Annotated in this window: 107 protein-coding genes, 3 tRNA genes and 1 pseudogene (1 of these 111 running past the window's edge); 42 read left to right on the forward strand and 69 right to left on the reverse strand. The window is 58.1% G+C overall.

All coding sequences use genetic code 11. The features are described from left to right. Positions 1–186 precede the first annotated feature (186 nt). Positions 187–636 carry a methyltransferase family protein gene (locus GOW48_RS08720; RefSeq protein ID WP_234899413.1) on the reverse strand — a complete coding sequence of 150 codons (450 nt, stop codon included), beginning with the start codon at positions 634–636 and terminating at the stop codon, positions 187–189. A gap of 171 nt (positions 637–807) precedes the next feature. Here GOW48_RS08720 and kynU point away from each other — a divergent pair, with 171 nt between their 5' ends. After that, positions 808–2,001, forward strand: a complete 1,194-nt coding sequence (gene kynU / locus GOW48_RS08725; protein WP_170753018.1) for a kynureninase — start codon at positions 808–810, stop codon at positions 1,999–2,001. Here the strand turns inward: kynU and GOW48_RS08730 are convergent. Then, positions 1,994–2,587, reverse strand: coding sequence for a TetR/AcrR family transcriptional regulator (locus GOW48_RS08730; protein WP_170527522.1), 594 nt, complete (start codon positions 2,585–2,587; stop codon positions 1,994–1,996). The genes kynU and GOW48_RS08730 overlap by 8 nt on opposite strands. 88 nt (positions 2,588–2,675) lie before the next feature. Here GOW48_RS08730 and GOW48_RS08735 point away from each other — a divergent pair, with 88 nt between their 5' ends. Together GOW48_RS08735 and GOW48_RS08740 are read left to right on the forward strand one after the other, a co-directional pair. Then, complete coding sequence (locus GOW48_RS08735; protein ID WP_170352587.1) at positions 2,676–3,140, forward strand: (2Fe-2S)-binding protein; 465 nt, start codon at positions 2,676–2,678, stop codon at positions 3,138–3,140. A 3-nt stretch (positions 3,141–3,143) separates the two neighbouring features. Continuing rightward, positions 3,144–5,384 carry a xanthine dehydrogenase family protein molybdopterin-binding subunit gene (locus GOW48_RS08740; RefSeq protein ID WP_170753020.1) on the forward strand — a complete coding sequence of 747 codons (2,241 nt, stop codon included), beginning with the start codon at positions 3,144–3,146 and terminating at the stop codon, positions 5,382–5,384. Between the two features lie 48 nt (positions 5,385–5,432). Here GOW48_RS08740 and GOW48_RS08745 read toward each other — a convergent pair whose 3' ends face one another. The 3 genes from GOW48_RS08745 to GOW48_RS08755 all read right to left on the reverse strand — a co-directional run bounded on the left by GOW48_RS08745 (position 5,433) and on the right by GOW48_RS08755 (position 9,053). Then, positions 5,433–6,212, reverse strand: coding sequence for a gamma-glutamyl-gamma-aminobutyrate hydrolase family protein (locus tag GOW48_RS08745; protein ID WP_170753022.1), 780 nt, complete (start codon positions 6,210–6,212; stop codon positions 5,433–5,435). Positions 6,213–6,410: 198 nt separating this feature from the next. Beyond that, complete coding sequence (locus GOW48_RS08750; protein ID WP_170352584.1) at positions 6,411–6,836, reverse strand: GlcG/HbpS family heme-binding protein; 426 nt, start codon at positions 6,834–6,836, stop codon at positions 6,411–6,413. Between the two features lie 81 nt (positions 6,837–6,917). Next, the gene (locus GOW48_RS08755) at positions 6,918–9,053 is read right to left on the reverse strand and encodes a malate synthase G (RefSeq protein WP_170753024.1); all 2,136 of its coding nucleotides are present in this window, start codon (positions 9,051–9,053) and stop codon (positions 6,918–6,920) included. Positions 9,054–9,258: 205 nt separating this feature from the next. On the opposite strand from GOW48_RS08755, the gene pepN reads away from it, so the two are divergent. The 6 genes from pepN to GOW48_RS08785 all read left to right on the forward strand — a co-directional run bounded on the left by pepN (position 9,259) and on the right by GOW48_RS08785 (position 16,808). Next, a complete protein-coding gene (pepN, locus tag GOW48_RS08760; RefSeq protein WP_170753026.1) occupies positions 9,259–11,811 on the forward strand; it encodes an aminopeptidase N in 2,553 nt (850 codons plus the stop codon). Beyond that, positions 11,808–12,236, forward strand: a complete 429-nt coding sequence (locus GOW48_RS08765) for a hypothetical protein (RefSeq protein WP_170352581.1) — start codon at positions 11,808–11,810, stop codon at positions 12,234–12,236. The genes pepN and GOW48_RS08765 overlap by 4 nt, the downstream gene beginning before the upstream one ends. A 132-nt stretch (positions 12,237–12,368) precedes the next feature. Further along, positions 12,369–13,619, forward strand: coding sequence for a hypothetical protein (locus GOW48_RS08770; RefSeq protein WP_234899414.1), 1,251 nt, complete (start codon positions 12,369–12,371; stop codon positions 13,617–13,619). A gap of 73 nt (positions 13,620–13,692) precedes the next feature. After that, positions 13,693–15,204, forward strand: a complete 1,512-nt coding sequence (gatB, locus tag GOW48_RS08775) for an Asp-tRNA(Asn)/Glu-tRNA(Gln) amidotransferase subunit GatB (protein WP_170352580.1) — start codon at positions 13,693–13,695, stop codon at positions 15,202–15,204. Positions 15,205–15,363: 159 nt separating this feature from the next. Beyond that, on the forward strand, positions 15,364–15,783 hold the full coding sequence (locus GOW48_RS08780; protein WP_170753027.1) for a DUF4177 domain-containing protein: 420 nt from the start codon (positions 15,364–15,366) through the stop codon (positions 15,781–15,783). Beyond that, a complete protein-coding gene (locus tag GOW48_RS08785) occupies positions 15,783–16,808 on the forward strand; it encodes a hypothetical protein (RefSeq protein ID WP_170753029.1) in 1,026 nt (341 codons plus the stop codon). Before GOW48_RS08780 ends, GOW48_RS08785 begins: the two co-directional genes overlap by 1 nt. A 67-nt stretch (positions 16,809–16,875) precedes the next feature. On the opposite strand, the gene GOW48_RS08790 is transcribed toward GOW48_RS08785, so the two are convergent. Further along, on the reverse strand, positions 16,876–17,130 hold the full coding sequence (locus tag GOW48_RS08790; protein WP_170753030.1) for a BolA family protein: 255 nt from the start codon (positions 17,128–17,130) through the stop codon (positions 16,876–16,878). A 108-nt stretch (positions 17,131–17,238) separates the two neighbouring features. Here GOW48_RS08790 and GOW48_RS08795 point away from each other — a divergent pair, with 108 nt between their 5' ends. Continuing rightward, positions 17,239–17,865: a J domain-containing protein gene (locus GOW48_RS08795; protein ID WP_170352576.1), complete on the forward strand. Its 627-nt coding sequence runs from the start codon at positions 17,239–17,241 to the stop codon at positions 17,863–17,865. A gap of 5 nt (positions 17,866–17,870) precedes the next feature. Here GOW48_RS08795 and GOW48_RS08800 read toward each other — a convergent pair whose 3' ends face one another. Next, entirely contained in the window at positions 17,871–18,776 is a 906-nt protein-coding gene (locus GOW48_RS08800; RefSeq protein ID WP_170753032.1) for a Hint domain-containing protein, read from the reverse strand. Positions 18,777–19,111: 335 nt separating this feature from the next. Between GOW48_RS08800 and cobS the strand changes: the two genes are divergently transcribed. The 5 genes from cobS (at position 19,112) to GOW48_RS08825 (ending at position 25,105) form a co-directional block, all read left to right on the forward strand. Beyond that, positions 19,112–20,095: a cobaltochelatase subunit CobS gene (cobS, locus tag GOW48_RS08805; protein ID WP_170352574.1), complete on the forward strand. Its 984-nt coding sequence runs from the start codon at positions 19,112–19,114 to the stop codon at positions 20,093–20,095. A 382-nt stretch (positions 20,096–20,477) separates the two neighbouring features. Next, positions 20,478–20,882 (forward strand): hypothetical protein, encoded by a 405-nt coding sequence (locus GOW48_RS08810; protein ID WP_170753034.1) that lies wholly within the window; start codon positions 20,478–20,480, stop codon positions 20,880–20,882. Between the two features lie 92 nt (positions 20,883–20,974). Further along, complete coding sequence (cobT, locus tag GOW48_RS08815) at positions 20,975–22,852, forward strand: cobaltochelatase subunit CobT (RefSeq protein WP_170753037.1); 1,878 nt, start codon at positions 20,975–20,977, stop codon at positions 22,850–22,852. A gap of 64 nt (positions 22,853–22,916) precedes the next feature. Continuing rightward, on the forward strand, positions 22,917–24,698 hold the full coding sequence (locus GOW48_RS08820) for an aminopeptidase P family protein (protein ID WP_170753039.1): 1,782 nt from the start codon (positions 22,917–22,919) through the stop codon (positions 24,696–24,698). 65 nt (positions 24,699–24,763) lie between these two features. After that, a complete protein-coding gene (locus GOW48_RS08825; protein WP_170753041.1) occupies positions 24,764–25,105 on the forward strand; it encodes a DUF427 domain-containing protein in 342 nt (113 codons plus the stop codon). A gap of 7 nt (positions 25,106–25,112) precedes the next feature. On the opposite strand, the gene GOW48_RS08830 is transcribed toward GOW48_RS08825, so the two are convergent. Beyond that, positions 25,113–26,438: a hypothetical protein gene (locus GOW48_RS08830; RefSeq protein WP_170352569.1), complete on the reverse strand. Its 1,326-nt coding sequence runs from the start codon at positions 26,436–26,438 to the stop codon at positions 25,113–25,115. Positions 26,439–27,053: 615 nt separating this feature from the next. Continuing rightward, positions 27,054–28,691 (reverse strand): PQQ-dependent sugar dehydrogenase, encoded by a 1,638-nt coding sequence (locus GOW48_RS08835; RefSeq protein WP_170753043.1) that lies wholly within the window; start codon positions 28,689–28,691, stop codon positions 27,054–27,056. A 222-nt stretch (positions 28,692–28,913) separates the two neighbouring features. Here GOW48_RS08835 and GOW48_RS08840 point away from each other — a divergent pair, with 222 nt between their 5' ends. Further along, entirely contained in the window at positions 28,914–30,281 is a 1,368-nt protein-coding gene (locus tag GOW48_RS08840) for a DUF3179 domain-containing protein (RefSeq protein WP_170753045.1), read from the forward strand. Here GOW48_RS08840 and GOW48_RS08845 read toward each other — a convergent pair. The 16 genes from GOW48_RS08845 to GOW48_RS08920 form a co-directional block, all read right to left on the reverse strand. Beyond that, positions 30,278–31,963: a chloride channel protein gene (locus GOW48_RS08845; protein WP_170753047.1), complete on the reverse strand. Its 1,686-nt coding sequence runs from the start codon at positions 31,961–31,963 to the stop codon at positions 30,278–30,280. The genes GOW48_RS08840 and GOW48_RS08845 overlap by 4 nt on opposite strands. An 81-nt stretch (positions 31,964–32,044) precedes the next feature. Further along, on the reverse strand, positions 32,045–33,694 hold the full coding sequence (gene recN, locus GOW48_RS08850) for a DNA repair protein RecN (protein WP_170753049.1): 1,650 nt from the start codon (positions 33,692–33,694) through the stop codon (positions 32,045–32,047). A 35-nt stretch (positions 33,695–33,729) separates the two neighbouring features. After that, entirely contained in the window at positions 33,730–34,572 is an 843-nt protein-coding gene (locus GOW48_RS08855; protein WP_170352564.1) for an outer membrane protein assembly factor BamD, read from the reverse strand. A gap of 127 nt (positions 34,573–34,699) precedes the next feature. Beyond that, on the reverse strand, positions 34,700–35,620 hold the full coding sequence (gene lpxC, locus GOW48_RS08860) for a UDP-3-O-acyl-N-acetylglucosamine deacetylase (protein ID WP_170753051.1): 921 nt from the start codon (positions 35,618–35,620) through the stop codon (positions 34,700–34,702). 213 nt (positions 35,621–35,833) lie between these two features. After that, the gene (gene ftsZ / locus GOW48_RS08865; protein WP_170753053.1) at positions 35,834–37,435 is read right to left on the reverse strand and encodes a cell division protein FtsZ; all 1,602 of its coding nucleotides are present in this window, start codon (positions 37,433–37,435) and stop codon (positions 35,834–35,836) included. 350 nt (positions 37,436–37,785) lie between these two features. Beyond that, a complete protein-coding gene (locus GOW48_RS08870) occupies positions 37,786–38,199 on the reverse strand; it encodes a hypothetical protein (RefSeq protein ID WP_331251781.1) in 414 nt (137 codons plus the stop codon). Beyond that, positions 38,186–39,520: a cell division protein FtsA gene (gene ftsA, locus GOW48_RS08875; protein WP_170353121.1), complete on the reverse strand. Its 1,335-nt coding sequence runs from the start codon at positions 39,518–39,520 to the stop codon at positions 38,186–38,188. Before ftsA ends, GOW48_RS08870 begins: the two co-directional genes overlap by 14 nt. An 8-nt stretch (positions 39,521–39,528) precedes the next feature. After that, positions 39,529–40,530, reverse strand: coding sequence for a cell division protein FtsQ/DivIB (locus GOW48_RS08880; protein ID WP_170753055.1), 1,002 nt, complete (start codon positions 40,528–40,530; stop codon positions 39,529–39,531). Beyond that, complete coding sequence (locus GOW48_RS08885; RefSeq protein WP_170753057.1) at positions 40,518–41,441, reverse strand: D-alanine--D-alanine ligase; 924 nt, start codon at positions 41,439–41,441, stop codon at positions 40,518–40,520. The genes GOW48_RS08880 and GOW48_RS08885 overlap by 13 nt, the downstream gene beginning before the upstream one ends. Before the next feature lie 102 nt (positions 41,442–41,543). Further along, positions 41,544–42,470, reverse strand: coding sequence for a UDP-N-acetylmuramate dehydrogenase (gene murB, locus GOW48_RS08890; RefSeq protein ID WP_170753059.1), 927 nt, complete (start codon positions 42,468–42,470; stop codon positions 41,544–41,546). Positions 42,471–42,515: 45 nt separating this feature from the next. Further along, positions 42,516–42,770 carry a DUF2484 family protein gene (locus tag GOW48_RS08895; RefSeq protein ID WP_170753060.1) on the reverse strand — a complete coding sequence of 85 codons (255 nt, stop codon included), beginning with the start codon at positions 42,768–42,770 and terminating at the stop codon, positions 42,516–42,518. Continuing rightward, positions 42,767–43,015: a DUF2484 family protein gene (locus GOW48_RS08900; protein WP_170753062.1), complete on the reverse strand. Its 249-nt coding sequence runs from the start codon at positions 43,013–43,015 to the stop codon at positions 42,767–42,769. Before GOW48_RS08900 ends, GOW48_RS08895 begins: the two co-directional genes overlap by 4 nt. A 72-nt stretch (positions 43,016–43,087) precedes the next feature. Further along, on the reverse strand, positions 43,088–44,497 hold the full coding sequence (murC, locus tag GOW48_RS08905) for a UDP-N-acetylmuramate--L-alanine ligase (protein WP_170753064.1): 1,410 nt from the start codon (positions 44,495–44,497) through the stop codon (positions 43,088–43,090). Further along, positions 44,494–45,591, reverse strand: coding sequence for a UDP-N-acetylglucosamine--N-acetylmuramyl-(pentapeptide) pyrophosphoryl-undecaprenol N-acetylglucosamine transferase (locus GOW48_RS08910; RefSeq protein ID WP_170753066.1), 1,098 nt, complete (start codon positions 45,589–45,591; stop codon positions 44,494–44,496). The genes murC and GOW48_RS08910 overlap by 4 nt, the downstream gene beginning before the upstream one ends. Next, entirely contained in the window at positions 45,591–46,754 is a 1,164-nt protein-coding gene (gene ftsW / locus GOW48_RS08915; RefSeq protein ID WP_170753068.1) for a putative lipid II flippase FtsW, read from the reverse strand. The genes GOW48_RS08910 and ftsW overlap by 1 nt, the downstream gene beginning before the upstream one ends. Positions 46,755–46,891: 137 nt before the next feature. Further along, positions 46,892–47,305, reverse strand: coding sequence for a cupin domain-containing protein (locus tag GOW48_RS08920; RefSeq protein ID WP_331251782.1), 414 nt, complete (start codon positions 47,303–47,305; stop codon positions 46,892–46,894). Positions 47,306–47,377: 72 nt separating this feature from the next. Between GOW48_RS08920 and GOW48_RS08925 the strand changes: the two genes are divergently transcribed. After that, positions 47,378–48,556, forward strand: a complete 1,179-nt coding sequence (locus tag GOW48_RS08925) for a BaiN/RdsA family NAD(P)/FAD-dependent oxidoreductase (RefSeq protein ID WP_170753522.1) — start codon at positions 47,378–47,380, stop codon at positions 48,554–48,556. Here GOW48_RS08925 and GOW48_RS08930 read toward each other — a convergent pair. From GOW48_RS08930 to mraZ, 9 genes are all read right to left on the reverse strand, one after another. Next, the gene (locus GOW48_RS08930) at positions 48,553–48,927 is read right to left on the reverse strand and encodes a glycine zipper family protein (RefSeq protein ID WP_170753070.1); all 375 of its coding nucleotides are present in this window, start codon (positions 48,925–48,927) and stop codon (positions 48,553–48,555) included. The genes GOW48_RS08925 and GOW48_RS08930 overlap by 4 nt on opposite strands. 105 nt (positions 48,928–49,032) lie before the next feature. Further along, positions 49,033–50,433, reverse strand: coding sequence for a UDP-N-acetylmuramoyl-L-alanine--D-glutamate ligase (gene murD, locus GOW48_RS08935; protein ID WP_170753072.1), 1,401 nt, complete (start codon positions 50,431–50,433; stop codon positions 49,033–49,035). A 150-nt stretch (positions 50,434–50,583) separates the two neighbouring features. Next, the gene (gene mraY / locus GOW48_RS08940; protein ID WP_170753074.1) at positions 50,584–51,666 is read right to left on the reverse strand and encodes a phospho-N-acetylmuramoyl-pentapeptide-transferase; all 1,083 of its coding nucleotides are present in this window, start codon (positions 51,664–51,666) and stop codon (positions 50,584–50,586) included. A gap of 24 nt (positions 51,667–51,690) precedes the next feature. Continuing rightward, entirely contained in the window at positions 51,691–53,085 is a 1,395-nt protein-coding gene (locus GOW48_RS08945) for a UDP-N-acetylmuramoyl-tripeptide--D-alanyl-D-alanine ligase (protein ID WP_170753076.1), read from the reverse strand. Further along, on the reverse strand, positions 53,082–54,563 hold the full coding sequence (locus GOW48_RS08950; RefSeq protein ID WP_170753078.1) for a UDP-N-acetylmuramoyl-L-alanyl-D-glutamate--2,6-diaminopimelate ligase: 1,482 nt from the start codon (positions 54,561–54,563) through the stop codon (positions 53,082–53,084). Before GOW48_RS08950 ends, GOW48_RS08945 begins: the two co-directional genes overlap by 4 nt. A gap of 22 nt (positions 54,564–54,585) precedes the next feature. After that, positions 54,586–56,373 (reverse strand): peptidoglycan D,D-transpeptidase FtsI family protein, encoded by a 1,788-nt coding sequence (locus tag GOW48_RS08955; protein WP_170753080.1) that lies wholly within the window; start codon positions 56,371–56,373, stop codon positions 54,586–54,588. Continuing rightward, entirely contained in the window at positions 56,370–56,738 is a 369-nt protein-coding gene (gene ftsL / locus GOW48_RS08960) for a cell division protein FtsL (RefSeq protein ID WP_170753082.1), read from the reverse strand. The genes GOW48_RS08955 and ftsL overlap by 4 nt, the downstream gene beginning before the upstream one ends. After that, the gene (gene rsmH / locus GOW48_RS08965) at positions 56,735–57,727 is read right to left on the reverse strand and encodes a 16S rRNA (cytosine(1402)-N(4))-methyltransferase RsmH (protein WP_170753084.1); all 993 of its coding nucleotides are present in this window, start codon (positions 57,725–57,727) and stop codon (positions 56,735–56,737) included. The genes ftsL and rsmH overlap by 4 nt, the downstream gene beginning before the upstream one ends. Positions 57,728–57,731: 4 nt before the next feature. After that, on the reverse strand, positions 57,732–58,235 hold the full coding sequence (gene mraZ, locus GOW48_RS08970) for a division/cell wall cluster transcriptional repressor MraZ (RefSeq protein WP_170352544.1): 504 nt from the start codon (positions 58,233–58,235) through the stop codon (positions 57,732–57,734). A gap of 903 nt (positions 58,236–59,138) precedes the next feature. On the opposite strand from mraZ, the gene GOW48_RS08975 reads away from it, so the two are divergent. Continuing rightward, positions 59,139–59,363: a DUF1127 domain-containing protein gene (locus GOW48_RS08975; protein WP_170753086.1), complete on the forward strand. Its 225-nt coding sequence runs from the start codon at positions 59,139–59,141 to the stop codon at positions 59,361–59,363. A gap of 519 nt (positions 59,364–59,882) precedes the next feature. Here GOW48_RS08975 and GOW48_RS08980 read toward each other — a convergent pair. After that, a complete protein-coding gene (locus GOW48_RS08980; protein ID WP_170753088.1) occupies positions 59,883–62,276 on the reverse strand; it encodes an ATP-dependent helicase in 2,394 nt (797 codons plus the stop codon). Between the two features lie 180 nt (positions 62,277–62,456). On the opposite strand from GOW48_RS08980, the gene GOW48_RS08985 reads away from it, so the two are divergent. The 7 genes from GOW48_RS08985 to GOW48_RS09015 all read left to right on the forward strand — a co-directional run bounded on the left by GOW48_RS08985 (position 62,457) and on the right by GOW48_RS09015 (position 70,931). Continuing rightward, entirely contained in the window at positions 62,457–64,247 is a 1,791-nt protein-coding gene (locus GOW48_RS08985; protein WP_170753089.1) for a sensor domain-containing diguanylate cyclase, read from the forward strand. A 39-nt stretch (positions 64,248–64,286) separates the two neighbouring features. Next, complete coding sequence (locus GOW48_RS08990; RefSeq protein WP_170753091.1) at positions 64,287–65,444, forward strand: alpha-hydroxy acid oxidase; 1,158 nt, start codon at positions 64,287–64,289, stop codon at positions 65,442–65,444. A 124-nt stretch (positions 65,445–65,568) separates the two neighbouring features. Next, positions 65,569–69,006: a pyruvate carboxylase gene (locus GOW48_RS08995; protein ID WP_170753093.1), complete on the forward strand. Its 3,438-nt coding sequence runs from the start codon at positions 65,569–65,571 to the stop codon at positions 69,004–69,006. A gap of 78 nt (positions 69,007–69,084) precedes the next feature. Next, positions 69,085–69,468 carry an MAPEG family protein gene (locus tag GOW48_RS09000; protein ID WP_170753095.1) on the forward strand — a complete coding sequence of 128 codons (384 nt, stop codon included), beginning with the start codon at positions 69,085–69,087 and terminating at the stop codon, positions 69,466–69,468. 316 nt (positions 69,469–69,784) lie between these two features. After that, a tRNA-Gly gene (locus GOW48_RS09005) sits at positions 69,785–69,859 on the forward strand. A 33-nt stretch (positions 69,860–69,892) separates the two neighbouring features. Next, a tRNA-Gly gene (locus GOW48_RS09010) sits at positions 69,893–69,967 on the forward strand. 97 nt (positions 69,968–70,064) lie between these two features. Continuing rightward, positions 70,065–70,931 carry a GNAT family N-acetyltransferase gene (locus GOW48_RS09015; protein ID WP_170753097.1) on the forward strand — a complete coding sequence of 289 codons (867 nt, stop codon included), beginning with the start codon at positions 70,065–70,067 and terminating at the stop codon, positions 70,929–70,931. Here GOW48_RS09015 and GOW48_RS09020 read toward each other — a convergent pair. After that, positions 70,928–71,167, reverse strand: coding sequence for an Lrp/AsnC family transcriptional regulator (locus GOW48_RS09020; protein ID WP_170753098.1), 240 nt, complete (start codon positions 71,165–71,167; stop codon positions 70,928–70,930). The genes GOW48_RS09015 and GOW48_RS09020 overlap by 4 nt on opposite strands. A gap of 156 nt (positions 71,168–71,323) precedes the next feature. Between GOW48_RS09020 and hisB the strand changes: the two genes are divergently transcribed. Next, positions 71,324–71,911 (forward strand): imidazoleglycerol-phosphate dehydratase HisB, encoded by a 588-nt coding sequence (gene hisB, locus GOW48_RS09025; RefSeq protein WP_170352535.1) that lies wholly within the window; start codon positions 71,324–71,326, stop codon positions 71,909–71,911. Continuing rightward, a complete protein-coding gene (gene hisH / locus GOW48_RS09030) occupies positions 71,912–72,550 on the forward strand; it encodes an imidazole glycerol phosphate synthase subunit HisH (protein ID WP_170753100.1) in 639 nt (212 codons plus the stop codon). 4 nt (positions 72,551–72,554) lie between these two features. On the opposite strand, the gene GOW48_RS09035 is transcribed toward hisH, so the two are convergent. Continuing rightward, complete coding sequence (locus GOW48_RS09035) at positions 72,555–72,956, reverse strand: DUF2147 domain-containing protein (RefSeq protein ID WP_170352533.1); 402 nt, start codon at positions 72,954–72,956, stop codon at positions 72,555–72,557. 134 nt (positions 72,957–73,090) lie between these two features. On the opposite strand from GOW48_RS09035, the gene hisA reads away from it, so the two are divergent. Next, a complete protein-coding gene (gene hisA, locus GOW48_RS09040) occupies positions 73,091–73,813 on the forward strand; it encodes a 1-(5-phosphoribosyl)-5-[(5-phosphoribosylamino)methylideneamino]imidazole-4-carboxamide isomerase (RefSeq protein WP_170753102.1) in 723 nt (240 codons plus the stop codon). 16 nt (positions 73,814–73,829) lie between these two features. On the opposite strand, the gene GOW48_RS09045 is transcribed toward hisA, so the two are convergent. After that, positions 73,830–74,204 carry a hypothetical protein gene (locus GOW48_RS09045; RefSeq protein WP_170756400.1) on the reverse strand — a complete coding sequence of 125 codons (375 nt, stop codon included), beginning with the start codon at positions 74,202–74,204 and terminating at the stop codon, positions 73,830–73,832. A gap of 106 nt (positions 74,205–74,310) precedes the next feature. Then, the gene (locus GOW48_RS09050; protein WP_170753524.1) at positions 74,311–74,703 is read right to left on the reverse strand and encodes a DUF302 domain-containing protein; all 393 of its coding nucleotides are present in this window, start codon (positions 74,701–74,703) and stop codon (positions 74,311–74,313) included. Positions 74,704–74,877: 174 nt separating this feature from the next. On the opposite strand from GOW48_RS09050, the gene hisF reads away from it, so the two are divergent. From hisF to GOW48_RS09065, 3 genes are all read left to right on the forward strand, one after another. After that, positions 74,878–75,639: an imidazole glycerol phosphate synthase subunit HisF gene (gene hisF, locus GOW48_RS09055; protein WP_170753105.1), complete on the forward strand. Its 762-nt coding sequence runs from the start codon at positions 74,878–74,880 to the stop codon at positions 75,637–75,639. Further along, entirely contained in the window at positions 75,636–75,953 is a 318-nt protein-coding gene (locus GOW48_RS09060) for a phosphoribosyl-ATP diphosphatase (protein WP_170753107.1), read from the forward strand. Before hisF ends, GOW48_RS09060 begins: the two co-directional genes overlap by 4 nt. A gap of 61 nt (positions 75,954–76,014) precedes the next feature. Then, on the forward strand, positions 76,015–76,581 hold the full coding sequence (locus GOW48_RS09065; RefSeq protein WP_170753109.1) for a hypothetical protein: 567 nt from the start codon (positions 76,015–76,017) through the stop codon (positions 76,579–76,581). 1 nt (position 76,582) lies between these two features. On the opposite strand, the gene GOW48_RS09070 is transcribed toward GOW48_RS09065, so the two are convergent. The 4 genes from GOW48_RS09070 to rlmB form a co-directional block, all read right to left on the reverse strand. After that, complete coding sequence (locus GOW48_RS09070; RefSeq protein ID WP_170753111.1) at positions 76,583–77,053, reverse strand: CoA-binding protein; 471 nt, start codon at positions 77,051–77,053, stop codon at positions 76,583–76,585. A gap of 199 nt (positions 77,054–77,252) precedes the next feature. Continuing rightward, on the reverse strand, positions 77,253–77,708 hold the full coding sequence (locus tag GOW48_RS09075) for a YHS domain-containing (seleno)protein (protein ID WP_234899415.1): 456 nt from the start codon (positions 77,706–77,708) through the stop codon (positions 77,253–77,255). A gap of 100 nt (positions 77,709–77,808) precedes the next feature. Continuing rightward, positions 77,809–78,111 carry a hypothetical protein gene (locus GOW48_RS09080; protein ID WP_170753526.1) on the reverse strand — a complete coding sequence of 101 codons (303 nt, stop codon included), beginning with the start codon at positions 78,109–78,111 and terminating at the stop codon, positions 77,809–77,811. Next, a complete protein-coding gene (rlmB, locus tag GOW48_RS09085; RefSeq protein ID WP_170753113.1) occupies positions 78,092–78,865 on the reverse strand; it encodes a 23S rRNA (guanosine(2251)-2'-O)-methyltransferase RlmB in 774 nt (257 codons plus the stop codon). The genes GOW48_RS09080 and rlmB overlap by 20 nt, the downstream gene beginning before the upstream one ends. Before the next feature lie 116 nt (positions 78,866–78,981). Here rlmB and GOW48_RS09090 point away from each other — a divergent pair. Next, a tRNA-Tyr gene (locus GOW48_RS09090) sits at positions 78,982–79,065 on the forward strand. Positions 79,066–79,138: 73 nt separating this feature from the next. Here GOW48_RS09090 and GOW48_RS09095 read toward each other — a convergent pair. The 8 genes from GOW48_RS09095 to GOW48_RS09130 all read right to left on the reverse strand — a co-directional run bounded on the left by GOW48_RS09095 (position 79,139) and on the right by GOW48_RS09130 (position 87,020). Beyond that, positions 79,139–80,044, reverse strand: a complete 906-nt coding sequence (locus tag GOW48_RS09095; RefSeq protein ID WP_170352525.1) for a tyrosine-type recombinase/integrase — start codon at positions 80,042–80,044, stop codon at positions 79,139–79,141. Positions 80,045–80,179: 135 nt separating this feature from the next. Next, the gene (locus GOW48_RS09100; RefSeq protein ID WP_170352524.1) at positions 80,180–80,443 is read right to left on the reverse strand and encodes a helix-turn-helix transcriptional regulator; all 264 of its coding nucleotides are present in this window, start codon (positions 80,441–80,443) and stop codon (positions 80,180–80,182) included. Between the two features lie 4 nt (positions 80,444–80,447). Further along, entirely contained in the window at positions 80,448–80,750 is a 303-nt protein-coding gene (locus tag GOW48_RS22775) for a helix-turn-helix transcriptional regulator (protein WP_414478913.1), read from the reverse strand. 2 nt (positions 80,751–80,752) lie between these two features. Next, complete coding sequence (locus GOW48_RS09110; RefSeq protein WP_170352522.1) at positions 80,753–81,292, reverse strand: helix-turn-helix transcriptional regulator; 540 nt, start codon at positions 81,290–81,292, stop codon at positions 80,753–80,755. Positions 81,293–81,347: 55 nt separating this feature from the next. Beyond that, positions 81,348–82,055, reverse strand: a complete 708-nt coding sequence (locus GOW48_RS09115; RefSeq protein WP_170352521.1) for a hypothetical protein — start codon at positions 82,053–82,055, stop codon at positions 81,348–81,350. 196 nt (positions 82,056–82,251) lie between these two features. Further along, a complete protein-coding gene (locus GOW48_RS09120; RefSeq protein ID WP_170352520.1) occupies positions 82,252–83,760 on the reverse strand; it encodes a DUF1254 domain-containing protein in 1,509 nt (502 codons plus the stop codon). A 169-nt stretch (positions 83,761–83,929) separates the two neighbouring features. Then, positions 83,930–84,886, reverse strand: coding sequence for a helix-turn-helix domain-containing protein (locus GOW48_RS09125; protein WP_170352519.1), 957 nt, complete (start codon positions 84,884–84,886; stop codon positions 83,930–83,932). Positions 84,887–85,001: 115 nt separating this feature from the next. Beyond that, positions 85,002–87,020, reverse strand: a complete 2,019-nt coding sequence (locus GOW48_RS09130) for a type I restriction-modification system subunit M (protein ID WP_170352518.1) — start codon at positions 87,018–87,020, stop codon at positions 85,002–85,004. Between the two features lie 456 nt (positions 87,021–87,476). Between GOW48_RS09130 and GOW48_RS09135 the strand changes: the two genes are divergently transcribed. Next, positions 87,477–88,442 (forward strand): GIY-YIG nuclease family protein, encoded by a 966-nt coding sequence (locus GOW48_RS09135; protein WP_170746529.1) that lies wholly within the window; start codon positions 87,477–87,479, stop codon positions 88,440–88,442. A gap of 402 nt (positions 88,443–88,844) precedes the next feature. Here GOW48_RS09135 and GOW48_RS09140 read toward each other — a convergent pair whose 3' ends face one another. From GOW48_RS09140 to GOW48_RS09165, 6 genes are all read right to left on the reverse strand, one after another. Beyond that, complete coding sequence (locus tag GOW48_RS09140) at positions 88,845–90,884, reverse strand: AAA family ATPase (RefSeq protein ID WP_170352516.1); 2,040 nt, start codon at positions 90,882–90,884, stop codon at positions 88,845–88,847. Between the two features lie 398 nt (positions 90,885–91,282). Next, on the reverse strand, positions 91,283–91,804 hold the full coding sequence (locus GOW48_RS09145; protein ID WP_170753115.1) for a DUF2478 domain-containing protein: 522 nt from the start codon (positions 91,802–91,804) through the stop codon (positions 91,283–91,285). A 71-nt stretch (positions 91,805–91,875) separates the two neighbouring features. Then, the gene (locus GOW48_RS09150) at positions 91,876–92,541 is read right to left on the reverse strand and encodes an NnrU family protein (protein ID WP_170753117.1); all 666 of its coding nucleotides are present in this window, start codon (positions 92,539–92,541) and stop codon (positions 91,876–91,878) included. A 102-nt stretch (positions 92,542–92,643) separates the two neighbouring features. Continuing rightward, positions 92,644–94,704, reverse strand: a complete 2,061-nt coding sequence (locus GOW48_RS09155; RefSeq protein WP_170753119.1) for an ABC transporter permease — start codon at positions 94,702–94,704, stop codon at positions 92,644–92,646. Next, positions 94,701–95,750 carry a quaternary amine ABC transporter ATP-binding protein gene (locus tag GOW48_RS09160; protein WP_170753121.1) on the reverse strand — a complete coding sequence of 350 codons (1,050 nt, stop codon included), beginning with the start codon at positions 95,748–95,750 and terminating at the stop codon, positions 94,701–94,703. Before GOW48_RS09160 ends, GOW48_RS09155 begins: the two co-directional genes overlap by 4 nt. 10 nt (positions 95,751–95,760) lie before the next feature. Then, complete coding sequence (locus tag GOW48_RS09165) at positions 95,761–96,711, reverse strand: ABC transporter substrate-binding protein (protein ID WP_170753123.1); 951 nt, start codon at positions 96,709–96,711, stop codon at positions 95,761–95,763. Between the two features lie 390 nt (positions 96,712–97,101). On the opposite strand from GOW48_RS09165, the gene GOW48_RS09170 reads away from it, so the two are divergent. After that, complete coding sequence (locus GOW48_RS09170) at positions 97,102–97,764, forward strand: DNA-3-methyladenine glycosylase I (RefSeq protein ID WP_170753125.1); 663 nt, start codon at positions 97,102–97,104, stop codon at positions 97,762–97,764. Positions 97,765–97,805: 41 nt separating this feature from the next. Then, positions 97,806–98,492, forward strand: a complete 687-nt coding sequence (locus GOW48_RS09175) for a hypothetical protein (protein ID WP_170352509.1) — start codon at positions 97,806–97,808, stop codon at positions 98,490–98,492. A 2-nt stretch (positions 98,493–98,494) separates the two neighbouring features. On the opposite strand, the gene GOW48_RS09180 is transcribed toward GOW48_RS09175, so the two are convergent. After that, positions 98,495–98,896 carry a c-type cytochrome gene (locus GOW48_RS09180; RefSeq protein WP_170753127.1) on the reverse strand — a complete coding sequence of 134 codons (402 nt, stop codon included), beginning with the start codon at positions 98,894–98,896 and terminating at the stop codon, positions 98,495–98,497. 92 nt (positions 98,897–98,988) lie between these two features. Here GOW48_RS09180 and GOW48_RS09185 point away from each other — a divergent pair, with 92 nt between their 5' ends. Beyond that, complete coding sequence (locus tag GOW48_RS09185) at positions 98,989–99,426, forward strand: DMT family transporter (protein ID WP_170352507.1); 438 nt, start codon at positions 98,989–98,991, stop codon at positions 99,424–99,426. On the opposite strand, the gene GOW48_RS09190 is transcribed toward GOW48_RS09185, so the two are convergent. The 3 genes and pseudogenes from GOW48_RS09190 to GOW48_RS09200 all read right to left on the reverse strand — a co-directional run. Continuing rightward, positions 99,410–100,096 (reverse strand): ABC transporter ATP-binding protein, encoded by a 687-nt coding sequence (locus GOW48_RS09190; RefSeq protein WP_170753129.1) that lies wholly within the window; start codon positions 100,094–100,096, stop codon positions 99,410–99,412. The genes GOW48_RS09185 and GOW48_RS09190 overlap by 17 nt on opposite strands. Then, positions 100,089–101,384, reverse strand: a complete 1,296-nt coding sequence (locus GOW48_RS09195) for a lipoprotein-releasing ABC transporter permease subunit (RefSeq protein ID WP_170753131.1) — start codon at positions 101,382–101,384, stop codon at positions 100,089–100,091. The genes GOW48_RS09190 and GOW48_RS09195 overlap by 8 nt, the downstream gene beginning before the upstream one ends. 65 nt (positions 101,385–101,449) lie before the next feature. After that, positions 101,450–102,439: pseudogene (locus GOW48_RS09200) on the reverse strand (DUF6492 family protein); the annotation flags it as partial. A gap of 324 nt (positions 102,440–102,763) precedes the next feature. On the opposite strand from GOW48_RS09200, the gene GOW48_RS09205 reads away from it, so the two are divergent. Then, positions 102,764–103,120 (forward strand): hypothetical protein, encoded by a 357-nt coding sequence (locus GOW48_RS09205; RefSeq protein ID WP_170753135.1) that lies wholly within the window; start codon positions 102,764–102,766, stop codon positions 103,118–103,120. Here the strand turns inward: GOW48_RS09205 and GOW48_RS09210 are convergent. Together GOW48_RS09210 and proS are read right to left on the reverse strand one after the other, a co-directional pair. Next, positions 103,117–104,007: a glycosyltransferase family 2 protein gene (locus tag GOW48_RS09210; protein WP_170753137.1), complete on the reverse strand. Its 891-nt coding sequence runs from the start codon at positions 104,005–104,007 to the stop codon at positions 103,117–103,119. The genes GOW48_RS09205 and GOW48_RS09210 overlap by 4 nt on opposite strands. Next, positions 103,991–105,331, reverse strand: a complete 1,341-nt coding sequence (gene proS, locus GOW48_RS09215; protein WP_170753139.1) for a proline--tRNA ligase — start codon at positions 105,329–105,331, stop codon at positions 103,991–103,993. The genes GOW48_RS09210 and proS overlap by 17 nt, the downstream gene beginning before the upstream one ends. 167 nt (positions 105,332–105,498) lie before the next feature. Between proS and GOW48_RS09220 the strand changes: the two genes are divergently transcribed. From GOW48_RS09220 to GOW48_RS09240, 5 genes are all read left to right on the forward strand, one after another. Next, the gene (locus GOW48_RS09220) at positions 105,499–106,863 is read left to right on the forward strand and encodes an FAD-dependent oxidoreductase (RefSeq protein ID WP_170753141.1); all 1,365 of its coding nucleotides are present in this window, start codon (positions 105,499–105,501) and stop codon (positions 106,861–106,863) included. After that, positions 106,863–107,837, forward strand: a complete 975-nt coding sequence (locus GOW48_RS09225; protein ID WP_170753142.1) for an isopenicillin N synthase family dioxygenase — start codon at positions 106,863–106,865, stop codon at positions 107,835–107,837. The genes GOW48_RS09220 and GOW48_RS09225 overlap by 1 nt, the downstream gene beginning before the upstream one ends. Before the next feature lie 91 nt (positions 107,838–107,928). Beyond that, a complete protein-coding gene (locus GOW48_RS09230; RefSeq protein ID WP_170352498.1) occupies positions 107,929–109,002 on the forward strand; it encodes an AI-2E family transporter in 1,074 nt (357 codons plus the stop codon). Beyond that, the gene (locus GOW48_RS09235; RefSeq protein ID WP_170753144.1) at positions 109,003–109,692 is read left to right on the forward strand and encodes a P-loop NTPase family protein; all 690 of its coding nucleotides are present in this window, start codon (positions 109,003–109,005) and stop codon (positions 109,690–109,692) included. A gap of 49 nt (positions 109,693–109,741) precedes the next feature. Further along, complete coding sequence (locus GOW48_RS09240; RefSeq protein ID WP_170753146.1) at positions 109,742–111,286, forward strand: Ppx/GppA family phosphatase; 1,545 nt, start codon at positions 109,742–109,744, stop codon at positions 111,284–111,286. 3 nt (positions 111,287–111,289) lie between these two features. On the opposite strand, the gene GOW48_RS09245 is transcribed toward GOW48_RS09240, so the two are convergent. The 6 genes from GOW48_RS09245 to scpA form a co-directional block, all read right to left on the reverse strand. Then, entirely contained in the window at positions 111,290–111,661 is a 372-nt protein-coding gene (locus GOW48_RS09245) for a hypothetical protein (RefSeq protein ID WP_170753148.1), read from the reverse strand. Between the two features lie 37 nt (positions 111,662–111,698). Next, the gene (locus GOW48_RS09250; RefSeq protein WP_170753150.1) at positions 111,699–112,697 is read right to left on the reverse strand and encodes an endonuclease/exonuclease/phosphatase family protein; all 999 of its coding nucleotides are present in this window, start codon (positions 112,695–112,697) and stop codon (positions 111,699–111,701) included. Between the two features lie 5 nt (positions 112,698–112,702). Further along, entirely contained in the window at positions 112,703–113,383 is a 681-nt protein-coding gene (locus GOW48_RS09255) for a molecular chaperone DjiA (RefSeq protein ID WP_170352493.1), read from the reverse strand. A gap of 9 nt (positions 113,384–113,392) precedes the next feature. Further along, entirely contained in the window at positions 113,393–113,917 is a 525-nt protein-coding gene (locus GOW48_RS09260) for a GNAT family N-acetyltransferase (protein ID WP_170753152.1), read from the reverse strand. After that, the gene (locus GOW48_RS09265; protein WP_170753154.1) at positions 113,914–114,516 is read right to left on the reverse strand and encodes a VOC family protein; all 603 of its coding nucleotides are present in this window, start codon (positions 114,514–114,516) and stop codon (positions 113,914–113,916) included. Before GOW48_RS09265 ends, GOW48_RS09260 begins: the two co-directional genes overlap by 4 nt. A 100-nt stretch (positions 114,517–114,616) precedes the next feature. After that, positions 114,617–115,013, reverse strand: the 3' end of a protein-coding gene (scpA, locus tag GOW48_RS09270; protein ID WP_170753156.1) for a methylmalonyl-CoA mutase. It continues 1,730 nt past the right edge of the window; the window shows 397 of its 2,127 coding nt (coding positions 1,731–2,127); its start codon lies beyond the right edge, outside the window; its stop codon occupies positions 114,617–114,619.

Here is a 115,013-nt window from a genome sequence, read left to right on the forward strand (position 1 = left end):
GTCATCGCGACCCGGTTCTCACCGTCCAGTATTTCCTTTGGTGTGCCTAGCTTCACTGGCAGTCCCCCTAAGTTTCACTCGGTCCGAGCGGTTCATCGGATATGTTTGATAAGCACGCTGTGTAGCTGACGCAACATTATTTCGCAAGCGCAGCATCCGTGACGCTGTGTCATTGCCTTGGCCACTCTAAATCCACCTGCGGGTTTTGCGTTCGTAACGGGCGAAATCAGTGCGGAAACTCCGCCGCATTCGATCTTCTTCAGGCAGGATAAAGCGCTGCTCCAGCAACCAGACGAAGATCGGAATCAGGGCCAGCGACAGCACTGCATCGAAGCGCAGAACCAGACCGGCCAGAATCAACACGTCGCCCAGATAGATCGGATTTCGGCTGCGTGAATAGATGCCCGACTGCACCAAAGACGAGGGCGTTTCGTGCGGAATGACTGTTGTCTTGAAACGACGAAACTCGGCCACAGCCAGAACCGCCAGCAAGATGCCGCCGCCGATCAAAATGCCGCTCAGCAAATCGGTCAGGCCGCTGTCCAGGGACAACCCCATCGGGAAATGGCGCGCCTGGAGCCAGGCAACACATGCAAACCCGACAAGCCAGACAGGTGGTATATCGACCCAGCGCATTGGCAGCCTCCGCAGCGGACGACATGCAACGGCACGTCGCTTCTGCGTGTCCTCGTACCGTTTTAAGGCCGGATTCGCAAAAGCGCGGGATGTCGCATCAATGGACAGAGAATTCAGGATCGGTTACGCCATTGAAAAAGACGCATTCTTAACACAAGGCCACTCCCTGCGATGACCGATTTTGCCGCGACCAAAGCCCTTTTTGAGCTACCCGACGGAGTGATCTATCTGGACGGAAATTCTCTGGGCCCCCTGCCCCAAGCCGCCGGGAAAACCGTGGCCCGCATGATAGAGGATGAGTGGGGTCAGATGCTGATCACTGGCTGGAACAAGGCCGGCTGGATGGGGTTGCCCACAGGTCTGGGCGATCGCATCGGGCGGCTGATCGGAGCGGAACCGGGCAGTGTCGTGACTGGCGACACGCTGTCGATCAAGGTGTATCAGGCCGTCGCCTCGGCGCTGGAGCTGTGCCCGGATCGCAGGGTAGTGTTGTCAGACAGCGGCAACTTTCCCTCGGATCTGTACATGGTTGACGGCCTTTTGCGCTCGCTTGGGTCGGATTATGAGTTGCGCGTTGTCGCCCCCGAAGATGTCGCCGCACACATCACCGAGGACGTAGCGGTTTTGATGCTGACCGAGGTCGATTACCGCACCGGCCGGATGCACGACATGAAGTCACTGACCGAACTGGCCCATGCAAAGGGTACCGTGACGGTCTGGGATCTGGCCCATTCCGCCGGCGCAATTCCGGTGAACCTGTCCGGTTGCAACGCCGATTTCGCGGTGGGCTGCACTTATAAATATCTCAATGGCGGCCCCGGTGCGCCCGCATTCATTTATGTCGCGCCCCGTTTGACGGATCGCGTACGCCCGGCCCTGTCGGGCTGGCTGGGGCACGAAGCCCCGTTCGCATTCGATCTGGACTACCGCCCCGGTAACGGGATCGAACGGATGCGCGTCGGCACTCCTCCGATCATCCAAATGACGGCGCTGTCAGCGGCGATGGAAATCTGGGACATGGTCGATATGGCGGATGTGCGCGCGAAATCTATCGAATTGACCGAGCTGTTCATCACTCGGGTCGAGGCCACATGCCCCGACCTGACCTTGGCAAGCCCGCGTGATCCGGCCCAACGTGGCAGTCAGGTTTCCTTCCGGTTTGCCGAAGGCTATGCCGCCATGCAGGCCTTGATCGCACGCGGTGTGATCGGAGACTTCCGGGCCCCTGACATCATGAGGTTCGGGTTCACCCCGCTCTATATAGACGCGCAGGACGTTGAGAACGCTGTCAAAATTCTTACCGACATAATGACGAACCGACTATGGGATACGCCAGAGTACAAAACGCGCCAGCGGGTTACGTAACCTCGATTCCCGCTCCAATAACCGTGGCAAGATTAGAGTTTGAGCGGATAAATTCCTGATAATCGCTGGCCGAGGTTTTTATCCCGCGCAGCGCTGAGGCAATCATCTTGGCTGTTTCCCTTGGCCCATCGAACAAACGCACCCGCCCCTTTTCTGCCTCGCGCCGCAGCCAGTCAGCATAAAGCGCCATCAACTGCGCCTCACCCTGTGTCACGATATCGGCGGCAGTGGACACGCTGGCATCCAGCAGCTCTAGCCCGTGGGGCGAGGACATGATCTCGGCCATGCCATCCGTTTGCACATGGATCGCATTTCCGATGATTTGTGAAACTGATCCCTCCATATTCAGCGCTTCGGCAACGGCGGCCGTTTTACGCTCGTAGTGCAAATGTGTCAGTTGGCGCAGGATGGCCTCTTTGTTTTGAAAATGCAGGTACAGGGCAGGTCGGGACATACCCGCGCCTTTGGCGATGTCATCCATTGACGTTTTTTTGAACCCATAAGCCGAGAAGGCTTGAAGCGCCGAATCCAATATAGTCAGGCACTTATCATCCAAAACATAATTTTCCAGTGTAGCTTTTGACATTTTTTACCCATTTTGTCAGTTGACCATCTGACATATTCAGCTAACCATGTCAGAAAGTAACGACAGCTACAAGGCAAGAGGAAGCGCAATGGCGACCAATCTGAAGATCAACGGAACGTCACATCAGGTCGACCTGCCTGAAGACGTCCCTCTTTTGTGGGTCCTGCGAGATGAGCTTGGACTGACCGGCACAAAGTTCGGATGCGGCGTTGCAGCGTGCGGCGCGTGTACCGTTCACATTGACGGCGAGGCCGTTCGGTCCTGCCAAGTTGCGTTGTCAGATGTGTGGGGCGACATCACCACGATCGAAGGGCTTGGCACGCCAACTGCTATGGCCAAGATCCAGCAGGCATGGGTCGATCATCAGGTTGCGCAATGCGGCTATTGTCAGTCAGGTCAAATCATGCAGGCCGCGGCGCTGCTGGCCGAAAATCCAACGCCGACGGACGCCGATATTGATGACGCAATGCAAGGAAACCTTTGCCGTTGCGGCACTTACCCGCGCATCCGGGCTGCGATCCATGACGCGGCCTCCAAACTGAAGGAGGCATAAACCATGGCGTCTGTTGGAAAAATCCTCCGTCGTACGTTCCTTATCGGCTCGGCCGCCGTTGTCGGCGGTGTCGCCTTTGGCGCTTATTACGTCACGCGTCCGGCCGCGAACCCGCTGCGACCCGGCAAAGGAGAGACCGCCCTTAGCCCCTTTGTCCTGATAGACCAGCAGGGAGTAACCCTGTTTGCTCCGCGTGCCGAGATGGGACAGGGCGTTATGACCACGTGGGCCGCACTCATTGCCGAAGAGCTTGATGTTGAGATCGACGACATCCGCGTGTTGCACGGCCCCGCGGCTGCTGCCTATTACAACTCGGCACTCATGGCCGAGGGGCTGCCAAATAAGGGCTATGACGCCAGCGAGTTCCAGCACAACCTGGGCGAGGCCCTTGGCGTGCTTGGCAAACCGCTGAGCCTTCAAGTCACAGGTGGCTCGACCTCTATGAAAGACGGGTTCGAGCGGATGCGTGAAGCCGGTGCCACCGCGCGTGAGACGCTTAAGCAGGTCGCCGCTGATCGGCTGGGCGTGGATCGGGCACAATTGAAAACCGAACGCGGCGCAGTGATCGCGCCGGATGGCACGCGCATTTCTTATCACGAGCTCGCCGAAGCCGCTGGTCAAATCGAACCGCCCAACGTTGCATTGCGCGACCCATCGACCTGGCGCCTATTGGGTCAGAACCTTCCCCGCGTCGACGTGGTAGGGAAATCCACCGGTACAGCTGAGTTCGGCATCGACGTGCGACCCGAGGGTTTGAAATTCGCTTCCGTTCGAATGAACCCGAGGCTGGGCGGCACAATGAAGGGATATGACTCCAGTTCAGCCGAATCCATGCCCGGCGTCGAAAAGATCGTCAATCTGGGCAACGGTGTCGCGGTGGTCGCAAGCAACACCTGGCTTGCCATACAGGCGGTCGAAGCCATCGACATCGACTGGGGTGACGCCCACTACCCCCCCGAAACCGACAGCCTGTTTGCCAAGATTGCCGAAGCGTTTGACGACGCGCCAAACTCGACCATGCGCGATGATGGCGATGTGGACGTTATGCCCGACGGCGCGACAGAAATCTCGGCGGAATACAAAGTGCCGTATCTGGCCCACGCCACAATGGAGCCGATGAACGCCACGGCCCTGTTCACTGGCACCAAGCTAGACCTGTGGTGTGGCAACCAGGCACCGACATTAATCCAGATCCGCGCCGCGAATACGGCCAATCTGGATACCGAGGCGGTCGATATTCATACCACCTATCTAGGGGGCGGTTTCGGTCGCCGTGGTGAACTGGACTTTGCAGAAATCGCCACCAAAGTTGCGATGGCGGTACCCAATGTTCCGGTTCAGACGACCTGGAGCCGGGAAGAGGATATGCGTCACGACTACTACCGCCCCGGTGCAATCGCCCGGATGCGCGGAGCGGTCAAGGATGGCACTGCCGTTCTGATCGACGGTAAGGTGGCGTCGCAATCCAGCACGCAGCAAGCAGTTGAACGCTATACTGGCCTGCCGGGCGGCGGCCCCGACAAGGTTCTTGTCGAGGGGTTGTTCAACCAGCCCTACGCAGTACCGAACTACCGCATCAGCGGCCACATCGCCGATCTGGCCGTGCCAGTAGGCTTCTGGCGCTCGGTCGGCAACAGCCATAACGGGTTCTTCCACGAAACTTTCATGGACGAAATGGCCCATGCCGCAGGTCGTGACCCGCTGGAGTTCCGGCTGGAGCTGGCCAAGGCCGAATTCGCCCCAGCTGCAGGTGTTCTGCAAGCCGTGAAAGAGATGTCCGGCTGGACCGGAGAAACCCCAGACGGTGTTGGACGGGGCGTCGCCATGACCTACAGCTTTGGCACGCCGGTTGCTCAGGTCATCGAAGTGGTCGACGAGGACGGCACCATTCGCATCGCTAAAGCGTGGATCGCCTGCGACGTGGGCATCGCTTTGGATCCGGGCACGGTCGAGGCGCAGATGTTCGGTGGAATGATGTACGGCTTGTCGGCCGCCGTTATGGGGGAAATCACGTTTGCGGACGGAGAAGTAGAGCAATTCAACTTCCCCGACTATGACGCACTGCGCATGCACAACGCTCCGGTGACTGAGGTGCGCATCCTCGAAACCAACCCGCGCCTGGGAGGCGTGGGTGAGCCTGGCACACCTCCGTCGATGCCTGCACTTGGAAACGCGTTGTTCGACCTCACGGGCGAGCGCGCACGCACCCTGCCACTGATCAATCAGTTCGATTTGCTGGTTTGATCGCGATGCGCCGGTCTGGTTCTTCTCTCCTGGACCGGCGCACGCCTTCTATGCCGATTGCTGCAGTGTCGCGGCCTTAGAGCCAGCAGACCATGCATGAACAGCTTCTCCGAACGCTTTGAACAGCGGGCGCGAGACCGGATCGTTCTCGGCATCCCATTCCGGGTGCCATTGCACCGAAAGCGTAAAACCCGGGGCGTCCTTTATATAGATCGCTTCTGGCGTTCCATCCGGCGCGTGGCCATCTACCACAACCCGATGCCCGACCGTCTTGATCCCCTGCCCGTGCAGAGTATTCGTCATGACTTCGGTCGCATCCATCAAACGGTGAAATACGCCGCCTTCGGACAGTGTCACGATATGGCGCAGCGCAAACTTTTCTTCCAACGTCCCATCCGGTGGCATGCGATGGTTCATCCGCCCCGGAAGATCGCGAATTTCGGGATAAAGTGTTCCCCCCATCGCCACGTTGACCTCTTGAAACCCGCGGCAAATGCCAAAGAACGGCTGGCCCCTTTCGACACAGGCCCGCACCAACGGCAGTGCGATCGCATCCCGCGCCCGATCAAAATCGCCATGCGCATCGGTTGCGGACTCACCATATTCCTCGGGGTGCACATTAGGGCGCGCGCCGGTCAGCAAAAAGCCGTCACAGACGTCCAGCAATTCTTCCACTGAAACGTAGCGGGGATCAGCCGGAATTAGCATCGGCAAACAGCCTGACACGTTCGCAACCGCGTCCGAATTCATGGTCCCACCGGCATGGGTCGGGTATTGATCATCCAACAAGTATGAGTTGCCGATAATACCCACAATAGGTCGAGGCATTCTTCTTTCCCGGTTGTTTTTGCGTTTCGGGAAAGCTAGCCGCCGTCACAGCAGCGCGCAATAGCACAGCCCCTGTGTGGCAGCGCAGGCCCTTGTTCACTTATGCACAAGTGGAACAAGAAACAGTCAAATGACCATTTGTGAGGCATTCCACGAACACCGAAAGTCGAAGGGCCCGGGGGCTCTTCGACAGGTTCATCAAATCTCGCCGATCAGGCTGGCAGCTTCGATCCCCGCCATCGCCGCGATCGCGTCATTGTCCGAGGTGTCGCCGGTCACGCCAACAGCGCCGATCACGGCCCCTTTCTTGTCGCGCAACAATACGCCGCCCGGCACAGGCACAACCTGCCCGCCGTATACACCGTTCACAGCGGCCATGAAGTACGCCTGCGCCTCGGCCCGGGCCATCTGCGCGGTGCCTGCCATACCCAGCATGACCGCCCCATAGGCTTTTCCCTGCGCAATCGCAAAACGACCGGGCGCGGCACCGTCTTCGCGCTCAAAGGCGATCACATGACCACCGGCGTCCAGAACAACAACTGACAGAGGTTTCAGCTCCAATTCGCGGCCCTTTTCCAAAGCCTTGCGCACAATCGTGCGCGCCTTACGCAATGTAACAGCCATGCCTGATCCCTTTCATCTGGCCAAAAATATCCTCGGGGGAGCGGGAGGGGCAGACAGCCCCCTCGTTCCAACCCCATTCATTCACCCCAGGCTAGCCTTCAGCTCCAAGCGGCGCGTGTGCAGAACCGGCTCGGTGTAACCCGAAGGCTGAACCCTGCCTTTGAAAACCAGATCGCAGGCCGCTTGGAACGCCACACCATCAAAGCCGGGGGCCATCGGGCGATAGCTTGGGTCGCCTTCGTTCTGGCGATCCACCACGGCGGCCATCTTCTGCATCGCCGCCATCACCTGTTCTTCGCTCACCACGTCATGGAGCAGCCAGTTTGCCAGCGCCTGCGACGAAATCCGGCAGGTTGCGCGGTCTTCCATCAGACCGATATCGTTCAAATCCGGCACTTTCGAACAGCCCACACCCTGATCAATCCAGCGCACAACATAGCCCAGAATGCCCTGCGCGTTGTTCTCGATCTCGCGGGTGATCTCGTCCTCGCTCAGGTTGCGGCCACCCAGCTGCGGCACGGTCAGCAGGTCGTCCAGCGTTCCGCGCGCGCCGCCTGCGGCCAGTTCGTCCTGACGGGCCAAAACGTCGACCTTGTGGTAATGCGTGGCGTGCAGAGTTGCAGCGGTCGGCGACGGCACCCACGCGCAAGTCGCGCCAGATTTCGGGTGGCCGATCTTCTGATCCAGCATATCGCCCATCCGGTCGGGCATCGCCCACATGCCTTTGCCAATCTGCGCCTTGCCTTTCAGACCACAGGCTAGACCGATATCGACATTGCGATCCTCATACGATGTAATCCAAGGCGTCACTTTCATGTCCCCCTTGGGCAGCATCGGACCTGCTTCGATAGAGGTATGGATCTCATCCCCGGTCCGATCAAGGAAACCGGTGTTGATAAAGGCCACGCGAGATTTCGCGGCGCGGATGCATTCTTTCAGGTTGGATGAGGTGCGGCGCTCTTCATCCATGATGCCCAGCTTAACGGTGTTGCGCGGCAGGCCAAGGATGTCTTCGACCATATCGAAAATCTCGACCGCGAAAGCGACTTCGGCTGGCCCGTGCATCTTGGGCTTGACCACATAAACCGAGCCTTTGACCGAATTCCCACCTTCACGCTGCAGGTCATGCATCGCAATCAGCGTGGTGCAGAGCGCATCCATCAGGCCCTCACCGATCTCATTGCCTTCACCATCCAGAACGGCGGGGTTGGTCATCAGGTGGCCCACGTTGCGGATCAGCATCAGCGAGCGGCCTTTCAGCACATCCTGTTCGCCGCCTGCGGTGGTATAGGTCAGATCGTCAGCCAGTTTCCGGGTGAAGGTGGTGCCGCCCTTGGTCACTTCTTCGGCCAGATCGCCTTTCATCAGGCCCAGCCAATTGCTATAGGCCACGACCTTATCTTCACCATCCACACAGGCCACCGAGTCCTCGCAGTCCATGATCGTGGACAGCGCCGATTCCAGATGAACATCAGCAATCCCAGCCGGGTCGGCAGCACCAATGTTGCTAGAGGCATCGACAACGATTTTCACATGCAGCCCGTTATTCTTCAGCAGAACAAAATCAGGCTTCTCAGCCTTACCGCCAAAGCCAACAAATGCCGCAGCGTCGGCAAGCGCAGGTACCAGCGCACCGCCTTCGACCCGCAGATCGGACACATCGGCCCACGAGCCTGCAGCCAGCGGTACAGCATCGTCCAGAAAACCTTTGGCCCATGCAATCACACGGGCACCACGCGCCTCGTCGTACCCTCCGGCGGCGGGTAGATCGCCCATCGCGTCCGTGCCATACAGCGCATCGTACAAGCTGCCCCAACGTGCGTTGGCGGCGTTCAGTGCAAAACGGGCATTGGTGATCGGCACAACCAGCTGCGGGCCGGGTGTCGAGGCGATCTCGGGATCGACATTGGCAGTTTCGATTTGAAAGTCGTCACCCTCTTCGACCAGATAGCCGATCTCGCGCAGGAATGCCTGATAGGCGCTGGCGTCGTGGTCCTGTCCTTTGCGGTCCAGATGCCATGCGTCCAGCTGGCTTTGCATCTTTTCACGCTTGGCAAGAAAGTTGCGGTTTTTTGGGCCCAGCTCGGACACCATCCGCGACAGACCATCCCAGAACGCATCGGCCGTAACACCGGTGCCAGGCAGCGCCTTGTCTTCGATGAACTCGGCCAGAACCGTATCAACTTGAAGCCCGCTGCGTGTCTGTCTGCTGGTCATAGTGTTCCTCCCGCCTTTTTGTGCACCACTGTGTGCAGCCAGCATTTAGAGTGAAAGTTTCCGATAGGCAACGTGCCGCAACAATTTCGGTAAAAAAAACTTACCAAAATTACGTGACCAGCTTTTGGTTGGGCTCCGACACCGCTTGCAGCCCATTGCCACAGACCATAACGTCGCCTCAAACTCCAACCGATGCGAGGCCCAGATGCGCGACGCTGCCCCTACGACGATCTATCTGAAAGATTACACGCCCTTTGGCTATCTTGTGGACAGCGTGCATCTAACCTTCGATCTGGCAGCGCACGCCACCCGCGTGACATCGCGCATTGCTTTCCGCCCCAACCCTGATGCCACGGACCGCACATTCTTCTTGCACGGCGAAGAGCTGACCCTGATCCGCGCCTGCATTGACGGGGTGCAGATCACGCCCGAGGTGACCGACAAGGGCCTGACCGCCCCCGCCCCCGACGCGCCCTTCATCTGGGAGGCCGAGGTTGAGATTGACCCCGGCAACAACACCGCGCTTGAGGGGCTTTATATGTCGAACGGCATGTATTGCACCCAGTGCGAGGCGGAAGGGTTCCGCAAGATCACCTACTACCCCGATCGCCCTGATGTGATGTCCACCTTCACCGTGCGCATCAATGGCGATCTGCCAGTACTGCTGTCCAACGGCAACCCAAGCGGCAAAGGCGAAGGCTGGGCCGAATGGACCGACCCGTGGCCCAAGCCTGCCTACCTATTCGCGCTTGTCGCGGGCGAGTTAATTGCCCATCCCGGCCAGTTCACCACCATGTCCGGGCGCGACGTCGAGTTGAACCTCTGGGTCCGCCCCGGTGACGAGGGCAAATGCGCCTTTGGCATGGAGGCGCTGAAAAAGTCGATGAAATGGGACGAGGACGTCTATGGCCGTGAATACGATCTGGACGTGTTCAACATCGTGGCTGTCGATGACTTCAACATGGGCGCGATGGAAAATAAGGGGCTGAACATCTTCAACTCCTCCGCCGTGTTGGCCAGCCCCGAGACCTCGACCGATATGAACTTTGAGCGGATCGAGGCGATCATCGCGCATGAGTATTTCCACAACTGGACCGGCAACCGCATAACCTGCCGCGACTGGTTTCAACTGTGCCTGAAAGAGGGTCTGACCGTGTTCCGCGATGCGCAGTTCACGTCAGACATGCGCTCGGCCCCGGTGAAACGCATCCACGACGCCATCGACCTGCGCGCACGGCAATTCCCCGAGGATAACGGGCCGTTGTCTCACCCGGTGCGACCCGAAAGCTTTCAAGAGATCAACAATTTCTACACCGCCACCGTTTATGAGAAAGGTGCAGAAATTATCGGTATGCTGAAACGGCTGGTAGGCGATGAAGCCTATACCAACGCGCTGGATTTGTATTTCGACCGCCATGACGGGCAAGCCTGCACGATCGAAGACTGGATCAAGGTATTCGAGAATACGACGAGCCGCGATCTGAGTCAGTTCAAACGCTGGTACAGCCAATCCGGCACTCCGCGCGTGACGGTAGCCGAAGAATGGGCAGACGGCACCTACACCCTGACCCTGTCGCAGCGCACCGAACCCACGCCGGGTCAGGACGAAAAGCTGCCGCAGGTGATCCCGGTGGCCGTTGGTCTTCTGGGCCCCAATGGCGATGAGGTCCGCACAACAGAGGTGCTGGAACTGACCGAGGCCAGCCAAAGCTTTACCTTCACCGGGCTGGCGGCCAAACCAACGGCCTCGGTCCTGCGGGATTTCTCGGCCCCGGTTATCCTGGAACAGGATCAAAGCAACGCAGAGCGCGCATTTTTGCTGGCCCATGACACGGACGCGTTCAACCGATGGCAAGCCGGGCGCTCGCTGGCCGAAGACACGCTGTTGAACATGATCCAATCCGATGCAGCCCCCGACGCGGACTATCTGGATGGTCTTCTGGCTGTGCTGCGCGATGGTGACTTGGACCCGGCCTACCGCGCACTGATGCTGGGTCTGCCGACGCAATCGGAATTGGCGGCTGCCTTGCACGAGAATGGCGAAACGCCTGATCCGATGGCGATCTGGACCGCCGTCGAGACGCTGCGGCAGGTCACTGCACAGCACGTACAGGACCTGCTGCCGCGTTTGCACAGCGAGACCGTGATTGATGCTCCGTACAACCCGGGTGCCAATCAATCGGGCAAACGCGCGTTGGGCGGGGCCGCTTTGGCGCTGACCTCACGTCTGGACGGGGGCGCCAAGGCCGCCGAGGAATACAAGACCGCCGACAACATGACTCTGCAACTGACCGCCCTGTCCTACCTGCTGCGCGCTGGCAAGGGCGAGGCCGAACTGGCCGCATTCTATGACCAATGGCAACACGACCGGTTGGTGATGGATAAATGGTTCGGCCTGCAAGTCTCGATGGCCGCACCGGATGCGACGGCGGATGTGGCGCGCAATCTGACCGAGCATCCGGATTTCAACTGGAAAAACCCCAACCGCTTCCGCGCCGTCATGGGTGCGCTTGCGATGAACCATGCCGGGTTCCACCGGGCCGATGGCGCGGGCTATGCCCTGCTGGCGGACTGGTTGATCAAACTGGACCCGGTGAACCCGCAAACCACGGCACGGATGTGTTCGGCCTTCCAGACGTGGAAACGCTATGACACCAATCGTCAGGCCTTGATGCGCGCAAAGTTAACCCGCATCGCGGAGACGCCCAACCTGTCGCGGGACACGACCGAAATGGTGTCACGCATCCTGGACGCATGACGCCTTACACGTTCACCCGGAAGAACAGAACGCCGCGCGTTTTGGCGATCCTGCTCTGCATCTACAGCGCGTTGATCGCTCTGGTCGTGTGGTTTGACGCGGTATGGTGGCTGATCGCTCCGCTGGCCCTGACCACTCTACCCGCTGTTTGGGACTTTGTGCAGGGTACCAAAGCCGGATTGTCGGTGGGGAAGGATACGTTGAGCTGGTTCACCGGACCGCGCAAGGCCGAGGTCAATCTTGCCGATATTGACCACGTTCGAATGGACACGCGCTGGGATTTCTCAGTGCGTGTATCGCTGGTCCTGAATTCCGAGAAAAAGATTCGCCTGCCTGATGAATCTACCCCTCCGCACCGCGTGTTTCAGCAGGTTCTGCAGGCCACCGGGCTACGGGTTGAACGGCATCATTTTACTGTATTCTAGCGGTAATCCGGATACTCAACCTGGATTGTTCACGAATTTAGCGCTAAACGACCCCTGAATCTTGAATTTGAGCAAAATCAGGAGAAAGATTAAGTCCAACGTTACCAGTTTTTACAGTTACCGAGTTTCACCATGTTGCGGTTCTTCAAGTCCAACGCGCCCAGCGCATCTGTCCCCCAAATCCACCCGGAGTTGTGTCTGGCGCCAGATGTGTCTGCGGTGTTTCCGCAGCGTGGCCAAGTGAATATTCCTGTCGTTGATGCGCGTTCCGAGGACATCGCAGGTCGTGATGCGATTGAACGCGGACGCCATCTGGCCCGACAGGGAATGTGGTCCGAGTTGTCTCGGCAGATGAAGGCGGCCGACGATGCGCGCGAGTCGGGATCAGATGGGATGCCGGTCGCCGATCTACTGGCGTTTGGTGCTCGTGCGGACGTGGTTTTGGCCGTCGAGCACGCCCTGTCGGACCTGAAAGAAGTGCGCGACTACGACCTGCTGGGTGGTATTTCGGAGTTAGAAGACGAAATGCGCGACAACGCGGACGATGCGATGATCGCTCTCGTCGTTGCTTTGGCCCATATCGACATCGCGTGGGCATGGCGCGGGACGGCCACGGAAGACAAGTTGCCCTCTTTGCATCAGTCGCGTTGCGCAGCTCATTTCGACCGCGCCGCCGCGATCCTTCCGAAATGCCGTGAGGCCGCGCCGGACAGCCCTTTGGTTGCAGCGGCCGATTGTGCTCTGCTGGCCGGACAGCGTAAGACGCATGTTCGTGTGGCCGACAAATACGAACGCCTGATTACGCTGGATCCCCATAACCAACGCCATATGCGCGCTATGGGCACGCATCTGCTGCCACGCTGGTTCGGCAGCTACGAAGAGCTTGAGGTCCAAGCCCTGCGCAACGCCGCCAGAACTCATAATATCTGGGGCGCAGGTGGTTACACTTGGGCGCAGTTCGACGCGATCGTGCTGGATGACGAAGCCTGTGCGCGGCTCGATGTCGAATACTTCCTGCAGGGCCTTCATGACATTCTGAGCAACCGCCCCGATCAAGAAATGGTAAATATGCTGGCGGCATACTGCGCGATCACGATCAAGCGTGGCATTGGCCGGAATGAAAAGGCGGACGCTGTTCGCGCTCAAATCCACGAGGCCGCAAACTGGTTGATCCGCGATCACCTGACCGAATTGCACCCGCTGATCTGGGCACATGCGGCCAACGGCTTCAACAACGCGGCGCGCGTCAACTCGACTGAACGGTTTGCGGCACGTGGTCACCGCGACGCGCTGCGGGCGATTGGCAACCTGTTTAGTGAAGAACTGCGCAACGGTATGGATGTGACCTTCACCTCAACGGGCCTACACCTCTCCAGCCACTGAATTCCCCCTTGCCCCTTTGGCGCGCCGGGCCTAATACGCAAGCCTAGACTTCTGCGGAAATTAGAGGCGCGCCATGCTCGACCTGACATACGAAATGCCCAAAATCAAAACCATTGCTGGTGCCAAGCACGATTGGGAACTGGTGATCGGGATGGAGGTGCACGCTCAGGTCTCATCGAACGCCAAGCTGTTTTCTGGCGCATCGACCCAGTTCGGGGCCGAGCCGAATTCGAACGTGGCCTTTGTGGACGCGGCTATGCCGGGAATGCTGCCGGTGATCAACGAATATTGCGTGGAACAGGCCGTGCGCACCGGGCTAGGTTTGAAGGCGGATATCAACCTGAAATCGGCTTTTGACCGCAAAAACTATTTCTATCCTGACCTGCCGCAGGGCTACCAGATTTCCCAGCTGTACCACCCCATCGTGGGCGAAGGCGAAGTGCTGGTGGAAATGGGCGACGGCACCGCGCGCATGGTGCGGATCGAACGCATTCACATGGAGCAGGACGCAGGTAAATCGATTCACGACATGGACCCGCATATGTCTTTCGTCGACCTGAACCGGACCGGCGTCTGCCTGATGGAGATCGTCAGCCGCCCAGATATTCGCGGGCCCGAAGAGGCCGCCGCCTATATCGCCAAGCTGCGCCAGATCATGCGTTATCTGGGCACCTGCGACGGCAACATGCAGAACGGCAACCTGCGGGCGGATGTGAACGTCTCGATCTGTTTGCCGGGCGCATATGAGAAATACCAGGAAACGCAGGATTTCTCGCATCTGGGCACGCGGTGTGAGATCAAGAACATGAACTCGATGCGCTTTATTCAGCAGGCGATTGAGGTCGAAGCCCGCCGTCAGATCGCCATCGTCGAAGCGGGTGGTGAGGTCGAGCAGGAAACCCGCCTCTATGACCCGGACAAGGGTGAGACACGCTCGATGCGGTCCAAGGAAGAGGCGCATGATTACCGCTATTTCCCAGACCCCGACCTGCTGCCGTTGGAGATTGAACAAGCCTGGGTCGATGACATCGCCGCCAAACTGCCCGAACTGCCCGATGCCAAAAAGGCGCGGTTCATTGAGGCGTTTGGCCTGACCGACTACGACGCTTCGGTCTTGACTGCCGAAGTGGAAAGCGCCGCCTATTTCGAAGAGGTCGCAAAAGGCCGCAACGGTAAGCTTGCCGCGAACTGGGTGATCAACGAGCTGTTCGGTCGTCTGAAGAAAGAAGACCATGACATCACCGACAGCCCGGTCTCGCCTGCGCAGTTGGGTGGGATCATTGATCTGATTTCCTCGGATGCCATCTCGGGCAAGATCGCCAAAGACCTGTTCGAGATCGTCTACACCGAAGGCGGTGACCCGGCGCAGATCGTGGAAGAGCGCGGTATGAAACAGGTCACCGATACCGGCGCGATCGAAGCCGCTTTGGACGAGATCATCGCCGCCAACCCCGCGCAAGTGGAAAAAGCCAAGGTGAACCCGAAACTGGCGGGCTGGTTCGTTGGTCAGGTGATGAAAGCCACCGGCGGCAAGGCCAACCCCAAGGCCGTGAACGAGCTGGTTGCCAAGAAACTGGGCGACTGAACCAACTGAATTTGATGCAAAGGGCGGCAGAGGGCATCCCCTTTGCCGCCCTTCTTTTGCGCTGTGTCCGGGCAACACACGCCGGGCACGGCGCGAAGGAGACTTTCCCAATGGCCTCAACATGCTAGATTGCCAGGAACGAACAGGTAGGAAGATCCGATGCCGCGCTACGAATACAAAGTTGTCCCCGCCCCGCAGAAAAGCGGCAAATCAAAGGGCGCAAAAACCGCCGAAGGCCGGTTTGCGGCCTCGATCGAACAGGTGCTGAACCAAATGGGTCAGGACGGCTGGGAATATCAGCGCGCAGAACTTCTACCCAGTGAAGAACGCGCAGGCTTTACCAGTTCGACCGTGAACTGGCGAAACGTGCTGGTGTTCCGGCGCGAAATCGAATTGACTTTTGTCACCACTCGCAGCCCGACAGAAACGCCCGAAGGCGTACCCTTGGCCCAGCCTGTTCCGGGCCCCGAAATGGTCGTGGCCCCAGCCCCGATTGCGGAAGAGGTGCAAGAGCCGCCGCTGTCATTGAAGGGCTTGGAAACAGTTTCCAGTTCGGACGACGCACCGCCGGAGAAATAATGAACAGCATTGCCAATCGGACATTTTTGATTTCACATTCTTTTGTTTCAACACTTTGCGTTTGTTTCACTTTGATGTTCACCGGTCAGCTGCACGCTGATGCGGGCGCGAACACCCCTCCTAACTGCGTGACAAATATTGATGCTGAGGGGACAGTTATTGCTGGCTTCTTTGGCTTGGTGACTCCTCCGGTCCCTTATTCCTCAATCGAAACTGAAGGAGGTGACCTAACGGTTTACCCAACCATCCGGCATGGGAACGGTGCGCTCGTCTATGCGGGCATTTATCGGGGGGTTTATTCGGCAGGGGGGGCCAGCCAAACTGTTAACAAGTCGGGCACAGAGACCGAACTCGTGTTCAAACAGGATGATGGCTCGATTGTGCACATTTGCATGGTCAAAGCCAACCAATTCGACCCAACTATTTATGACCCTATAGCTTCGCAAGTTGGCGAATGCGATCTCAAACAGATTGCAGGTGTCGAGACGCTGACGCCGGGGCACGTTCAAATATTTGAGCCCCCCTACGACCTTGTAGAAATCAGTGGCGTTCCCAAGACTGTATTGGCCGTCGCTCCAGTTACCACTGAGCTGATTCAACTGCGCGGACAAACCCCGGGCTGGGCGAACTATGTTTGGCACCCAGAAGATCAATCAAAGTTTGGAGGAATAGGGGGAATATGCAACGTCGAGGTATCTAAAAGTACGTCGACCACACAAGATTACCAGACAGAGCTCATTGAATCTTGCAAAGATACTGAGGGTAAAAATCTTACCTTGGGCCAAGGTAGCAAAGCACAATTAGAACTGTCAAAATACAGAAATAACATCAACTTTTCTTCAGGCCGATTTACGCAGAACTTGCCGCCGATTGAAATAAACACGCCATTAAAAATTGGCTTAACTGACGTCGAAGAATTCGAAGTAATCGCTTCAAGGCCGGGAAAGATGTCTTTGGTCCGAAGAGTTTATCTCTCTGAAGAGCGGAAGTTGAAACACGATGTTTGCATGGTAACTGTGAATTGACGAAGTCGAATTCAGTCGGATACCCAATCTCGAATTCCAAGCGCCCCGCGCGGTCGAGACCGCACCACTATACCCCTATGTCCAGCGCCAGCGCGTGGATACGCGGGACGATGTCCCCCAGTGCCTTGTGAACAGCGCGGTGGCGGGCGACGCGGGATTGGCCTTCGAACGCAGCCGCACGGATGCGCACGTTAAAGTGGCTTTCGCCACCTTCCTGAAAGCCCGCATGGCCCCGGTGGCTTTCGCTGTCATCCACTACTTCCAGCTCATGCGGGTCAAAGGCGGATTGCAAGGCAGTGCGGATTTCGTCAGTCACGGTCATTTTTACGCTCAGCGGCAAAAATTTTACCGCCTCCCCTCTTCTACTTTCGGCAGCTTAGACTAAACTGCTGCCTCCGAGTCGAGAAGATGCGTTCTTAAGGATCACAGAATGACGAAATCAGACCCCTTTGGATTCGATATGTCCGTCTCTAGCGCCAAGAAAAAGAACCCGCGCGGACGTCGGGGGATGTCGGGCGCATCCGAGACCTCGGTCCGAATCTGTGACCATGAAGGCTGTGACGAGCCGGGCAAGTTCCGCGCCCCCAAAGCGCCGGATGTGCTGGATGACTTCTTTTGGTTCTGTCAGCAGCATGTGCGCGAATATAACCAGAAGTGGAATTTCTTCGACGGCACGACCGAGGCCGAGCTGAACGCGCAGCGATCCAAAGACAAGGTCTGGGAACGCGAAACAAAACCCATGGGTGACCCCGAGGCCCGTGCCTGGGCCCGTCTTGGTATTGAAGACCCCCATCAGGTTCTGGGTGCAAACAGCACGCAAAACAAAGGTCGCACCGCAGGCAGCGGCGGCCGCCGCCTGCCCCCCACCGAGCGCCGTGCGATTGAAATCTTGGAAGCCAATGACAGCTGGACCAAAGCTGAAGTGCGCAAAGCATATAAGAAACTGATCAAGGTGCTGCACCCCGATATGAACGGCGGTGACCGCAGCCAGGAAGAACAACTGCAAGAGGTTGTCTGGGCCTGGGATCAGATCAAGGACAGCCGGAACTTTAAGTAGCTGAATTAATGCACGAACATATTGCGTAGAGCCACTGCTTCTGGTCGCTTGAGGCAACGCAGCCGCGTTTGTTCCTTCGCGGTTGCGGAATTACGTATTTCGGGGAAAATCATACAGAGCTCTTCCACGTCTTCACGGCCAAAAGACTGCAGCGCCATATCTCCCAGAAATAAACTTTCGGTCGGCAAACCATTCGACATCAGTATCGCGTGCCGATGACATGCAATGTGGAAATAGGTTACGGGTTCGCATGCGTTCACCTGGCGAATGGTTTTGTCGTTCACCAAATGAATAGCTGCGACGAAAACCTTGGGCTCACCAAACAAGAATTCTGCACGCCATCCTTCCAGAACAATTCTGTGTTGCGGCGACACATACAAATCTTGATCAGGCAAACCTTTTCCCATCGCTCCTTTTTTAATGCAAACAGGACGCAAGCGAGGAGCCCTATTCAATTCTTCGACGCTTATTGTCTTTTCACCGATCCATTCAATGGGTAGCAATTCGCCGCTAGCAACGCGCACCTTATCCCCAACGGACAGTTCTTCCACGAGGCAGCGGCCCGTTTCGGTTTCGATCAAAGTACCCTTAACGAAACAAGGCACTGTCCCCTCTGGAAGCGAGACCGTCACGATAAGGGAATCGTTATTGCCGTTACCGGGCCCCGTGGAGGCAAATATTTCGAGAGTAAGTTGAGTGTTTGGCGGAATATAGGTTCCCGGAGTTAACTCGACGGTCAAAAGTCCGCTTGATGAAATCGAAACCGTGTAATCGGACTCGTCTAATCCGCCGGTCCCCGAAACGACAACAGTCCATGAAGCTCCGGCTTTAGTTGCTATGTATTGCTGAGCGACAGAGGTCGACCCACTGGGAATCGAAAGCGAAGTCGGGCCTAAAATTGTCAGTGCCATTTGAACCTCAAACGGGAAACGTTAAACTGGGAACTCATTGTGTGCAGGCTTTTAGTGATATTAAACCATCACATAATTCTATTGCAATGTAAGCATTGAAAGGAAATCATTGGCCCAAGATTTGCAGTCATATTTTAGCAGCTCGAGGATTGAGTTCTGGGCAGAAAAAGACTGAGTGTGACTTCGTTTCATATCAATAAGGCCAGTTTCAAAGAAACATCCGCCTCAGCTCAAACTCGTACCTCTTTCCCTTGCCCTTGCCCGCAATATGTTGCACCAAACACAGGTTCGAAAACCCGCACGAGGCTGCGGTACCAGGAATAAGGACGACAGGCATGGATTGGCCGATTGACGCAAATGCACATCCCTCAGAAGAGATTTCGGTTCGCGACGTGTTCGGCATCGACACCGACATGCAGGTCAAACGCTTTTATGAAGTGACCGAACGGGTCCCCGAGATTGATCAGACCTACAAGTTTGACCCTGAGACGACCCTCGCAATTCTGGCGGGCTTTACCCACAACCGTCGCGTGATGATCCAAGGGTATCACGGCACGGGTAAGTCGACCCATATCGAACAGGTCGCCGCGCGTCTGAACTGGCCTGCGGTGCGGGTCAACCTCGACAGCCATATTAGCCGGATCGATCTGATCGGTAAGGATGCGATCAAACTGCGTGATGGCGTGCAGATCACCGAATTCAGTGAAGGCATTTTGCCTTGGGCCCTGCGCAACCCGGTCGCGATCGTGTTTGACGAATATGACGCCGGCCGTGCAGATGTGATGTTCGTGCTGCAGCGCGTACTGGAAGCCAACGGTAGCCTTACCCTGTTGGACCAGAACGAGATTCTGACACCTCACCGGTATTTCCGCATGTTCGCCACTGCCAACACCGTTGGCCTTGGGGATACGACGGGCCTTTACCACGGTACGCAACAGATCAACCAAGCTCAGATGGACCGCTGGTCGCTGGTCGCGACGCTGAACTACCTCAGCCATGACGCCGAGACGATGATTGTTCTGTCCAAGGCCCCGCATTACAACACGGCTGAAGGTCGCAAGATCGTCAGCCAGATGGTCAGCGTCGCCGACCTGACCCGAACCGCCTTCATGAACGGCGACCTGTCCACGGTGATGAGCCCCCGAACAGTGATCAACTGGGCCCAGAACGCCGAGATTTTCCGTGATGTTGGTTACGCGTTCCGCCTGTCCTTCCTGAACAAATGCGATGAATTGGAACGCCAGACCGTGGCCGAGTTCTATCAGCGCTGCTTTGATGAGGAACTTCCAGAGAGCGCGGCAAGCGCGAGCTTGGGCTAACACCCCAAAAAAGAACAAACGATTCAGATACGGCCAGCCTGAATTCTCAGGCTGGCCGTCGTGTTTCTGCCGCCCACCAAAATGGTCGATATGATGCCGCAAGTGTTGTTTGGAAATGCCCAAACCTGTCCTTACTGCCTTTTCGCAGGCATCACCCGGCGCGGTTCAGGACCGAACTTGCCAAACTCAGCTGAGACTTGCAGCAATCAACCGGCCGCAAAACGCGCCGAGGACACCAATGACTAAAAGGTAAGTAACCTGCGCAATAAATGCTGTACCAAAAGCAATCAATGAGCATCGATTGTGGCGGATGGGTCACTGGCGAAACCGTGATTTGTATATACCTTGATTATACAAATTACATCTATATCATATCCAATGCATGGTACATTGGAAAACACCTCTTATTGCAACAACAACTGTCTGGGCATTCGCCTCTCCTGTTACCGCATTGCCGACAACAACGTCTGACAGGGCTGAACTGTTTGCTGTCTGCTCTGGCCGGTTAGAAGCGCTAGCGGCCCGCCAACGGGCCCGCATCGGGGACGAAGATGCGCCTGCCGCAAATCTGCAGCAACAGTTCGACCAAATGCTGGAAGCGGTTCTGCCGTGGGCGCTGTCCGAGGGTATCGAAGAACACCAGCCAAAACGGTGGCGTGTGCGCGGCTGGGTTGAAGTCGCCTACCTGCTGGCCGATATGGACTATAGCTTCGACGCGCGCATCGCCGAAGGGGCCGAACAGCAGTTGGCGCGCAGAATCTCGGAGTGCCGGGCCGTATTGCTTTAGGATCGCGATGTTGAAAAGCGGATCGCCCCTATGGTCAAGCCCCCGGAATGGCTCTAGGTTGCCGGGGCAGAACAAGACCGGACCCGCCGCCGATGAGCAAACCAAACGACAACCCCGCTGATCCGTTCAAGAAAGCCCTGGCCGAGGCCACGCGGGTCATGGCCGACGACCCCGAGCTGAACGTCTCGTACACCGTTGATCCGTCAGGCATGTCGGGCGAGTCGATGCGTTTGCCCCAGGTCAGCCGCCGAATGACACGAGAAGAGGTTTTGCTGGCGCGCGGAACAGCAGATGCTCTGGCTCTGCAACGCCGATACCACGATGACGCGACGCATGCGCGCTATGCGCCTCCGGGGGATATGGCGCGGGACCTGTACGAAGCGATGGAGACCGCCCGCTGCGAGGCGATGGGCGCGCGGGACATGCCGGGCACGGCCAGCAACATCGACGTCAAGATCAGCCACGAAGCGATACGCCGCGGTTATGACCAGTGTAAACAACCCGCAGACGCGCCTCTGTCTGTTGCCGCCGGATATCTGATCCGCCACTTGGCGACCGGTCGTGACCTACCCCCCGCCGCCGCCAACATCATGAATCTGTGGCGTGGTTTTATCGAGGAACAGGCAGGGGGATCGCTGGAAAACCTCAACGATATCCTTTCGGACCAGGCTGAATTTGCCAAATTTTCGCGGCAGGTGATCAAGGATCTGGGATATGGCGACCAGCTGGGTGACGACCCCGACGAGCTGGACGACGAGCAGGAAGATCAGGCCGAAGAAGACGCCGAAGAGCAACCCGATCCGGACAGCACAGGCGACGACGACCAGCAAGAGCAGGACGCCGACGCCACGCCTGAACAGTCGCAGGAAGAACAGCAGGACCAGTCTCAGGCTCAGGTCTCGATGGACGAGATGGCCGATGACGAGATGGGCGACGAAGCCGAAATGCCGGAAGGTGAGGCTCCGCTTGAACCACCGGCCCCGCCACCTGCCTCGGATGCGGATCCCGATTACAAAGTGTATCTGAACACGCATGATGAAGAAATCGCAGCCGAAGACCTGGCTGAACCGGCCGAACTGGAACGCCTGCGGGCCTATCTGGACCAGCAGTTGGAGCCGCTGAAAGGCGCTGTGAGCCGCTTGGCCAATAAACTGCAGCGCCGTCTTCAGGCACAGCAAAACCGCAGTTGGGAATTCGATCTGGAAGAAGGAATTCTAGACGCCAGTCGTTTGGCCCGCGTGGTGGCGAATCCGACCACGCCGCTGAGCTTCAAGATGGAAAAGGATACCGAGTTCCGAGACACTGTGGTGACGTTGCTGCTGGATAATTCCGGCTCGATGCGCGGGCGTCCAATCTCAATCGCTGCGATCTGTGCCGATGTTCTGGCGCGGACGCTGGAACGCTGCAACGTCAAGGTCGAGATTCTGGGCTTTACCACCCGTGCTTGGAAGGGTGGGCAGGCACGCGAGGCGTGGTTGAACGACGGCCGCCCGCAGCAGCCGGGGCGTTTGAACGATCTGCGCCACATCATCTACAAGGGGGCCGATGCGCCCTGGCGGCGGGCACGCCCAAATCTGGGCCTGATGATGAAAGAAGGCCTACTGAAGGAAAACATCGACGGTGAGGCACTGGAATGGGCCCATCGCCGGATGATGATGCGGCGCGAACAGCGCAAGATTCTGATGGTGATCTCGGACGGGGCGCCGGTTGATGATTCAACGCTCAGCGTGAACCCAGCGAACTATCTGGAAAAGCACCTGCGCGACGTCATCGCCATGGTGGAAAAGCGCAATATGGTCGAGCTGCTGGCCATCGGGATCGGCCATGACGTGACGCGGTATTACGACCGCGCCGTCACGATTACCGATGTCGAGCAGCTTGCCGGTGCAATGACCGAACAGCTTGCCGCCCTGTTCGACAATGACCCAAGGGCGCGCGCCCGTGTCATGGGTATGCGCAAGGTCGGTTGAACGCGGCTTTGGCCTATCGTTGTCATAAATAGAAGGGCGCAGCCCTGAAGTGATGAGGTAATAAATGTTCCAATCCTTTGCCGTAACCGCGCGCCCCGAACAGGGGCCGCCCCGGTTGGCCGCTTTGCGCACCGAGATGGCGCAGGCTGGATTGGACGGGTTTCTTATTCCGCGCTCAGACGCGCATCAGGGCGAATATGTCGCCCCGCGGGACGAACGTTTGTCTTGGCTAACAGGCTTTACCGGGTCGGCAGGTTTTTGTGCCGTGTTGCCTGACGTAGTCGGTGTGTTTGTCGACGGGCGATATCGAACGCAGGTCAAGGCTCAGGTCGCCCTGGACTTTACCCCTGTGCCGTGGCCCGAGGTCAGTTTGGGCGCGTGGTTGAAGGACAATCTGCCCGATGGCGGCAAGGTCGGTTTTGATCCCTGGTTGCACGCTACTGGCCAGATCACCAACGCACGCAAAGACCTCGCAGGCAGCGGTATAGACCTTGTTCGCAGCCCCAATCTGGTTGACCGCATATGGCCCGATCAACCTGCCCCACCGATGAACCCGGTTAAAGCGCACCCTCTGGAATTCGCCGGTGAAAGCGCCGCCAGCAAAATCGACCGTCTGGCCGAGGCTTTGACTGCTGCTGGCAACTCGGCTGCCGTGATCACCTTGCCGGACTCGATCATGTGGCTGTTGAACATTCGGGGCTCGGATATCGGGTACAACCCAGTGGCGCACGGTTTTGCCATTTTGCATTCGGATGCCAAGGTTGACTTGTTCATGGCACAAGAAAAGCTGGGCGTGTCGTTAGGTGATCAAGTTCGCGTTCACGCGCCTGAAACGTTCCTTGATGCTGTTGCCGCGTTACAGGGGGCAATTCAGGTTGATCTTGGAACCCTGCCCCAAGTCGTAGCTGACGTTTTGCAGGACAAGATCGTCGATGCCGGCGACCCTTGCGCCCTGCCGAAAGCCTGCAAAAACCCTGCCGAAATCGAAGGCAGCGCCGAGGCACACCTGCGCGACGCAGTGGCGGTGATCGAGACGCTTTGCTGGCTGGATGACCAAAACCCCGGCAGTGTCACTGAAACGCAGGTTGTCACAAAGTTGGAAGAGAACCGGCGCAAGGACAGCGCGCTGCAGGACATCTCGTTTGATACAATCGCAGGCACCGGTCCTAACGGCGCTATCATGCATTACCGCGTCACCGAAGAGACCGACAGCCTTCTGGAAGACGGGCACATTCTGGTTCTCGACAGCGGTGGTCAATACCTTGATGGCACCACAGATATCACCCGTACAATCGCTATTGGTGAGGTAGGTGACGAAGAAAAAGCCTGTTTCACCCGTGTCCTAAAGGGTATGATCGACATGTCGATGCTGCGTTGGCCCGTGGGCTTGGCTGGGCGCGATATCGAAGGCGTGGCTCGGGCTCCCCTGTGGGCGGCAGGGCAGGATTTCAACCATGGCGTTGGTCACGGCGTCGGCGTGTATCTGAGCGTGCACGAAGGCCCTCAGCGTCTGTCGAAGGTCAGCCATGTCCCCCTTCAACCCGGTATGATCCTTTCGAACGAGCCTGGCTATTACCGTGAAGGTGCTTTTGGAATCCGCATCGAAAACCTGGTCGTGGTGCAGCAGGCCCCTACCTTGCCCGGGGGCGATGCCGAACGCGCAATGCTGAACTGGCGCACTTTGACCTACGTTCCAATTGACCGTCGATTGATTGTTCCCGATATGCTGACCCACGCTCAACGTGATTGGCTGAATGCGTATCACCGCGACGTTGCGGAAAAAATACGACCAAGGCTGGGCGCGGACGCGCAAGTGTGGTTGGATGCCGCAACCGCTCCGATCTGACACCCAGCTGTTACATTCCGGAGGCAGAGGAAAAGCCCGACATCAGTAAGGGTTAAGGAGGTAAGATGACCAAGATCACTATTCGCAAAGCACCGGGTAAATGGAGCGTCCGTTCCGGTGGCGCCATTTTGGGCGAAAGCACAAATGCGCTTGAACTGCTTGAAGGTGATCTGGACCCGGTGATCTATTTCCCCCGCAGTGATATTGCGATGGCGTTTCTGGACCAGACCGACAAAGTCACGCATTGCCCCCATAAGGGTAACGCCGCGCACTTCTCGATCGTCAATAAATCTTCTGTGACTGAAAACGCGGCGTGGAGCTATGAAAGCCCGATCCCCGAAGTCGCCGATATCAAAGGCCATATCGCGTTTTATCGGCTCGATTCAGTCAAAGTTGAACAAATCTGAGCTGGACTCACATCGCCTCTTTCATCAAGTCGACCATCGCCAGATCTTGACTTACCCGACCGTAAGCCTGCGCCATCGCTGTCAATGTGTGCGGCGGGCAGCCAATTTCTTGAAGGCAAGAGGCATCAATCACGCGGACTCGACCATCGAAAGCCGACTCGACGACCTGATCTACAGGCTCATCTCGATCCCCGACTGTAAGTTTGTGATAATGAAAGCCCTGACCTGGGGCGGTGACGCCCAGTGTGTGCCGCACTCCATGCGATGCTAACCAGTCCAACAAATTGCGCAGGCCAACGTCCTGACCCGCGTCCGGCACTTTATTTGCTTTGATACGGCCCTCGCGCGGCAAATGCCTGAGCTGCACCATAGTTGTCGGCGTCCAGATTCGAATGGGCTGCACAAAGTCTACAAGTCGCCCGATACGACGCCCGCGCAAGTGGGGGCCCAAACCAAATGTGGCAGTTATCAAGCTGATCGGAGCCTGTGAGACGGCATAGACAGAGGCGAAAAGATCGCACCGCCCACCTACCTTATGTTTCAGCGTCAGGGCATTAAAATGTCCTGCCTCAGCATAAGCGCGCGGCGATCCCAAAGCACGGCTTAACCAAAGGCAATTCATGATGTACGGGGCATGATCGCGAAAGCCGATCTGCGATGCTTGTGGGAGGCTGCGCGCTAGCAAGTTCGCTGTACCTAAAACTCCCGAAGCTAGAAACACGTGCCGCGCACGCAGTTGAGTTCCATCATCCAGGTCCAAGCGTACCATCCCCTGTCCCGACAAGATCCGGCTAACACGCCCCGCTCGGACCGAGACATTCGGCATCTCTTTGAGGCGCGCCTCGACTGCGCGGGCCATGGTCCGAAGCCCGGCATTGGGAGTTTCAGAAGTTCCGGTCAGCAAACGTGGGACACTTTTTTCCAGTCCGTTCTCTAAAAGCTCGTGCCGGGCACCGCCGACCACTTTCAGATCGCGCTGCACAGCTTCGCACGCGGCACAATAGTCCCACCATGTTTCCAGAAACTGTCCCCTTCCCCAAGGGTCATCGCAGTCGTAAACCTGAAGCTGTTTACCCCAGTAGTTGGCCAGCCCACCGACTTCGGCGGCAGCAAACATCGGCGGTGCGTCTCCTGATACTTCGGTGCGGTCGGCCAGACACGCGGGCTGTTGTCTTTCATACGCAACCGAGACAATCTTGACCGGCCCACCCTGAGAAGGCTTGGAGGTGGCCCCCGTCACGACGGCCACAGACCCAGAGAAGCCCCGCATAGCTGTAAGCGCTGCGTATGCCGCGGGCCCTGCTCCGACTAATGCAATATCAACGCTTTGCATGACTCAGCCCCGTCTCCAGCACAGCCGCACGTTGCACATCGCTATTTAAGAGATGGTCAGAACTTGAAAACGTTTCTATAGACCGGCTCACCATGACAGGCAGGCGTAGCGCAATTCGGACCAAGGGCGGATACTCGCCCATCGAGGTTGTAGTCTCAGCGAAGGTCATGGTGCCAACTCTTTTCTGGCAACATGCAAATCTGCGTCAGACCCCAGCACTGGCAGCGCGCAACCCGCGCACCTCGAACCTAGCCAGAGACGCTGAACGAAACTCTTTAAATACATTACCAACCACTCCCATTCACATGAGTTCTGGTGCTAAAACAGTTCGTTATTCGTTTGGTCGTTCAAAAATATGAAAGCCGAGTAGCCTTACGCCATGCACAAAATAAGGGTTGCAATAGGTGGTCAGCGCGGAACTCGAATAGAATGCTCTTGGTTAATATTAACCGAAAGTTAACAGCCAGATCAAGAAAAGTTGAGCCAAAGTGTGTTTCAGCCCGTGAAACGCCGATTTTCTCCGGGCAATCAATGAAAACACTGGGCCATGGCGTTCTGTAACCATGGCCAGGGTGCGACAGTCAGCGGTTGAAACCAAAATGCGAGAGTATCAAGTCACTCGGCCTGCTCCCTCAGCGAGACAAGGATATCCACGATAGCATTTACCACTTCGGGGTCGTCCAGAGACGGATCAGGCATCGACGTTTCGGCAGCGATGGATTGCGGATTATCAAGGAATGCAACAAGCTGGTCCCGGGTCCACTTACCACCCACTTCAGACAATGACTGCGAGTAGTCGAAATCGGTCAGGCCCGCGATCTGACGACCGAAGACTTCGCCCAAAGACGGGGCACTGGTGCTGGGTAGCACGCCGAATCCATGACACTCCGCACAGCCATCCAAAGCCGTTTCGACGGCATTTGCCTTACGTTCCGGCAGTTCCAGATCAGTGATCTTTGAAACCGCAAACTGAAAGCTGGGATCGAACTCGCCAACTGTCAAACGAACCACTTTTCGCTGATCTGTCCACAATGCGAGCTCGTCGCCGTGTTGATGGACATATCGAATCCGCAGCCCCAATGGGATACGTTCTGCGAACAGAATGCTCTCTCCGTTGGTACGAATTCGAAACAGGCTGTTCCCGGCCAGCGATCCGGCAATCAAATCCCCATCCCAGGCAGGATGAAAGTCATCAACGTACATCAATGAACTAACAGCCACCGAGGGCAGCCAGGAATACGCCGGCAGCTGGAAGTCGGGATGGCGACCATAGTCCAGCGTATCGGGTAACGGCAGTTTGTTGTACCTCGTTCCAAGCGAGACTTGTGGCCAACCATAGTCCTCGCCTTCGCGGATAAGGTTCAGCTCATCCCCTCCGCGCCGGCCATGTTCGACCGTCCACATTTTACCGTCCTGGTCCAGCGCTATTCCCTGCATGTTCGAATGACCCTGACTGACAACACGGCTATCGCCGGTGGCCAAATCCACTGCGATCACCTTGCCGTACATCTGGTCCGGGATTTGCGACAATGGCACCGGAGCATAAATTCCGTCTTGCGCATAGTCACCTGCAGCCAAGTACAATGTGCCATTCGCGTCTACACGAAACCGTCCGCCCGCCATGTGGCCCTGAATCGCGCGACCTTCGGGGTTGGGCGCAAGGCAGGGTTCTGTCCCGAACAGCACCGTCCAGTCTTCGGCTTTGATTACGGCAGTTTCAGCAGACGCGCCTTGCAATGGCGCGGTCGAGATTGCCGTGCGATAACAGTTCTCGCCCTCGACCCATTCTGTGAAAGAAACGATCAGTTGATCGTCTACAACATCCACATCATTGTATCGAAAAAAGAAATGCGCGAATTCATAGTCGGGGTTCGCCTCAGCAAACGCCAACATTGCGCTCCAACCGTTCGGGGGTGGGGCAATTTGCAGTTGTTTGGCCTCGGCTCCGCCCGCTTCAAAAAAACCTCCCTCGTGGGTCATAACGATGAGATCGTTGCCCAAGCTGGCCAACGCGCCGCCGCTACCGACACGTTCGACAGGGATTTCGGTCTCTTGCATATTCAAGGCAGTGAAGATTGTCTCGATCTGTGCGGCCCCATCCAGCGCAACAACAGGCGCGGAGTGCGGCGCAGCCACGGGGCGGCCGCGCAATTCATGCACCTCAAGCATCAAAAGCACGACGGAAACAACAAGTGTTATTAGGGTAACGGGTACGATCACCGGGCTCGCCAGTACCCATTTAAGAAAATTCATTCCCTGACCTCAAAATGTTTTTGTTTTCGCCGTGCATTCTGGCGCTGCTCGGCCACATAGAACCCTGAAACACAACCGGTATCAACCCGACCAGACCGTGCCGCGCACAACAAGATCGCTCGCGTTGCACCCTTGCAGCCCTCACGATGAGTTCACGCGGCTGTTGAATGATTTCTGGTACGATCCCGTGCAAAATACATGTGACCATAGCCGGAGGACGCAATGTCGATCACTCGCCGTAGTTTCACTGGAATTCTGGGGGCCGCTGCAATGCTGCCCGCCCCGCTTTGGGCTCAGAGCGATCCTGTCCTGGATGCCATCCGCACGACACTTTACGGAAGCAGTTCTGAATTCGAAGAGGGCATGGCGTTTCTTGTCAAACGCGGAAAGCCAGATGTCATTCCGGCGCTGCTGACGGCGATGCGCTATGGACGTCGGCGCAGTGATGAGATCACGGAAGTCATGCAAACCCTGGCTGGTGAGAATATCGGTGTGGATTGGTTCGACTGGATGATCTGGCAAGAACGCAATCCACAGATCGTACCGCACCCATCGCTGATCCCGTTCAAGCGCGAGGTGCTGTTAGGGATAGACTCGAATTTTGACGATTTCCTGCGCCCTGAATACCTGCAACCCGGCAAAATGAAGATCCGGCTGGAAGAGATCACATGGGGCGGTGTTCAAAAGGACGGCATCCCCTCGCTGGACAATCCGACGCTGATCCCGGCCGCGCGCGCGGACTACATGAAGAACGATGACCTGGTCTTTGGCGTCTCGATCAACGGGGACTCGCGCGCCTATCCGTTGCGGATCATGGGCTGGCACGAGATGTTCAACGATGTAATCGGTGGGGTGCCTCTGGCGTTGGCTTATTGCACGCTCTGCGGATCGGGCATTTTGTTTGAAACGCAAGTGTCGGGGCGCAGCAAACCGCTGGTCTTTGGCTCGTCGGGGTTCCTCTATCGGTCCAACAAGCTGATGTTCGATCGCGAGACCCATTCGCTGTGGAACCAATACACCGGCAAACCCGTCGTCGGCCCGCTGGTCGATAGCGGGATCGAGCTGAAACAGCGCCCCGTGGTGATCACCACTTGGGAAAGCTGGAAAGGGTCGCACCCCGATACCAAAATCCTGTCCCTGAACACCGGGCATCGTCGGAATTATGGCTCGGGCGTGGTTTATCGCGAGTATTTTGCGTCGCCCGAGCTGATGTTCCCGGCACTGGTGGATCAATCACAGCACCGGCAAAAGGATTATATCTTTGCAATCCGACAGTTCGGCGCGGCACGGGCCTGGCCGCTGGATGCGTTCAACAACACGCGCGTGATCAACGACGCGATTGCCAACCGCCCGCTGGTTCTGATCGGTAATCCCGACAAACGCGCCGTGCGCGCTTATGAGCGCGGATCAAACCGTTTTACCGCGTCAGAGGGCGGACTGGTTGATCAGCAGGGTCGCAAATGGCGCCTGACCGAGGAAAAACTGATCGGACCGGACGGTACGGAATTGCCGCGCGTGGCCGGGCATATCTCGTACTGGTTCGCATGGGACAACTATCTGGGCGACACGGCAACAGTTTATCGCGGCTAGGAATGCTCTTCGGCGGCCGTGGCCGCCAGCGCGCGGTTATAAGCCTTAAGCGCATCTATGTGATAAAGTGCGCCGACCGGGTTTTCGCACCCGTCATCGTCTATCACTACGACCGGGATACAAGGGATATCCTCGCGGTCGAAATAAGGCATCGCGGCCTCAAGCGTCGCGCTGGCCTGCACACACAAGCCCTGCTCGATCAGCGCCTGTGCCTCATCGCGGCTGATCGATCGGGCTTCCCCCAAGGGCCGCATCACCGTCCCAGCACGCAGCATCGCCAGCAGATACGCTTGCGGCCCGGCGGCGAGATGCACATCACGGCGCTCTAGCTGGGTTAAAAAGAACGACCGGTCCACCAATCGCGAGGCAAGCGCGGTCGACATCGAGACCGAGACCATCACGGCCAATCCGATCTGCCAGTCTCCGGTCAGCTCAAAAACGATCATTGTAGTCGAGATCGGTGCACCCAGAACGGCAGCGGCCACCGCCCCCATTCCGGCGAAAGCATACAGCGTATGCGTCCCCGACACATCCGGCAGCAACCCAGTGGCGATCAGGCCAAAGGCCAATCCAGTCAGCGCCCCCACCATCAGCGACGGCGAAAACACCCCGCCCCCCATACGCCCACCCATGGTGATCGCTACAGCCACGGTCTTAATCACAGCAAACATGATGGCTGCCGATAGAACCAAATCTCCGGTCAGGGCACGGATCGTAGTTTCGTAGCCCACACCGATGATATGGGGAAACCAGATGGCGATCAGACCAAGCATCGCCCCAGACACGGCCGGGCGCAGCCAACCCGGCAAGGACAGGCGAGTCTGGATGTGATTGCCGATGTCTTCGGCAAAGAAGATCGAACGCATTAGCAATAGCGCCACCAGGCCGCAGATCAGGCCAAGGATCAGAAAGGCCGGCAACTCGACATAGAACTGCAACGATCCGGGGGTATCCAGGGTAAACTCGGTCACGTCGCCATACTCGAGCCGGTTGATCACTGTTCCCGCAACCGAGGCGATCACGATCGGCGCAAATGCATGAACCGCGAAATGGCGCAGCACCACCTCGAGCGCGAACAGCGCGCCTGCTATGGGCGAGTTAAAGCTGGCCGAAACCGCCGCCGCCACTGCGCAACCCAACAAGTCGCGGCCCGTTATCCCATCGGCGTGGATACGGTTCGACACCCAGGTCGAGATCACCCCGGCCATATGCACCACCGGCCCCTCGCGCCCGGTGGACCCGCCAGTGCTAAGCGTGATCAGCGAGGCAAACAAGGATGCGATCCCCGCCTTGCCTTCGACCCGGCCATCAGTCAGCGCCGCGCCTTCGATCACATCCGCGACCGAACGCACGCGCCCGTCATCGGTGAACCTGTGTAGGATGATACCCACAATCAGACCTCCGATGATCGGCGTTATCAGCACGATGAACCAGGGCAGTTTCTCGACATGGGAATGCAGCAGCAGGATATCTTCGGTGTCATAGACCCACGCCTGCAGCGCCCGGATCCCCTTGCGGAACCCCAGCGCCATGAACCCTGCGGCGATGCCGATGGCCAGAGCGATGAACCAGAACTGGATCTGGCTTGGCCCCCGCCGTCGCATTACCCGCCAGCCATCCTTCATCGCGGCCAAAGCCTGATGTAGTTGGTTGCGCAGAACGGTGCGGGTTGACTGGGTCATGTGCCCTCGGGGGATCAGAACATATCCCTTACTAAGCCACGGAGGGCACAGATAAAAGCCGGATCGCGCGTCTGTGAGGCGCTATGCGTCCAACAGGGCACGGGCGGCGGCGCGGGCCTGATCCGTGATCGTGTCGCCCGCGACCATGCGCGCGATCTCATCCACGCGGTCCGGTTCGGCCAGCGGGATGACAGTGGACAGGGTCAGCCCGTCGGTCACTTGTTTCTGCACCCGCCAGTGATGCGCCGCGCGGGCCGCGACCTGCGGCGAGTGTGTGACGACCAGCACCTGCCCACCCTGTGCCAAAGACGCCAGACGCCGCCCCACCGCATCCGCAGTCGCGCCACCGACGCCGCGGTCAATCTCATCAAAGATCATCGTGCGGGCGCTGTCATCGCCGGTCAGACAGACCTTGAGCGCCAGCAGGAACCGGCTGAGTTCCCCACCCGAGGCGATCTTGTTCAGCGGCCCGGACGGCGCGCCGGGGTTGGTGGCGACCGTGAAGGCCACCGCGTCAATGCCCTCGGGGCCCGGATCGGCGGCGGTGAGTTCGGTCTGAAACACCGCGCGTTCCATCTTGAGCGGTGCCAGTTCAGCCATCACAGCCGCATCCAACTGCCCTGCCGCCTGCTGGCGTGCAGTGCTAAGTTCGGCTGCCGCCTGATCATACGCATCCTGCGCAGCCGCAACCGCTGCGCGCTGGTCGGCCAGATCGGCATCGCCTGCGTCCAGCTTGTTCAGACGGTCGCGCAGCGTATCAGCGAAGGCGCCTAGATCGTCCGGGGCCACGTCATGTTTGCGGGCCAGAGCGCGGATTGCAAACAAGCGCTCTTCGGCCTGTTCCAGCTCCGCCGGATTGAACTCCAACGCCTGCAGGCAAGCATTCACACCGTCCTGCGCCTCGCCCAACTCAATCAGAGCCCGGCCCAAGGCGGCGATCGGCTCCTCCAACTGACCGCCGGCGCTGTCAGACACGCCCTCCAGCCAGCGCACGGCATCGGACATGGCCGTTTCGGCCCCGTTCCCGCCCAACAGATCAAACGCGCGGGCCACGTCATCACGGATGCGCTCGGCCCCTTGCATCATGCGGCGGCGCGCGTCCAGATCAGCATCCTCGCCCGGTTGCGGGTCCAGCTTGTCCAGCTCAGCCACAGCGTGGCGTAAGAATTCCTCTTCCGCGCGCATAGCGGCCAGCGCCGCTTCGGTCTCAGCCAGCGCCTTGCGCAGCCGCGACATATCAGTCCAAGCGGTGCGTACCGCAGCCAGATCAACCGAAACGCCGGCATAATCATCCAGCATCGCCCGATGCCCGCGCGGGTTAAGCAAACCCCGGTCATCATGCTGGCCATGCAGCTCCACCAGGGTCTCGGACAACGCCCGCAACACCTCGCCCGAGCAGCGCCGGTCATTGACCCACGCGGTTTTGCGCCCCTCGGCGGTATTGACACGACGCAGGATCAGTTCCTCGCCTCCCGGCAGCCCGGCCTCAGCCAGAATCGCATGGGCGGGGTGATCTTCGGACAGCTCGAACTCGGCCACCACCTCGCCCTGCGCGGCCCCCTGACGGACCAGTTCGGCCCGTCCACGCCAGCCCAGCACAAAGCCCAGGGAATCCAACAAGATCGACTTGCCTGCGCCGGTTTCGCCTGTCAACGCGTTCAAACCCGGTTGGAACGTCAGTTCCAGCCGGTCGATGATCAGCATGTCGCGGATATCAAGGGCGCGAAGCATCGGATCCTAGCGTCCCGGAGCTTTGGCCATGACGATTACAACCACTCACCTTTGACGGTCTGGCGGTAAATTGTGCTAAGCCAGTTGTTGCCACGGCTCTTAAGGTCAAGCCCGCGCGACGTCAGTAACTTGTAGCCCGCGTCATACCACTCGGAAGATTGGTAATTGAATCCCAAAATTGCCCCTGCCGACTGTGCCTCATCCACCAGACCCAGCGACAGATACGCTTCGATCAGACGATAGAGCGCTTCGGCGGTGTGCGAGGTGGTTTGAAAATCCTCAACCACGACGCGGAAGCGGTTGATCGCCGCAGTGTAGTGATCCTGACGCAAGTAATAGCGCCCAATCTCCATCTCCTTGCCGGCCAGATGGTCGAAGGCCAGATCGAACTTCAGAACGGCAGAAGTTGCATATTCGCTGTCAGGATAGACTTCGATCACGGTCCGCAACGATTGCAACGCCTGGAACGTCAGCCCCTGATCGCGTCCAACCTCGTCGATTTGGTCATAATAGCTAAGCGCCAGAAGATACTGGGCATAAGCTGCATCCTCATCCGCCGGATAAAAATCTATGAACCGCTGTGCCGCAGCACGGCTTTCTTCATAATTCTTGTCGGAATGATACGAGAACGCCTGCATGATCAGCGCTCGCTTGGCCCAATCGGAATAAGGGTACAAGCGCTCGACTTCAGAGAAGTACCAAGCCGCGTCGTCCTGCCGATTCTGCGACAGCTCGAACTCGCCACGCGTGAATATCTGTTCAGGAGTGAACCCCTCAAGATTCTGGTTGCGGTCAGCTCCCTGGCCTCCGCATGCTGTCAAAACTGCTGTCAGAAGAAACGCGCCCGCGAATCTGACTGCCGCCTTGGTGCCACCCATTCCGCCTATCCTTGTCGTCTTGCTTGTCGAGGCACGCCCCGGTTTGAGGCTTGGTTTAGCACATATAATTCCGGGGCAAAACGCCTTAGTCTACCTACTGTCGGAATTGTCGACAGAGTTGATCCAATCAAGCGACTTCGGGAATTTCGTTCCAAACCAGCCCTTGCCCTGGCAGACGGGCAGCCTGTTCGGACGTGCACAGGATCGGACGAACTGCTCCGGGTGTCTCAAACAACTTGCGCAGCAGAGTGTTCGTCATCGCATGTCCCGACTTATCCCCGGTAAAGTGGCCGAGAATCGGACCACCGGCCAGATACAGATCGCCTAGTGCGTCCAGCATTTTGTGGCGCACGGCTTCGTCGGCATGACGGAACCCGCCGGGTGTCAGAACTTCGTTCCCTTGCACGACGACCGCGTTTTCCAGTGTTCCACCAAGGGCCAAACCGTTTTCGCGCATCGCTTCAACATCTGTGCGGCGGCAGAAAGTGCGGCAATCGCTGAGTTCCCGCGCAAATGAGCCGTTACGCATGTCCAGAGTTTTAGTCTGGCGTCCGATGGCGCTGTCCTCAAAATCAATGTGGAAGTCGATAATCAGACCGTCGGCAGGCGCAATCGAAGCGCTCGCTCCTTCCCGCGAGGCAGTCACAGGCTTTAATACTTCGTAGGCCAGAACCGGGCTGGCCTGACGGCGCACGCCCTTGGCCATGATCCCGCGCACAAATTCGATTGACGATCCATCCATGATCGGAACTTCGGGGCCATCAATCTCGATCAGTGCGTTGTGGACACCACATCCGGCCAGCGCAGCCATTATATGTTCAACCGTCGACACCGAAGCGCCCGCATCGTTGATCAGCCGGGTGCAGAGCGGAGTCCGCTCGACCACATCATAGATCGCAGGGACCAGTGCATTGCCCAGCTCAATATCCGTACGTTTAAACCAGATGCCATGGCCAGCTGCCGCCGGTTTCAGCACCATATTCGCAGGCTTGCCGCTATGCAGCCCGACACCGGTAAACGTGATCGGAGATTTGAGCGTATGTTGCAATTTGGGCCTCGGTGAGTGGTGTCCGACCTAATTTGGCCGTGTTGACATCTCAGTTAAGGAACGCGGGCAAAAGGCTCAACTCACTCTTTGTAACCGAATGAAACATGAATGTAACAGATCGGCAAAAGCCTGCTTACACCCGGTTACGTATTTGTTTTAAAACGGAAAAGGGCCGCCAAACAGCGACCCTTCTTAATCAATTTGTTACCGCGATCAGTTGGCTTGACGCCGCAAGAAGGCCGGAATTTCAATCCGATCTTGCTCGGGGTCTGCCTCATCATGCGCCGGCGCCGTAGCGTCAGATTGGCGCATCACAGGCTGTTGGCGCTGGGGCTGTGCCGGCGTATCGGCCGCGTGGCCGGTCATTCTGTCGATCAACCGGTTAAACCCGAACCGAGGGCGATCCGCATCGGATTGAGCAGCGGGTGCCGGCGAAGCCGTTGGCTGAGGCCGCGGCGCCACATACCCACGATCAGACGATGGAACATTCTGAACCGCTGCCTGCAAACGCTGCAGCGCTTCCGGTGATGGTGTCCCAGCAGCTGGCTGCGGTTGAGGCGCGACATAGCTGTCGGTCGCAGTTTCAACCGGATCAGGCGTCGGCTCGAATTCGGCTACACGCGGCTGATAAGCCGGAGGAGGCAGGTCATCGTCATCCTGTTCGGCGCGCGGCTGGAACTGAGGCTCTTCGGCCGCTTCGAACAGCGAAGGCTCACGAGCCGGTTCGGCCTCTGCAGGTTCGGGCGCGGAAACATATGCGTCTTCCTGCACAGGCTCTTCTGCCGACACAGTGCGCGTCAGCGGGGCTGACATCGAGCGACGCGCAACCGGCACATCCTCGGACTTCTCGGTCGCGTCAATGCCAGTGGCAACAACCGAAACCCGCATTCCGCCTTCCATAGCCGTGTCCAGGGTCGAGCCAACGATAATGTTCGCCTCGGGGTCGACTTCTTCGCGGATACGGTTGGCCGCCTCGTCCAACTCGAACAGGGTCAGATCATGCGAACCGGTGATGTTGATCAGGACACCCTTGGCACCTTTCAGGCTGATTTCGTCCAGCAGCGGGTTGGCAATCGCCTTCTCGGCAGCCTGAACCGCACGATCCTCGCCGGTAGCCTCGCCCGTTCCCATCATGGCTTTGCCCATCTCGTCCATCACGGCGCGCACATCCGCAAAGTCGAGATTGATCAGGCCCGGACGCACCATCAGATCCGTCACGCCTTTAACGCCTTGATACAGAACATCATCGGCCATCGAAAACGCCTCGGTGAAGGTGGTCTTTTCATTGGCCAAGCGGAACAGGTTCTGGTTCGGGATAATGATCAGCGTATCGACGACCTTTTGCAGCGATTCAACGCCGTCTTCAGCCTGACGCATCCGCTTGGCGCCTTCAAACTGGAAGGGCTTGGTCACAACGCCCACGGTCAGCACGCCCAATTCGCGCGCGGCTTGCGCGATAATCGGAGCCGCACCCGTTCCGGTGCCACCGCCCATACCGGCGGTGATGAAGCACATATGCGCACCAGCCAGATGATCCACGATCTGCTCGATGCTTTCCTCGGCGGCTGCAGCACCCACGGTCGGACGCGCACCGGCACCCAAACCTTCGGTGACTTTCACGCCCAGTTGCACACGAGCCGATGACTGGCTCTGCTGCAACGCCTGAGCGTCGGTGTTGGCGACCACGAAATCCACGCCATCCAACTGTTTTTCAATCATGTTATTGACGGCATTGCCGCCTGCCCCGCCTACGCCAAATACCGTAATCCGAGGCTTCAATTCATCGTGCCCGGGCATCGAAAGATTCAATGTCATGCTTCTGTCCGCCTGTTTATATGCTCCGCCAACGCGGTGTTTTTCTTACCTATCCTGCCACAATTCTACCGACCGAAACCGCAAACGTCACGCCAAAAATCGCCAGAATCCACAAAATATGGAGGAAATAAGGCGTTCCATGCCAGTATTTCGTATTGTTTGCCAGATGTTGCGGAACGAATTCAATCCAGCACAACAGATGCGACCGCCGCGCCGCAGATTACGGGCATGTCACGTACGGATTTCTCGTCTTTACAAGGCGCGGAAAACTGCTCGGGTCCTCACGCTTGGCCTCTGTCGGGCCTTGTGGATATCTTGCTGGATTCGACGTTCATCCGCAAGGGAATTCTTCAACCAATAGGAGCACTTGGACAGTTCAGCCCATCATCAGAAATCTCTCTCACAATCTGGATTTCGGTATTCGCCAATGTCGCCAGGCGAACCATGAAACTACCATTGTGCACGAAAGGCCACCAGCACACGGGAAACCCATCGGCATCGTCGTCGTACAGGAAACAAAGCTGGCCATCGGGGGTTGTAATTTTTCCGTAAACGCAACCCCTACCCTCCATGCGCCAGACCGAGAGACTCGGGCTCAGGAACTCTTCGGTGCCAACCAAGCCACCGTTATGGAAATCGTAGAATTTGACGGTCTTGCCTACAACGGCCCCCAGAAAAGCCTCGGGCGTGATCAGGGTCTGACCCTGAACCGAGGCGGGAATCGCGACAAACAGTGCCGCGACCAGTGTCCTACCAATTGTCACGGAACCAACGGACAGCCCGCTTGAACGGGCGTGCAGCATAGGTGTCGACAGGGATCTCGAAGTCCCACCATTCATCCTGCGGATGCGCCGCAAACAAGCTGAGCCCCACCACCGAAGAAAATCCCGGACCAGTCGCCGATTGCGGCAACCCGTGAACACGCAGGGGCCGGCCAAGACGAACGCGCTGCCCCAGAATACGAGTCGCCAAACCGTCCAAACCCATAATCTGGCTTCCTCCACCGGTCAGAACGATCTGCTGGCTGGGCAGATGATCGAACCCGGCAGCATCCAGTCGAATGCGGACCTCTTCCAAAATCTCTTCTACACGAGGACGCATGATGCCGATCAACTCGGCGCGGCTGACGGTGCGCCGGTCATGTTCCCAATCTCCGGTATCGCCGCCGATGTCGATCAGGTCGCGATCATCCGCTCCGGTAGCATGCACGCCGCCGTTGAAGGTCTTGATGCGTTCGGCCACATTCGCAGGAACGCCAAGCCCCATCGAGATATCCGACGTCACATGATCGCCGCCCATGCGTACGCAATCGGCATAAATCATGTGTTTTTTCATAAAGATAGACACACTTGTCGTTCCGCCACCCATGTCGATACAGGCCGCGCCCAGTTCCTGCTCATCCTCGACAAGTGCGGAAATGCCCGAGACATAGGCCGAATTCGCGATCCCGGCCAATTCCAGATCACAGCGCTTGATGCAGCGCACGATATTCTGAATGGCGACCGCATCAACCGTCAGCATGTGCATATCGACCGCAAGGGTCTGACCCATCTGCCCCCGAGGGTCGATAAGGCCCGAGCGATTGTCCAACGCAAAGTTCACCGGCTGTGCGTGCAGTACCTCGCGACCCGCGCCATAGTCCGGCACGTCGCAGGCATTCAACACACGTCCGACCTCGGCTTCGCTGACCACCTGTCCTTCCAGATCGACCTGCGCATCCAACCCATAAGACCGGGGGTTCGCGCCCGAGAAGCAGGCGATCACGTGATCGACCCGAATATCGGCCATCTTCTGCGCAGCTTGCAGAGCGGTCCGGATGGCGCGTTCGGTTTCCTGCATCGCAGTGACTTCGCCAAACTGCACCCCGCGCGAACGTGTGGTCGCAGCGCCGATAACCCGGAACCCGGTCTGACCGGCCAGAGACCCGATGCTGTTGTCCTCACTTAACCGCCCTGTTCCGTCGAAACGCAGCACCAAGCAGGAAATCTTGGAACTTCCCACATCCAGAATCGCAACAACACCGCGTTGCATCGCCTGTCTGCGCATCTGCCGCATGGCCCGTTGGGACTGATAGAGATCGGTCATCATGGTCGTTACTGCCTGCTACTCACGTCTGTTTTTGTACTCCACCAGTCTTCGCTGGCAGCTTCGGTCATTCTTATGGTTGGACGTTGTCCGAGCCGCATATCCACAACGGCCACGTCACGTTCCAACAGGTCCTGCACCTCATTAACCGCCAAGACGCGTTCCAGTGCGCGCACGGGCCGATCGGTTGGCAGCATGATGCGCTGACCTCGGTCAAGAACCAGATCCCAGCGGCGTTCGCCAATTCGAACAAGACCCCGCACACGCGCCCCAAGGCTGCGCGCTGTTGTCAGCAGTTGCAGTGCCTCAGCGACATGTTCGTCCGCGCCCTTTCCTGCAATAAGCGGCAGGGTCGCGTGGTCCTTGCGGGAGGCGACACGCTCAACATGCGCGCCGGTTTCGTCCAGCAACTCGGTTCCGCTGCGCGTGCGCCAAACCACCACGGGTTGGCGTTCAACAACATCAACCTGAAGAATTCCCCCGGGGCGAATGCGAACCGTCGCAGATTTGACAGGATCAAGACCGGTAATCGTGTCGCGGATTTGTTCCGCGTCCAGATCCCAGGAACTGATCGGGAAATCCAGTGGCACAACCTCGCGAATGTCTTCGGAGAGATTCGGCCCAGCGCCATCAATGGCCATCAAGTTAACCATGAATTCCGGTCTTTGCTGGATCGAGGTCTTGATGTCATTGACATAAGCCACAACCGCCACTCGCCGGTCCTCTGCACTAAAATAAAGCCCCGTAGCCGCGCAAATGGCCAGGATGGGCAACCCATACTTCAGACCGCGGCGTATGCCCGGCGTAAGCATCCAACGCTGTAGTCGGTAGCTGAGGCGAGACGGAGCCGGGTCGAACCGTTGCGATTTGCGCCCGAACAGTTTCACGCCGCCTAACCGCAGTTTTGGTTCTGTTTCGTGGCGTTCGCCTGAAGCGAAATCGGCATCCGGACCCTCCAATGGCTTGGACCGATGAATGACAGGTGCGCGCGTGGCTTTTAACGGTCGCATGAGGCGTCCTCCACCATCCAGGCACACAGCTGACCAAAGGTCATACCGCAATGTTCGGCTTGCTCGGGCACCAATGAGGTCGGTGTCATTCCGGGCTGGGTATTGGTCTCCAACAGAAACAGACCATCTGCGCCCGTGCTGTCATCCCAACGATAATCAGTACGGGTCACACCGCGACAGCCCAGTGCGTTATGGGCTTTCAGCGCATGATTCATGCAACGGTCGAAAATATCCTGCGGGATGTCGGCAGGCAGCACATGCCACGAGCCGCCGGGCTTGTATTTGGCATCATAGTCATACCATCCGCCATCCGTCATGATCTCGGTCACGGTCAGAGCGCGATCGCCCATCACGGTCACGGTCAACTCGCGCCCGGCCACGTATTTCTCGACCATCACGTAATCTGGCATGTCGTCGGACAGTTGCGGTGGCCCGTTCGAGCCTTCGTGGACGATATAGATCCCGACGCTGGACCCTTCGTTGTTGGGCTTGGCCACATAGGGCGGATCCATCACATGTGCGGCGGACACATCGGGCTTGGGCACGATCACGCTGGGAACAACAGGCAAACCTTCTGCGGAAAACACCTCTTTGCTGCGCTGTTTGTCCATCGCGAGCGCCGAGGCCAGCACGCCGGAATGCGTGTACGGAATGCGCATCCACTCCAGCAGGCCCTGCACACAGCCATCTTCACCCCAGCGTCCATGCAGAGCGTTGAAAACCACATCCGGCTTGATGTCCAAAAGACGCGCAGAAAGGTCGGGACCCGCGTCCAGTTCGACCACTTCAAAGCCTTCTCCCCTAAGGGCGGCTGCGCATTCGCGCCCGCTGCTGAGTGACACCTCGCGTTCCGCCGAGGGGCCGCCCATCAATACCGCCACTTTGGGGTGTGTCCTGCTCGACTTACCCACTTAGCGCCTCAATGTCCCCGGGCCTTATGTGGTGGCCCGTACTGCGTTTATGCCTTTGATCCGTCGCCTGAATTTGCCTGTTTTGGTCTGACGGTTGGGGCTTTATTCTTTCAACGGATCTCCGACCCGCATGATTTCCCACTCTAGCGTGATGCCGCTTGTTTCGTAAACCTTTTTTCGCACCTCTTCGCCCAGACCTTCGAGGTCGGCGGCAGTGGCACCGCCAGTGTTGATCAGGAAATTCGAGTGCTTCTCGCTCATCTGCGCGCCACCTTTGGTGGCCCCGCGCATTCCGGCATCGTCGATCACTTTCCACGCCTTCAGATCGTGCACGTCATCCGCCCGTCCGGTCGAGGAAAACCCAGCCGGGTTGCGAAAGGTCGAACCTGCGCTGCGGTCTTTGGTGGGTTGGGTCTCATCGCGTTTTTGCAATTGCGCCGCCATCCGGTCATGCAGCGTTTGTGGATCACCCGCGGGCCCCTCGAACGTGGCCGAAATCAGCACCGCCCCATCGGGCAAATCCGACTGCCGATAGCGGAAGTTAAGGTCCTGCGGTGTCAGGTCCACGACCTCCCCCTGGCGCGTGACAATGGTGGCCTTGCGCAACACATCCGCCGTGTAGTTGCCATAGCAGCCAGCGTTCATCCGCACCGCCCCACCGACCGAGCCCGGAATGGTCCGCAAAAACGTAAGATCCACACCTGCATCTGCCGCTTTGCGCGCCACATGCGCATCCAGCGCCGCCGCACCCGCCGTGACGGTGTTGCCTGCGACCTCGATCCCGTTGAACCCGCGCCCCAGCCGGATCACCACGGCGCGCAAGCCACCATCACGAACAATCAGGTTTGATCCGACACCCATGGGGAACACGTCGAAATCTTCGGGCAGATCGTGCAGAAACGCCTTCAGATCGTCAATATCCGCAGGTTGGAACAAATAATCCGCCGGACCGCCGACACGAAGCCATGTCAGGTCGTTCAACGCTCGGTTCTGGGTCAGCTTGCCACGGGGTTCAGGAAGAGATGTCATTCAGGTTCCTTCGCGGATTTACTTCCGCCGCGCAAGCCGTAACTGTCACTGAGCCGAACCGAGCATCCGACGCAACCAGCGCCCCAGATAAATCACCGGCCAGCGCAGCACGGACATACCCATCGCCAGCACCAACAGTCCGATCCACGGGCCGTTCTGCAAGGTGACATAGCCCAATATCGGAATCCCCACCGCAATCAGGACATAGGCGCGGGTCCAGTGGTTGTCTTTGCTGGGGATCATCGCCAGCACATTCGCGGCGATCCCCCACAACGCAGCCAGAGCGATTGACCAATTCATTCCTGAACCTCCTGCCCGGTCCAACGATGCCAATAGTGGCGGATCGGATTGCGGAACATGGATGCGAAGCCTGCAAAAGCCAGCACTGAAACGACCCAACCGAAATCATGGCCCAACCAGACGATCAGCGCGGGGGCGCTGACAAACAGCACCACGCCGGGCGGAAATTGCAGACGCATCGGCAGCATTGCCACGATGGTCGAGGCGATGACCCACAGTCCCGCAAACACCACTGAATTTACCATGCGCCCCTCCGAGGACGTTGTTTCGCGGCTGCAAACGCTCAAATCAGTCGAGCGTCAAGTTGGTTCCCTGCGTCACACAGCTTGTTTACGTTGCAAACGGTCCGGCAAACCGTTGGCCCAGGCGCTGATTGTCCCGGCGCCGAGGCAAACAACCATGTCACCAGGACGGGCTTGTTCGCGGACCAGGCGCTCCAGATCGTTTTCATCCAGCAGCGCGCGGGCGTGACGGTGACCGTGGCGGATCAGGCCCTGCACCAGATCATCGCGGGATGCGCCCTCGATCGGGTCTTCACCCGCAGCAAAAATATCAGCGATTGCGACCACGTCGGCATCGTTGAAACAGGTGCAAAAATCGTCAAACAGATTCGACAGGCGCGAATAACGGTGCGGCTGGTGAACGGCGATCACACGCCCATCACTGGCTTGGCGTGCGGCTTTCAGCACGGCGGCAATCTCAACCGGGTGGTGGCCGTAGTCGTCGATGATGGTAACGCCCTCGACCTCTCCGACCTTGGTAAAGCGGCGATTGACGCCACCGAAATTGGCCAGCGCCTCGCGGATTTCAGCGGTTTTCATGCCCAGATGGCGGGCCACAGCCACGGCGGACAAAGCGTTCGAGACGTTGTGGTCGCCGGGCATAGGCAGGGTGCAGCCCTCGATCACCGTGTCTTCGTATTGCAGGTGGATATCGAAATGCGCGACGCCGCCCTTATAAGTCAGGTTCACCGCCCGCACATCAGCCTGCGCGTTGAACCCATAGGTGCGCACCCGGCGGTCGCTGATGCGGCCCACCAGCGTCTGCACCTCGGCATGGTCGGTGCAGCACACAGCCAGACCGTAGAAGGGCAGGTTCGAGACGAACTCATAAAACCCATCCCGCAGCCGGTCGAAATCACCCCAATGCTCCATATGCTCGGGGTCGATATTGGTGACGATGGCAATGGTCGCAGGCAGGCGGTTGAACGAGCCGTCGGATTCGTCGGCCTCGACCACCATCCATTCACCCTGTCCCATCCGCGCGTTGGACCCGTAGGCATGGATGATGCCGCCATTGATCACGGTGGGGTCGAAATCGCCCGCCACCATAAGCTCGGCCATCATGGTGGTCGTGGTGGTCTTGCCATGAGTTCCGGCAATGGCGATGTTTGATTTCAGGCGCATCAGCTCGGCCAGCATATCGGCGCGGCGCACAACCGGCAGGCCCTGCGCGCGGGCGCCATCCAGTTCCGGGTTGCCCGGCTTGATCGCTGTGGAGACCACAACAACGGCTGCGTTTTCAAGGTTTTCGGCGCGCTGGCCCACGAAAATCTCGGCACCCAGACCAGCTAGACGGTCGGTGATCTTGGAAGCTTTCAGGTCCGAGCCTTGCACCCGGTAGCCCAGATTCAGCAGCACCTCGGCAATGCCCGACATCCCAATTCCGCCGATGCCAACGAAGTGGATCGGCCCTACGTCTTGCGGCAGTTTGGTGGCTGGATTCATGGGGTCTCCTTCTGCGCCAGCTCTTCGACAAGGTGAACTAGACGCTCGGTCGCGTCCGGAGCTCCGGTCGATAGGGCGGCACGGGCCATCTTTTGTGCGGCCTCGGGGTTTGTCAGAACGGCGGTGATTTGCTCGGTCAGCGCGGCAACGTCAAGCAGGTTTTCGGGGATCATGATCGCGCCACCCGCCTGCACCAGCCCGCGCGCATTGGCGGTTTGATGGTCGCCCGCAGCGGCGGCAAAGGGGACAAGGATCGAGGGCCTCCCGATGACCGAGATATCGGCCACACTAGACGCGCCCGAGCGGCTGATCACCAGCTGCGCATCGGACATGCGCCGGGGAACGTCATCGAAAAAGGGCAGAACCTCGGCCCGGATACCATGGTCGGCGTAAAAGGCGGTGACACGTTCACCATCTTCATCGCGGGCCTGATGGGCCACGCGGATATGGTCGCGCAGACCATCGGGCAAGGCCGCAAGCGCACCGGGCACCACATCACTGAGGATGCGTGCACCCTGACTACCACCCATCACCAGAACCGACATTGGGTAGTCTCCGGGCGGGATATAGCCTGCCGCGGCACGTTCCAACACCGCACCGCGCACCGGGTTGCCAGTATGGACACCCTTTGCGCCGTCGGGCAAATCCGTGGGCCAGACGCCACAGGCCACCTGCGCTACGCGCTTGGCAAACAGTTGGTTCACGCGGCCCAGCACACCGTTCTGTTCATGGATCATGCGTGGAATGTTCAACAGCGTCGCCGCACCCAGCGCCGGGATCGAAGGGTATCCTCCGAACCCAACCACCACATTGGGCCGGTCGCGCATCATCTGCATTGCCATACTTGTCACGCCGCCCGCGATCTTGGGGCCGACCATCGCCTTGGCCGCCAGCCCGCCACGCGCGAAAGTGGCCGATGTCGCCTCGACAATCTCGGTCGAAGGGGGAAAGCCACCGGTATAGCGCGCACCGCGCGCATCGGTCGACAGGCGTACGCGCCAGCCTTTTTGCAACATCGCCTCGGCCAGCGCCTGTGCCGGGAACATGTGGCCCCCGGTGCCGCCCGCCGCAATCAATAGGTACGGTTCGCTCATCAACCCCGTCCGCGCAGAATATCACCCAGCTCGCCCTGCGGTCGGGTGCGGGTGAACGCCAGCAACATGCCAACTGCGATACCGCCCGCTATAAGCGACGAGCCGCCATAGCTGACGAAAGGCAGCGTCATACCCTTGGCGGGCAGCAGGCGCACCGCGACGCCCATGTTGATCATCGCCTGAACGCCGAACATACAGGCAAGACCGGTTCCGGCCAGACGGATGAACATGTCCCGTTCCTTCATCAGCCGCAGCAGCGAACGCACCACGATCAGCGAGTAGAGCGCGATGATGATCAGCACCAGAATCAGCCCGTATTCCTCGGCCGCGACGGCGATAATGAAATCGGTATGAGCATCGGGCAAAGACCACTTCACCTGCCCCTCGCCAACGCCAACACCGAACAAGCCGCCTTCGCGGATAGCGTTAGTAGCATAGCCAAGCTGCGTGGTCGGATCGACCTCTTGGTTGAGGAATCCGTCAATGCGACGAGCAAAGTGTTCGGAATTGGAATAGGCGAACATCCCGCCCAGCACGACGGCCCCGGCCATGCCGACCAGCAACAGCATCGGCGCACCGGCCACGAAATACATCACGCCCCAGCCAAACAGGATCAGACAGGCCTGCCCAAAATCAGGTTGCAGCACCAGCATCGCCACAATCGCCATGCACAGCGCAAAGGACCACAATCGCCCCGGAGGGCCGTTGATCTCTTGCGAGGCCGCCAGCAGCCACGCAGCGACAACGATAAAGCCGGGTTTTAGAAACTCTGAGGGTTGCAGCGAGGCAAATCCCAAGGAATACCACCGCACCGCACCCTTGCCGAAATCGGTGCCGAAGACCGGCAGAAAGGCCAGCGCCACAAACGCGCCCAGAAAGCCCAGCACCGCCAAACGCCGCACCAATGTGGGCGACATCATTGAGGTCAGCAGCATTGCCACCAGCGCCAGCCCGCCAAACAGCGCCTGTCGCTCGACATAGTGGAAGGGATCAAACCCGTTGCGCCCGGCCAAAGGCGGCGATGAAGCCAGCCCCAGTAGCAAGCCGATGACAAACAAGATCAGCACGCAGGACATGGTCCAGCGATCAATCGTGCGCCACCACTTTGGTAGAATCGGTTCGCCACGCGTGTCCCGGACCGCGCCATACACCATCTCAGTCATGAGATACCGCCACTATCTGCCTCGTTCACGCCCCGTTTTCGGGGTCTGATTGAGACTCTACAGCGATTTTGGCTTTGGGGCTAGGGAAATGAGGGGCATAAGCGGAATTCGATCAGCCCCAGAGTTGAAATAACGCGTCACGCTTTAATTGGGTACCGGTCCGGTTCCTCAAAGACATCAATCACGCGCGTACCGGCCTTGATCTGGCCTCCGTGTTCGACCCCCGCCGGGATCGAGTAGCTGTCGCCCGGACGGTAAGTTTTCGTCTGGTCTCCGATCGTCAGTGCAATCTCACCTTCAACGACCGTGCCCCATTGCGCACCATGCGAATGAAGCGGAAGCTCCATATCCTTCAGAAAAGTGAAGAACGCTACCAGACCTGCTTCCGAGCGAATGACAGCCGTCTGCACCACATCTTCAGGGAAAGGAACGTCCAGTTTCGGAAAGACCGTTATGAAGTCCGGGTAATGCATGAATTGTTCCTTCTCCTCGGGTGAACTGTCGCCACAGGATGACAGTGCTTTCAGCGGCTGGCAATCGGGATTGCCCACTTACCAGCACACCTTGAGCGAGACGACGGCATGCTCTTGCGTTCCGACGCGATCCGCGCCATCCCCTCGTCCATGACCTTTGACACGATCATCCTTGGTGCCGGTGCAGCCGGTATGATGTGTGCCTCCCACTGCGGCGGGCGTGTTCTGGTGATCGACCATGCCAAAGCAGCCGGAGAGAAAATCCGAATCTCAGGCGGGGGGCGCTGCAATTTCACCAATATGTATGCGGGCCCCGGAAATTTCCTGTCGCAAAACCCACATTTCTGCAAATCCGCACTGGCGCGATACACGCAATGGGATTTTATCGATCTGGTCGGGCGTCACGGAATCGCGTGGCATGAGAAAACTCTGGGGCAATTGTTCTGCGATGGGTCTTCGAAGCAGATTGTCCAGATGCTGTTGGACGAGATGACCCGCGCCGGGGCTGAACTCTGGCTGCAAACCTCGGTACGTGATATGCGCAAAACCGAATACGGCTTTGCGATCGAGGTCGAGCGCGAAGGCCAGCGCCAAAACCTGATTTGCCGAAATCTGGTGCTGGCGACAGGCGGCAAGTCGATCCCCAAGATGGGCGCAACGGGGTTAGCCTATGACATCGCCCATCAATTCGAGCTGCGCGTTACAGACACGCGGGCGGCGCTGGTGCCGTTCACCTTTTCGGATGGCCGGTTCAAGGAGCTTTCGGGTGTGTCCCTGCCCGCTCGCCTGTCAAACGATCGCACCAGCTTTGACGAAGCGCTATTGTTCACTCATCGCGGACTTAGCGGGCCATCGGTGCTGCAACTGTCGTCATACTGGCATGAAGGTGAGGCGATCCGTGCGAACCTGATCCCCGACCTACCTCTGTTTGACCTGCTGCGCGATCAGCGCCAGACCGGAGGGCGCAAGGCCCTGACCACCGAACTGGCACGACACCTGCCCGCGCGGCTGGTCGACTATCTGAAACACCAAATACCAATGCGCGGTAATCTGGCCGACCAGTCCGACGCCGCCCTGAACGATCTGGTGACGGCGCTGTCCAACTGGTCCCTCACCCCCTCTGGCACCGAAGGGTATCGCACCGCCGAGGTTACTTTGGGCGGGATCAACACGGATGAATTGTCGTCCAAAACGATGGAGGCCAGGGATGTCCCCGGCCTCTATGCGATTGGCGAAGCGGTGGATGTTACCGGCTGGCTGGGCGGTTACAATTTCCAGTGGGCGTGGTCTTCGGGTCACGCCGCCGGAACCGCCATAGCTGCAGGTTAGCCTACGACGTTATAGCCACGGCCGCGCATACAGTTGCGCACGAGAACTTCCTTGTTCTGGTTCTTGTTTATCACGTCGGCACCGGCACCTACCAGCGCACCTGCGACTGCGGCGCGCCCCAGATTGTCGCTGCTGTCCTGAACGATCCCGGTAACTGCCGCGGCACCCGCAGCCCCGATTGCCGCGTTACCGGCCGTAGTCCCATCAACCGAAGCCTGCGAAGCTGCCAGCTGTTGGCATTGCTGTAGGTCGACGTTGTAATTCGGGCCGACCGGCCCATCGATGACGGGCTGATAATTCGCACCAGTGTTTGTACAGGCTCCGGCCACCAAAAGCGCAGGCAGGACCAGAGAAAACTTACGGTAAGTCATAATGATAACCTCGTGTTGAATTTACAGGCAAGCAAGACCAATTAGTAATGGGCGTCAAGCACATAGCACCGCAGCTTGGCCCAACCGGCAATCTATTGCAAATTTCTAAAGTGAAAGGTTCAAACGAACCTGTGCTGCGAAATCCTCTCCGCGTTGCTCGAAATTGTCATATTGATCGAAACTGGCCGCAGCTGGGGCTAGCAATACTGTGTCCCCCGGCGCCGCATCCGCCACAGCCTGCGCGACGGCCTCGGCCATTGTGGTACAGACCTGCGCCTCCACCTCGAGCTGCATGGCGAAACCGGCGGCCTCCCGCCCAATGACGTAGGCTTTGACGACTTGATCGCAGGCTGTGTTCAAGGCAGACAAACCGCCTTCCTTCTCAAGCCCGCCGCAGATCCACCGGACGTTCTTAAACGCACTTAGCGCCTTGAGCGCGCTGTCTACATTGGTGGCCTTCGAATCATTCACAAAGGTCACCCCATTCGCTTCGGCGATGATCTGGCTGCGGTGTGGCAGACCGGGATAGCTGTGCAACGCATCCTCAATCACGCGCGGGGCCAGCCCAAGCGCGCGACATGCGGCATAAGCAGCGCAGGCGTTTTGATGGTTATGCGCGCCCGGCAGCCCTTTAATGTTACGCAAGTCAATCGCGCCTGCCTGTCGACCTTTGCGGTATTCGGACAAGAACCCTTTGCGGGCAAATACCTGCCACCCGGGCCCCGTCAGTTTTCGGGCAACCGAGATCCGGATCACCCGGTCATCCGTTGGGCCTTCCGCCAATTGACCGGCCAAAAACGCGCCTTCATTTTCGTCGACGCCAATCACTGCCCGGTCCGGGCCACCTTCGGCAAACAGGCGACGTTTGGCGGCAAAGTAGCCACCCATACCCCCGTGCCGATCCAGATGATCCGGAGACAGATTGGTAAACACCGCGATATCCGGCGTTAACGCTCGCGCCAGTTCGGTTTGATAACTCGACAGCTCCAGCACGACGACTGAAGCATCCCGACCGGGTTCAATATCGAGAACCCCACGCCCAATGTTTCCGGCCAACTGGGCCTCTCGGCCTGCCTCGGTCAGAATGTGATGGATCAATGCCGCCGTGGTTGATTTGCCATTAGAGCCCGTGACCGCAATAACACGTGGGGGCGTGTCGAAATTATCCCATTCCGGGCCCGCAAACGATCGAAAAAACAACCCGATATCATTGTCGATCGGCACGCCGGCATCAAGTGCGGCCGCGACGACGGGATTTGGTACAGGGTAGAGATGAGGGATACCGGGCGAGACGATCAGCGCAGCGATCTGATCGAACGCCCCTTGGCGGCGCAGATCGGCACAGGCAAACCCCTCGGCCTCGGCTTTTTCGCGGGCGGCTGGATTGTCATCCCAACAGACGGCTTCTGCCTTACCTGCCCTAAGCGCACGCGCCGTGGCCAGACCCGAGCGACCAAGCCCAAGCACCGCTACTTTCTGCCCCGAAAACCCTTTGACCGGGATCATCCTGCCCACCTTGTTCTGTCGTACATGTCGCGGCCACCCTGCGCAGAAGACACAAGCCTTGGCAAGAGACGCAAAAGGCTCGCGCGTCAGCGCGAGCCGGGCCCAACAGGTGGCAGGCGGGCCGCAGGCCCCCCGAACCTGGCGGGAGCGTTACCGGACCTTAAGCGTCGCCAACCCGATCATCGCTAAGATCAGAGAGATGATCCAGAACCGGATCACGATGGTGGGCTCAGCCCAGCCCTTTTTCTCATAGTGATGGTGGATTGGCGCCATCAGGAACACCCGCCGTCCAGTGCGTTTGAAATACAGAACTTGAATGATAACACTCAGGGCTTCAACGACGAACAGGCCGCCAACCACGGCCAGCACCAGTTCGTGCTTGGTCGCTACCGCGATGGCTCCCAAGGCACCGCCCAAAGCCAATGATCCAGTATCGCCCATGAACACCGCAGCCGGGGGAGCATTGTACCACAGGAACCCAAGCCCTGCGCCAAACAAGGCCGAGGTAAAGATGAAAATCTCGCCTGTACCCGGCACGTAATGCACATCCAGATACTCGGTAAAGTCGACCCGCCCAACCGCATAGGCAATCACACCCAAAGTCGAGGCCGCGATCATCGCAGGCATGATCGCCAAACCGTCCAGCCCATCGGTCAGATTCACAGCATTCGCAGCGCCAACAATTACAACAATCGCGAACGGGACATAGAAAATACCCAAATTGACCAGCGTATCCTTGAACACAGGCACCGCCAGTTGGTTCTGCAACGCCTCGGGGTGGTGCAGGGTTGCCCAGACCGAAGCGAGCACTGCGATCAACACGCCCAAAGCCAAACGCATCTTGCCCGACACGCCCTTAGTGTTCTGTTTGGACACTTTTGCGTAGTCATCCGCAAAGCCAATCGCCGCATAGCCCAGCGTCACGAACAAGACCATCCAGACATAGGGGTTGTCCCACCGTGCCCAGACCAGCGTTGACGTCACCAACGCCCCCACGATCAGCAACCCGCCCATTGTCGGGGTACCTGCCTTGGAAAAATGCCCCTCGGGGCCGTCATCGCGGATCGGCTGACCTTTGCCCTGCTTGCGGCGCAGCACGTTGATCAACGGTTTGCCAAACAGGAACCCGAAGATCAGCGCTGTCATAAAGGCACCGCCCGCACGGAAGGTGATATAGCGAAAGAGGTTAAAGAAATCCCCGCCATCGGACAGATTGGTCAACCAATAAAGCATTCTAACACCTTTCTCGTGCGGCGATCATGGATCAAGCGCGCCCCCTTGCCCCATTTTCCGTAAACCGTCAACAATCCGCGCCAGCGCCATGCTCAAAGATCCTTTGGCCAGCACGATATCGCCCGCGCGGATCAGATCCGGCAGATGCGCGGCCATTTCGGCGCTGGTTTCAGTCCAAAGCCCGCGTTTCCCCTCGGGCAACGCATCATGCAGCGCCTGCATCAACGGACCGATGCAATGCACCTGATCCACATGCGCCATCGCCGCAACATCGGCCATGGCCGCGTGCATGGCGGTTTCCTGCGCGCCCAGCTCTTTCATATCGCCCAAGAACGCGATCCTGCGCGGGCCCTGCGCCGCGGCCAGAACGTCCAACGCCGCCTCCATCGAGGTCGGGTTGGCATTATAGCTGTCATCCAGCAGTTCAATCTGCCCACCGCTCGCCAACGACAGCGTCTCGCGCACACCACGCCCCGCGACCGGAGACCACCGTCTCAGCCCGGCAATGGCTTGTTCCAGATCAACGCCCAGCTCAACGCATGTCGCCAAGGCACCCAGCCCGTTCATGGCGAAATGCGTCCCTGCCGACCTTACGTCAAAACTTAATGGCACCCCGTCCAGCGCCGCAGAGGCATGGACCGAGTCGGCGGTCTGCGCAACATCCGTCAGAACATAATCCGCAGCGTTCCGCCCAAATTCGACGATTCCCGCCCCTTGAGCCTGCGCACAACTGCTCAACACATCCGCGTCGTCAATGTCGGCGTTCACGATGGCTGTGCCTCCGGGCTGCAGCCCCTCGAAAATCGCAGCCTTTTCATGGGCGATACCTGTGACCGACTCGAACGCCTCAAGATGCACGGCCGCCACGGTCGTCACCAGCGCCGCATGCGGGCGGGCTTGCTGAGCCAGCGGAGCGATCTCTCCCGGGTGGTTCATGCCAATCTCGATCACGGCGAATTCGGTGTCGCGTGGCATCCGCGCCAAGGTCAGCGGCACGCCCCAATGGTTGTTGTAGCTGGCGACGCTGGCGTGGGTTTTTCCTTGCGTTTCCAATATATTGGCCAGCATTTCCTTGGTCGAAGTCTTGCCGACACTCCCCGTCACACCCACCACACGCGCATCCGTGCGGGCGCGACCGGCCCGGCCCAACGCTTCCAACCCGGTCTGCACATCGTCGACGATCAGCAACGGCGCATCCTCGGCCACGCCCTCAGGGATACGGGACACCAAAGCTGCCCCTGCCCCTTTTTCCAACGCCTGCGCCACGAAATCATGCCCATCCCGCGCCGCCTTCAGCGCCACAAACAGATCGCCCGGTTGCAAAGTGCGCGTGTCAATCGACACGCCGTTCACGGCCCAATCGGTGGTCGCACGCCCGCCGGTTGCCTCGGCGGCCTCAGCCGCAGTCCAGAGCGTCATGCCACCCTCCCGTCCAGCGCGGACACGCTGATGCTGGCCTGTTCCACGTCATCAAAGGGCAGCACCTGATCGCCAACAATCTGGCCGGTTTCATGCCCCTTGCCCGCGATCAACAGAGCATCGCCCGGTTGCAGCGCATCGACGCCGCGCAGGATCGCTTCGGCCCGGTCGCCAACTTCAGTCGCCTCGGGCGCGCCAAGCAGAACAGCGGCGCGGATGGTGGCGGGGTCTTCGCTACGCGGGTTGTCGTCGGTGACAAAAACCACGTCGGCATGGTTTGCTGCCGCTTGCCCCATCAAAGGCCGCTTGGTCGCATCGCGGTCGCCGCCTGCGCCAACAATGGCAATCAGGCGGCCCATCACGTGCGGGCGCAATGCCTTGAGGGCAGTGGCCACAGCATCCGGCGTATGGGCGTAATCGACGAACACCGCCGCCCCGTTCTGGCGCGTGGCGGCCAGCTGCATCCGACCCCGCACAGTTGTCAGGTGCGGCAGAGTTTCAAACACGCGTTCGGGCTCTTCCCCGCCCGCGATCACCAGACCACAGGCCAGAAGGATGTTTTCGGCCTGGAACCCTCCGATCAGGTTCAGGCGGGTTTGGAAGACCTTGCCCTGCCATGAGAACCGCAAGTCCTGCCCGGTCGCGTCAAAACGCTGGTTCATAAGGCACAGATTCGCATCGCCCAGCCCGACGGTCAGAACCTCCTGTCCGCGCGCCTTGGCGATCTTGCGGACCTCGGCTCCTTTAGGGTCGCTCATATTGATCACGACTGTGCCGTCCTGAGGCAGAACCCGGTCGAAGAGACCAGCCTTGGCAGCGAAATACGCTTCGAACGTCTCGTGATAGTCCAGATGGTCCTGCGTGAAATTCGAAAATCCCGCAGCCGCCAGATGGACCCCGTCCAGACGGCGCTGTTCCAACCCGTGCGAGGAAGCTTCCATCGCCGCATGGGTCACGCCATTTGCGGCAGCTTCGGATAAACAGCGATGCAGCGTGATCGGCTCGGGCGTGGTGTGGGCCAGAGGGGCAGTCCATGCGCCTTCGACCCCGGTGGTGCCAAGGTTAACGGCGGCGTGGCCCAGCTCCATCCAGATTTGGCGCACGAATGTGGCGACCGAGGTTTTTCCATTGGTCCCGGTCACGGCCACAATGGTCTGAGGCTGCGCGCCAAACCATAGTGCGGCACAACCGGCCAGCGCCTGACGCGGGTCTTCGACGACGACCAAGGCCGCGTCTGATGCGGCCAGTTCATCGGCTGCAATCTGGGCCCCTTCGGCGTCCGTCATGATCGCCGCCGCGCCCATGCGCAGGGCGTATTGGATGAACGTGCCGCCATGGACCCGTGTGCCGGGCAATGCAGCGAACAGAAAGCCCTCCTGCACCTCGCGGCTGTCTACGGCCAGACCGGTGATTTCGGGATTCGCGCCTCCGCGTGCGGTCAGGGCCAGTTGGCTGAGTGTTTTTGGTCTTGTGCCCATGCCCTACCCTCTGTCGGACAGTCTAATTTGAGGTGAGCGTTATAGCAGCGCGCGCTTCAGGCTCAAGCCGAGGTCGCAACCCCAACAATGGAGCAATGCGCCCAATCAGCTCGGCAGCAACGGGCACGGCTGTCCAGCCAGCCGTGCGGCGCTTTTCGCCATAGGCGACGATCGATGGCTCATCCAGCGTGACGATCAGCACGTATTTTGGATCATAGGCCGGGAAGATTGTCGCGAAGGTGGAAATCACCTTGTCATCATAATAGCCGCCACGTGGTTTGGGCTTATCAGCCGTGCCGGTCTTACCCGCCACGTCATAGCCTGCAACATCGCCGAAACTGGCGGTGCCGTCGGTGACAACCTTGCGCAACATCCGCTGCGCCTGTTGCGCTGCACTGTCAGACATCACGCGCGGCCCGTATTGAGGTCCATTTTTGCGCAGGATCGTCGGGCTGACATAGTGCCCGCCATTGGCAATCGTCGCATAGCCCGCCGCCAGATGCATCGGGCTTGTCGACAGACCATGGCCATAAGAGATCGTAACCGTGCTGAGTTCGCCCCATTTCTTGGGCTTCAAAGGCTCGCCGCCCTTGGCCTCGACAATTTCAAACGGGGTCGGATCGAACATACCCAGCGAACGCAGAAAATTCTGTTGCCGTTTTGCGCCGATCTGCAGCGCCAGCCGCCCCGTTCCCCGGTTCGAGCTGTGGACGATCACATCCGCCACGCTGATCTTGCCGTAATTTTTGCCGTTGAACTCGCCAATCGGGAAGCGACCGATCCGCATCGGGCCCGACGTGTCGATGATCGTCTCGGAATTCACCAGCCCAAGCTGAACCGCCTGCGCCGCCGTGAAAATCTTGAAGACCGAGCCCAGCTCGTACACGCCCTGCACGTAGCGGTTGAACAATGGGCTGTCCGAGGGATCAAACCCCGAAGTTGGCGGGCGGGGGCGGTCATTGGGGTCAAAAGACGGCAACGAGGCTGCCGAAACGACCTCACCCGTATGGGCGTTCATAAGAACGGCCGAGGCCCCCTTGGCGTTCATGATTTTCATGCCACCATACAGAACCTGTTCGACCGCCGCCTGAACAGTCAGGTCCAAAGACAGTTGAAGAGGTTTGTTGCCGTTGGCCGGATCACGCAGATAATCGTCGAATTGCTTTTCAACGCCCGCGACACCGATTACCTCGGCGGCGCTGACGCCTTCGCGACCAAAGCCCGAGCCGCCCAGAATATGCGCGGCCAGCTTGCCGTTGGGATAAAGTCGCATCTCACGCGGGCCGAAAAGGATGCCGGGGTCGCCGATGTCATGGACGGCCTGCTTCTGCTCGGGCGAGATGCGTTTCTTGATCCACAGAAACTTACGATTGCCGGTGAAATCCTTGACCAGACGTTCTTTTTCAAGATCGGGGAAGATCGCAACCAATTGATCAGCGGCGGCTTCAGGGTCGATCATCAAGGGCGGCTGCGCATAGACCGAGTATGTGTCCAGATTGGTCGCCAGAATGCGTCCTTCACGGTCGACGATATTGGCGCGCTGCATGGCGATGGCGGCACCGGGCGCGCTGGCCAGCGGTTCCTGCGCCTCGGAGGTGGCGAGCATCCCCATGCGAAAACCAACCACCGAAAACGCACAGAAAAAGAACAAGCCCAAAACCAAAAGGCGCCCTTCAGCACGGGCGCGGGCGCGGTCTTTCATGTCTTCGTGACGCTGGCGGATATTTTCGCGCTCGATGGCTTTGGGGTTTTCGCCGCGGGCGCGGGCGTCAAGGATACGGGCTAAGGGGCGCAGCGGTGTCCGGGTCATGGGATTTGCACCTCGCCAAACGCCTGAATGTTCGTGATCGCCTGCAGTTCGATCGGATCAACGATCGGCAGATCGGGATCTTCGGCATAAGAGACCTGGTCAGCCCGCCCAAACTGTTCTGCGCGCAGAGGCAGCAGGCCCAGACGCTCGAAATTCAGGTCGGCAAGTTCACGCAACCGGTCCGGGCGGTTCAGATAGGCCCATTCTGCATTCAGAACCGCCAGCCGAACTTGCGCCATGCCGATCTCACGCTGCAGCCTCTGTGTCTCTTTAACAACCTGCTGCGTGCGGTAGTTTTCCTGATAGGCCCACAAAGCCAACCCAAATACCGAAAGCGCAGTCATCACATACAATACACTCTTCATTTTGCCCTTCCCCCAATTTGCGGCATCCCAATGGCGCGGGCCTCAATTTCCCCCGCCGGAGCCTCGGTCCGCACAGCAACGCGCAACTTGGCCGAGCGCGCGCGCGGATTCTCCTGCAATTCTTGATCGTCCGGCCCCACGGCCTTGCGCGTTTTCAACGTGAATTGCGGCAAGTCCTGCGCGATTTCAGGCGCGTAACGATTGGCGCGCCCGGTCTTGCCCGCGCGCGACTGAAAGAACCGTTTGACCATGCGGTCTTCGATGGAGTGAAACGTCACAACTGCCAGTTGTCCGCCGGGTTTCAAAGCCCGCTCGGCGGCCATAAGACCCTGAAACAGTTCCTCATATTCCGCATTTACCGCAATTCGCAGACCCTGAAAGCTTCGCGTTGCCGGGTGCGATTGACCCGGCTTCGGGCGCGGCAGGCAGGATTCGATGATCTCGGCCAAACGCAGGGTCGTCGTGATCGCCTCCTCCGCACGCGCCTTGACGATGGCCTTGGCAATGCGGCGGCTGGCGCGCTCTTCTCCAAAGTGAAACAGGATATCAGCCAACTGCGCCTCGGACGCGGCTTTGACCAGATCTGCAGCGCTTTCGCCTTCTTGGCTCATCCGCATATCCAGCGGGCCGTCCTTCATGAAGGAAAACCCACGCTCGGCCTGGTCCAACTGCATCGAGGACACACCCAGGTCCAACACAACTCCGTCCAAGTCCTGTGCATACTCATCCATGCGTGAGAACACACCGGGTTGCATCACCAATCGGTCGCCGTAGTCACCAACCCAATCCGCGACCATTTCAAAGGCCAACGGATCGCGGTCCACACCGATAACCTTCTCAGCCCCCGCCTCAAGCAAACCTTTTGTGTACCCACCGGCGCCGAACGTGCCATCCAGCCAGACGCCCGAGACCGGAGCCACAGCCGCCAGCAATGGACGCAACAAAACAGGGATATGAGGTTTGTCCGAAGAGGTCAGAGCGTCGGCCATGCCGCTACGCCCCCTCGACGCCATCAAGATAGACCATCGGGTCGAAGTCATCGGGCAGATCGTCCAACCACTCTTCCGCCTTTGCCAGCTCTTCAGCCTCATAGGTCTCGGGCTTCCAAATCTGGAAGGTATCGCCGGCGGCTATAAAGAAAGCCTCGCCTTCCAGATCGATCTTGTTGCGCAGCTTGGCGGGCAGTACCAGACGACCCGTTTCATCAACGTTGGTCGGATGGGACTGACCGTGGAACATGCGCTGCAGCATCCGGCGCTGCATAGACCCGCGCGGCAAAGCATCAATCTTGGCGTCGACCTCGTCGATCGCCTCCATTGTGTAGCATTCAAGGTATTTTCGACGATGATCGCCGTAGACTATCACAAGCTCAGGGTTATCACCGGGTTGCCAGTTCGGGTCCGAAGTTTCAAGCACACGGCGAAACGAGGCCGGGATCGACACCCTGCCCTTCGTATCCACCTTGTGGTGGCTTTCACCTCTGAACCTGCGCGCCAAGACGACTGTCCCTTTCGCTTGCGCCCCACTTGAACTTCACGTTCCCCCCGGATGAAAAACGGCGGGTTGATCTGCTGCCACTGATCAACCCGCCGCATTGGCCCGCTGAGCGGGAAGTCCAGCTGCGCGCGCCACCTGGGGGGATGTCTGCTCGCCCGCGCGCCGGATCTCTTGATTGATGAAAGCGAGATGCCTGTATGAAACCTGAATTTTATTGGTTCGGGGTCGTTTGGTGCCCCATGTGCCTCGTCCTCATCGGATGTATAAGGGATGCCATGGGAATTTATGGAAATCAAATAAAAAATTCAGGCATGTCATCACGGAAGGCCTACTATAAGGAGGAATTCAATAGACGCAAACAGGAAAAGCATACCAGAAAAAGTATCCATATCGCGCCTAGTTACAATATATAGATAAATATAAGTTGAACCCACTATGTCCCACGATTTCCCAACTTTTTTCCAAAATGTGCGGATTCTTGGGTGATCGCCATTCAAACACGCCCTAGAAACCGCGAATCAGCGTCTGAAAACGAGCTGATTATCATCGTCTGCAGAAAGACCCATGGTTTCCCATTTACCCCTCCCCCAAAAGATTCTTCTCTTTTTCAATGAGCGAGGGCGCTCTCAAAGCGCACAAATTTCAGGAAATGGCGATGAAAGTTGGGGCAAACTTTATGCGCAAGCAATCAAGGTGACACTTGTGGCGAAAACTGTAAATCGTGAAAACCCTTATTTTTAAGGCACTTTTGGCAGATATCTTACAACGCTTTGATATCTATGCACTTGCCGCATAGCAGCATTGACGACGTGAGCTATTGTGCAATCGCAGCATTCGCCTATCTTCAGTCTCAAGCAAACGCCGGAACGATCCGGCAGCAACGAGACATATCGGGTTAAGCAAATGGCAGCAGTAACACATCAGACAGCGCTCAAAGGTGCACCGGCAACCGGCCTGGCTTCTCTGATTGAAGCCGCAAAAACCCGGTACGCCCGTTATCGCATCTATCGCCAGACGGTCAACGAGCTGTCCGAGCTGTCAAACCGCGAACTGGCTGATCTTGGCCTACACCGGTCGATGATCCGTCGTCTCGCGATGCAGGCGGCAGAAGAATACTGCGCACGCTAAGCGCACCGACACAACCGAGATCAGGTCCTTCCTCCTCCCTTTAGGACCTGTATTTCAGCGGCGGCACCTCTCCTCCTCCCTGGTGTCGCCGCAGATTATACCGGCCCTGAATGCCGGAACGTGACACACCGGGTTCTCCTCCTCCCTTTCCCGGTGTTGAAAGCGCGCGGCGACGTCTCTCCTCCTCCCTGACGTCGCCGCGTCTTACAAATACCGGGATCAGACCCGGAAACAGATACATCGGGGCTCTCCTCCTCCCTGCCCTGATGTTGAAAGAGCGCGACGACACCTCTCCTCCTCCCTGGTGTCGTCGCGACTTACACATACCGGGATCAAACCCGGGTTCGGATACATCGGGGCTCTCCTCCTCCCTGCCTTGATGTTGCAAAGAACGGCGGTTTCCTCTCCTCCTCCCTGGAAACCGCCGTTTTTCTTTTTCTGAACGCAAAAAAGGCGCCGCGGTCAGAACCGGGCGCTCTCGCAGAATCGAGCATGTGCCGTTAGGCACATTCCATTTGATTAAAACGGTACGTCGTCCTTAGCCGACAGGAATCGCGATACGACCTTCTTCACCCCGGCCTTGTCGAAATCGACCTCGACCTTGTCGCCTTCGATGCCGATCACCGCGCCATAACCGAATTTCTGGTGAAATACCCTCTCACCCAGCGTGAAACTCGCCAGTGCCGTCGCATCGATCACCGTATTGCGGCTTTCTTTGGGCTGAGACATCCCATACTGCCCCTGCCGCGCCTGCATCCGCTTCCAGCCCGGCGAGTTATAGACATTTGCTTCGGCCGCGCGGGTTTCGATGCTGGCCGAAGCCTGTCCGCCACCGTACAGGCCCGGGGGCGTCAGCACCTCTACATGGTCCTCGGGTAACTCGTCGATGAATCGCGATGGCATCGCGTTTTGCCACTGCCCGAACACCCGCCGATTGGCCGCGAAGGAAATCGTACAGACCTCCTCCGCGCGGGTGATACCGACATAGGCCAGCCGCCGCTCCTCCTCCAAACCCTTCAGGCCGGATTCGTCCATCGAGCGTTGCGAGGGGAACAACCCATCCTCCCACCCCGGCAGGAACACGGCAGGAAACTCCAACCCCTTGGCCGCGTGCAGCGTCATGATCGAGACTTTGGCCCCGTCGCCGTCCTGCTCATTGTCCATGACCAAACTGACATGTTCCAAGAACCCCTGCAGGTTCTCGAAATTGTCCAGCTGGTTCACCAGTTCCTTAAGATTCTCCAGCCGCCCCGGTGCCTCGGGCGTCTTTTCATTCTGCCAATGGGCCGTATAGCCGGATTCATCCAGAATGATCTGCGCCAGTTCGATATGCGACACTTCAGGCTCACCAAGCCGCAGCGGCGCACCGTCGTCGATGACCGAGTCATCCTCGACCTCAATCCGCGGCCCGCGCGTCATCGCATTCCAGCGCGCCAGCCCCTCGATCAGCTCCCGCAAAGCCTTGCCGCCTTTCCCCTTGATCAGCCCATTGTCGACCGCAATCCGTGCCCCATCGACCAGCGACACGCCATTTTCGCGCGCGGTCACTTGGATCGTCTGCTGCGCCTTGTCGCCCAAACCGCGCTTGGGCGTATTCACAATCCGCTCGAACGCCAGATCGTCTCCGGGACTGACCACCAACCGGAAATAGGCCATGGCATCGCGGATCTCCATCCGCTCATAGAATCTGGGCCCGCCGATCACCTTATATGGTAGACCGATGGTCAGAAACCGATCCTCAAACGCGCGCATCTGGTGCGAGGCACGAACAAGAATCGCGATCTCATCCAGATTCATCGGACGAATCCCGCGCGTGCCGCCCTGCAGCGCGTCGATTTCTTCGCCGATCCAGCGGGCCTCTTCCTCGCCATCCCAATGGCCGATCAGATTGACCTTGTGGCCCTCTTCGGCATCCGTCCAAAGCTCTTTGCCCAGACGGTTTTCATTGCCGCGTATGACGTTCGAGGCAGCGGCCAGAATATGCGGGGTCGAACGGTAATTCTGCTCAAGCCGCACCACAAACGCGCCGGGGAAGTCCTTTTCGAACCGCAGGATATTGCCCACCTCGGCCCCGCGCCAGCCATAGATCGACTGGTCATCATCGCCCACGCAGCAAATATTCTTATGCGCCCCGGCCAGCAGCCTCAGCCACAGGTATTGGGCGACGTTGGTATCCTGATACTCATCCACCAAAATGTAGCGGAACCAGCGCTGATATTGCTGCAACACGTCCTCGTGCTGCTGAAAGATCGTGACCATGTGCAACAGCAGATCGCCGAAATCGACGGCGTTAAGCTCACGCAGGCGGGTCTGGTATTGGGCATAAAGCTGGATACCCTTGTTGTTATACGCCCCTGCATCCGCGGCAGGCACCTTGTCGGGTGTTAGCGCGCGGTTCTTCCAATCGTCGATGATCCCGGCCAGCATTCGCGGCGGCCAGCGTTTTTCGTCAATATTGGCCAGCTTGATCAACTGCTTGAGCAGGCGCAGCTGATCATCCGTGTCCAGAATGGTGAAGTTCGATTTCAGACCCACCAGTTCCGCATGGCGGCGCAGCAGCTTGACGCAGATCGAATGGAACGTGCCCAGCCACGGCATCCCCTCGGCCGGTTGGCCCAACAAGCGACCCACGCGATCACGCATCTCGCGCGCGGCTTTGTTGGTGAATGTCACGGCCAGAATCTCATTCGGCCGCGCCTGCCCCTTGGTCAGAAGATGCGCAATCCGTGCCGTCAGCGCCTTGGTTTTGCCGGTCCCTGCCCCGGCCAACATCAGAACCGGCCCATCCAGACGCTCAACCGCTTCGCGCTGCGCCGGGTTCAGATCATCAAGATAGGGTGCGGGGCGCGCAACCATGGCGCGCTGGGACAGGGATGCGCCTTCAAAGGCGTCCATTTCATCGAAACTGCTCATCGTGCCAAACTACGCCGAATAAGGCCCGAGGGAAAGAGTTTGTTCACCCCTTGTTCGCCAAGAATTACCGTTTGAACTATAAGCAATTCTATTCAACAGCTCTGCAGTTTGCCGGCCCGCGTTAACCTTTGCTCAAAAAAGCGCACCCGATAGTGAATTCAAAGCTGTGGGAGCGCGATCATGGAACAAAAACTTAAACCAGGCTGGTCATATCGGCTGAAATTGGCGGCCATTGTGCTGACGCTTTTGTCCCTGACCGCGTTTTCTGGCTGGGGAATATACGCAGTGCCTGCTCCGGTCGTGGACCGTATGCTTGAAGCGGACCTGAGAAAAGAAGCCACGCAGCTCGGCAAACAAGTGACATCGCACCTGAAGGATGTTCAAGCCACGTTCCAAACAGGATTCGTCGGCGGCCATGATCAGGAGTTTCTTGAGCTTTTGCCTGCAACATCCGACATCTATCGTTTCAAACTGTTCAACGCAGATGGTCGCGTCTTCTGGTCTTCACGGTCCTCCGACCTAGGGTCGGTGAACTCCAAACCGTACTTTGACACCGTAATCAAACAGGGCAATATCTACTATAAACACGAAGAAAAACCTTTGTCCGAGGTCGAGGATTTCGATGGCGACGCTATTCACGCCTCGGGCCCGCAAACACGCCACGTTGCCGAAATCTACACTCCGATCATTCGAGACGGTCGTTTTCTGGGCGCGATTGAGTTCTATTCGGACATTACAGATGTCAGGAACCTGTTCATAGATCGCGTGCGACTGTCTCTGTTTATTCTTAGCACTGTTGCCCTTCTTGCGTTCAGTGTCGTGACATTGGTCGTGTTCCGCTCTAACCGCCGTCAGGTTCAAAGCCTTCGCGGGCGCGCAGCCAAGGAACGTGAGCTTATGGACGAACAACTGCGTTTGGCCCGAGAAGTCCGTTTGCTGGGCGAGTTGAATGAATGGCTGCAATCCAGCCGGTCTCTGGACGAGCTGTTCGACATGGTCTCGCGTTTTATGACCCACATCCTGCCCGAGTCAGAGGGCAGTGTGTATGTATACTCGAACTCACGCGATGTGCTGGATGGGTGTGCCAGTTGGAATGGTGGCACGCATAAGTCTCACATCCACCCCGAAGGATGCTGGGGCCTGCGTCGGGGGCGAACCTATGAATTCGGTGCGTCCGAGATTGACTTTGTATGTGAACATGCCGAGCCCCATGATGGCCGTCCTTACTTCTGCTTCCCGATTCTGGCCCACGGCGAAACGGTTGGTCTGCTGCATCTGCGGGCGCTGGAAGGTCGCGACAAGTGCTTTCACAAAAGCCGCAAACTGGCGCAGCTATGTGCAGAGCAAATCAGCATGGCAATCGCCAACGTTCGGATGCGCGACCAGTTGCATGACCAGTCAGTGCGGGACCCGCTGACCGGCTTGTTCAACCGGCGGCACATGACCGAGACGTTGCGCAAGTCCATTAGCCGCAGCCAGCAAACAGGCGCTCCGCTCAGCCTGATTGCTGTGGACGTGGATCACTTCAAAAAGTTCAACGACACTCATGGGCACGACGCCGGAGATATGGTTTTGCGCGCTGTTGGATCAGCAATGGAACAAGAGTGTGACCGGGATGAGATCGCCTGCAGGATCGGTGGGGAAGAGTTCATGCTGATCCTGCCCGACAATACTCAGGAAGATGCCATGACCCGCGCTGAACAGCTGCGCCAGGCGGTTGAAGGTATTACCGTGCGGTACGGTGAAAAATCGCTACCCCGCATAACGATTTCTGTGGGTGTCGCCAATTACCCGGCGCATGGAACCATGCCGCAGGATCTTATGCGCTCGGCGGATGATGCGCTGTATGAGGCCAAGGACAAAGGCCGCAATCAGGTTCAGGTTGCCGGAAAGATTGATCCGAGCTCTGGGCGCGGGGATCAGACTGGCGTTACAACACCTTCCATCGCCAAAATTAGCGCAAAGTCCTAAATTTCTTGCCGAATCAGACGCCAACCACGATCAATCCGTATGGATTTGCACAGCAGATACCCCAGCATCGAAGATCTGAAGCGTCGGGCCAAAACCAGAATCCCCCATTTCGTGTGGGAATACCTGGACAGCGGTACCGGAGTCGAAGCAACACTGAACCGAAACCGCGCCGCCCTGGATCGTATTGGCTTTTTGCCCTCAATCCTGCACGGAACGATATCTTGTGACACCGGCACCGATTTTTTGGGGAAACGTTACCCGCTCCCGTTTGGTGTAGCTCCGATCGGAATGGCGGGCTTGATCTGGCCCGACGCCGAGGGAGTTTTGGCGCGGGCCTGCGCGGCGGCAAGCCTGCCTTTTACCCTCTCAAACGTTGCGACCCAAAGCCCCGAAGACCTGGACGGCCACATCGGGGATGACGCGTGGTTTCAACTCTACCCCCCAAAGGACCCAGACATCCGCATGGATTTGCTCAACCGGGTCAAAGCTGCCGGATTCTCAACGCTGGTAATGACTGCGGACGTGCCGGTGGCGTCTCGACGGGAAAGACAAATCCGTTCGGGGCTTACGAACCCGCCCAGGCTGACCCCCCGCTTGCTGGCACAAATCATTCAACGGCCTGCATGGGCCCTTGCCATGGCGCGTAGCGGGCCACCGCGGATGCGCACATTGGACAAGTACACCGACGATTCAAGCAATCTCCCTCCGACAGCGCATGTTGGGTATCTACTGCGCACGTCGCCGGACATGGACTATGTCAGATGGCTGCGCGATGCGTGGGATGGTCCTTTCATAGTTAAAGGGGTTATGCGTGCCGAGGATGCTGAACCGCTGAAACAGGCGGGTGTCGACGCCTTGTGGATATCCAATCACGGTGGTCGACAGTTCGACGCCGCCCCCGCAAGTATCGAGGCGCTACCAGCCATTCGTGCCGCGACAGATCTGCCACTGATACTCGATAGCGGCATCGAAGGGGGGCTGGATATTCTGCGCGCGAAAGCACTGGGCGCAGATTTGGTCATGCTTGGGCGTGGTTTCATGTATGCTCTCGCAGCCCTAGGCGTCGATGGCCCTGACCATGCGATAGACATTCTGCGGCAAGATCTGCTGGCGAATATGGGTCAGCTGGGGGCAGAATCTGTAGATCACTTGCCACCTGCAATATCTCAGATTGATGCTGCGGCGCGGCACGTGTAATACGTTAGCGCCAACATAGGGCGTTTGCGAGCGTTAACATGCCGGTTCTACCCAGAACGACTGATATACGTGCGCGTATTGTCCGCTTATGAACACGGCCAAACCATAAAGACCGGGACCGCAAATGACCGACTTCAACAAGATCCTGATCGCCAACCGCGGCGAGATTGCCATTCGCGTGATGCGCGCAGCCAATGAGATGGGCAAACGCACCGTCGCTGTCTTCGCCGAAGAGGACAAGCTGGGCCTGCACCGTTTTAAGGCGGATGAGGCGTATCGCATTGGCGAAGGCATGGGCCCGGTGGCTGCATATCTTTCGATTGATGAAATCATCCGCGTCGCCAAGGAATGCGGCGCAGACGCGATCCACCCGGGTTACGGCCTGCTGTCGGAAAACCCCGATTTCGTGGATGCCTGTGTGCAGAACGGCATAACCTTTATCGGACCGAAAGCTGAAACCATGCGCGCCCTTGGCGACAAGGCCAGCGCCCGCCGCGTTGCGATTGCAGCTGGCGTTCCGGTCATTCCTGCAACTGAGGTTCTGGGCGATGACATGGACGCGATCCGCGCAGAGGCCGCCGAGATCGGTTACCCGCTGATGCTAAAGGCCAGCTGGGGCGGAGGCGGACGCGGGATGCGCCCGATCGAATCCGAGGCAGAGCTGGAAGAAAAGGTACTGGAAGGCCGCCGCGAGGCCGAGGCCGCTTTTGGCAATGGAGAAGGCTATCTGGAAAAGATGATCACCCGTGCCCGCCATGTCGAGGTGCAGATTCTGGGCGACAAGCACGGTGAGATTTACCACCTGTACGAACGCGACTGCTCGGTTCAGCGCCGGAACCAGAAGGTCGTGGAACGCGCCCCTGCCCCGTATCTGTCTGACGAACAGCGCGCGGAAATCTGTGAACTCGGCCGCAAAATCTGCGCCCATGTGAATTATGAATGCGCAGGCACGGTCGAATTCCTGATGGATATGGAAACCGGCAAGTTCTACTTCATCGAAGTGAACCCCCGCGTACAGGTCGAACATACCGTCACCGAAGAGGTCACGGGCATCGACATCGTGCAGGCGCAAATCCTGATCGCCGAGGGCAAAACCCTGGCCGAAGCAACTGGTGCTGCCAGCCAGTCCGACGTGCGTCTGAACGGTCACGCGCTGCAGACGCGGATCACGACCGAAGATCCGCAGAACAATTTTATCCCCGATTATGGCCGCATCACCGCCTATCGCTCGGCCACCGGAATGGGCATTCGTCTGGATGGCGGCACGGCCTATGCGGGCGGGGTGATCACGCGTTATTACGACTCGTTGCTGACCAAGGTCACGGCCAAGGCGCCCACGCCTGAGGCTGCGATTGCGCGGATGGACCGGGCGCTGCGCGAGTTCCGTATTCGCGGTGTCAGCACCAATATCGACTTTGTCATCAACCTGCTGAAACACCCGACCTTCCTGTCGAACGAATATACCACCAAGTTCATCGACACGACGCCGGATCTGTTTGCCTTCAAGCGGCGCCGCGACAGGGGCACCAAGGTTCTGACCTATATCGCGGATATTACCGTGAACGGGCACCCCGAGACCAAGGACCGTCCCGAACCCCGCGCCGACCTGAAAGAGGCCAAGCCCCCCGCGTTGAAGGGGGAACCCCAGATGGGCACCCGCAACCTGCTGGAGCAGAAAGGCCCGCAGGCGGTCGCAGACTGGATGAAGGCGCAGCGCCAGTTGCTGATTACCGACACCACCATGCGCGACGGGCACCAGTCGCTGTTGGCCACGCGGATGCGCTCAATCGACATGATCAAGGTGGCACCGACCTATGCGGCCAATCTGCCGCAGCTGTTCAGCGTCGAATGCTGGGGCGGTGCGACCTTTGATGTGGCCTATCGGTTCCTGCAGGAATGCCCTTGGCAGCGTCTGCGTGACCTGCGCGAAGCGATGCCGAACCTGATGACTCAAATGTTGCTGCGCGGTGCGAACGGGGTTGGCTATACCAATTACCCCGACAACGTGGTGCAGGAATTCGTCCGTCAGGCTTCGCAGAATATCGATGTGTTCCGGGTATTTGACTCGCTGAACTGGGTCGAGAACATGCGCGTGGCCATGGATGCTGTCGTTGAAAACGGCAAAATCTGTGAGGGCACCGTTTGTTATACCGGTGATATTCTGGACCCGGATCGCGCCAAATATGACCTGAAATACTATGTCGGCATGGCGAAAGAGCTGCGCGACGCGGGGGCGCATGTTCTGGGCCTGAAAGATATGGCTGGTTTGTTGAAGCCGGCCTCGGCCAAGATCTTGATCCGCGCGTTGAGGGAAGAGGTCGGACTGCCGATCCACTTCCACACGCACGACACCGCGGGCATCGCCAGCGCCACCATTCTGGCCGCGTCCGAGGCGGGCGTGGACGCGGTGGATTGCGCGATGGACAGCTTCTCGGGCAACACTTCTCAGGCGACGCTGGGCACCGTGGTCGAGGCGCTGCGACACACGGATCGTGACACCGGGTTGGACATCAAGGCCATCCGCGAGATCAGTGACTACTTCGAAGCAGTTCGTGGCCAGTACGCGGCGTTTGAGTCCAGCCTGCAGGCTCCGGCCTCCGAGGTTTATCTGCACGAAATGCCCGGCGGTCAGTTCACCAACCTCAAGGCGCAGGCGCGCAGCTTGGGGCTGGAGGAACGCTGGCATGAGGTCGCTCAGATGTATGCCGACGTGAACCAGATGTTCGGCGATATCGTCAAGGTGACACCATCGTCCAAGGTGGTTGGCGACATGGCGCTGATGATGGTCAGCCAGGGCCTGACCCGTGCTGACGTGGAAAGCCCGGATACGGATGTGGCCTTCCCTGATTCAGTCGTGGATATGATGCGCGGCAACCTGGGCCAACCTCCGGGCGGTTTCCCCGACACCATCATCCACAAGGTCCTCAAGGACGAGGCCCCCAACACGGATCGCCCCGGCAAGGATGTACCTGCCGTCGATCTTGAAGCCACCCGCGCCGAGCTGTCGAAGCAACTGGAAGGCAAAGAGGTCGATGACGAGGATCTGAACGGGTATCTGATGTATCCCAAGGTCTTCCTGGACTATATGGGCCGCCACCGTACCTATGGCCCGGTTCGCACCCTGCCCACACGCACCTTTTTCTACGGAATGGAACCGGGCGAAGAAATCACGGCCGAGATCGACCCCGGCAAGACGTTGGAAATTCGGTGTCAGGCCATTGGTGAGACCGACGAAAAAGGTGAAGTGAAGGTCTTTTTTGAACTCAACGGCCAACCGCGCGTAATTCGAGTACCGAACCGTCTTGTCACGTCGTCGACACAGACGCGCCCCAAGGCTGAAACCGGCAACCCCGGCCACATCGGCGCACCAATGCCCGGCGTCGTCGCAACCGTTTCCGTTACTGCCGGACAAGAGGTGAAGGAAGGCGACCTGTTGCTGACCATCGAAGCCATGAAGATGGAAACTGGCATCCACGCAGAGCGTGACGCGACCGTTAAGGCGATCCACGTGCAGCCCGGCGGCCAGATTGACGCTAAGGACCTACTGGTCGAACTTGAGTGAACGATCTAGTTTAATTCCCAACCTTCGGGCCGCTCGGACATCCGGGCGGCCCGTCGCTTTGCAAACGGGAGGGAAAACATGCTGTCTATCACACCTATCTACGCTGCGCTGCTGGCGATCATCTACGTCGCTCTCAGCGGCTGGGTCATTAGTACCCGCCGGAGCCAAAAGATCTCGTATGGCGACTCGGGCAACAGCGAGATGCTTAAAGCGGTACGCACCCATTCCAACTTTGCAGAATATGCTCCGTTTGGGTTGCTGCTGATCGCCATGGTCGAGCTTCAGGGGGCGAGCGGCCTGTTGGTCAATCTGTTGGGGCTGTGTTTGCTGGCCGGGCGCATGCTGCATGCCTATGGTTTCGGTAAAACGCCTCAGATCGTTATCCTGCGCCAACTCGGTATGGTTTTGACGTTCACAGCCCTTCTGGTGGCGGCTATCTCGAATCTGATATTAGCCTTTTGATCACCGCAACGCGGGTCAGCCGGTCAAAACACGTGTTTCAACCCTAGGCAATTGCCCGAGGTCAGGCTCGGCCTTTCCAAGCCTGTCCTCGTCCCGCACGCTCAGTGCACAGCTTAAAACGATCAAACCGGCTAATAGAGCCGTCTTAATGTCTGCCACCCGCTTCATTTCCTCGTTTCCATCCTTGTTGTTTTACGTTGCTCTATGTCTTGAACACTTCAGCAGCGCATTTCCGTCGAAATATTTTTGCACCTTTTTGTGCTTTTCTGCTTGCAGCCCTGCGCGGGAATTTATACATCCCTCCTCACTCAACGGCGCGGGCGTAGCTCAGGGGTAGAGCATAACCTTGCCAAGGTTAGGGTCGGGCGTTCGAATCGCCTCGCCCGCTCCATTGAGAGGTCTTCGGACCAACATAGTATCTGATGCGGGCGTAGCTCAGGGGTAGAGCATAACCTTGCCAAGGTTAGGGTCGGGCGTTCGAATCGCCTCGCCCGCTCCAGATACCAAATTCTTGAAACTTTTCTGGCCACCTGCCGATTGTTACGCCATTCTGTTGGCGTTGTAGGTGTTATCGTTACAAGTTTCAGGATTTTAACATGTCAGGATATAGTATCAGGTCACTGACCGCCGATGAATTGCAACACGCCGTTGACTGGGCCGGCCGCGAAGGGTGGAACCCCGGCGTGCACGACGCTCAGTGTTTTCGCCCAACAGACCCAAGTGGATTTCTGGGCGGCTTTCTGGATGGTGAGATGATCGCGTCGGTCTCGGCCGTGAACTATGACGACGCTTTTTCGTTCCTTGGCTTTTACATTGTTCGGCCCGAATTTCGACATCACGGCCACGGTCTCGAGATAGCCAGACACGCACTTGCCCATTGTGAAGGCCGCAACATGGGGCTGGATGGCGTGGTCGAGCAACAGGATAATTACCGGAAATCAGGGTTCACCTTTGCCTACAACAATTTCCGCTTCGGCGCCCCCGTTCGACAGGTCTTGCCCAAACTGGGTCAAGTTCTGGGCAATGGGGTTGCGCCCATAAAGACAGCCACCGACGCCCTTAAAGCCTACGACCGACAGCTATTCCCGGCAGCGCGGGACGCATTTTTGCAAAGCTGGCTAAGCGCGTACTCCCACATCTCACGCGTCTACACCGAAAATGGTCAGATCAGAGGATATGCCACCCTTCGCCCCTGCAAAACGGGGTACAAAGTCGGCCCGCTTTTTGCCGATGACGCCGCAATTGCTCAGGCGCTTTTGGCCAGTTTGCTCGCCGCTATTCCCGTAGATCATCGCGATCACGATGTCTTTGTCGACATGCCCCAGCCCAACGATGCTGCTATCGCGATGGCGCAGCAGTTGGAGTTAAAGAAAGTGTTCGAAACAGCGCGCATGTATTCCGATCATGAACCGGACATCGACCTGAGTCGGGTTTTCGGGGTAACTACGTTTGAGTTGGGTTAGAACGCCTTGAACGTCATCGTGGTCAGCGATCTTTCGATATCAGGAATCACCAGCAAGTTTTCGTTGATGAAATGACCCACATCTTCAGTTTCCGGAATATAGAGCTTTAGCAGCAGGTCGTATTCACCACTGGTCGAATAAAGCTCGGAATGAATTTCGCGCAGGGCGATGTCTTCGGCCACCTTATAGGTGGTGCCGGGTTTGCAGCGGATCTGGATGAAAACGCAGGTGGACATGGGCCGGGCCTTATTGGTTCGTGTTGGTCGCAAGCTGGCACGAGGCGCGCCGGGGTGCAATCCCCTGCAACAGTTTACGGCGAATGCGCCTTTGCGGTCTGGATATGCGCGCCCTTCCCCGTCTATAAGCGCGCCTGTAGCAAAAGGAATTCGCCCATGCGCAGCGCAAAGATCAGCCGACAGACCGCCGAGACCGAGATCTCGGTCGAAGTCAATCTGGACGGCACCGGCACCTACGACAACCAGACCGGCGTCGGGTTCTTCGATCATATGCTGGATCAGCTGGCGCGTCATTCGCTGATCGACATGACGATCCGCGCCAAGGGCGATTACCACATCGACGACCACCACACGGTCGAAGACACCGGCATCGCGCTGGGTCAGGCGCTGACGCAGGCATTGGGCGACAAGAAGGGCATCCGGCGCTATGGCGAATGCCACTTGCCGATGGATGACGCGCAGGTGCGCTGTGCGCTGGACCTGTCGGGCCGTCCGTTCCTGATCTGGAACGTGGACCTGCCGACGCACAAGATCGGCACGTTCGACACCGAGCTGGTACGTGAGTTCTTTCAGGCACTGTCCACCCATGGCGGCATCACCCTGCATATCGACCAGTTGCACGGCTTCAACAGCCACCACATTGCCGAAGCTGCCTTTAAGGCCGTCGCCCGCGCCCTGCGCCTGGCGGTCGAAACCGACCCGCGCAAGGCGGATGCGATTCCATCCACGAAAGGCGCGCTGTAGATGCTGACAGCGATCATTGACTACGAAAGCGGCAACCTGCACTCGGCGGAAAAGGCGTTTCAGCGGATGGCGCGGGAATTGGATGCGGGCGAGGTCGTCGTGACCTCGGACGCGGATGTTGTCGCGCGCGCCGACCGGCTGGTTCTGCCTGGCGACGGGGCTTTCCCGGCCTGCGCCGCCGAACTGCGCGGCCATAAGGGCATCCACGACGCCATGATTGAGGCGGTGGAGCAAAAAGGCCGTCCGTTTCTTGGCATCTGCGTCGGGATGCAGCTGATGGCCTCTACAGGCCATGAATACACCGAAACTGATGGTCTGGGCTGGGTTGCGGGCGATGTGGTGCGGATTGAACCGTCAGACAGCGCGCTGAAAGTCCCGCAGATGGGCTGGAACGATCTGGTTCTGGAAAGCGATCACCCAGTGTTTGACGGGATAAAATCCGGCGATCACACCTATTTCGTCCACTCCTACCACTTCCGGGTCGCGGACCCAGCACAGCGTCTGGCCTATGTGGACTATGGGCAGGACGTCACGGCCGTGATTGGCCGTGACACGATGGTTGGAATGCAGTTTCACCCTGAGAAAAGCCAGGATGTGGGGCTGCGCATGATCGGCAACTTCCTGACGTGGAAGCCCTGATCCTTTACTGAACGCGGGTCCAGGTCTGGCCGCGGCAGATCAGACCACCCGCAGCACAGCCTTTGACGGTCAGCTTGTTCTGGCTGTCCAGCTGCATCTTTGAACTGTAGGTCTTATCGCGGTCCGGGGCCCAGATTTTGCCACCACCATAAGCGCCATCCCCTTGCGCCTGCATATCCCAGATCATCTGTTTACCCAGATTCTCATAGTTCAACGATTGATTGCCCGAGGCGTCAAACGCGCTATCGATGGTTCCACAGATGGCACTGCCGCAGGGCTGGATCGAAACGTGCAGATAGTTGCCTTCATCTCCGGGCTCGGTTTTCCAAAGACCGTCGACCGGGTCTGCCAGCGCTGCCGTAGAAAGAACAGAAAAGGCCGCTGCTGCAATGAATGTAGATTTCATGATCTTCTCCCTTTTATGAGGCCACTTTGTCGCGCCTTATGTCGTCGGGCAAGAATGACCCCGCGTCGCGTTGCATCCCCTGCCCCGCTTGTGCGATATCCCCCGCGTGTAACACTGATATAGGGCCGCCGATCATGATCCTCTACCCCGCCATCGACCTCAAAGACGGCCAGGCCGTGCGCCTGTTGCGTGGTGAAATGGACAAGGCGACTGTGTTCAATGACGACCCGGCCGCCCAGGCGAAAGCATTTGTCGAAGCCGGGTGCGAGTGGCTGCATCTGGTCGACCTGAACGGTGCTTTCGCCGGCGAGCCGGTCAACGCCGCCCCGGTCGAAGCGATCCTGTCGGCATGCAAAGTCCCCGCCCAGCTAGGTGGAGGCATCCGCGATATGGCCACAATCGAAACTTGGATCGACAAAGGGCTCGCCCGCGTCATTCTTGGTACCGTTGCGGTCGAAAACCCCGATCTGGTCCGCGAAGCCGCGCGTGAGTTTCCCGGCAAGGTCGCCGTGGGCATCGACGCCCGCAACGGCATGGTCGCCACCAAAGGATGGGCCGAGGAAACCGATGTCGAAGTCACTGATCTAGCACGCAGCTTCGAGGATGCGGGCGTCGCGGCCATCATCTACACCGATATCAACCGCGACGGCGCGATGCAGGGCCCGAATATTGATGCCACAGCCGCCCTCGCCCGCGCCGTGTCCATTCCGGTGATCGCGTCGGGCGGAGTGAGCTCGCTAGATGATCTGATCGCCCTGCGCGATTGTGGCGTGGAATTGAATGGCGCGATTTCGGGCCGTGCGCTGTACGACGGGGCGCTTGATCTGAAAAAAGCGCTGGCCACGCTCGGCGCGTAATCAAGCCGACCGGCGGTTATTCCAGCTTCCATGTGTGTTTCCGAGGCTGCCCATCTTTGTATGGCTGCAGCTCCGTTTCACTGATTTTTACGAATTGAAAACAACCCGACCAGTCTCCGGTCTTTTCGCACCACTTATCGCCATCAACATACCACTCGCCGTCGTAGGAGTTTCCCCCGAAATTACCGGCAAGTTTACCTTTTTTGCGACCAGTGCTGTATGCCTGTGCCCACTGGGTCTTGTCATCCTGATTAGAAATAGACCGGACTGTTGACCCGGGTAGGGTTGCCAAAAGTTCTGACTTGGACATGAAATCTTGCGCAATCGCTCCGGTGGTAAACACCCCGACACATATCACTGCTGCGCTGATTGTTTGTAAGGCAATTTTCATAAAAAACCTCCCAATATGTACTTTGAAATGCGGCAATTCTATCACAAATCGCCGCCATCCCAAAACTTGAGAGGTATCGCCACGCACCCGCCGGCGTGGCAGAACCTTATTGCGCGGCCGCTGCAGTCAGTTTGGCCAGTGCGCCGCGCATCTTTTCGATGACTGGGGCGTCAGAGACACCATTGAGATCCTCCAAGGTCTCTTTCGGGTCTTCATAGGCCAACCAAACCTGCCCGTTGGCGTCCTCATAAGCCTGAACCTTCAGCGGCAGGAACAGCCCGGCGCGCGGGTCGATCTGCATGGCGGGTGTACCAAGTGCAGGGTTGCCGAAGATCAGCACCTGATTGGCCGGGATCGGTGTACCCACCTTCTCGGCGCCGGCGGCATGGTCGACACGGGCAAAGACGGTTGCGCCTGCATTGCCGACAGCAGCCTCAAGCGCGTCCAGCGCCTCGGCCACGGATTTATTTGTCTCAACTTTGATGATGTCGTCTGCCATGGCGGACAGTGCCCCTCCGAATGTGAGTATTGAAGCCAGAATAAGATGTCGCATCTCGATAATCCTTTTCATAAATTTCATCCCTAATTTCCACGGCTTCGCGGGAGATCACAATCACAAGTCTGGCATCGGCGGGGCTTTGCCGTTAGAGGTGCGCCAACAAAGGACTTCGACATGCTGAAAACACGCATCATTCCCTGCCTGGACGTCGCTGATGGCCGCGTGGTCAAGGGCGTCAATTTTGTTGGCCTGCGCGATGCGGGCGATCCGGTGGAATCGGCCAAGGCCTATGATGAGGATGGCGCGGATGAGATCTGTTTTCTGGACATTCACGCCACCCATGAAAACCGCGGCACCATGTTCGATGTGGTTCAGCGCACGGCCGAGCAGTGCTTTGTCCCCCTGACCGTTGGCGGCGGCGTACGCACCAAGGACGATGTTCGTGCCCTGCTGTTGGCCGGGGCGGATAAGGTCAGCTTCAACTCGGCCGCCGTGGCCAACCCCGATGTGATCGCCGAATCCGCCGATCAGTTCGGCAGTCAGTGCATCGTGTGCGCCATTGACGCCAAAACCGTCAGCCCCGGCAAGTGGGAGATTTTCACCCATGGCGGCCGCAAGCCCACCGGTATCGACGCGGTCGAGTTCGCCAAAACCGTCGTTGCCAAGGGTGCGGGTGAAATCCTGCTGACATCAATGGATCGCGACGGCACCAAGGCGGGGTTCAACCTGCCGCTGACCCGCGCCATTTCTGATGCTGTGGACGTGCCGGTGATCGCCTCGGGCGGGGTCGGCAATCTGGATCATCTGGTCGAAGGCGTCACCGAAGGTGGGGCCAGTGCGGTTCTTGCGGCCTCGATCTTCCATTTCGGCGAATACACTATCCGCGAGGCCAAAGAGCATATGGCCGCCGCCGGCATCCCCATGAGGCTGACATGAGTATCCTGCACGATCTGGCCGCCACGATCGACTCGCGCAAGGGGACGGACCCAGACAGCAGTTGGACGGCCAAGCTGTTGTCCAAAGGCCCTGAGAAATGCGCCGAGAAATTCGGCGAAGAGGCCGTAGAAGCCATCATCGAAGCAGTCAAGAACGACAAAGCCGGGCTGACAGCCGAGGCAGCGGATGTGCTGTATCACCTGCTGGTCATGTTGGCCGCGCGCGATGTGGCGCTGGATGACGTGTTGGCCGAACTGGCCCGCCGTCAAGGTATCAGCGGCATCTCCGAAAAAGCTGCAAGGCCAAAGGACTAGGCTTTCGCCGACGTGCCTTTATGATCGGGTTTCAACACCGAACGGATCAAAGGGCCCGCAGATGATCAAAACCTTGGCCACCCTATTGGCCCTTGTGGCGCTGACTGCTTGTGCCAGCCCTCCGTCCCAGACCGGGGACGAGGCGCAGCGTCTGGCCACCGAAATCCGAAATCTGGGCCCCGGCATTGATCCATCCGAGGCCGACCGCGCTGCACGTATCACCTATGCCTATACCGCGCAGCTGGCGCAGGAATACCAGATTACCGATCCTCCGCTGATCCACAATGCCAAGGTCAACAAGGGCCTAAAGCCGCGCGGACTGTGCTGGCACTGGGCCGAGGATATCGAGCAGCGTCTGAACCAAGAAGGTTTCAAAACCCTGAAGATTCACCGGGCCATCGCCAATGCGGATAACCCGCTGCGAATTGACCACAGCACCGCGATTATCAGTCGCTCAGAGGATGAGATGCAGGACGGAATCATTCTGGACCCCTGGCGGTACGGCGGAACTCTTTTTTGGTCACCCTTCAGAGAGGACACCCGATATGACTGGGTCCCGCGCGAGATTGTGTTGGCACAAAGGCGTATCGAACAATACGGCGAGCTCCTCGCCTATACAGGCGAATAGCTTATAGCTTGGACGAGATCACCCCGGTCGCGAACCCACCCATCCGCAGCTCGCCGAAAAGGCGCTGATATTCGATCTTGGGACAGCGATTCATCACCACATCAACACCGCGCGTCTGCGCCTTTGCTGCAGCGTCGGCGTGTTCCACACCGATCTGCATCCAAATGGTTCCCAATTCCGGAAACGCATCCAGTGCTTGATCAACGATCGGAGGGACAGCCTCGGACCGTCGAAAAATATCAACCATATCGACCGATTCCCGAACATCTAACAAAGACGCCCGAACCTTGGTGCCAAACAGCTCTTTTCCCGCATGCCCAGGATTGACCGGGATAACCGTGTACCCCTTGAGCGATAAGTAGCGCGCAACATAATAGCTGGGCCGGACCGGGTTCATCGAAACACCAAGCACGGCCACAGTTTTCGTGCGCTTAAGTATGTTCGACAGAAATGCGTCTGTGTATTTAGTCATGCCGCCACCCTATGCGCAGTCCATCAAAGAAAAAAGCGCCCAGGTAATAACCCGGGCGCAAGGTGTTGGAACGAGGGACAGTGAAATGACCCGCGGCAGTTCCGTTCCGCGGTCACTGTGACATTTAAGCATGTCCCGGATAAAAAAAAGAGGGGGCGCGCATTTTTGTGATGACAGATCACGAAAAGCGGAAATTCGCCTAGTTCTCGTAGAGGATAACAGGCCAGTTTGCCTCGGCCATTCGAATAAAACCGCTTGTATCCTGTTCCCACATACGCTCGATCGCTGGCGAATGCGTCAGGTAAAGGCGTCCATCGATCACCTGCCACAGGTTCGGGTCTGTACTGACCAATTCCCCCTGAGCCATTGCATAAGCGCAGTATCCTCCGAACTGAGGCGCGTAAGCACGCGGGTTCATTTCGAACGCATCACGGTTTTCAGGTGTCGCAAAGTGCCACTCGGCCCCTTTCCACACCACAGAATACTCTGGGCGGCCGCGAACAGGGGCATCGCCGTTGAAATACGACACCGCATCATACCCAGCCATGGCTGCGCCATCCGTCTTGTAAAACACGGGTAAATGCTGCGCGAACGCAGCAGGAGCAAGCATAGAGGCGGTTATCGCGCCCAATAGGAAACGTCGGTACATCTTCATAAGGTCTTCATTAGGAAGTCAGGGTATCAAGATGCAATTGATTAACGCCGCTGAAACCCCAATTAACGCGGATGTGATCGCGCGTGGGTGAATAAACGCCCTAGTCGAAAATATCCTCGATCACATCCCATGCTTCGTCGAACACGCGTGAAAAGACGCTCTTTTTCTTCTTCTTTTTGGTCTTTCGCTGTTTTTCGATTCGGCGGTCCGGCTTTACGTCGGACAGCTTGCGCTTCGGCACCATTTTGAGGTCGTGCAACGGTGCGCCGCAGCTTGAACAGCTTAGCTCGTGGCGTTGCTTACCTTTCAGGACCAGCGCAGCTCGGGTGCCGCAATAGCAGCAGGTGACAATTTTCGAAGGGGTGGAAATGGCGCTCTCCTGTCTATCTATGCCTTGAAGCATATAGGGCAATTGCGGCCGCATTTGAGACATTCAGCGATCCAAAGCCGCCTGCCGCGTCAATTTTCACCAAGTGGTCAACGGTTTCCTTGGTTTTCTGCCTCAACCCCGGCCCCTCGGCCCCAAGCACCAAGGCGACCGGTTGGTCGAACTTACTATCCAGCGTCGCCTCAATCGTCTGCTCGGCCTCACCGTCCAGACCCAGGACCAGAAAACCCATATTCTGCAGCTCAACGATTGTATCGGCCAAGTTGCGCATGCGCAGGTAAGGTTGCCGCTCTAGCGCTCCACTGGCCGTTTTGGCCAAGGCACCGGTTTCCGGCGCCGAGTGGTGACGGGTGCCGATAACCGCACTGGCCCCCAGAACCTCGGCCGAGCGGAGAATTGCCCCGACGTTATGCGGGTCGGTCACACGGTCCAGCAGAATGACACGCGGATGTTCACGCCCGATACAGTTTTCGGCCAGCCCGCCCCAATCCAACGGCTTTACCTCAAGCGCGGCCCCCTGATGCACCGAGCCGGGGTCAATCGGAGCAGTAAACTTGCGCGGATCAACCATTTCAGCCTCGATCCCTGCAAATTCAATGGCTTCGTTCAGCTTGTCGCGGGCATTCCGGGTCACGATTAGGCGCAATTTCTGCCGTTTGGGGTTCATCAGGGCATCGCGCACAGCGTGCAAGCCGAACAGCCATACAGTTTCAGAAGCGGCCGCCTTGCGCGCCTGTTCCTTTTCAACGACCCACTTGGGTTTCTTCATTTCTTGGGCCTCCTGGCCGGGAATTCGGTTTCCTGCGCCAAAGCAGTATTTTCCTGTTGACGCTCGTTTAAGGCGCTAGTAATCACGCCTCCACGTCAGGTGCAACGCCTGACAGTGGGCGACAGGCCGCAAGGTGTGGCAGGGGACTGTAACTCCCTCGCGGAGACGCACGCCTGGTTCGATTCCAGGGTCGCCCACCATTTCCAAATTTCACTTAAAATAGTCAGATACTTACAGAGCGAATTGTCAAACTTTTGTATGAGGTTTGACAGTTTACGTTCTTTCTTTGACCTTACCCATTGATGCCATAGCGTCCTCAGACAGTTGCGCGCGGCTTGCGGCCACAGTGTAACGGGTGACTTCGGACAGGGTTTTGTGACCGCTGATAGCCATGATTTGATGCGGTGTGCATCCGCCTTCTGCCAACATTCGACAAGTTGCCTTGCGCAGACCGTGAGCTGACAAGCCAGAAAGTCCGGCGTCTTGAACCATGCGCTTGAACCAATTGGTGAAACTCTCGGGCTTCAGCGGGCCGCCTCGGTCGGACACCAAAAATGTCAAATTGTTTTTCGGCAAAGAATCGAGGGTACGTTTCAGCTCAAAGTGTATCGGGATCGAAACTTGCTGGCCCGTCTTTTGCTGCGTGATCGTCAGCACATTGTTTCTGACGTGTTGCCGCCCCATGCGCACCACATCGGCCCTGCGCTGCCCCGTGTAGAGCAAAAGCATCAACGCCAAATGCGCCCGAGACCCGGGCTTATGATGCGCCAAAAAACGTTCAATGTGTTCATCCTCCCAAGTAGTGAAGCCCCCTGTATTTTCTTTCAGCTTGCGCACGCCTATGGTCGGATCATCGCGACGCCAGCCCATTTCAACTGCGTGACGCATAAGGATGCGGATCATTCGCAAGAGGCGGTTCGCAGCGGATGGTGTTCCTGCCCTTTCGTTCACCAATCTTTGAATGTGCCGGCGCTGAAGCAAGGCCACCCTCTTGTCTGCGTGCTCCTTTCGAAACCGTTCTAAGATGTTGCGATACGTGCGTTTTGTTACATCGGACAGGTTGGTGAAGTCGGACGTGCGGTAGTAACTAGCCACCAGTGCGGTGATGGTCCCCGGCTTGCTCTTGGTCCTGCCCACGTCCATGCGTTCGCCTTGGGCCGCCAGCTCATAAGCGGCCATGAACTCGGGACTCCATGGCAAACCGGACAATGCAGCACGGGGATAGCCCGTGCGGCGATAATACCAGCGCATCTTGCCATGTCTGTCTTCAAAGCCCTGACAGTATTTGGGCGGTCTTCGGAGTTGTTTCATTGGTCAGTCCCATTCATTGATGTCGGAACCGCCAGCATCTGACGAGTCTTGGTCGCCCGGCAAGGCATCAATCGCACTGTCGAGCGCACGCACGTCCCAAAGCACGCGATTATACACACGCTTGGGGCCGGGCATCAGGCCATCGCCCATCATGCGGTCAAAAGTATTCGGGCTAACCCCGGCATATGCTGATGCCTCTCCACGTGACAGCAGCCTTGCGCAAGGCGGCGGCAAGACCCTGTGTCGTACTTGGGAGGCGGTGGCCATTGACTTACCTCTTCGCATCCGTAGCCAATGCGGCCAGCGCATCGATGATCTCCGGCTCAGAATATATTACAGTCCGTGGACTCACCCGTATCCCTCGCGGAAAGATGCCGCGCCGACGCAAGCGATACTGGGTGCCTCGTGAAACTCCGAAGCGGGATACGATCTGACGCTCACGGATATAAGGGGGGCGAATGTCTGTATTTGGCAGGGTTTTCTTACTCACTATGCGGGCCTCACAAAGCTTCTTGGGCGTTCTGAGCAAAACATGGAGTATTTCTTCGGTGTTTTCTGGTGCCCTAAAAGGCACTTTTACAACTCTCGCCTCCGATAACCCTTCGTTTGGTTCTCGATCGCCCTGCGATGATTGGTTTCCAAGTCTTCGATTAAGGCGGAAACGGATACACCTCTCGATCTGGCCGACTGGTCTAGCCAATCTTCCAAGAGTTGCCGACGGAAGTTGTCAATTGGATAGAACTTCTGGCCGTTTCCAATCTGAACACTTGGCGGACTGACGATGAGCGATTGGCCCAACGCTTCGAAGCAAGCTTGGATAGTATTGAGTTTGGGAATAGTTCGAGATTTTTCGTCGCTGCTGAACCATTTCTTGATAGTCCGGGAGGGAACGCCTGAGAGGTGTGAAAGCTGATCGTATGAAACACTTTTCTTGTTCATTAACTGCGCGAGCCATTGGACAATATCGTCGGCTCCTGCCAACCCGTTGCGGCCAGGTAGACGAGAAACGATAGTATTATCTTGGTCTTCGGTATCGGTAGGTTCTAAAGGTATCGGCGGCCATTCCCTTTGCGGCGGCATAATCTCACGTTTCTTGCGTTTTCGTACTTCGGTCATTGCGGGACTATCCGTTGGAAAGAGCTTTTGAAGTTGGCGTATGGTGTGTTCAGCTTCAACCTTCTTGCTCGGCTTCTAAGGCCGCAACATCGTGCTGCTGTTTCCAGACTGTTTGCGTCTGTTTCGAGCCAACCACTTCTACAAAGTCGTCGGGGGTCTGTTTCGCGAACTGCATCACCGCCTCGCGCCCCCTTCCATAGTAGAGCGTCGTTCCAGTGATTGGCTCCACTCCGGTGTTCGTCTTGTCGCCAACCGCTTGGTCCCAGAACCCAAGGTGTTCTGCTGCTTTTCGCAGATGCGCGTATGACCAAGGGAACTGATCGCCGAACACCCCTACGATGGTTGGACGCATCACGTCGACGGCGTCTTTGGTTCGCATTGGGTTGCGGGGGTCATTGTCGGCGGGCGCAGCCAATTGGACGTTGCCCACAAGTTTGTACGCGGGTGCGCCGTCGTCCTGAACAAGCGTTCCCTCGTCGATAACATTCATGTCCGCTGCGGCAGTCTCAGGCAGATAGAATGTCATTTCTTGCCCATCATCTTCTGCGCCGCTCCTAGGATCCGCGACAATCACCTGATCGAACCCAATGTCGCGCCCCCGGCTGAGATATGAGAATATTTCGCTACGGGTCTTATCGTCGCGAGAGTTCAGAAGTTGCGAAAACTCTTCACCCGTTATTGGAGCAGTCTGCCCCCTACGTCGGGTGTAGACAGCCAGCCGTTCACTTAAGTTGTGCCCCCGACGCCTCGTTGGGGGTGTCATTTTGTGGTCAACTTCAGAAAGCTACAAAATGTTGTGGATTCGACGAGGAATTGCTTTTCTGCCGGTTGCCACGAGAGCAATAGATACTTCGCGATTGTGAAAGGTCAGATTCCTTGGTGCGCTGCGATCACAGTTGTCCAGGAAGCCCACAGTTCCCTGCGGGCTTTCAGAACTTTTTTATCCAACGATTTGAAAATTAGTCAATTTTCGCAACATCGTCGGGTTTCCAAGTTTGGTCGAAGAACTCGATACCCGTTCCAAACAGTCGCACAGCTGTCAGGAAGTTTCTTCCCTCAACGGTCTTGATGAAATTGGACTCAGGAGCGCCGTCTGGCAGCGTCGGACCGAAGTAGAGATCAACCGAACCATCATCATTCTTCTCGTAATCGTTGAATTGATTGATAGACGGCATGAACTGGTCAGTTTCCGGCATCGTCCCATCGGTTACGTTGTAGAGCGTTACTGCCCAGAACAGCTTCGCCGGAATACCCGCCGGCAGATGTAGCTTGTAGTGGTGGCTACCATTCAAGAATTCGCCGTCCGCGTCTCTGGCAGTAACCGGATATTTTGCACCACCATTGATAACGCGTTTAACCATTGCTGGTGACGTGCTGTATGCAAATTGCATAAAGGCAGCCCTTTGGTCGATGTCGAGGTAGCCGTCCTGCATAAACTCGGCGGTAGCTCCAGACCAAACGCGTTCATACTGTCTGTCATAGTAATAGAAGTTACGGCCATCCGGTCGACCGACCTGCCTGGAGGCAAAGATCATCTTTGGTGCAACTTCCATCGCCTTGTTCAAGGATTCCATTTGCTTGGCAGTTGGATTAAATGGCTCACCCTTCTTGATGCCGAGGGAAGCCAAAACACCGCGAGTAGCCGGCGGAATGGCCGAGTAAGGCTCATGGTCCACGAACTCTTTCATTTTCGTCCAAAAGTCGAAATCGGTTTCATACATCATGTTGAGGCGCTTGCCCGAGGCGTTCGGGAACTCCATTGCCGGAATATCCTTCTCCACTTCCCAAAGTGGGTAAATACGAATTTGTTCCGCCGTCGCGACCGCCTCGGAGGGATCTGGACCACCATCACCCTGCTTCATGATTGTGCGAAAGAAGATAAACACGTTGTATGTCGGAGACTCGAACGTGTAATACCCGCCATTCGGAACCGGGCCATCGTAGTTGGGTGGAAGAAGGAGATACAGTCCGCCTTTTCCGCCATCTGGACCAGCGGCGCCTACGTCCGTCAACGTTACTTGGAAGAAATCTGTGAGCATGCTCACTGTATTGGGTGGAGCCGCAACAACCAATGGGCCGGTTTCTTTGAGATCTGCGTAACCCATTGAATAAATAACGTCAGCGTTAGGTGTCGGAACCCAGGCGCGGGAGTCCATTCTTTCTTTCCAGATCGGAATGACGTTGTAGCCCGCTCCAAACACTGCCTCAGACCCATCGCGCAGGCCAATGGTGTTCATTGCCGGTAACATGTCGTAGTAGGCCTGAATCGCTCTATGATAGTAGAGTTCGTCTACCAATTTCTGCGCCTCAGACTCCTCAAGCCAGTTGCCATTGTTGATTTGCTGCATCAATGGCGGAAGCTCCGTTGAGACAGTGTCCTCATTTGCATGGGCCTTGGAGGCGCTGGCGCCCGCCGCAATGAGGCTGAGGGCAATTGCCGCCGATAAATGATTGGTAAGAAGTTTCATGTATCTCTCCTAAAAAATTTGATCGGAATTCTTGTGGCTGAAGGCGCCGCTGCGCAACCATCAGACTACTCGACAATGGTGGCCTCTTTGGCTGTCAAAATCACGCATCATTCTTATCCAAAATCTGCAAACATCTCTTGAGACTGGGTTTTTGAGACTAAACTTCCGTCTAATTGCGATGCAGTGTTTCCGATGGCAGGCAGCCGAACAGCCGCTTGTATTGGTTCGTGAAATGCCCTTGATGGTGAAAGCCGTAAGTCGCGGCCACGCTGCCTATTGTAGCCCCATTCGAGATCGCGCCTTGCAGTTCGCGATGCACTCTATTGAGCCTCATGCGTCGCAGCCAGGTCGCAGCTGAAAGGCCCGTGACATCTTTGAATGCATAGTGAAGTGTCCTAAGGCTGACACCATAATGAGCGCAAAGAGTGGTCAATCCTATGTTTCCGGTCACGTCGGATAGAACCAGATCTGTTGCGTCCCCCACCAGTCTGGCCGGTCTGGAAACCCGGTGTTCCTTTAGGCCGCCGCCATTTGACTTCACCAGCTCCCAAAGGAACAACTTGATAAACTGATCGGAGAGACGCTTAAGAGCGGCTCTGTCGTCGGAAAAATCTGAGATAGCCCGGTCAATGAGCGATTGTCCCTGATGGCGTAAAGAAGCTGCACCTGCCGTCGAAAGGGTTGAGGCCCCATGCAAGTTGCCACTGATTTCGCCTTTCCCAGATAGCGCCGATGAAATCCGGAACACGTCGTTTTCAGGAACTCCGAGCACCAGCGCGTCGTAGAAATTGGAGGAAATCAGATCGCCGGCCTTGTTTGGTGCTTGCATGAGAACTGTGTCCACGCCCGCTTTCTGGCCGATCCAGTTTGCATCTCCTTGCTGATCGAACGGCAAAGCAAAGGCAAAAGCCCCAGCTGGGGCTGTTCCACGGTAGCGAATTTTTTGTCCCCATCGAATTCTGAGGATCTGGGACTCATTAACCTGCGCCAGCTTGAGGCCACCCTCGAATTGACCGCCCGACAACTGGTCATACTCCTGATCCCAGTTGACGACTGCGTCGCTTAGCTCTTCAAAGCTTTGCGTTTTAAGGCTGAACGACTCAACTATATCATCGTGGCTTTGCATCCATCGAATCCCAACAACGATACCTAGCCGTTTATCAGGTCAAAATGATCACGAACGCGATACCAACTAGAAAATTCTCCGAACGCCATTTTCCAGTCTTCATGAACCGCGAAACTCACTCAACCACCTCCCGAAGCAGATCTGCAATCTCTGCCTCCAGCTCCTTTAACTCGGCATCGATCTCGTCGAGCGGACGGGGTGGAACGTATTTGTAGAAATAGCGATTGAAGTTGATCTCATACCCGACACGCCCAACGTGGCCGTCCTGCCCATCGGTGTGAGTTTCATCCACCCAGGCATCCGGGACAAAGGGCAGGACCTCACGTCTCACATAATCGCGCCAGTCCTCATTCAGCGGCACCAATTCGTGATCGCGCAGATTGGTGTCCGGTTCAGTGTTGCCCTTGCTGTCAGCGCAAGCCTCGGCGTCTTCATCACGCTCCGACAAGGCCGAAAGGATCGCCTTTCTAACCGGCGCTCCAACCTTGAGGCCAGACTCTTTAAACGCCGCTGTGAGTGCCTTGTCGAAGTCGTCGCGGTTGATCCAACGTTCATCGGTAGGAAGGGCCTCCAACGCCGCCAGAACGCGGCTCTGCTCACTTTCTTCAAGTTTTTGAAATGGCTTGGCCTCGCGCACCGTCTCAAGTCCCTCGGGGGTCACCGCAAAGGCGAGTTTCAACGGTCGATCCACCCGAATTTCACGATAGCCAAAGTCGGTCGTCTTAAAGATTTTTGAAACTTCGCCCCAGTCACCGTCGCCGTTCAACATCTCAGCGTAGATGCGGGCGATCTCATCGCAGGCTTCAATCGGAATTTCGCGACGCTTGGACCCGAGGGACTTGCGCATGGACTTCCAGAAACGCTCACCACTGGCGTCAATCAGCTGCACCTTGCCGCGCCGGGCTGTGTCCTTGCGGTTCGTGAGCAGCCAAACATATGTCTGGATGCCGGTGTTGTAGAATAGGTCGGTGGGCAGCGCGATGATAGCCTCCACCCAGTCGTTTTCAAGCATCCAGCGACGTATCTCACTCTCGCCGGATCCGGCCCCGCCCGTGAAAAGCGGTGAGCCATTCATGACAATACCAACACGCGAGCCTTGCTCATCGTTCCGCATCTTCGAGATCATGTGCTGTAGGAAGAGCAGCTGTCCGTCCGAGATCCGCGGCAGGCCTGCACCAAAGCGCCCGCCCATGCCTAGTTCTGCAGCCTCGTCCTTGATGGGGTCAGCGTATTTCTTCCAGTCCACGCCATAGGGCGGATTTGATAACATGTAATGGAAGCGTTTGTTAGCGTGGGCGTCTTGGGTCAGCGTGTTGCCGAAGGCGATGTTCTCGGGGTTGTGCCCGGTCACCAGCATGTCGGATTTGCAGATCGCGAAGGACTCGGGGTTCAGTTCCTGCCCGAAGAGTTCGACGCGGATGCGGTCGTTGAGCGCCTTCATCTCCATCTCAGCAATTGACAGCATCCCGCCTGTGCCCGCTGCCGGGTCATAGACCTGCCGGATGACGCCAGAGCCGGTCAGCGCGTCCTTGTCGTTGATGAGCAATAACGAGACGATGAGACGGATGACCTCGCGCGGGGTATAGTGTTCCCCTGCTGTCTCGTTTGAAATCTCCGAGAAGCGGCGGATGAGGTCTTCGAACAGATACCCCATTTCAAGGTTAGAGATCGCGTCGGGGTGCAGGTCAATCTGGGTGAAGCGGTCGAACACCTGATAGAGCAGCCCGGCATCGTTCAGCCGTTTTAGCTGATCAGTGAACAGGAACTTGTCGAGGAAGATGTCGCGGACGTTGCCTGAGAACTTGGTGATGTAGTCGAGCAGGTTCATATGGATGTCTTTGGCATCCTGCCCCTTGAGCGAAGCAAAGGTGAAGTGGGACAAGTTGTAAATGCGGATGTTTTGACCAACAGAGCCAAAAAGCAGCGTGTCGCGTGCCTCGTCGTCCATATCATCTGGCAGCGATGCGGCCATGTCGAGGACGCTCTGCTTGCTCTCTTCAAGAATGCAGTCTAGGCGTCGCAGCACGACAAAGGGCAATATTACTTTGCCATACTCAGATTGCTTAAAATCCCCACGAAGCAGCTCAGCTATAGACCAGACGAAAGAACTAAGTGATTTAATATCTGCGCTCATAGTATACAGCCTGCTCTTATCTTTGTTTTCTTAAGCGGGAATCCTCCCACTGTATCTTTGGCGGCACGCTAACATGAGAATTTGGGCATATCCAAGGCGGCTCGGATAATGGTTTGCCAGTATGGCGCAAAATGCGTCTGTCAAGTTAGGTAACGCTGAATCCTCATTGCGTCTGCCCAAGGCTGTTACTGCTTTCCTACGGGTTGTTTCGAAACCGCTTATCTTTACTTTGGCAAATAGTTGATAGAAAGGCCGGGTTGCAGGTTTCGTCTTGCGCCCCCGCAAATTCGCAGATGATTGGAAGTCAGAAATGAGATGGCATAAACTTCGTTGAACAATCAGTACATATCCGGCCCGAACCTCGGTTTCGAGGCGACCCACAGCCTCCTAATACTCATGCTGATGTCGGGCGAAATTTGTATCGTGGGGGAGTGAGAAGGCGATGGAGGTTGTAGCATGAGTTCCCGACTAGGGAGATCGGTAAAATTGTTTCTTGCCGAAGGCACGGCGTCCGGCCTGACAACGGCCGAGATAATGAACTGGACTGGTCATGTCCTATCCGGGTCACGGAATGGATTGCCTGCTTTCCTCAAACGCTCGGAACTTGACCGTACCGGAATCTATTTCCTGACTGGTCGCGATCCTAAGGACCCGGATACCCTTCAACTCTACATCGGTGAAAGCGACAATGTCCGAAAGCGTCTCGTTCAGCACAACAGAGACTCCGGCAAGGATTTCTGGGAGAGCACTTGCGTTGTAACCAGCAAAGACCAGAACATCACTAAGGCGCATGCGCGTTATCTAGAGGCGCGGTTGATTGCTATCGCAAACGCTGTGGGCAACTCCAGTGTTCAGAATAGCACGGCACCCCCGCCGGTCGCCCTGCCGGAGGCCGACGCGTCCGACATGGAGTACTTCATAGACCAGCTTCGCCTCATCCTGCCGGTCCTTGGGTTTGATTTCCTTCGCCAGCACAGAGCCATGACCAAGGTAGTTTCCGCCGGGGACGAAATCACCTCAGAAATCGAAGTCGCACCACTGTTCAAGTTGGTCCACAGTAAGCTTGGGTTGGAAGCGCGCGCCCGCGAGGTCGAAGGGGAATTTATTGTTCTGGAGGGATCGGACGCAGTGAGTGCCTGGTCGAGCACTTCGGACCACAGCTATTCAAAACGGCACGCGCAGCTAATCAAGACGGGCAAGCTGGTCCCGGGGCAAAAGGGCCTTCTTAGCTTTGCGCAAGATGTCGCGTTCAATAGCCCAAGCGCGGCATCTGCGGTGGTTTACGGGCGCCCCGACAACGGTCGCTCGTCTTGGAAGGTCAGCGGCTCCAACGTTTCCTATGGGGACTGGCAATCAGAACAAGTGGCGAAGACTGCTGTTGAAGCGGCGGGTGAGAACGACGACATCGAGTCCGATGGATGAATTTCTCCAGCGACCTCGTCGAGGAAGCCACTGGATCTGTTATGGCGCAGGGTCCAAAAACCTAGGAAGCAATCCTATGGTTAAAGCCTTGATTGCAAGCTGGCACGAGATGCTGAAACCATACATGGCGGGCGAAATAGGTCTGTTATCGTTAGAGGCCCCAAAAACTATGGAAAACTGGGGCTCGGCGCACCCCCCGGAGCAAGCCTCCCTCGGGAAGGACCCGAGCGAACAGCTTCCCCGCCGTGGCTCTCCTTATGAATTTCTCAACACTGTCAAAATGGCATTTGAGGGGCGGTGACTTGGGACACCCCCTCTAAGGGGTGTGTCCTGTCCCGTCCCCTGCCCATCTCCCGGTTTGCCGGGGACGTGAGGGGAAGTGTTTCCTGAAAGTCCCGTCTCTCACAGGATCTCATGGTCGTCCTCCGGCTGCGCCCCGTGGTCATTTTCCGTCAGAACAAAACCCCGATCGCGAAGTGCGATCAATTCTCGGTCTGCAAGGTCCACGCGGGCCTCGCGGAATGTCTTGCGTTTTCCGTTATCAGTTTCCGCCGCAGAGAACTTCGGATCGGCGATACACGCCGCCCGCCACTCATCTTCAGAAACACTACTCTGCCACCGGAGCAAGTCTGTCAGGATTTCGAGTGCGACACGTTTACTTCGGGCCAATGGCTTGCCTGTCTTTTGCAGTTCGGTGGCGTGCTCCTCCACGCAGATCGCGGTCAAGACCGGCTCGCCGTCATCGTCATTTCCCATCTGGACCGTGTCAACGCGAAAGGCCAGTTGCTGATCAGTGCTGCCGTTCCGGTTCTTGGTCGGTCGGACGCAGACCACCTTGCCGTTGCGCTTCAGGTGCAGTGACAGGTCCAACGCGCCGTTCAGGATGGAGTGACCTCGCGGCAGCCCGTCGCCGGCCTTGGTGTCGTGGTGGACAAGCACGACGGCGGCACCCCATCGGGTCAAGCTACGGGCTACAGCAACGACTCGGCCCATCGCCTTCGCCTCGTTCTCTTCTAAGCCTGGGAAGGCAATAGCGAGCGTGTCGATCACAATTAGCACCGGGCGCCGGTCCTCAACAGCGATCAGCAATGCCTTCAGGTCTTCGCTGTTTTCGCTCAATAGATCGGAGACGCCTTCCACCAACCTGAAGGCATCGGCATCACCGTATTGACCTCGGAGTGCCTGAACTCGCGCGCGCATGCCATGGCTATCCTCTGCGGCAACGTAGAAGACGCCGCCCTGTCGGTTCCGGCAGCCGAAGACTTCCGCGCCTTGCGCTATTGCATAGCCCAGATAAGGGGCCAGAAGAGATTTACCCGCACCCGGTGCGCCAATGACAGCGGCAACGTCGCCCTCGCCCAGCAGACCCTTGATAAGATAGTTCCGGGTAGGCAGGGTTTCGCAATCAGTCGGGCTCAGAAATTTCAATCGCGAGGGCGGAAGCCCCAATAGTTCGCGGGCTTCTGCATCCAGCGACCCGTGCCCAGCGGACCGCAAATCAGTCGTCTCGCCAATCTCAACATCCGCGTCAGTCAAGAGCGCAAGCGGGTCGTCCCAACCATGCTCACGCGCTTTCATGAAAAGTGTTTTTTTTGTGATAGAATTACCTTCGAATTTGCCGAATGACCGCCACTTACTCTGGACTTCTTTGATGGAAAAACCATCGTAGCCCGCAGACCATGCCAGAGCGAGAGCAAGCCCCTCTTCCGCGCCGCCGGTTGCGTGATGAACGGCCATTAGGGTTTCAATCCAGTCGCCATAGTAGAGGTCATTGGGCACGACATTCAGTGCATCACGGATCGTGTCTAGATCGCACTCGCCGAGTGCAGATTGTTCCTTCTCGCATTTCTGTTTCGTGAGTGCATGAAAAATTAGCTGAGGGACAGCGGTCAAACAACCAAGTTGAAGATAGTTCAAATCACCCCGTTTTATTCGGTATTCCCCGAAGACCGTCCGGGCACCGGGGGCAAACACGAAGCCGCCTTTTCCGCGTGTGTCGATGCCCGGGGCGATATTGTCTTGTGAAATGCTGAGACCAATCGAGTTCTCAAAATAAAGGTGCTCGCCCCCAGACGGTGTTTCTACAGTGAAAAGCGCATCTTCCGGGTCGAGACCCATAGCCTTGTATGCAGCGGAACCGTCCTTCCCGTCGCGATCATCCAAATCAATCACAAGAAAATCGCCAGTTGGCATCCCCGGAACCGCACTAGGGTTTTCATCCCACCAACTGTTAATCTGGACGGGATCAGTCGAGGCGTCTTTCACCCAAGATTTGACAAGAACCTTGGCTTTCTTCTTGCCGGGCTTTTTCGGGTCGTGGGTCACGTGAACGGGGAATACCCGCAGGTCATGAGCTGCAGCATCTAGGGCCGCTTGTCTGTTCTGGTCATAAACTTGTTGCGCTTGTGCTTTGGTGGTGGTTTTGCTATTTTTATTCAGCATCTTGCTTCCTTTTGGCAGAGGATTGCGGGATCGTTTTTTTTGGATGCCTCCGCCGTTTTTCTCGGCGGGGGTTTTTTGTAATCGTCAAGCGTGATTCATGCTTCAGTTCCTCTCTTGAGGCCCTGTAAAGTTTGACAGTTCACGTGAAAGTCCTTGAAAAACAATAAGACGCTTTCGCCGGGGTTTACACTTCAAGCCATTGATTTAGCTTGAAACTACCAGTTCAGGGTCGCCCACCATCTTCCTCAGATGGTAAAAAAGCGCAACAGGTTGCATAATGTGCAGCGCGCATCAACTTCGTTCGCGAAATTGTATCTCTGGGTGACGTTGCGAGTTTTCATATTAAAAAACGCCCTCGGCATACCAAAGGCGTTTTTTTTGCGATGAAAGAAACCGCGTTACGCAGCGGCTGCTCGTTGCGCTGTGATACGGTCAAACCATTCCAGAATGGCATCTCGTTTCGGCGTGATTTCTTCTGCTCCGCCGTCCGTGAACTCTTGGAACTTTTCCATGTTCAGACCGTTCACGCCAACCAAAACAGGGATGTCCTGCGCCAATGCCTCGGCAATCAAAGGACGAAACCCGCGCCCGTCAGCCTCATGTTTGCCGAACTTGTTGACGATCAACAATTGCGGCTTGTCGGCAAGCGACGCGGTCACATACCCCACAGCCTGTTCCAGCGCGGCTGGGTCCAAACGGCATCCTCGGGATTGCGTGCCCAGTGACTGCGAGATGCGGATGGTGTCACCTTCGGGCAGAACGCGCACGTCCATATCGCATTTGGTGCTGTCAACGCATTCAGTGTTGGTTTGCACAACGCCTGCAAGCCGAGCGCCAGATTTCAACAGTTGTTCAGCAGCTGCGGCCAGCAAAAGATCGGTCGCGCCACGGTCGGTGGTGGTTACATAGCCCAGGTACATTCAGAGACCCTCGTCGTAAAACTGTGACATTCCAGATAGCACGCAAGATACGCTCCGGCCACTCCTTTACCCTAAGGTAAAGGAGAAAGCCCGATCACAGCTGCGTGCAGGTGAAGCAGAACCGCATATGCGGCAAGTGAAACCAGCCAGACCCAAAGGGGTGGCCAGGGATGCGAGGCGCGCGGGGAAAAGCGCGCGGTGTTACGGGACAGGCGAATCCATTCGATGCCCATCTCGCGGGATTTGCGCTGGTCAATCAAGGCCATTCCCATAACCGCGAACCCGGCAAACAGGCCAAACAAGATCACGTGCGCAAGGCTGCCGTTGGCCAGCAGATGCGCCAATGCCCAAAGCATCAGCGCCGCCAGCACCGGATGTCGAGTGGCGCGCAGAACGCCCGGCTTTTCCGGATCGAACGGGCGTCGACCCAATCCACCGAATGAGAACGGATTCTGTATCGCCACACCGGCGGCGGCCAGCCACAAGGCGATGGGCATGACCAACAATGGCACCCAGCGGAAAACAGGCCAAGGTGGGATGACCTCGACATAGGGCGCACGACTGGCCGCGACAATCAGACAGCCCAGAACCAGCAATGACAAAGCCGAAAAAGCTGCGAAATATCCCTTGCGCCCTAACGCTGTGATCAACTGCCCACGCAAGGCGGAACGCGCCGGAATAGCGTGCGTCAGCATGAATGTGATCAGCGCTGCAAGGAATAGGACCCAACCAGTCATCAGAGTCTCCGAACGTGTTGCGCCCGGTTTAGCCCTGTAGGTTGAGACCGTCTTTGTTCGAAATCAAATCAGGCGGGGCGGTCGCGCCGCCCCTGCCCAAAGTTACAGGCCCAGTGCCTTGCGGCGTTCCTCGGCAAAGCCCTGCACCATACGGTCGGCGATCAGCGCCAGAATGGCCATCGCCGCCCCAGCCGAGATGCCAAGCCCCACATCCGCCTGCCCCAGCGCCAGATAGATCGACTGGCCCAGACCGGTGGTGCCGATCAGCGCCGCGATCACCAGCATCGCAAAGGCATAGAGGATCGTCTGGTTCAGCCCCAGCAGGATAGTCGGCGCGGCATAGGGCGCGCGCACGTCTCGCATGATCTGCCACTCGGTCGCGCCGCTGGAGATTGCAGCCTCCATCATTTCCTCGGGTGTGTTTACAAGACCATGGCGGGTGTACCGGATCATCGGCACGATCGCATAGGCGCAGATCGCCAGGAAGGCCGAGAACTCGCCAATCTGGAACACCATCAGAACCGGGATCAGGAACACGAATAGAGGGATCGTTTGCAGCATGTCACAGATCGGGCGGACGATTTTCCATACTGGCGTCCAAACCGCGCTGGCCAGACCGATCAGCCCGCCGACCACAGCACAGGAAAACACCGCCGCACCGCTGAGGTAAAGCGACAGCAAGGCGCGCTCCCACAGGCCCGAGACGAGGATGGTGCACAGCAGCCCCACGGACAGCGCCGCCAGTCGCCAACCACCCGCGACATAGCTGAGGGCAGCAGCCCCCGTCAGGACAAAGGGCCATGGAAGATTCGCAATGCCAGTTTCCAACATGCCGATCAGGATCAGCACAACCAACCCTCCGGTCAGATGCCCGCGCCATGCCATCAGCGCCGCGATCACAGCGGCCACGGCAAAGAGACCGAAGCTCATCCCGGGCGTCCACTGAAAGCCCCACGTGAACGGCAGCACCGCTTGGTCGAGACCAATCCGCAGTGGCAGCAGCACGTAGAACAGCGAGTTGTTCTTGAGCGCATCTAACCACGGACCGTTGGCCTGAGTGAAGGCGGTCAAGCCGCTGTCAATCGCCTCGGCCATCGGATCCAGAAGGGTCAGCTCGGACGGGTTCGGCAGCCACAGCCAGAAGGCCGCAGTGAACAGCACGGTAAAGCCCAGAACCGCCCAGACGACTCGCTGGTCATAGCGTTTGCGTTCGGTGGCGAGCGTGCCGCTCATACGGTCGATGACGACGGCAAACACCACGATCACAAGACCGGCCATCAGGGATTCGCCGAACTGCGCCTTGCGCATGGTCAGCAGAACCTCCCAGCCGATATCGTTGAAGCCACCGATCACGGCCGCGATGATCACCATCGACAAGGCCGCCATCAGGCATTGGTTCACACCGACCATGATCTGCGTTGCCGCTGCCGGGATTTCCACCTGAAACAGCTGCTGGGACCGTGTGCCACCGGACATGATGGCGGCCTCTTTGATCTCGGGCTCGACCCGTTCCAAGCCCAGCATCACGTTGCGCGCCATGGGCGGTGCCGCGTAGATGGCCGACGCGATCAAACCCACCACCGGGCCAAAACCAAAGAGCAGCAGCAAAGGCGTCAGATAAGCGAAGGTCGGCACGGTCTGCATGACGTCCAGCACGGCCTGAACAAAATTTTTCACGCGGGGGATCTCATTGGCCAGAATGCCGATCCCTCCACCCACAACCAGCGCCACTGGGACCGAAACGGCCACCAGCGCCAGAGTGTTCATGCTTTCAGCCCAATAGCCCGAGGCCAGCACGAAGCTGAGGCCGAAGAACCCCAGCGCCGCCATGGGCAGCCCGCCCAGATACCAGCCCAGCGCGGTGACAAGCCCAATCAGGATCGGCCATGGCGTATTTGCCAGAACGAAATTCGCCGCATCCATCGGATAGGTCATCAGGTCGGAAAACAACCGCATCGCCGGTTTGATGCCGTTCAGGAACCAGTCGAGGAAGGCTCCGACCCACTGCGTCGCCGGCAACTCCCATGCGGCGGGCCATTTAACCAGCCACGGGGCAATACCCTCAAGCGCCAGACACAGCGCGCCGACGACAACAGTAATCAGTGCCGCCTTGGCTCCGATCGTCAGGCGCGCCTGTGCAGGGATGTCCGTGATCGCCGTCATGTCTCATCCACCTGCAGCGCCGCAGCCAGATCGGACGGGTGAACCGTGCCGACGATATTGCCCGCCTCATCCCGCACTGGCACCGGTTCGTACAGCTCCATGCAATGCGCCAGCGCGGCGTCCAATGTCATACTGGTTGTCAGACCGGGATCGTCCGGGCCACGCTCGGACTCGTCGCGCATGACCGAGGCAACCTTGGCGTGTTGGCCCTTGGCGACGTCTTTCGAGAATTCGCGTACATAGTCATCAACCGGGCGCAGCACGATATCGGTGGGCGTGCCGATCTGCACGATCTTGCCATCGCGCATGATGGCGATCCGGTCGGCCAGTTTCAGCGCCTCTTGGATATCGTGGGTAATGAAGACGATGGATTTCTTCAACGTCGCCTGTATGCGCAGGAATTCGTCCTGCAACTGACGACGGATCAGGGGATCGAGGGCCGAGAACGGCTCATCCAAAAACCAAATGTCGGGGTTCACGGCAAGACTGCGGGCGATGCCCACACGTTGCCTCTGACCGCCCGATAGCTGCCGTGGGAAGCTGTCTTCGCGCCCCTCAAGGCCGACCAATGAGATCACCTCTTGCGCGCGGGCCAGACGTTCCTTTTTACCAACGCCTTGAACACGCAGCGGATAGGCCACGTTTTCGGCGACGGTCATATGGGGGAAAAGACCGAAATGCTGGAACACCATGCCCAGCTTCTTACGGCGCAGGTCGGTCAGTACCTTCTTGGAGGCTCCGATGACGTTCTCGCCATCCACGCGGATTTCACCGCCCGTACCGGGCAGCAGTTGCGAGATGCAGCGGATCAGCGTCGATTTGCCCGAGCCCGACAGGCCCATGATAACGAAAAGCTCGCCCTCTTTTACCTCGAAATTGGCGTCCTGCACGGCAGGGATGAACCCGCGTTCGCGCAGATCGGAGGCGGCTTTGTCGGAGTCAATCCCTGACCGAGACAGCGCGTCGGTCAGGGCCTTGTCTGCACCGGGGCCAAAGACCTGCCAGAGATTCTGGCAGGCAATGGCTGGCGTTTTAGCTTGCGTCACTTAGGCTGGCTCACTGTGTTGCCGCGTCAACGACCGGACGCCACTTACCTTCGTTCTCAGCCATCCACGCAGCGACGACTTCCTCGACCTTGCCGCCATCGACGTCGATCGCGCCCATCATCGGCTGCTGATCTTCGACCGCCAGCTGATAGTTGGTCAGGATTTCATAAGCTGCGGGCCATTTGTCTTCCATGCCGCTCCAGCTTGCCTTGAAGATACGCGAGGGCGAAAAATCGCAATCATTCACCGCGTTGGGATTGGGGCCCCATGCGGGATCGTTGAAACAGGCTTCTTCACCAACGGGCAGGTCAACAAATTGCACGTCATAGGCCGACATCGCCCAATGCGGTTGCCAGAAGGTAATCAGCAGCGGTGATTTACGCTCGGTCGAGGCGCGCAGCTCGGCGATCAAAGCGCCTTCCGAACCAGCGGGCACGGCTTTGAACGGCAGTTCCAGACCGGTCATACGGTCCGCGCCAGGAGTCCCCCAATCCGCCGGGTAATCGACCAAACGACCACCGGGCAGCGTTTCAGCAGTTGCGAAAACCTGCGCGCAGTCTTTCAGAGCTTCCCATGCGGGCAGACCCGGGCACAGTTCGGCCACGTGGGCAGGATAGGCGATGCCTTCCTTGGCGTTCAGGCCCAGATCACCGATTTCAACAACCGTGCCTTCGTCGACCTTCTTGGCATATTCGTCGGAGACGTTCGACGACCAGATTTCAAGCGTCGCATCGATATCACCATCGGCCAGTGCCTGGAACTGGTTCATCATGCCAGCCGTGACATATTCCACGTTGTACCCTGCGGCTTTCAGCATCTCACCGGCCACATGGGTGGTCACATGCTGACCAGTCCACTCGTTGATCGCCAATTTGATTGGTTCATCCACGGCGCCCATATCGGCCGCAAAAGCCGAGCCCGCAACGGTCATCGTCAAAAGGCTTACACTGAGTTTTTTCATCGACATTCTCCCTGTCTTTTTTGCTTCGCCCGCCCCGGCACAAGCACGCGCCTCGGGGACTGTCTCACGACATTACCATGCCGCAACATGCACAATTAAAGCCGGAAAGGGAAAGCAAACAGTTGGGTCCAGCGCGGAAATCATACGCTCGACCGACCAAAATGTCCCCCGCCTGCCGGCATGCACCGAAAGCCCGCCCCCACGTGTTTTCACATTTCGCTGGGTGCGGACATTGATTGACCAGTCAATCACAAACCAGAATCACCTGATTTGTCGAGTGTTTCTTTCCAATTTTCCAACTTTTTTCCCGAAACGCTTAGGCCTTGCCCTGGATTCGGGGCCTTGAAACCCCGGGCCTGACAAGCAACGTTGATCAGAAAGGACCCCGCTATGCACCATTTTGATGATATCTTTCGGATGGCCGCCGACCGACATGGCGGCGCCGACGCCCTGAATTCGCAGCTCGAGACACCCAGATCCCCTGAAGAACTGGCGGATCTGCCAGAAGACCGCTGGCTATCGGTGATGACCAAATGCATATTTCAGGCCGGTTTCAGTTGGAAAGTGATCGAGTCCAAATGGGACGGGTTTGAGGCTGCGTTCGACGGTTTTGACGTGGGCCGATGCGCATTCATGAACGACGAAAAGTTCGACTCCCTCTTGCAAGATACCCGAATCGTGCGCAACGGCACCAAGATCGCCGCCGTGCGTGACAACGCAGCCTTTCTGCTGGAACTGCGTGAAGAAGGTGGTGCAGGCCGGGTGTTGGGTGGCTGGCCTTCGACCGACTTCGTCGGTCTGCTTGAGATGCTGCGTAAGCGTGGTGCGCGCTTGGGGGGAACCTCGGCGCAGATCGCAATGCGCTTTGCAGGCCGTGACGGCTTCATTCTCTCGCAGGACGTCACCGCACGGTTGATTGCCGAAGGCGTCGTAGACAAAGCGCCGACCTCAAAGAAAGCCATGAGCGCTGTGCAGGCTGCTTTTAATACGTGGATGGATCAATCCGGGCGTTCGCTCACGGAAATCAGCCGCGTTCTGGCTATGAGCGTTTGAAAACAGGTTGCAGGTTGAAGGTCAGGGATTAAGGTCGGAACATGTTGCGCCTCATTTTGATGACGTCTTTGTTGTTTCTTTACTCGTGCGGCCGTCCCCTTACGGAAAACGAGGTCGCCTTTGCAAGCGCTGTTCAGGGCAACACGCTGGACCTAAAGAACGTACGTTTGGTCGAAGGCGCCCCGGTCGTGCCGATCACCTTTTATCGCAAAGACCGTCCGCGCCTGGCCTGCCGCGAGCGTATCCTGCCACCAACCAAGGAAGGCGTGGTCACTGCAAAACCTGCCGCCGTCGCGTTGTTTAACAAAGTCTACTTCACGAAAGACTGGTACCTCGAGGATTATATGTCCGAGTTTCCGGAACAGATGGACCTGATCGCCGCCATGTTGCTGGCCCATGAATTGACCCACGTGTGGCAGTGGCAGAACCGGGAAACCACGGGCTATCACCCATTGCGTGCAGCGGCCGAGCATGGGGGCAATACGGATCCTTATCAATTTGATCTGACGACCTCGCCCGATTTCCTGTCCTACGGGTTCGAGCAGCAGGGCGCTATTGTCGAGGAATACATCTGCTGCCGTGCACTGGACCCAACAGCACCGCGCACGCAACGGCTGCATGAAATGCTGGGACAGCACTTTGACCTAGCAGCGCTGCCCGGCGAACGCCGCGAACGGGATGTGGTGATCCCTTGGGCCGATGCTGAGGTCGAGGGAATTTGCCGTTAAGGCTATTTTGCTTGCAACGTTTGCAGGTACGCCACTAAGTCCACGATTGGCTGGCTTGTTAGAATTGGCTGCCCTTGAGGTGTTTTCATCGAAGTATCCTGACCATCGAAATATGGCCCGTAGACCGGCATAGGGCTGCCGTGACTGATCAAGGGATCGCGCCCGTCAATCCGCGCGACAACACGTGCGACCGGGAAAGTACCATCCGCGCTGGCCAATGTGGTCAAATCCGTCGGCTGGATCACCAGCACCCCGGCCATAGGACCCTGCCCGGTAGCATCAATGCCGTGGCACGTCGCGCAATAGTGCTGGTACAGTTTCGCACCCTCTTGCACATCCTGCGCTATGGCCTGAGACCCCATTGCTAACCCTATCGAAACAAGCCCGAGTACCCGTCTGATCATCGCATCCTCCTGTCACGACTGACATTTGCAGACTTGCTCGTTGGGCAGCTTGGCGCAATGATCCAGATCAACGAAACCATAGGACACGGGCCATGACACAATACGCAGCCATCATGCTGGCCGCCGGAATCGGAGTTCCCATCCTCGCCGCATTGAACGCGGCTTTGGGCAAGATGATCGGTTCCCCCACGACCGCCGCAGTGGTTCTGTTCGCCATCGCCTTTGCATCTTCGGCGGTCGTCATGGTGCTATTTCCGGGGTTCGGAGCCTTATCGAAAATCGCCGGGGCACCAAGACACCTGCTGCTTGCGGGTGTGCTTATCGCCTTCTACGTTCTGTCTATCACCCACGTCGCCCCGCATTTCGGTGTGGGCAACGCGGTGTTCTTCGTGTTGATCGGACAGTTGATCAGCGCCGCTGCCATAGACCATTTCGGCCTGTTCGGTGCGCAAGTCACGCCGCTGACATGGATACGCGCGGGCGGTATTGCCGTGATGGCCGCCGGGGTGGCGATCACTCAACTGGCTTAAGAACGCCCCCATCCAACCGCAGCTTGCGATCCATCCGCGCGGCCAGATCCATATTGTGCGTGGCGATCAGGGCCGAGAGCCCCTCGTCCCGCACCAATGCCATTAGCGCATCGAACACCTGATCCGAGGTCTCGGGGTCGAGATTGCCCGTCGGTTCATCCGCCAACAATACGCGCGGCGCGTTGGCCAGCGCGCGGCAAAAGGCGACCCGCTGTTGCTCGCCCCCAGACAGGGCCGCCGGGCGGTGATCCGCGCGCGCCGCAACACCGACGCGATCCAGCAGCGCCATCGCCCTGTCCTGTGCGGCCTTCTCGGAGACACCATTGGCCAGTTGCGGCAGGGTGATGTTCTCCAGCGCTGTGAACTCGGGCAGTAGATGGTGGAACTGATAGACAAAGCCTACATCCTGCCGCCGCAGCGCGGTGCGGGTGCGGTCGCCTTTGCCTGCGATGCTCTGCCCCGCGATCTCAACGGTGCCGCTATCGGGCGTGTCCAGCAGCCCGGCAATATGCAGCAGCGTCGACTTCCCCGCCCCAGAGGGCGCCACTAGTGCAACTGCCTCGCCCGCGCGTAGGTCCAGATCGACGCCGCGCAGCACCTGCACCTCGCCCGGTGTGCCCTGCAGATAGGTTTTGGTCAGACCGTTCAGCCGCAATGTCACATCACTCATAGCGCAGCGCCTCAACCGGGTTCAGCCGCGCCGCGCGACGGGCCGGAAAATAGGTGACGAAGAAGGACAAGCCAAGCGACAGCCCCACGGCTTTGAGCACATCGGACAGGTGCAATTCGGCTGGCAAAGCATAGATGCCCCGGATCGACGGATCCCAGACTCCACCGCCCATCACGAAATTTACAAAGCTGAAGATCGGGTCGATATAGATCGCAAACAGGCACCCCAGCACCACACCCATCGTGGTGCCGATAATGCCCGTAAATGACCCGCAGATGAAGAACACGCGCAGGACAGACCCTTCGCTGAGGCCAATGGTGCGCAGGATGCCGATATCTCGCCCCTTGTTCTTGACCAGCATGATCAGACCCGAGACGATGTTCATCGCCGCAATCAGTACAAGGATCGACAGGATGATGAACATCACATTGTCCTCGACCTCAAGCGCGCGCAGGAACCCGCCCGAGGCGTCCTGCCATGTCCATATCTGACTGCGTTCGCCTGCTGCTTCCAGGATGGGGATCAGAATGGGTGTCAGATTCTCCGGATCATCCACCATAACTTCGATCTCGTCGGCCACACCTTCCCGGTTAAAGAAGGTCTGCGCCTGTTCGAACGGCATGTAGACACGGGTGCGGTCGATGTCATAGCGCCCGGCCGAAAACACATAAACCACCCGATAGGCGCTGACGCGGGGCGAGGTGCCAAAAGCCGTCTTTACCCCGTTAGGCGAGGTCAGCTTGACTGTATCCCCTACTGTAGCCCCGATACTGCGCGCCACGCCCGAACCGATCGCAATAACGAATTCCTCGTTCTGGAATTCCGACAGATCGCCAACCGCCTGATCGCTTTCGGCGATGCCCGGCAGGTCCAACAAGTCGTCCGGCTGTATCCCAAAAACTTCGACACCGCTGCTGCGGTCGCGGTTGGTGATCAGCACTTGCCCCTTGACCAAAGCTGCCGCCCGTTGAACGCCCGGCACCTGCCCGATCCTGTCAGCCACCTGATCGTAGTTTTCAATGGTCCGATCTACGCGCCCCTGGGCATCAAAATTCCCAGCCGAATAAACCGTCACATGCGCGTTGGCCCCCAGAATGGTGCCGACAAACTCGGCACGGAAACCCGATCGAACTGCCAACGTGGCGATCAGAGCGAACACGGCCAAGGTGATCCCGATCAGCGAGATCCAGGTCATCACGCTGACGCCCCCCTCGGCGCGGCGCGCGCGTAGGTATCGCCAGGCGATTTTCCATTCAAAAGGTGCAAAGGGCGGGGGTGTCTTGGCCATGCCTGCTCCGGTGTTTTTGTTGGACGTGACCCTTTCGGCATTTGGCCAAATGGTCAAGCCGCGCGTTATCCCGACAGGGCTGCGGTTTGCTGCAAAACGGCCTCGGCCCGGTTCCGGTCACAAATGCCGCGCGCCTCAAGCTCGTGAAAGACACGGTCGCGCAAATCCTGGGGCAGGTTTGCGATGGCGCGGTTGTGCAACCCAAGCGTCAAACTGCGCGGGTCATCCAGCCGTCCCAGCAACTGCGTCAGCGCCTCGGTCGAATACGTAGGCCAGAGCCCGATGGCTGTAGACTCCGCCTCTTCGAACCATGGGGCGTAACCGTCGTGGGATTTCAGGCAAAACGCGTTCATCAGCATGAACTCTGAGGGCCGCCTGCGCGACGCGAACAAGGCCTGAACCGAGCCGTAGCGCGCGTTGATTTCGTCCAGCAGAGACAGGACAAGCGACCGGCGCACCGGGTACGGCGTGGCAAAGGTTGTCGTCTTGATCTGCCCCGGATCAGACCGTGGCGCACCTAGGGCATCCAAACTTTGCAGCAGCCAGTTGCGGTGAAAATCACTTTCAATGTCAATGAACGGGATGCGCGCCGCGCCGCCGGGCGTAAAGAACTCTGCCTCATCAAACTGGCGCAGAAACAGGTTCTTGGTGTCCAAAATGACCATATTCTCGGAGGCCGCGACCCGCGCCGCGCCCAGTTTCAGAATCTGTTGATTGCGGTAGCCATTGTTGCCACGCCACCCGCCCTTGCGGATCAGCGGAATGCGAAAGCGGTTCTCGATCAGCACGCGATCCAGCGCCGGGCGTCGCGCACAATGACCCTCCCCCAGTAGAACATCGTCCCCACTGAGGACGCGCACCTTGTCTTGCAGTGCTCCGTAGGCAGGTAGAATCGGCTCGATCCGCTGCCGCAACGCACCCTCATCAACGTCGTTCATGATCACATGGATCGACCCGACCTGCGCCGGATCAACAAACCGGGCGAAGGAAAGGGCCTGAAGTTCCAGCAAAGGAAAGTCCCTGGAATATACAACCGTTGCGAAACTCAGCACCGCGCGGACCTTTTTGCGTTTTTCCGCTCATCTAGCAGCATTTGCCGACCTGTCCAAGCGAACCACACCACGAATCAGTCGTCGGGTCCGGCAAACCGCTGTTCGAGGTAAGGATGATTTAGTCGAACCTCTCAAAACCAAAGGTTGTGATACCGTTCACAGACCAGCGGCGACTGTTTCAGCTATGTAGTCAATGCCGGGTTCGCGTGATTGACTGAACTCAAAATGCAACATTTTCGTTGGAATAATATTTCGCTTTTTGATTATTTTTCGAAACTTTGTCACCCTGACTTTGGGGGAATACAATTTTTAGAGCGGGGGTCGCTCATGAGTATTCGACTAAACAAAGAAAAAGCGGGCGCGATTTCGGCCCGGCAGGCATCAACAGAACTGGATTGCGAAACAGCGGCATTGCTTAGGGCCGCGATACGTCCTTTGTTTGCCAGTGCAGCCAGTTGGAATGGCCTGACAGACATCCTGAAAGACAAAGGCTACCAGCTTGCCTTCCGGCAAGGACGCCTGTGCATTACCGACATCGCAACGGCAAAGCGGGTGTGTGGGCTGAGGTTCCTGGGGCTGGAGTTCCGCGACTTGGTGCAGCGGATGGGACGCCCCATAGTTGTTGCACGCGACAGTGAAACCGGAGACCTGCTGGCCGCCCGACCTTCGGTGAACGGCGCTTAAAAGCTGCGCCAGAACTGGACTGAACGCCGCGTGGCCTTCCACAGGCTGTGGCGCGCCGCCGCTTTGATACCGGCGCATGTTCCCGGTTCGATCAACCGCCCAAGGACCAGTTTCGCGGGCATATGGCCGCGATGGTAGAACCGGCAGAAATCATCCTCGGTCAAGTCACGCGCAGCTTTACGCCCGTCGTAATACTTCATCCAGACCCGCGCATAGTCTCGGGCCGTCACATCCGGGTCACTGCTGGCCCCACGTCCCCAAAACATCGAGATCGGCTCATCCATCCGTTCGCCCTGATACCCGGCCGTGATCATGCGCAGCATCAGGTCATAGTCGGCCGCCACGCGGAATTGCGGATCATGGCCGCCCAGCGCCGCAAACACGTCGCGCCGGATCAGGACTGAGTTATGGCAGAACGGCATCCGTTGCAGGATCGCAGTCAGCGACATGCGCTTTTCGCGGCTTTCCGTCCCGTCCTTGAACCGGCGCAAGGTGGACCCGTACAGGAAGTCGGGCCGGGTCGCGGTCAAACGTTCAGCGGCTATGTTCAGGATGTCATCCGAAGCGAGTGAGTCATCCGAGTTCAGGAACAAAAGGTATTGACCACGCGCGGCCCCTGCCCCCTTGTTCATCGCATCATAGAGGTTGCGGTCCGGTTCGCTGATCACGCGGGTCCGTTCTGCATTGGCAGTGACGTCCTGAAGAAACGGGACGGTGCCATCCGTTGAGGCACCGTCCTGAATAATATGCTCGGCCCTCAAGCAGTTCTGGCGGGCCATGCACGCGATTACCTCGCGAAAGCTATCCTGCCGCCCTTGAGACAGCAGGTTATGCGTCGCCGTGACAACCGAGATCAGCGGCACGTCTGTGTCAGCCGATTTGCTCATAGATCTCGGCGATCTTAGTGACGGCGGCCTCGGGGCTGAGTTCCTCGCTCTCGCCAGTGCGGCGGCAGGTCAGTTCAACCACACCGTTTTTCAACCCGCGCGGACCAACGGTGATGCGCCATGGCAGGCCGATCAGGTCCATGGTGGCGAATTTGCCACCTGCCCGCTCGTTGCGGTCATCATAGAGCGGCTCCAGCCCCAGCGCAGTCAGCGCACCGTAGAGCTTGTCACAGGCCGCATCTGCCTCTTCATCGCCCTGCTTCAGGTTCACGATGCCGCAATGGAACGGGGTTACGCCTTCGGGCCAGATGATGCCCTTATCGTCATGGCTGGCTTCTATGATGGCGCCGATCAGGCGGCTGACGCCGATGCCGTGGCTGCCCATGTGAACGGGCGTCGGCTTGCCATCCGGGCCTTGAACGGTTGCGCCCATCGCCTCGGAATACTTGGTGCCGAAATAGAAGATCTGCCCTACTTCGATCCCACGCGCCACACGGCGGCGATCCTCGGGCACCTGATTGAACAGCGCCTCGTCATGGGTTTCATCGGTGCGCGCATATTTCGAGGTGAACTCTTCCAAGATCGCCTGACATTGCGCGCGGTCGTCGTAGTCGATCTGACGATCACCAAAACTCAGATCGGTGACAGCGCTGTCATAGAAGACCTCGGATTCACCCGTATCGGCCAGCACAAGGAATTCATGCGTGTCGTCGCCACCGATCGGGCCGGAATCGGCGCGCATCGGGATGGCTTGCAGGCCCATACGTTCATAGGTGCGCAGATAGCTGACCAGATGGCGGTTATAAGCGTGCAACGCATCCTCTTTGGTCAGGTCGAAGTTGTAGCCGTCCTTCATATAGAACTCACGCCCCCGCATCACGCCGAAACGCGGGCGGATTTCATCGCGGAACTTCCACTGGATCTGGTACAGGGTCAGCGGCAGGTCTTTGTAGCTGTTGACGTGGCCACGGAAGATATCCGTAACCAGTTCCTCGGCAGTCGGCGTAAACAACATATCCCGGTCATGCCGGTCCTTCATCCGCAGCATCTCCTGACCATAGTCGTCGTAACGCCCGGATTCGCGCCACAGGTCCGCCGATTGGATGATCGGCATCTGGATCGCTATGTGGCCAGCGCGCGCCTGCTCTTCGTGGATGATGTTTTCCAGCTTGCGCAGCACTTTGAAGCCCATCGGCAGCCACGAGTAAATCCCGGCCGAAGCCTGCTTGATCATGCCCGCGCGCAGCATCAGCCGGTGACTGACGATCTGAGCCTCGGAGGGGTTTTCCTTGAGAACGGGCAGAAAGTAACGGCTCAGGCGCATGGGAGGACCTTCAAAGGTGAAAATTTCGCTGCAAGGTGATTATGCCAAAGCCTCGCCGGGGGCAATCACGCAATGGCGTTTTTGCGACCCCTGGCCCGTCGCATTTTTTATTGACCCGCCAGTCAGGAACCTCAAATGTGACAGGAATGTAAAAATGTGAGGCCCCGATGCAGACAATCTCGGAACCCGCCCGTCAAATTCCTGTTGTTCACCAGACGGATGTTCTGGTCGTGGGCTCTGGCCCCGCCGGGTTGGCCGCCGCTTTGGCCGCCGCGCGCGCCGGGGCCGAAGTGTCACTGGTTGACCGCTTTGGCTGCATGGGCGGCAATATCACCGCCGTGGGGGTAGAGGGGTTCGCATGGTATCGCCACGAACAAACGGTCGAGGCAGGCGGCATCGGCATGGAGTTTGAGACCCGCGCCAAGGACATGGGCGCGGCGGTGCCGGAAAGCCAGTCGCTGAGTTATGAGCTGGACAGCGAGGGGTTCAAGCTGGTCGCCGACAAACTGGTCGAAGAGGCGGGTGTGCATCCGATGCTGCACCGTCAGTTCGTGGCCCCGATCATGGACGGCAACCGGATCACCGGCATCATAACCGAATCCAAAGCGGGCCGCGAGGCGATTCTGGCCCGCGTGGTGATCGACGCCACCGGCGACGCAGATGTCGCCCACCGCGCCGGTGCCCCGACGCACAAAACCGCGCGCGAGGATATGATGGCGGCCTCGGTCATGTTCCATCTGGCCGGTGTCGACAAGCGCGCGTTTATGGAGGGCGTCAAGGCCGATCCGCAGACCTACAAGGACTGGGGCGGCGGCGGTGAGTGGAATATCGAGACCTCGGGGAAAGAGGATGACATGTTCTCGCCCTTCGTTCACAAGCCCTTCCAACAGGCGATTGATGCAGGGATGATCCCGCCGCACCTGAACACCATCGCAGGCACGTGGGGTGCGATGCATGATACGGGTGAGCTGACCTATATGAACCTCATCCATCTGGCCGAGATTGACGGCACCGATCCCGACAGCTTGACGCGGGGCGAGATCGAGGGCCGCCGTCAGTCGATGCTGGCCATTGAGGCGCTGCGCCGTTTCATGCCGGGCTGCGAAAACGCGCGGCTGCGAAATTTCGGCATGACCATCGGTATCCGTGACACACGCAAGATCGACGCGGTCTACAACATGACCGAGGATGACGCCCGCCATCAGGGCCGGTTCGAAGATACGATCGGCATCTACCCCGAATTCATTGACGGCTATGGCATCCTGATCCTACCCACCACGGGGCGGTATATGCAGGTGCCCTATCGTTCGATGCTCCCCAAGGGAATCAAAGGGTTGCTGGTCGCGGGCCGCTCCCACGGAGCCGACAAAGTGGCCCATGCCGCCACACGCAACATGGCCTGCTGCGCTGTCATGGGCCAAGGCGCAGGCATCGCCGCTGCGCTATCGTTGAAAAGCAATCAGGAGGTCGACACGATGAACCTCGCCCCCGTCCACAAAGAACTCGACCGTCAGGGCGTGCGGATTCACTGATGCAGCATATCCCGACCATCGACATCACCCCCCTGCGCGACTCGGCCCACCCGGACTATGCTCGCACCGTCCAGCAGATCATGGACGCCTGCACTAGGGTCGGTTTTTTGTCGATCACCGGCACGGGCATTGCCCCCGAGACGGCAGACGCCGTGCGCGCCTGCGTGCGCGATATTTTTGCAGTCGAGGAAAGCGCCAAATGGGATCAGGCGATCACGCGCGAGAACTATCGTGGATATATCCCAATGGGGTTCTTCACGCCCAATGACGGATCAGGTAAGGCCGACAAATACGAGGGCTACAAGCTGCACTATGACGTGGCCCCCGATGCACCGATCCGGCTGGACTGCGCGCTTTATGGCCCGAACCTCTGGCCAAAGGGCGTGGATGGCGCGCGTGACACGATACTGGGCTATTGGTCGCGACTGGACACGGTGGCAGATCACCTGCTGGGCGCGCTAGAGGTCGGCCTGGCCCTGCCTGCGCGCGCCCTGCGCGATGCCTTTGTCGATCCAATGACCAACATGACCCTGCTGCATTACCCGCCGCAGGCACCGGATGAGGGTGGATATGGTATCCACCCGCACAAGGATACCGACGCCCTGACCATCATCGCCCCCGACCCCGTCGGCGGGCTGGAGGTTCAGACCCGCGAAGGCGGCTGGATCACGCCGGACTGCCCTCCTGGCGGGTTTGTCGTGAATATCGGTGACATGCTAGAGCTTTGGTCCGGTGGACGCCTGAAATCCACGCCACACCGGGTTGTCAACCGATCTTGGCAAGAACGCTATTCCTTCCCATATTTCGCTGTACCTCGTCATGATGTTGTTGTGCGTCCGCTGCTGGAGCCTTTGGACGGATTCGACCGCCCTTCGGTCCATTGCGGCCATTGGTCGGCCGAGATATGGCGCACCAACTGGCCAGATGAACATGCCGATGAGGCGACGCCGGAACTGGGAACGCTTGCCGATTGAGGGGCAGAAATCCACAGCCCCATGAACCGCTTGCATCGCCGCGCCGCATACGCCAAGAACATATGCAAGAACCGGCAACAAGGGGACGGGCATGGCGCTGCCAGTGAAGGACCAACTCAGATACTGGGGCATTGCCGCTGTTGTCTTCGTGTTCCTGATGTGGGCGCTGGGCGATGTGCTTTTGCCTTTCGTAATTGGCGGTGCGATTGCCTATTTTCTTGACCCGGTTGCCGACCGGCTGGAAAATCTGGGGCTGTCACGCATGGCGGCAACCGCGATTATAACCGTTGTCGGAGTTCTGGGCTTTGTCCTGATGATCCTGATGGTCGTGCCCGCGCTGGTCACGCAGCTGATTGACCTTGTCGAGTTCATGCCCAGCCTGATCAAACAGCTGCGCGGGTTTGTCGAGCAACAATTCCCCTCGCTGCTGGACCGCGAATCCAGCTCGCACCAATTCCTTGTCTCGCTGGGCGAGACGCTGCAATCCAAAACCGGGGATGTGCTGCAATCGGTGGCGGCGTCGCTGGGATCCGCGATCAATGTGGTGGTGCTGCTGGTGATCGTCCCCGTTGTCGCTGTCTATCTGCTGTTGGACTGGGACCGTATGATCGCCCGTGTCGGAGAGCTGTTGCCCCGCGACCACGCCCCCACCATAAAGCGCCTGGCCAGCGAGATTGACGCCGTTTTGGCCTCGTTCGTGCGCGGTATGGGGACGGTCTGCCTGATCCTTGGCACCTATTATGCCGTGGCGCTGATGGCGGTGGGCCTGCAGTTTGGCCTGATCGTGGGCTTTATCGCCGGGCTCGTGACCTTCATCCCCTATCTGGGCGCACTGATCGGCGGATCGCTGGCAATCGGGCTGGCCCTGTTTCAGTTCTGGGGCGACTGGGCGCAGATCGGGCTGGTCGCCGGGATCTTCGCGCTGGGACAAGTGACCGAGGGCAATTTCCTGACCCCCAAGCTGGTGGGCAGTTCGGTAGGTTTGCACCCTGTCTGGCTTTTGCTGGCTTTATCGGTGTTTGGCGCCATGTTCGGATTTGTCGGGATGCTGGTGGCGGTTCCGGTCGCGGCGGCACTGGGTGTTGTGGCCCGGTTCATGACCTCTCTTTATCTGGACAGCCGCTTGTATACGGGCCTTGAAGGGCTTCAACAGGACGACGAATAAATGCCCCGCCAACTGAGCTTTGACCTGCCGGCCAAAACCGCCTTGGGCCGCGAGGATTTCTTTGTCTCGCCTGCCAATGCGCTGGCGGTGGCGATGATTTCTGCGACCTCGTGGCCCGGCAATAAGCTGGTGCTAAGCGGCCCGGCGGGCGCGGGAAAGACTCACCTGGCCCATGTCTGGGCGGCTGAGACAGGAGGCCGGATTATTCAGGCCCGTGATCTGCGCTATGACGATGTACCCGCACTGGCCAGCACGCCGATTGCTGTGGAAGACGTGCCGATGATCGCCGGTGATCCCGACCTCCAAAAGACGTTGTTCCATTTGCACAACTTGACGCTGGCGGAAGGCAACGCTCTGTTGATGACAGGGCGCATGGCTCCGAAGTTCTGGGAACTGCCGCTGCCTGACCTTCAAAGCCGGATCGAGGGGGCACACCACGTAGCACTGGACCCGCCAGACGACGCCCTTTTGGGGGCGGTTCTGGCTAAACTGTTTCTGGACCGACAGCTTAACCCGGGCCCCGAGGTGATATCCTACCTTGTGAAACACATGGATCGTAGGTTCGAGACAGCCGCAAATGTTGTCGCGCAGTTGGATTTGGTGGCTTTGACTGAAAAACGTGACATCACCCGCTCGCTGGCTGTGCGTGTCCTAAACTCGGACGCAGATGATGTCGCATCTGACGATTGACCCAAACCCGACGATTTCGCATTCTAAGCACGGAATATCTGGAAGAGACATGGATCAGACCGTCGACACAGACATCCCCGACTGGGGGCCTTTCGGAAAACCGCTATTCGACAACCCCGAGGCCCGCGCCCTGTCGCGTGTCGGAGTGGTCGACGTTGGATCGAACTCGGTCCGAATGGTTATCTTTGACGGTGCAGCACGGTCGCCAGCCTATTTCTACAACGAAAAAGTTATGTGCGAACTGGGCGCAGGCCTGTCCGAGACCGGGCGTCTGAACCCACGCGGACGGGAACGCGCATTGGCTGCCCTGCGTCGGTTTGCACAACTGGCCCAGGATTTGGGGCTGCCGGGCCTGCATGTTGTCGCGACGGCTGCGGTGCGCGAAGCCACAGATGGGCCTGCCTTCTGCAAAGAGGTTTTTGCCGAAACTGGCCTGACCGTCTCGGTTATCGACGGCGGTGAAGAGGCGCGCCTGTCTGCGCAAGGCGTCCTGTTGGGCTGGCCCGGAGCCTATGGCTTGATCTGCGACATCGGCGGGTCTTCGATGGAACTGGCCGAGATCGGAGGCGGCGATGTGGGCCGCCGCGTGACATCGGCCCTTGGTCCGCTCAAGCTGCGCGATATCAAAGGTGGGCGACGGGCGCGCAAAGCACATATCAAAGCCACGATGGAAGAGCTGCGCGATCAAATGGGGCCGCAGCGTGACCGGCTGTTTCTGGTCGGTGGCAGTTGGCGTGCTTTTGCACGGTTGGACATGTTGCGCCGGGGCTATCCGCTGAACGTGCTGCATGAATACCGCATGACCACCAAACAGGTTCACGAGACAATAAAATTCATTGAAAAGGGCGACCCGGACAAGCTGCGAAGCCTTGCTGGTGTGTCTGGCTCTCGTATGGCGTTGATGCCCTTTGCGATGGATGTACTGGCCCGTTTGGTGCGGACGTTCAAACCTAAGGATATCGCGATCTCAAGCTATGGCATCCGTGAAGGCTTGCTATACGAACAGATGCCGCAAATCCTGCGCGACCGCGATCCATTGATCGAAGCCAGTCGATTTTATGAGGCGAAAGATGCTCGCTTGCCCGGGTTCAGCAAACACTTGTTTGACTTCGTGATGCCCTTGTTCAAATCCGCCCCCGACGCACGGGTGCGTCTGATCAAGGCGGCTTGCCTGCTGCATGATGTAAGTTGGCGCGCGCATCCCGACTACCGGGCCGAGACCTGCTTTGACTATGTCACACGCGCCAATTTGGGGGGCCTAAAACACTCCGAGCGGGTATTCATCGGGCTTGCCCTGCAGCACCGATACCGCAACAAGCGCGAAGATAACCGGTTTGCACCGCTTTATGACCTGTTAGATGAAAGCGGCCAGAAACAGGCCGAGATTCTGGGCAAAGCCATGCGGTTCGGCGCGATGCTTTGGATGCAGAACGACGCCACGATGGGTAAGTTGCGCTTTTATCCAAAAAAGCGACAGCTTGAACTGTTTTTGCCTGAAACCGCTGCCTCGCTCTTCAGCGAAGTGGCCCAAGCGCGCCTGAATTCACTGGCGTCTGCACTGAGGTCGGAAACCCGCGTTGTGATCAAAGGCTGAGCCTTAGATATCAATCTCACCTTCCGGCGCGTCCTGCGGCTGTACCGGTTCGATTTCGGGTGTTTCAGGCTTTTTGCGGATAATGATATCGCCATTGGGCAGGATTTCCGGGACCTCATAGGTGCTCCAGTCCTCGATCTCGGCAGCCAGATCCGCAAGCGCTGGACCCATCTCGGCCATGAAAGACTGCATCGCTGGTCCAAACTGATCAGCCAGCCCCAGCAATTCATCGAACGCTGGTTCCATTTCCTTTCGCAGCCCTTCAAAGAACAGTTCGGCGCCTTGCTCCATCAGCGACGGGCCGCTGTCATCTTCAGCGTGGGCCGGGTGGGTCAAGGCTGCGGAAATCGCGCAGATCGTGATGAAATGTCTCATACTGGCAATATAGAGCCATCAGGCCGGTCATGTAAGGTCACAGATCAATATCCAGTGTGACGGGGAAATGATCGGATGCGGTCAAAAGCGCTTGATGCAAGTCCGTCACAGCCAGGCAGGCCGGGTCATGAAAAGGATGCCAGATGCGCCATTGCGGACTGCACGCCCGCAATTCCTCGCTGATCATGATGTAGTCCAGTAGAGCCTCAAGATACTCACCTTCGGTCGGGCGCGCAAAGCGCGCCGTCGAATACAAACTACCCGGTTGATCCGCATAGGCCTCGACCGCGTGAGGGTCGAACAGGCCCGCTTGCAACAAAATCTCGACCGAGGATCGGCCAAACAGGTTTTCAAACTCATCCAGCCCCGGTCCATCGTTCAGATCGCCCATCAGGATCACGGGTTCTGCCGCGTCTAAATGGGCCCCTACCCGCCGCGACAGCCACACCGCCTGAGCCAATTGCTTGCGTCGATTGGCGATCGAGATTCGTATAGCCTCGTCCCGGTTTTCGGCCCCATGAGGGGCTTTTGATTTCAGATGCGCGCCGATCAGACGAAAGCGCCCACCCGCCGGTGTCCGCACCAATAGCTCCATCGGAGGCTTTGAAAACCGAACGCGGTCTTCGGTCGCGTCGATGTCGAGGTCAATATGAAACACGCCGTCAAACCGCGGGGCGTTCTTGTCACCCGTCCCCTTCGGGTCGTGATTTACTGCCATGGCCATCGGGTCATACATCAGCGACAGTTCCTGATGCGTGTCGTTGGCAAAACCCATCACCGCGTGACTGGTGCGCAGATCAAATGCTTCGGCAAAACGCTGCAACGCGCGCACGGTGTTCTGGGTCTTACCGGTGTTAGGCGCTTCGACTATGAGCATCGCGTCCGCATCTACGGCCGTCAAAACTTTGGCAATCGCCTCAACCTGTTCCGCCTTGGTGATGTTGTGCCTGCCGGACCAACTGTCGTCGACAATCAGCCTGTCCTGACGATCAAAAAGATTGGCGAACCATTCGATATTGTAGGTCGCCAGCCGCATTGCGGTCAGGCCCGAGCGCCGTTGATCTCATCCCATGCGCGGTTGATGTCGATCATCTTTTTCTCGGCCAGTCGGATCGCCTCTTCGGGGACGCCACGCGCCATCATCGCGTCGGGGTGGGTTTCGCGCACCAATTGCCGCCAGACCTTTCGGATATCAAGTAGTGGCATATCTCGCGGAACACCCAACACAATGTAGGGATCATTAGGCGCATCCGGGACAAACCGCGCACGCAAGGCCAGAAACTGCGCCTCGGTCTGGCCAAAGATGCGGCTGACCTCTTCCAGGAACTCGTTTTCGTTAGGGTGGTAGAACCCATCGGCCATGGCGATGTGGAACAGCCCCTCCATCAGGTCGCAGAAGGTGGTGCTGTCATCGGCAAACATCCCCGCGATCTTGCGGGCATATTCCTGATACCCCGCAACGTCGGTTCGGGCCATGTCGAACACACGGGCGGCGTCTGCCTCATCTTCGCGCGCGATCTGAAAGACATCACGAAATGCGGTGACTTCATCGCGGGTTACTTGCCCATCGGCCTTGGCCATCTTGGCGCCCAGCGCGATCACTGCGATCGTAAAGGCCACCGACCGTTCAGGCGGCGTACGCAGCTTTTCGAAAACAGCAGTCAGGCTTTCGCCCTTGGCAAGCGCGCTTAGCGCATCGGATATGCGAGTCCAGATCGACATGAGCGCACCCTAGCCTTTGAAAACGCCGGTGTCAGGTGCGACGAGTGGCTTGGGGGCAAGAATTTTCTGCATCAGCACAAGATCCAGCCGTTTGCCCCATTTGTATCCTACTTCGGGCATCCGTCCGACATGTTGGAACCCAAGCGCTGCGTGAAACGCCTCAGCCCCCGGATTGGCCGAAGAGATGCCGGCGACCAACACATGAACGCCCTCATGCCGCGCGACTTCTTCCAGTGCAGCCATCAGGGCCCTCCCCGCGCCTTTGCCGCGTGCTTGCTCTGATAGCTGAACAGAATGCTCGCGGCATTGGGCATATCCGGGGCCGGATCGGAACGGGCCATAGGTGGCAAATCCCTGAACCAAAGCGGCGTCTTCAACCACCAGATAGGCGCGGTCCCGTTGTCGGATATCCTCTGCAATGCTGTCGGTGTTGCGTTCAGCCGTCGTAAAGGTGATCAGTGTGTCCCGAATGATAGTATTCGCAATGTCCGCGATTGCCTTGGCATCCGCCACCTGAGCCTGACGAATTTTCATTCCAACACGCGCGGTCCATGCGGTGTCTCAAACTCGGCCCGCAATGCCGCAGCACCGCTGTCGAAAACCACGCCCTCCATCTGGCCCAACAGTTTCGCAAGCTCCAGACCTTCCGGATGCGAGACCACCAAGCGGCGCAATCGGCAACCGCTTTGCGTTAACATCCGCGCCGGGTGCAGATCGCCATGCCATTGAATAAGAGCCGGAAACAGGTTGTCGAAAGGCAAACGACCACTCGGTGGGACCGCCATCTGCCACCGCAACGCACCTCGGGCCAAGTCGATTGGATGTCCAACACCATCGGGGAACACATCCAGCGCCGCGTCAATACTCGGCACCTGGCAAATCCAATTGGTCAAACGCGGAGGGCCCTCGAACCGATCCAGATCGAACCAGCGTGTTCGCTCGGGATTGGGTGCGGCCGGGTCGATTGCAATGGCTTCGAGATACAGCCCATCGGCCAACCCTAGAAGACGATTATGTGTTCCGAAGGCTTCGTGTTTGCCGCCCTCCTGCAGGGTCACACCCAGCGCGTCTTCGATATGGGCTGCAGCCTCCTCAACGGTTTCGCCTGAGACGGCCAGATGATCCAGTAACATGAGTGCCTCCAACGTAGTGCGACCAGACCTTTTGGGTCTGGTCGCATGTTTCCGTCAAAGCGCCGGGATCACAAGATTTTTCGTCGAAAAATCTTTAGCCTTACCCTTTGGCTTCTCGGATCAGGCGCAAGATGTCTTGTGCAGCCTCGGGAATGTTCGTGCCCGGTCCAAAGATCGCCTTGACGCCGTGATCATAGAGGAACTGATAATCCTGCTGCGGGATCACACCGCCGCAAATGACGATAATATCTTCAGCTCCGGCCTTTTTCAGTTCTTCGACCAGTTGCGGGGCCAGCGTTTTGTGTCCCGCGGCCTGAGACGAAATCCCGACCACATGAACGTCATTGTCGACCGCATCCTGCGCCGCCTCAGCAGGTGTCTGGAACAGTGGGCCAACATCCACGTCAAAGCCGATATCGGCAAAGGCGGTCGCGATTACCTTGGCACCCCGGTCATGCCCATCCTGACCCATCTTGACCACCAACAGGCGCGGGCGG

The sequence above is a fragment of the Ruegeria lacuscaerulensis genome (assembly GCF_013033355.1).
In the GTDB taxonomy this organism is placed as follows: domain Bacteria; phylum Pseudomonadota; class Alphaproteobacteria; order Rhodobacterales; family Rhodobacteraceae; genus Ruegeria; species Ruegeria lacuscaerulensis_A.

Coding starts and splice junctions, on each gene's coding strand:
- GOW48_RS09265 (WP_170753154.1), bottom strand. CDS start 114,516: ATGTTACTGGATCATCTGGCCGTCTCAGGCGAAACCGTTGAGGAGGCT.
- mraY (WP_170753074.1), bottom strand. CDS start 51,666: ATGCTTTATTGGTTGACCAATCTGTCCGATGGCGGGGATTTCTTTAAC.
- cobS (WP_170352574.1), top strand. CDS start 19,112: ATGGATTGGCCGATTGACGCAAATGCACATCCCTCAGAAGAGATTTCG.
- GOW48_RS08900 (WP_170753062.1), bottom strand. CDS start 43,015: ATGGTAAATTCAGTGGTGTTTGCGGGACTGTGGGTCATCGCCTCGACC.
- GOW48_RS09260 (WP_170753152.1), bottom strand. CDS start 113,917: ATGAAAATTCGTCAGGCTCAGGTGGCGGATGCCAAGGCAATCGCGGAC.
- hisH (WP_170753100.1), top strand. CDS start 71,912: ATGCTGACAGCGATCATTGACTACGAAAGCGGCAACCTGCACTCGGCG.
- GOW48_RS09255 (WP_170352493.1), bottom strand. CDS start 113,383: ATGTCGATCTGGACTCGCATATCCGATGCGCTAAGCGCGCTTGCCAAG.
- GOW48_RS08895 (WP_170753060.1), bottom strand. CDS start 42,770: ATGAATTGGTCAATCGCTCTGGCTGCGTTGTGGGGGATCGCCGCGAAT.
- GOW48_RS08765 (WP_170352581.1), top strand. CDS start 11,808: ATGACGCCTTACACGTTCACCCGGAAGAACAGAACGCCGCGCGTTTTG.
- rlmB (WP_170753113.1), bottom strand. CDS start 78,865: ATGAAGAAACCCAAGTGGGTCGTTGAAAAGGAACAGGCGCGCAAGGCG.
- hisB (WP_170352535.1), top strand. CDS start 71,324: ATGCGCAGCGCAAAGATCAGCCGACAGACCGCCGAGACCGAGATCTCG.
- GOW48_RS08800 (WP_170753032.1), bottom strand. CDS start 18,776: ATGGCACTGACAATTTTAGGCCCGACTTCGCTTTCGATTCCCAGTGGG.
- GOW48_RS08735 (WP_170352587.1), top strand. CDS start 2,676: ATGGCGACCAATCTGAAGATCAACGGAACGTCACATCAGGTCGACCTG.
- GOW48_RS09095 (WP_170352525.1), bottom strand. CDS start 80,044: ATGGCCGCTTATGAGCTGGCGGCCCAAGGCGAACGCATGGACGTGGGC.
- GOW48_RS09045 (WP_170756400.1), bottom strand. CDS start 74,204: ATGAAAATTGCCTTACAAACAATCAGCGCAGCAGTGATATGTGTCGGG.
- GOW48_RS09020 (WP_170753098.1), bottom strand. CDS start 71,167: ATGTCCACCTGCGTTTTCATCCAGATCCGCTGCAAACCCGGCACCACC.
- ftsW (WP_170753068.1), bottom strand. CDS start 46,754: ATGACTGAGATGGTGTATGGCGCGGTCCGGGACACGCGTGGCGAACCG.
- GOW48_RS08880 (WP_170753055.1), bottom strand. CDS start 40,530: ATGCGACCGTTAAAAGCCACGCGCGCACCTGTCATTCATCGGTCCAAG.
- GOW48_RS09140 (WP_170352516.1), bottom strand. CDS start 90,884: ATGCTGAATAAAAATAGCAAAACCACCACCAAAGCACAAGCGCAACAA.
- ftsL (WP_170753082.1), bottom strand. CDS start 56,738: ATGAAGAGTGTATTGTATGTGATGACTGCGCTTTCGGTATTTGGGTTG.
- GOW48_RS09000 (WP_170753095.1), top strand. CDS start 69,085: ATGCTGTCTATCACACCTATCTACGCTGCGCTGCTGGCGATCATCTAC.
- kynU (WP_170753018.1), top strand. CDS start 808: ATGACCGATTTTGCCGCGACCAAAGCCCTTTTTGAGCTACCCGACGGA.
- GOW48_RS09120 (WP_170352520.1), bottom strand. CDS start 83,760: ATGAAACTTCTTACCAATCATTTATCGGCGGCAATTGCCCTCAGCCTC.
- GOW48_RS08740 (WP_170753020.1), top strand. CDS start 3,144: ATGGCGTCTGTTGGAAAAATCCTCCGTCGTACGTTCCTTATCGGCTCG.
- GOW48_RS08945 (WP_170753076.1), bottom strand. CDS start 53,085: ATGACGCTCTGGACTGCGGCTGAGGCCGCCGAGGCAACCGGCGGGCGT.
- GOW48_RS09135 (WP_170746529.1), top strand. CDS start 87,477: ATGAGTTCCCGACTAGGGAGATCGGTAAAATTGTTTCTTGCCGAAGGC.
- GOW48_RS09155 (WP_170753119.1), bottom strand. CDS start 94,704: ATGACGGCGATCACGGACATCCCTGCACAGGCGCGCCTGACGATCGGA.
- GOW48_RS09175 (WP_170352509.1), top strand. CDS start 97,806: ATGTTGCGCCTCATTTTGATGACGTCTTTGTTGTTTCTTTACTCGTGC.
- hisF (WP_170753105.1), top strand. CDS start 74,878: ATGCTGAAAACACGCATCATTCCCTGCCTGGACGTCGCTGATGGCCGC.
- GOW48_RS08955 (WP_170753080.1), bottom strand. CDS start 56,373: ATGACCCGGACACCGCTGCGCCCCTTAGCCCGTATCCTTGACGCCCGC.
- GOW48_RS09115 (WP_170352521.1), bottom strand. CDS start 82,055: ATGACACCCCCAACGAGGCGTCGGGGGCACAACTTAAGTGAACGGCTG.
- GOW48_RS08930 (WP_170753070.1), bottom strand. CDS start 48,927: ATGACTTACCGTAAGTTTTCTCTGGTCCTGCCTGCGCTTTTGGTGGCC.
- GOW48_RS09205 (WP_170753135.1), top strand. CDS start 102,764: ATGAGTATTCGACTAAACAAAGAAAAAGCGGGCGCGATTTCGGCCCGG.
- murD (WP_170753072.1), bottom strand. CDS start 50,433: ATGATCCCGGTCAAAGGGTTTTCGGGGCAGAAAGTAGCGGTGCTTGGG.
- GOW48_RS09225 (WP_170753142.1), top strand. CDS start 106,863: ATGCAGCATATCCCGACCATCGACATCACCCCCCTGCGCGACTCGGCC.
- GOW48_RS08925 (WP_170753522.1), top strand. CDS start 47,378: ATGACCTTTGACACGATCATCCTTGGTGCCGGTGCAGCCGGTATGATG.
- GOW48_RS09150 (WP_170753117.1), bottom strand. CDS start 92,541: ATGACTGGTTGGGTCCTATTCCTTGCAGCGCTGATCACATTCATGCTG.
- GOW48_RS08795 (WP_170352576.1), top strand. CDS start 17,239: ATGACGAAATCAGACCCCTTTGGATTCGATATGTCCGTCTCTAGCGCC.
- cobT (WP_170753037.1), top strand. CDS start 20,975: ATGAGCAAACCAAACGACAACCCCGCTGATCCGTTCAAGAAAGCCCTG.
- murB (WP_170753059.1), bottom strand. CDS start 42,470: ATGACATCTCTTCCTGAACCCCGTGGCAAGCTGACCCAGAACCGAGCG.
- GOW48_RS08985 (WP_170753089.1), top strand. CDS start 62,457: ATGGAACAAAAACTTAAACCAGGCTGGTCATATCGGCTGAAATTGGCG.
- GOW48_RS08975 (WP_170753086.1), top strand. CDS start 59,139: ATGGCAGCAGTAACACATCAGACAGCGCTCAAAGGTGCACCGGCAACC.
- GOW48_RS08790 (WP_170753030.1), bottom strand. CDS start 17,130: ATGACCGTGACTGACGAAATCCGCACTGCCTTGCAATCCGCCTTTGAC.
- rsmH (WP_170753084.1), bottom strand. CDS start 57,727: ATGGCCGACGCTCTGACCTCTTCGGACAAACCTCATATCCCTGTTTTG.
- GOW48_RS09170 (WP_170753125.1), top strand. CDS start 97,102: ATGCACCATTTTGATGATATCTTTCGGATGGCCGCCGACCGACATGGC.
- GOW48_RS08755 (WP_170753024.1), bottom strand. CDS start 9,053: ATGACCAGCAGACAGACACGCAGCGGGCTTCAAGTTGATACGGTTCTG.
- GOW48_RS08845 (WP_170753047.1), bottom strand. CDS start 31,963: ATGACCCAGTCAACCCGCACCGTTCTGCGCAACCAACTACATCAGGCT.
- hisA (WP_170753102.1), top strand. CDS start 73,091: ATGATCCTCTACCCCGCCATCGACCTCAAAGACGGCCAGGCCGTGCGC.
- GOW48_RS08810 (WP_170753034.1), top strand. CDS start 20,478: ATGGTACATTGGAAAACACCTCTTATTGCAACAACAACTGTCTGGGCA.
- GOW48_RS08830 (WP_170352569.1), bottom strand. CDS start 26,438: ATGCAAAGCGTTGATATTGCATTAGTCGGAGCAGGGCCCGCGGCATAC.
- GOW48_RS08995 (WP_170753093.1), top strand. CDS start 65,569: ATGACCGACTTCAACAAGATCCTGATCGCCAACCGCGGCGAGATTGCC.
- GOW48_RS09235 (WP_170753144.1), top strand. CDS start 109,003: ATGCCCCGCCAACTGAGCTTTGACCTGCCGGCCAAAACCGCCTTGGGC.
- GOW48_RS09180 (WP_170753127.1), bottom strand. CDS start 98,896: ATGATCAGACGGGTACTCGGGCTTGTTTCGATAGGGTTAGCAATGGGG.
- GOW48_RS08825 (WP_170753041.1), top strand. CDS start 24,764: ATGACCAAGATCACTATTCGCAAAGCACCGGGTAAATGGAGCGTCCGT.
- GOW48_RS08730 (WP_170527522.1), bottom strand. CDS start 2,587: ATGTCAAAAGCTACACTGGAAAATTATGTTTTGGATGATAAGTGCCTG.
- GOW48_RS09240 (WP_170753146.1), top strand. CDS start 109,742: ATGGATCAGACCGTCGACACAGACATCCCCGACTGGGGGCCTTTCGGA.
- GOW48_RS08855 (WP_170352564.1), bottom strand. CDS start 34,572: ATGGGTGGCACCAAGGCGGCAGTCAGATTCGCGGGCGCGTTTCTTCTG.
- recN (WP_170753049.1), bottom strand. CDS start 33,694: ATGCTTCGCGCCCTTGATATCCGCGACATGCTGATCATCGACCGGCTG.
- GOW48_RS08785 (WP_170753029.1), top strand. CDS start 15,783: ATGAACAGCATTGCCAATCGGACATTTTTGATTTCACATTCTTTTGTT.
- GOW48_RS08980 (WP_170753088.1), bottom strand. CDS start 62,276: ATGAGCAGTTTCGATGAAATGGACGCCTTTGAAGGCGCATCCCTGTCC.
- GOW48_RS09110 (WP_170352522.1), bottom strand. CDS start 81,292: ATGACCGAAGTACGAAAACGCAAGAAACGTGAGATTATGCCGCCGCAA.
- ftsA (WP_170353121.1), bottom strand. CDS start 39,520: ATGACCGATCTCTATCAGTCCCAACGGGCCATGCGGCAGATGCGCAGA.
- GOW48_RS08950 (WP_170753078.1), bottom strand. CDS start 54,563: ATGGGCACAAGACCAAAAACACTCAGCCAACTGGCCCTGACCGCACGC.
- GOW48_RS09125 (WP_170352519.1), bottom strand. CDS start 84,886: ATGCAAAGCCACGATGATATAGTTGAGTCGTTCAGCCTTAAAACGCAA.
- GOW48_RS08910 (WP_170753066.1), bottom strand. CDS start 45,591: ATGAGCGAACCGTACCTATTGATTGCGGCGGGCGGCACCGGGGGCCAC.
- GOW48_RS09190 (WP_170753129.1), bottom strand. CDS start 100,096: ATGAGTGATGTGACATTGCGGCTGAACGGTCTGACCAAAACCTATCTG.
- GOW48_RS09230 (WP_170352498.1), top strand. CDS start 107,929: ATGGCGCTGCCAGTGAAGGACCAACTCAGATACTGGGGCATTGCCGCT.
- GOW48_RS09065 (WP_170753109.1), top strand. CDS start 76,015: ATGATCAAAACCTTGGCCACCCTATTGGCCCTTGTGGCGCTGACTGCT.
- GOW48_RS08750 (WP_170352584.1), bottom strand. CDS start 6,836: ATGGCTGTTACATTGCGTAAGGCGCGCACGATTGTGCGCAAGGCTTTG.
- GOW48_RS09210 (WP_170753137.1), bottom strand. CDS start 104,007: ATGAGCAAATCGGCTGACACAGACGTGCCGCTGATCTCGGTTGTCACG.
- GOW48_RS09145 (WP_170753115.1), bottom strand. CDS start 91,804: ATGTACCTGGGCTATGTAACCACCACCGACCGTGGCGCGACCGATCTT.
- GOW48_RS09195 (WP_170753131.1), bottom strand. CDS start 101,384: ATGGCCAAGACACCCCCGCCCTTTGCACCTTTTGAATGGAAAATCGCC.
- murC (WP_170753064.1), bottom strand. CDS start 44,497: ATGAATCCAGCCACCAAACTGCCGCAAGACGTAGGGCCGATCCACTTC.
- proS (WP_170753139.1), bottom strand. CDS start 105,331: ATGCGCCTGAGCCGTTACTTTCTGCCCGTTCTCAAGGAAAACCCCTCC.
- ftsZ (WP_170753053.1), bottom strand. CDS start 37,435: ATGACATTGAATCTTTCGATGCCCGGGCACGATGAATTGAAGCCTCGG.
- GOW48_RS08745 (WP_170753022.1), bottom strand. CDS start 6,212: ATGCCTCGACCTATTGTGGGTATTATCGGCAACTCATACTTGTTGGAT.
- GOW48_RS09080 (WP_170753526.1), bottom strand. CDS start 78,111: ATGCTTCAAGGCATAGATAGACAGGAGAGCGCCATTTCCACCCCTTCG.
- GOW48_RS08780 (WP_170753027.1), top strand. CDS start 15,364: ATGCCGCGCTACGAATACAAAGTTGTCCCCGCCCCGCAGAAAAGCGGC.
- GOW48_RS08770 (WP_234899414.1), top strand. CDS start 12,369: ATGTTGCGGTTCTTCAAGTCCAACGCGCCCAGCGCATCTGTCCCCCAA.
- GOW48_RS08820 (WP_170753039.1), top strand. CDS start 22,917: ATGTTCCAATCCTTTGCCGTAACCGCGCGCCCCGAACAGGGGCCGCCC.
- GOW48_RS09130 (WP_170352518.1), bottom strand. CDS start 87,020: ATGAGCGCAGATATTAAATCACTTAGTTCTTTCGTCTGGTCTATAGCT.
- GOW48_RS09035 (WP_170352533.1), bottom strand. CDS start 72,956: ATGAAATCTACATTCATTGCAGCAGCGGCCTTTTCTGTTCTTTCTACG.
- GOW48_RS09250 (WP_170753150.1), bottom strand. CDS start 112,697: ATGCGGCTGGCGACCTACAATATCGAATGGTTCGCCAATCTTTTTGAT.
- pepN (WP_170753026.1), top strand. CDS start 9,259: ATGCGCGACGCTGCCCCTACGACGATCTATCTGAAAGATTACACGCCC.
- GOW48_RS08835 (WP_170753043.1), bottom strand. CDS start 28,691: ATGAATTTTCTTAAATGGGTACTGGCGAGCCCGGTGATCGTACCCGTT.
- GOW48_RS09100 (WP_170352524.1), bottom strand. CDS start 80,443: ATGGCCACCGCCTCCCAAGTACGACACAGGGTCTTGCCGCCGCCTTGC.
- GOW48_RS08720 (WP_234899413.1), bottom strand. CDS start 636: ATGCGCTGGGTCGATATACCACCTGTCTGGCTTGTCGGGTTTGCATGT.
- GOW48_RS09015 (WP_170753097.1), top strand. CDS start 70,065: ATGTCAGGATATAGTATCAGGTCACTGACCGCCGATGAATTGCAACAC.
- GOW48_RS09075 (WP_234899415.1), bottom strand. CDS start 77,708: ATGAAGATGTACCGACGTTTCCTATTGGGCGCGATAACCGCCTCTATG.
- GOW48_RS09245 (WP_170753148.1), bottom strand. CDS start 111,661: ATGAGACATTTCATCACGATCTGCGCGATTTCCGCAGCCTTGACCCAC.
- gatB (WP_170352580.1), top strand. CDS start 13,693: ATGCTCGACCTGACATACGAAATGCCCAAAATCAAAACCATTGCTGGT.
- GOW48_RS09165 (WP_170753123.1), bottom strand. CDS start 96,711: ATGAAAAAACTCAGTGTAAGCCTTTTGACGATGACCGTTGCGGGCTCG.
- GOW48_RS09185 (WP_170352507.1), top strand. CDS start 98,989: ATGACACAATACGCAGCCATCATGCTGGCCGCCGGAATCGGAGTTCCC.
- GOW48_RS09060 (WP_170753107.1), top strand. CDS start 75,636: ATGAGTATCCTGCACGATCTGGCCGCCACGATCGACTCGCGCAAGGGG.
- GOW48_RS09220 (WP_170753141.1), top strand. CDS start 105,499: ATGCAGACAATCTCGGAACCCGCCCGTCAAATTCCTGTTGTTCACCAG.
- GOW48_RS09050 (WP_170753524.1), bottom strand. CDS start 74,703: ATGGCAGACGACATCATCAAAGTTGAGACAAATAAATCCGTGGCCGAG.
- GOW48_RS08990 (WP_170753091.1), top strand. CDS start 64,287: ATGGATTTGCACAGCAGATACCCCAGCATCGAAGATCTGAAGCGTCGG.
- GOW48_RS09070 (WP_170753111.1), bottom strand. CDS start 77,053: ATGACTAAATACACAGACGCATTTCTGTCGAACATACTTAAGCGCACG.
- GOW48_RS08840 (WP_170753045.1), top strand. CDS start 28,914: ATGTCGATCACTCGCCGTAGTTTCACTGGAATTCTGGGGGCCGCTGCA.